The following is a 111,361-nucleotide window of genomic DNA, read 5'->3' as shown; positions in this document are numbered from 1 at the left end:
CGGCGACGGGCCCGGAGTGGCACGGTTGATCTCGCTCACTACGGTGGTTTCCGCGGTCACCCTCACGTTCTGGCTGGGTTTGTTGGCGACGCATTGATGGGGTGTCCGCTGTTCGTCTGGCGCGCGCTGCCCAAAAACGCTCGTGGAAGAAGTACGCGACGCTTTGCACCATCGGTTCGATGAGCGATAGGGCAAGCGCCGCCTGCCAGCTCCCGGTCACCGCGTAGGCAACCAACGCGGCAACGGTGATGTGCATCGTGAAGTAGGAAAGGGTTTTCGCCGCCAATTGACGGTGAGGCGCGATGATCTTGCGGAAGCGGGACATCTTTGTCTCCTCTTGGGTGAGGTCTGAAGAAGTATAGGGGTTACCGAATTGAAATGCAATTGAGAATCAATATCGACTATATTGGGAAAATTGATGTGGTCGCGTTTCCCGATTGAACGGGTGTTTTTAGCCATAGCATGTTATTCTTATAAGGTAATAAATTAATGTCGTATAGGAGATGCATGATGGCGCGTTCGTTCCTGAAAGCGTGGTTTCCAGGGTTGTTGGTGCTCTTATTGTCACTGCCGCTCGTCGTGGCGCGTGCGGCCACGCCCGGCTTTCTGGTCGACGCCGATTGGCTCGCGGAACGGATCGACGACCCGAATCTGGTGGTGCTCGAGGTGCGCTATTATCCGCACCGCTACTTCACGGTCGGGCACATCCCGGGCGCGGTGCAGGTGCAGCGGTTTGCCGATCTGGGCAAGAACGACGCGTTGCCGATCATGAAGTTTCCCGCGCGGGAAGTGTTTCAAGAAACGCTCCGGCGCTGGGGCGTCAATGATGATTCGACGATCGTGATCTACGACGATTCCCTCACGGCGCTCGCCTCCCGCGTCTATTTTTTGCTCGACCTCTACGGGTTCGATATGAGCCGAGTGAAAATCTTGAACGGCGGCACGCTGGAATGGACCGCGTTCAACGAACTGCACAAAAGGGCAGAGCAGCCGCGCCCACGCGGCAACGTTACGCTCAAACCTGCGCCCGCCGATCGCCTGGTCGATTGGGTCGATGTCTACCGCTGGGTGGTTGCGGAACGGCGCTCCGATGTCGTCTTGGTCGATGCCCGCCCGAACGCCATGTACCGCGGGGAGCGAATCCAGCACAGCATCCAGGGTGGCCACATTCCCGGCGCGATCAATGTCGTGAGCCTGGCTGGCGTCGATGGCCTCAGCCAGAAATGGCGTTCGATGACCGATTTGGCACAGCTTTACGCAGCGGTGCCCAAGGACAAAACGGTAATCACCTACTGTCACGACGGTTTTCGCTCGGCCCTGGCGTGGTTACAGCTCAAAGCGCTGGGGTATCAGGACGTTCGCGTCTATGACGGCGGCTGGTCCGACTGGGATCGCACTTTGACGTTGCCGGTAGTCAAAGGGAACGAACCGTTCGACGCCGACTTCGCCCTCTGAGACACGAAAAGGGCGCTTGAGACCAACACCCATGCGTCCCAGCCGTTTGCCGCCAACCGTTCGGCTACGGATAAGGATGGGGGTGCGTACGGCCATTCACGCCCCACCGTTGGTCGGACGCGTGCTACCGCCGCCGAATTGGCATCACGTGGATCCAGCTGGGGTCGAGGCAGAGAAAAGCCGATTCCCCAACCTGGAAACGGTGCCGTTCCCGGCCGGTGAGGGTGATCTGCCAGCAGAGTTGCGGCGAAGCGGAGAGCGCCACCTCGACGAGGGAAAAGTCGCCGGAGCTGCGCACCGAAGTGACCGTCACCGCGAGGCGCACCGGGTTACCCGGGCATGGCGGCGCGTCGCACGTGCGTAGCGTCAGCGCGTCGTTTTGCACGACCCAATGAACCGCTTGGCCAAGCGGGATCCGCCCTTTGTCGCGTGCAGGCAGGACAGCGATTACGGGCGCGTCGTCCCTTTCGGTGTGGGCACGCCATTCGAGCCGTCCCCAGCCCGGGCGCAGCGGATCGGGGCCGAGCCAGCGGCCGACGAAACGGTTCCGGATCCCGAGAATCGCTGCGACGCGGGCGTTGCGCGGGCTGCGGTAGAGGTGTTCGGTTGGGCCCTGTTGCAACAGGGCCCCACGGTCGATCACCGCGATTTCGTCGGCAAGGAGCCGCGCTTCCATGAGGTCGTGGGTGACCATCACGATCGGCATCGTCAATTCCTGCCGCAAGGTGGCGAGCAACGCGTAAAGCTCGCTGCGCCGCAACGCATCGACTGCGGAGAAGGGTTCGTCCAGGAGCAAGACCTTGGGGTATGCAGCCAGCGCGCGTGCCAATGCGACGCGCTGCTGTTCCCCTCCGGAGAGCGCGTTCGGCAGGCGATGCCAGTGGGATTCGGGAAGACCCACCCGTTCGAGCCATGCACGCGCAAGGCGCTGGCGATCCCGCCGCGGCAGTCGCCACAGCGCCATGGCGACGTTCACCTCCGCGCTACAGTGGGGCATCAGCGCATAGTGCTGAAAGAGCATCCCCACCTGCCGCGCTTCCGGAGGAAGCCAGACGCGGCGTTCGGTATCGAGCCAACAACTGGCGCCCAGTTTGACGACGCCGTGCTGCGGACGCAGAAGCCCCGCGACGATCCGCAGCAGCGAACTCTTGCCGGCGCCCGAAGGACCGACCAGCGCCACCAGTTTCCCTGCGGGCACGGTCAAGCGGCCCGTCAGCGGGATCGGTTCGCGTTGATCGACCGCAACCGTGAGCGTCTGCGTTTCGGTCCCGTCCATCGCGTCATTCCGAACGACGCGGAACCGCTGCGCGTGCAGAGAGGGCAAAGGTGGTGACCACCGCGGCAAGCGACAGAAGGAGCAGAACCAGCGCCATCTGGTTCGCCGCGGCGAGATCGAAGGCTTGGACGCGGTCGTAGATTGCGATCGCGATCGTCCGCGTTTCGCCGGGAATGTTACCCCCTACCATCAAGACGACCCCGAATTCGCCCAAGGTATGGACAAACGTGAGCACTGCCGCAGCAACGAGCGCGCGCCAGGTGAGCGGCAGCTCCACCTGCCAAAAGATGCGGTAGCGGGGTAACCCCATCACGCGCGCCGCTTCGCGCAACCGCGGATCGATCGCTTCGAACGCCCGCTGCGCCGGCGGGATCACGAACGGCAGGTTGAAGAGGAGCGATGCCAGGATGAGGCCAGTGAAGTTGAACACCAGCGTGACACCGAATGTCTCGTGCAGCCACTCGCCCAACGGTGACGCGCCGCCGAGCACGACGAGCAGATAGAAGCCGAGCACCGTGGGTGGCAGCACGAGCGGTAGAAGCACCAGACCTTCGATCAGCGCTTTACCGCGAAAGGTGTGGTAGGCCAAAGCGCGCCCTGCCCAGACGCCGAACGGCATGAGCAGCACCAACGTTGCGGCAGCCAATTGGCACGACAGCCAGAATGCGTCCCACTCCATGCGTGGTGCAACCTCGAAAGCGAAGGGGTTAGGGTAGCACGAAACCGTATTGCGCCAGGATCGCGCGGGCGTCGTTGCCTTGCAAGTAGGCGTAGAAGCGTTCTGCTTCGGGATGGGCTGCGCGCAGCAGCGCCATGCGTTGCACAAGCGGGGTGTGCCACGCTTCGGGAATGAGGGCAAAGCCCCCCAAGCGGGGAGCCACCGGCGGCGCTTTCGCCAGCGAAAGCGCGATGATCCCCCCTTGCGCGCCCCCTGAGAGGGCAAACTGCATTGCTTGCGCGATGTTTTCGCCAAGCACCAGATAGGGCTGAATCGCCTCCCAAAGGCCCGCGTACTGCAACGCCTCTTGCGCCCGCTTGCCGTAGGGAGCGTGTTCCGGGTTGGCGATCGCAAAGCGCTTGACCTTGCCCGCGGCCAACGCACGGCGAAGACCGGCCAGATCGCGGTCGGCTTGGACGGGGGATCCTGGCGGCACCGCAATCCCGATCCGCCCCACCGCATAGACGACGCCCGCGTCTCGGGTCAGTCCGGAAGCGACCAGTTGGGCGATGTAGGATTCGTCCGCAGAGAGAAAAAGGTCGAACGGCGCGCCCTGTTGAATTTGGCGCGTGAAATTGCCGGAGGAACCAAAGATCAGCTTCGGCTTCGGATTCCCTTGCGCGGCGTACCGTTCGGCAACCGCATCCAACGCATATTTGAGGTCGGACGCCGCGGCAACCACCGCCGCGCGGTTCGCCGCGCCTGCGGTTGCGGCGCGTAACAGCACTGCCGGTGCAACCGCCGCCGACGCAACAGCGGACACCATCGCGGGGAAACGGCGCAGGAAATCTCGGCGGTTCAACGGGTGATCGCTCCTCGGGTCTGGTCGAGCCGTCTCGCTCTTCAGGTCTGGCCGAGCCACCGACGGAGGTGCGTCGCGAACGTCGGCCCATCGACGAAGCCCGTAACCCGGTATTGGCGCAGCTCTTCAGGGTTTCCTGGCGCGAAAAAGAGCAACGCCGGTGGACCGAAGATCTGGAAGTGGCGTAGGAACGCCTTGTCGCGCTCGCTGTTTTCGGTGACGTCCATTTTGAGCAGTGTGACGTTGCGCAGAAGCGCGACCACCTGAGGATCGGTAAAGGTGTAGCGCTCGAGCTCGATGCAGGAGATGCACCAGTCGGCACGCACATCGACCAGCACCGGACGCGTGCTGTTGGCAACGCGCGCTTCCAGTTCCTTGACGGAGCGGATGGGCTGGAATGTGAGCGCTTCGCGGTTCGCGGTCGGTATTCCCCCATTGCCGCCAGCAAAGCCTGCGAGCGGTTGCAACGGGTCGCGATTGCCCGCGAGCGCCCCCCAAAACGCCGCGACGCCGTACGCAAGAAGCAGGAGCCCGAGCGCTTTCCCCATCCGTTTCGGCCAGCGCGCACCGATGGGAAGCGGTTCAAGAGCCCCCAGCGCTACTGCCGTGCCCACCGCGAGCACCGCCCAACCGACGAGCCACCAAAGATCGGCGACCACGGGGCGAACGAGCCACCACGCGAGCGCGAGCATCACCACGCCCATTGCCGCTTTGACGCCGTTCATCCACGGGCCGCTCTTCGGAAGCAGCGCGCGCGCACCGACACCTACCGCGATGAGCGGTGCCCCCATCCCCAGCCCGAGCGCAAAGAGCGCGACGCCCCCGAACACGGCGTCACCGGTCTGGGAAATGTAGAGCAGTGCCCCGACGAGTGGCGGTGCCACGCACGGACCGACGATCAGCGCCGAAAGGACGCCCATTACCGCAACGCCGATCAGCTGCCCCCCTTGTTGGCTGCCAGCCAGTTGGTTGAGTCGGGTTTGCCAGCTCGGGGGCAGTTGCAGCTCATAGAAGCCAAAGAGCGACAGCGCAAGCGCCACGAATAGGAGCGCAAACGTGACCAGTATCGCCGGATGTTGCAACGCCGCTTGCAACATCGTCCCCGAAAGGCCTGCCGCAACCCCGGCAAGGGCGTAGGTGATCGCCATCGCCAGGACATAGGTGAGCGTGAGCCCGAGCGCCCGTACGCGCGAAATCGCTTCCCCTTGACCGACGATGATTCCGGAGAGGATCGGGATCATCGGAAAGACGCACGGCGTGAACGCAAGGAGCAACCCGAACCCAAAGAACGCGGCAAGGACTGCCGCACGGTTTTGCTGGGCGATGAACGCCGCGAGCGACCCGGCTTCGTCCGTCAAGGGTGCGGCAGCGCGTGCGAGCGGCGGTTCGCTGGTCGAAGAGGGTGCCGGCGCGGTTGCTGCGGTCGCGGAACCAGTTGGCACGCTGGCACGAGCCATGGATGGTGCCGTACCGCTCGGCGCAGCGGTGCTACTCGGGGGATTCGAATCGCTGCTGCGTGGTGCATCGGCATCCGGCGCGGTCACACTGCCGACGAGTTTCCCCAGCCATGAGCGTTGCGGTGGCGCGTCGGCGACCGTCAGCGTCTGTTCGAGCGGCGGGTAACAGACCCCGCCATTCCAGCACCCTTGACTGATCACCCGTATGCGCCACGGTGCTTCTGTCGCCGGAGCCGATTCGACCGGTACCGTGACCTTGAGGGTATCGTAGAAGACCTCCGTTTCCCCGAAAAAGTCGTCTTTTTTCCGTTTACCGGGGGGAATGGTCGGCGTTCCCAGTTGCAGCCCCGGCGTGAGCGGTTCGACGCGAATTTTGTCGCGGTAGAGGTAGTAGTCGCGCCGAATCGTGAATTCGACCGCAATCGTCTGCGCGTCGAGGCGGTACGCCTCGGCGGGGTAAGCCTCTTCGGGCGGAACTGGGTCGGCGGCGGACGCGAACGACAGAGCGCCGAATAGCAGCGCTGCCAGTACGCCGCGCGCGAGCCTACGCGGCAAAGCGCGTGCTACGACGATCAACCGCAAAAAGAACGAACATGCAGCGTGTGGCAAGAGGGGCTCCCGCGGTACGCTCAAGAGGCGATGACGCTTTGAGCGACCCATTCCAGGTAAGGTTCCGCGCCGCCAACGATCGGCAACGCGACCACCTCGGGCACCTCGTACGGGTGCAGTTCGATCACCCGCTGCGTCAAGCGCGCAAGCGCCGGTGCGGTGGTTTTGATCACCAGGAGCCACTCCGGGTCCTCGCAGCGCTCTCCTTGCCAGCGGTAGACCGAACGGATGCCGGGGATGAGGCTGCAACACGCAGCCAGCGACTCATCGACGAGCGTGCGTGCCAGGGTAAGCGCCGTGGCTTCATCGGGTGCGGTGACCAAGACCACGCGCGCGTCGGTCGCAGTCGGTTGGGGTGCGTCAGCGGCTTCACGCATCGAACCGGTCTCCTCGTCTATTCTGGGATCGGTGGCAATTCTACCCCGGCCCACGCTGCCAGCGCGGGCCACGCGGTGGTGAGATCCATCTGCACGATCACTTCGACCGAACGGTCTTCGAGCAATTCGGGTTGGGCGGCAAGGTGCGCCGCGATGCGCGCGTCACGGGCCCGCAGCAGCGCGACGATCCAGGGTTGGACCGCTCGAATGAACGTCGTGAGCCAAATGTTCGCTGCCCAGTTGGGGTACGCGTGGGTCACGGCGAATCGGTTTACCAATGGGAGCAAGCGGTGCGCTGGAACCCACGTTTCGTCGGTCACCCAGCGGTTGGTGAGAAACAGTGAGATCGGCCGTCCCCACGCGTCCATCCCGATCGCAACGAGGTGTGCGATCGCCTCATCTCCCTGGGGGCCAAAGCGCTTACCCTCACGCGATTGCCAGGCGGCTTCGGGCGAAAGGAGCGGTGGGCGGGCAAAGCAATGGAAGTGACCGTGTTCGCCGCTGCGATGGGCGTGGTAGTAATACTGGGCCCCAGTGTGGGCATCGAGAACGTCCCCTTCGGGGTAGTGGTCCAAGGTGACAAAACGCGCTGCAGTACGGAGCATTTCGCGCACCACGTCACTGCCGGCGGCGCGTAACGCCCCTTCTGCCAGCGCCCAGTCTTTGACCGCGGTCCGCGCGCGTCTTTGCGCCCGCGCGGACCACGTTTCCGGAGCGCTTACCGCGATCCGTGCGGGATCAGCGAGACGAGCGGGCGCTTCTCGAGCGTCCATTGATGGAGCGACCCATCATAGAGTTCGACGTTCGGGTTCCCCATCACTTCGTGCAGGATGAACCACGGACCCGACGAGAGGTGGCCGCTGTTGCAGTAGGTGATCGACGGCGCTTTCGGGTCGATGCCCATCGCTTGGAAGACTTTCGTGTAGGTTTCGGCGCTCAAGAGATGGTGCGCGATCCCTTTTTGGATCGTGTGCAGTTCCGGCGGGAAGACCTTGGCGCCGGCGATATGGCCGTAATCGTATACGTAGTCGCGTTTGGTGTAGCCGAACGCCATGCTGATTGGGCGTGCATCGACCAATTGCGCTTTGCCCGCCGCAACGTCCTCGCTGGTGGCCAGAATCGACGGGTTCTCTCCTTGTGGTTGCCAATTACCCGGTTGTGCTTTCACCGGGGTCGATTCCACTTTCTGCCCCGCCTGGATCCATGCCGCGAGGCCACCGTCGAGGATCGCGATATCCTTTTCGCCGTAGTACTTGAACTGCCAATAGAGGCGGGCAGCGTCGTTGAATTCGGCAGGCGAAGTCCCCGTTGGCACGAGCACGATCGGTTTGCCGGCTTGGATCCCATTGGCCTGGACGAATTGCGTGAATTCTGCAGCCGGTGGCAGTAGATACTTCACCTTCAAGTCGCCGATTTGGCGCTCAGTGCGCATTTTTTTGGGATTGACGAACAGCGCGCCGGGAATGTGACCGCCGACATCGACCAATTTCGTCTGGCCACTTTTTTCGTCTTTCTTGTATTGCGGTTGCGCGGTGAAAAGGTCCGGAGCATGGACTTGTACGACCTGCACCCTATCGAGGTTTTGTGCAAGCCAGTCGACGGTGACGACAGGGCCAGGGAGTTCAGCAGCGGAAACCGTGCCGGTGATGAGCAAACCGGCCAAAACGAAACGAACACGCATGATGACTCCTCCTATTCGGTTATGCATGATCAATTGGCTGCGCACGGATTGGCAGCACGGCGTTTCGGCGCACAGGGGTTCCCGGCCGCGCAGGGGTTGCTGCTGCGTCGCACGGGAGCACACGGATTCCCCGCGGCGCAGGGGTTGCTGCCGCGCCGCACCGGCGCGCAGGGATTCCCCGCGGCGCACGGATTGCCGCCGCGGCGGACAGGGGCACACGGATTCCCCGCAGTACAGGGATTGGCTGCACGGCGTCTGGGGGCGCAGGGGTTTCCTGCCGCACACGGGTTCATACTCCGGCGTGCGGGCGTGCACGGATTCCCCTGCGCACTGGTCACGGGTGGCGTAACTGTGGTAGCAACCGCTACCACAACCGCGGGTGCCACACGGCGAACGATCTTGGGCAATTTCATGGGCATCTCCTTTGAGGTGTCTGGGAAAGCGGGGGTGACGATGGGGCCAGATAGGTGCGCACCCCGTCAGCGCGCATCGAGCGCTTCCGCGGTGAGCGCACCACCGAGCTTGTGTTCTACACGGGATCCAAGCCAGAAAATAACTGCGGCCAGCAACGCAAAGAGGGCGAGCAACACCGGCTCGGATATCCCAAGGAGTTCGGGTAACCGGCTGGTTTGGATCGCGCCAAGGGTGACCCACGACCCAAAAGTATCGTAGCCAGCGGCGAAGAGGCCGACACCCACCACCATGCCAATCATGAAGACGAGGCCATCCAGTCTACCCGATCCGAACGCGCTCGCGGCGGTGCCGGGGCAGTAGCCGCCTACCGCGAATCCGGCGCCGATCAGAAGCCCACCGATGGCGGCGCCGCCCAGGTAGGCGGGCGGAACGTAGATATCTGTGTACGCGATCACGCCCGTTGCGCTGAGCGCGTAGAGCCCGATTGCCGCAACGACGATCGCGGTGAACATCACTTTGAGCACCGCCCAATCCGAGAACCGAAACTGCGCGGTGAGTTTACAAGCGCTGCCAAAGCCCGCTGATTCTAGGATGTAACCGAACAGAATGCCGCAAAGCAATCCGGAGGCAAGCGAATAATCGTAAAAAGGCATCGTTCAGGCTCCTTTGGGCATTATCCGCGACACAACGATTCCGGTAACGAAGAAGAGCGCAAGAAACACGAACGCCGAAACGGCGAGCGTCGCACCGCCCGAAAGCCCTAGGCCGCTCGTGCAACCCGCGGCAACACGGGAGCCGAACCCCGCGAGCACGCCACCCACGAATGCGGTGGCGATCCGTTTGCCCGCACCGATTGCTGCGGCACCTTCCAGTTTCCAGCGAAACCGCCCGCTGTTGATCGCGGAAAGCAACGCGCCAAGGATAACGCCCACCACGACCCAGACGATCCAATTGTTCAACGGGTGACCGCTTTGCCAGAAAGCGCTCAGGTAGGCGTTGGTTTTCGCGCTTTCGCCGCCCAGCCAGGCCGCGGTACGGGCAAAGGCGCCGCTGGCGCCCAAGCCGTTGCCAGTGAGCAAAAAGGTGAAGACCAACGTCACGCCAAGCGCGACACCCGCAACCAACGGATGCCAAAGCGGACGGGGTGTGTGCGTGCGTTTCGTCATGGGCCTGCTCCTGTTGGATGACAATGTTGTTATAAACTTATATTAGTTATTTTCGATTTATTTTGCAAGTCACGCGCCATCGCTTTTTTCTTCTACGGGCTCGCGGTTTCCGCCAACCGCGTCAGGAGGTTGGCGCGCCCCGGCAATTTGCTGGCGCCGCTTGCTGGGTGCTCCACCACGAAATCGCCATCACGATCGCGATCACCGCTGCCATTGGCAACGGGGTTTCGCCCAGGAGATGCCCCACCAGGGTTCCGGCAACCGCGGCGATACCCATCTGCGAAAAGCCCAAAAGGGACGCCGCGGCGCCCGCGATCTTTGGATAGGGGGCGAGCGCCAACCCGGTTGCGTTGGGCATCAACAGTCCGGCCGCAGCGCCGCACAGCCACATCGGGAGCATCACGCCCAGCGGGGATGGCGCGAGCAACAGCCAAAGCCCCATCGCACTACCACCCCCCAAGCCGATCCAACCACCCAGCCGCAGCAACCGTTCCGCCCCCAGCCGGCGTGACAGGCGGGCGCTTGCGACCGAACCGGCGAAAAAGCCGGTGACCATCACCGCGAATGCCAGCCCCATCTGCACGGGCGTGAACCCGAACATGCCGATGAAGACGAAACTCGAACCGGAAATGAACGCAAAGAGCGCCGCGTAGCCGCAGGCGTTCGAGAGCAGCAGCCAACGAAAGCGCCGGTCGCTCAACAGCACCGAAAAGGAGCGAAGAAAGCCGAACGACGCTTTGCCGCGGTGGGCGTTGGTTTCCGGTAACGCCCAAAGGATCGCCACGAGCGTCACCGCGGCGTAGCCAACGAGCGCGACGAAATTGCCGCGCCAGGCGAAATGGCTGGTGATCACGCCGCCTATGAGCGGTGCGACCATCGGTGCGATCGCCATCGCCGAGCCGACGTGCGCGAGCATCCGCGTCGCGTCAACCGGCCCATAGACGTCGCGCACGATCGTTCGCCCAAGCACCGGGCCGACACAGGCGCCGACGGCTTGGACCACCCGTGCCGCGAGCAGCATGGTGATGTTTTCGGTCCAGACACAGGCGAGCGATGCTGCCGCATAGAGCGCCAGGCCCGAGAGGATCACCGGCTTGCGCCCGAAGCGGTCGGAAAGGGGGCCGTAGACGAGCTGGCCGAACGCAAAGCCGATCATGTACGCGGTGAGTGTCAGCTGCCCGTGGGCGACGTCGGTTTCGAGGTCGGCAACGAGCGCGGGCAGCGCCGGAAGGTAGAGGTCGGTCGAAAGCGGCCCAAGCGCAACGAGCGCGATGATGAGCACAAAGAGGGTAGGTGAAGGCTGTGCCATCAAGCGGCCCCTTCGGCTTCGGCACCCGGCGCGAACGCGAGCACATTGCCGTTGATGCAGTAGCGCAGCCCCGTCGGCGGTGGGCCATCTGGAAAGACGTGGCCCAGATGGATGCCGGTGGCGCGGCTGCGTACTTCGGTGCGCACCATCCCATAGGAGCGGTCTTCGTGCTCGGTGACCGCATCCGGTTCCGCGGCGAAAAAGCTGGGCCAGCCGCTACCGCTTTCGAATTTCGTCGCGGAGCGAAAGAGCAGCGCACCAGAGAGGGGATCGAAAAACCGTCCGGGGCGTTTTTCGTGGAGGTGGCAACCGGTGAACGGCCGTTCTGTACCGTGTTCGAACGCGATTGCGAACGCTTCGGGGGATAGTACCGCTTGCCCCAGCCAGGCCCAGAAGGCGCGTAACTCGGCACCCGGTAGCGTCCAGGGGTACGGGGGTAGGTGAACACCGGTTCCCCCCAAACCGCAGTAACCGTCCGGGTGTTTGATCAGGTAGTCCTGATGGTAGCTTTCCGCAGGGGTGTAGTGGCGCACCGGGGCGATCTCGGTGGTCGGCGCCGAAAAGCGGGGAGCGCCCCCCGCTGCCTGCCACAACGCCCACGCGTACGCGGCGCGGCTGGCCAGAAGCAGCGGCAGCAGCCAAACCGCGTCGTCGTTCGCTTCGTAATAGAGCGCGCTGCGGTAGTTGCTGCCGATGTCGTTGCCTTGCCGGTCGCGCTGCGTCGGGTCGTGTCCTGCCCAGAACGCGGCAAGGAGCTGCGCAAGCAGCGGAACGAGCTGGTCGGCCTCGCTGCGCGGTGGTTCCCATACCACCTTGACCACTTCGGCGTGGTTGCGGCCCGAGGCGACTCCCGCGCGCAGCGCGCGCTCGAACGCCAGAACCCGTTCGTAGGTGGGGTTCGGATCGTCCCCCCCCGGCGTAACCGACCTCGGTGGCAACCACACCGGGGAGAACACGCAACCGCTGTTGCGCGCCCCAGAAGCAGCCCATGCCGAAGTAGAGGGTGATTTCCTGTGCCATCGTGAGCTCCTGCGCGCGGTTTCGTTTCAGCGGTGCCAGGTGAGCGCGAAGACGTGTTCGCGCAGGTAGGAAATGCCGCGTGCCTGCCAGTGGGGGTGTTCCGGGAGCACGTCGTCGTCGGACCAATGTTCGATCGAAGACACGTCGGCGAAATGGCGAAACACTTCGTCTGGCGGGACGCTGAACGGCGGTCCGGCGCGTTCCGCCTGCGGGTATTCCAGCGTGACCAAAAGCATTTTCGTGCCCGGGCGGGCCAGACTCCGCAACTGTGCCGCGTAGCGGGGGCGCATCTCGGGCGGCAACGCCACCAGTGCGGCACGGTCGTAGATCGCGGTGTGCGCTGGCGCTTTCGGGCCCCAATGCCACACCTGTTCCGGCGTGAGGGCGAAATAGTCGCCCAGATAGAGACGAATCCCGTCGGTGGTGTAGGCGGTGTGTGGGGGGCACGCGGTGACTTCGGGCGTTGCGTCGTTCTCTTCGAAGAATTGACTGACGGCCACTGGGCTCAATTCGACCCCAACCACGCGGTGGCCTTGCTCCCGCAACCACAACATATCCAGGGTTTTGCCGCAGAGTGGAACGAAGACGGTCGCCTCAACCGGGACGGCAAGCCGGGGCCAGTAGGCGAGGAGCTTGGGGTTGAAACGGTCGAGGTGAAAACCAATCTCTCCTTTTTGCCAGCGTTCGTGCCAAAAACCGGGTTCCATCGTCTGCTCCTTTCTGGGTCAGGCCTGCTGGGTCAGGCGTCAGGACACCGCGCGCGTCTCCGCCCACGCCGCCAACGGGCGCGGCAGGCCCCACGCCAACGCTTCGCGCGCGGTTGCCCAGCGCCCCTGCGTGGAGGATTGGCAATCGTAACAGAGGTGGGCCGGCGTCGTCCATTCTTCGATGGTGATTCGTAACCGACGGTGCGTGAGGCGATGCGCAGGCAACGCTTCGCTACTGGCGCGCTGCCACGAACCGGGAGGAGGTGGCTCATCGGCGTGCGGTAGCGCCCAGAGTCCGCCCCAGATCCCCTGGTTGGGACGCTGTACCCACCAGTAACGGGTACCGCAGCGGTAGGCGCGCAATGTCCAATCGATCTCCGGAACCGGCGCACGCGCTTTGCGCTGGGGCAGCGCTGCGGCGTTACCCGCCGCATAGGCGGCGCACCACTGAGCGACCGGGCAGTACGCGCAGTTGGGAATGCCGCGGGTGCAGACGAGCGCGCCCAAGTCCATCTGTGCTTGGGTGTATTCCGGCATCGCCGTGGGTGACTCTGGCAGCAGCGCTTCGGCGATCTGCCACAATTGCCGCTTCACTGCGGTATCTGGCAGTGGCGTCGCGATCCCGAAGAGGCGGACGAGCACGCGCTCGACGTTGCCGTCGAGGATCGCGGCGCGCGTGCCGAACGCGAACGCACAGATCGCCGCAGCGGTCGAACGGCCGACGCCCGGCAGTTGCGCCCAAACGTCCGGGTCGTGTGGCCACGCACCGCCCCAAGCGCGAACGATCTGCTGCGCAGCGCGGTGAAGGTTTCGCGCGCGGGCGTAATACCCCAGTCCACTCCATGCCGCCAACACCGCTTCGAGCGGCGCTGCCGCAAGCGCTTCGACCGTGGGCCACGTCGCGACGAACCGTTCGTAATAAGGGATCACGGTGGGTACTTGCGTCTGCTGGAGCATCACTTCGGAGAGCCAAATACGATAGGGGTCGCGGGTGTGCCACGGAAGGGTACGGCGCCCTGCGACGCGGTGCCAGGCGATCAGGCGTTCGGCCCAAAGTGCTTGCCATTGTGGTGGGAATGATTTACCCTTCTCGCGTTTTTTTGCCAATGGGGTCTCCCGATGCTAGATCAAGCGTCGCGCGCGTTGCGCGACACGTTGGGACGTTTCGCTACGGGTATCGGTATTCTGACCGCGCGGGACCGCGATGGGGCGCCGGTGGGGCTCACCATCAATTCGTTCAATTCGGTCTCGCTCGATCCGCCACTCGTGGTCTTCAGCCTCGGGTTGGGGCTGCGGCGGCTCTCTGTTTTCCAACAGGCGCAATGGTACGGGATTTCGCTCTTGCGTGCCGACCAGGAGTCGGTATCGACGGCGTTCGCCACGCCGGGTGTCGATGCGTTTGCCGCGACGACGTGGCGCGACGGTGCCCATGGCGTCCCGCTCATCGAACCGGCGCTGGCGCATTTTGAACTCGCGCCCTACGCCGAACACGACGGCGGGGACCATCGCCTCTTCCTTGCGCGGGTGGTGCGCCACGCCTGGTTCGACGGGGAGCCGCTCGTCTATTTCGCCGGGCGCTACCGGCGGCTTCTGCCCGAAACTGCAGCATAACGTCCTGAATGAGGGCGGTGGGCGCCCCTTTCCGATGTCGCAAAAGAAGAAGCGGCTGTTGACAGAGTTTTTGCAAACTGGGTTATAATATGCGGCCGTCGAGCGGGTGTAGTTCAATGGTAGAACATCAGCTTCCCAAGCTGAGAACGTGGGTTCGATTCCCATCACCCGCTCCAATCCCTTTCCGTGATCGAATTTTCTGAATCTGCCGCCAAGCGTCACGCTTGGCTTTTTTGTTGGAAGAGCGCACGAACGGCTGCGGCGTGGCGGCGGCTCACCGGTAGCGTCGTACCATCCCGTAACGCGACGATGCCGCCCCCTTCGCTGGCGTCGGGTACCCATGCGGCCAACCAGGCGCGATTCACCAAATAGGCACGATGGGTGCGCACGAAGGTGCCTCCCAACTGCGCTGCCCACTGGGTGAGCGACCCCTCGGTAGATAGCCGCCCCAGCGTCGTTTCCACCCAGACCGTTTTGTCCTCTGCGGTCAGGTAGCGGATCGCCGACTGCGGTACCTGTACTCGCTGTCGGCCCAAGGAAAAAGTCCAGATCGGCTCGTCCGACGCGGCCGCAGCCTGAGGTCGGCGGGGGCGTGCCGCGGCTTGGAGCGCTCGGGCCAGTGACTCGGCGCGGATGGGCTTCACCAGATAATCGACCGCATGGGCCGCGAACGCCGCAAGCGCGTGTTCTGGGTACGCGGTGACCATGATTACCGCGGGCGGCTGCGGCAACGTATCGAACCAGTACGCGAGCGCGAGCCCCGATTCACCGGGCAGTTCGATATCCAACAGGACGACGTCCGGTAGCGTCTGGGTGGCTTCGTTTCGGGCGGTTTCGGCGTCGGGAAAGGTGCGGACCGTATGGCCCAGGGGGGTTAGCATCCGGGCCAGACGCGCTGCAGCCAACGGTTCGTCCTCTACGATCCAGATCTCCATCGCGTCTCCTCTACCCGCCGTTGCTGGCATCAAGCGGTAGCGTGATCGCCACCCAGTGCCAACCCGCGTCCTGAACCTGCTGCACCGTTCCGCCTGCCGCTGCGATCTGGCGCGTCACCGCAGCCAAGCCAACGCCAAAGCCTGAATCGGAACGTGCGGGATTTTGCGCGCGTTCCGCGACCGGGTTACCGACGCGCACGGTCAATTGATTTTCGATCACCCGCAGCGTAACCGAAACCGTCGTCGGCTCGCGGCGGCGCGCCACCCCGTGCGTCACCGCGTTTTCGATGAGCGACACGAGGCACCAGCGGGGTATCCGTTTGGTCAGAATCGCTTCCGGGCAGTCGCTCTGCCAGTCGAGCACCAGACGGTCACCGTAGCGCAACTGCGCCAACGCCAAGTACGCTCGCGCCGCGTCGAGTTCCGCCGCCAACGGCCAAGGATGGGGGTCGCTGAGCGCTGCTTGCAGCAAAACGGCCAGATTTTCGATCGCGCGTTCTGCGCGGTGCGGCGCGTCGGGGAGCAGCCCTGCGATCACGTTGAGGCTGTTGAGCAGGAAGTGCGGATGGGTGCGCGCCTGCAGCGCCGCGGCTTGCGCCGTCCGTGCCGCGTCGATGAGCGCCTGGCGCTCCTGCCACCCGGCGACGGCCCAACCGATCCCCAAACCGAGCGTCGCGGCGATGCCGATTGCGCGCCACACCGTCGATGGGGCTTCGATCCAACCCAACAGGACGCCAACACCGCCCGTCAGCCCGGTACAACAAACGAGCAGGAGCCAGAGAAGAACGCTCTGAGCACGGGGGGTACGTGGGGTGCGCCACCGTCCCAGCGCACAGAGCAGCGCAAGTGTGGGCACGACCGCCCACACGCCCCAGAAAACCACCGCAGCAAAGAAAAGGAGCGCGTCCGTGTAGTCAGGAAACGCCGGTTGCGCCAACGTAAGCGCGATCGCAAGCGACACCACCGCCAAAAGCGCGTACGCCAGCGTCGCGGCACGGCACAGGCTGGCCCACATCGGGTCGCGGTTGCCGTTCGTTGCTTTCGTATCCCGAGTCACGGGAGATGTCCCACCATGCGCTGTTCGTCAGAGACAAAAGTATAGGATGTCTCTTCGCCCCGGGCCATGTTGTGTGTGAGATGGCGTGGGGCTCGTACGAACGTGGCGTCTGGTCGGACACCTTAGGGATGCGGGGTAGGAGTCGTGTGCAATCCGACGAAATCGAAAAGCGTGCGATCCAGAAGGTGGGATGGCGTGACGTTTTGCAATGCGGTGAAGATCGACGCGACGCGGCGTGGGTCTTCGGCCTCCCATGCGCGCAGCATCGCCTTGATCTGTTTGCGCTGCGCGGTCTCCTGGCTGCCGCAGAGGTTGCACGGGATGATCGGGAAGGCCATCGCACGGGCGTAGCGCTCGATCTCCCGTTCGCGGCAGTAGGCAAGCGGCCGGATTACCATCAGGTCGCCGTCGTCGTTCACCAATTTCGGCGGCATCGCTTTCAAATGGCCACCGAAAAAGAGGTTGAGAAAGAAGGTTTCCAGGATGTCGTCGCGGTGGTGGCCCAGCGCAAGCTTGTTGCACCCCAACTCCCGTGCCGTACGGTAGAGGATGCCACGCCGCAGCCGCGAGCAGAGCGAACAGGTGGTTTTGCCCGCGGGGATCTTCTCTTGGACGATCGAATAGGTGTCTTCGCGCACGATCCGGTACGGGACCCCGAGCGCTTCGAAGTGGCGCGGTAGTGTCTCAGCGGGAAAACCCGGTTGTCCTTGGTCGAGATTGACCGCAACGAGTTCGAACGAAACGGGCGCGCGCGCCTGGAGGAGCAACAAAAGCGAAAGAAGCGTCAGCGAATCCTTGCCACCGGAGACGCAGACCATGATCCGGTCACCGTCGCCGATCATCGCGTAATCGGCAATCGCAGCACCCACCGCGCGCAACAGCGACTTTTCCAGCTTTTCGGCTTTGTGGGAGCGGGCGCGCGGCGCGTCCTCTGCGCCGTTCTTTCGCAGCGTTGCCGTGACCGCGGCAAGCGGCACGGTGGCGATGGCAACCGACATCGGGTGACCTCTAAATGAAAAAAGCCACAAAACGTGGCTTTCGCTCTGTGACTATCGAAATGAATCGAGCGTTTGCTTGGTTCTCTGGCTCCCCGAGCAGGGCTCGAACCTGCGACCCACGGATTAACAGTCCGTTGCTCTACCAGCTGAGCTATCGGGGAACGTTAGAGAGGGCTATTATCTTTAAATGCTGGGTATCAGTCAACCACTTTGCGACAATGGATTTTGCGCCGTGCCGTTTCGTTCCAAAATCGTACCGTCGTGCAGTGGGAAGAGCTGTGCGTGAATCACGATGCCGTACTCGATTGCACGAGCCGCCGTGAAACAGAGTTGTGATCGCCGTCACGGCAGAGTGATCGAGCGCAAAAAAACTGCATATATCCCTTGGCACCCTCTTTCGCATTGTGCGACAATCCCGTTTTGCCGCAGCGCACCAACCGCGGCAGCAAGAGAGGAAGTCACTACCAATGGCCAAAAAAGAGAGCCGGTTTCCCGAGCTGGCGCAGCTCTTTACCGAGATGCGCCGCTATTTCGTTGGGGTGGGCGCGTTTTCGTTCGTGATCAATTTACTGCAATTCACCGCGCCGCTCTACATGCTACAGGTCTATGACCGGGTGCTCAGCAGCCACAACACCACCACGCTTTTGGTGCTGACCATTCTGGTGGTGGGGCTCTTTCTCCTCATGGCGGTGATCGAGTTCATCCGTTCGCGCGTACTCGTGCGGGTTGGGGCGGCGATGGAAGCCAAAATCAATCAGCGCATCTTCGACGCCGCGTTCGAAGCCACGTTGCGCCGCGGCGGCGCGAACGCGCGACAGGTGCTCAGCGATCTCACCCAATTGCGCCAGTTCGTCACCGGTAACGGCCCCTTTGCCTTTTTCGACGCCCCTTGGTTTCCGATCTACCTGGCCGCCTGTTTCGTACTCCATCCCCTTATGGGCTGGTTCAGCGTGGGGGCGGCGCTGATCCTGATCGTGCTCACGGTGGTCACCGAGGTGGCGACGCAAAAACCCCTGGCCGAAGCGAACAAGTACGCCAACCAAGCGACCAACTTCGCCCACAATCAGCTGGCGAACGCCGAAGTGGTCGAAGCGATGGGGATGCTCCCGGCGCTGCGCCAGCGCTGGAAGGCGCGGCACGTGCAGCACCTGGTGTTGCAAGCGGTGGCGAGCGACCGCGCGGGGCTCATCTCAGCGATTACCCGTTTCGTGCGCATCACTTCACAGTCGCTCGTCTTGGGGCTGGGCGCGTGGTTGGTGTTGCAGAATGAATTGACCCCCGGCGCGATGATCGTCGGCTCCATTTTGATGGGGCGGGCGCTCGCGCCGATCGACCAACTGATCGCCAATTGGCGCGGATTCGTCCAGGCGCGGCTGGCGTACGAACGGTTGGGAGAGCTGCTCACCGCGTTCCCGGCACGGCCACCGCGTTTGTCGCTTCCACCACCGAAAGGGCATGTGTCGGTCGAGGGGGTGGTCGCGGTCCCGCCGGGCAGCCAAACGCCGGTGGTGCGCGGTGTGACGATGGAGATCCCGCCGGGAACGGTCGTCGGCGTGATCGGCCCCTCAGGTTCGGGGAAATCGACGCTCGCGCGGCTGTTGGTCGGCGTCTGGGCGCCCGCTGCGGGCAAAGTGCGGTTGGATGGCGCCGACGTCACCCAGTGGGACAAAGCGGAACTGGGCCCCTATATCGGGTATCTGCCGCAAGACATCGAACTCTTCGACGGCACGATCGCGGAAAACATCGCCCGTTTCGGGCCGCTCGATTCGGAGCGAATCGTCGAAGCGGCGCAACGCGCAGGAGTGCACGACCTCATCTTGCGCCTGCCGCAAGGGTACGACACGCCGATCGGTCCCGGTGGCATGGTCCTTTCTGGCGGGCAACGGCAGCGGGTTGCGCTGGCGCGCGCGCTCTATGGCGACGTACGCCTCATCGTATTGGACGAACCCAACTCCAACCTCGACGACATCGGCGAAACGCTTTTGGTGCGCGCGTTGGCGGAGATGAAACGTCAAGGGCGTACCGTGGTGGTGATCACCCATCGTACAAGCGTACTGCAAGTGGTCGATCGGCTCGCGGTGATGCGCGACGGCATGTTGCATGCCTATGGGCCGCGGGATCAGGTCCTTGCCGCGTTGCAGCAAGCAGCGCAACAGGCTCAGCAAGCGGCGCAACAACACGCAGCGCAACCGCCGGCTGCGCAGGCACCGTCGTCTGGGCAAGCGGCCCCACAAACCGCGTCTGCGGGTACGCCTGCAGCCGCATCGTCCGCCCGTGACGCGGCGCCCAATGCTTCCGTTACCCGAGCGCAGGAGAGTTGATGGTGTCTCAACCCGGTGAAACGAACGTGACGGCGCAATCGCTCCCCGAAAGCCGGCAAAGTCCACCCGAACGCAGCACCGCCGCCGTGCCGGCCTCGGAACGCGGCCAAACCGCACGCGGCTCGAGAGGCACAGTGGAACCGTTCACGCTGGAAGCCGATGCGCGACCAGTGGAAGAGGTGGCGCACGAAGTGTTGCCGGATGAAGCGAGCCGGTTCCTGCGTGTTGGCGTTTGGATCTTGTTGCTCTTCTTTGGCGGGTTCCTGGTGTGGGCTGCGACCGCGCCGCTCGATTCCGGTGTACCTGCGCCAGGCGTGACCATCGTCGAATCGAAGCGCAAAACCGTTTCGCACCTCACGGGCGGCATCGTCAAAGCGATTCTGGTCAAAGACATGGCGTTCGTCGAAGAAGGAGAACCGTTGATCATTCTCGACGACACCACGATTTCCGCCCAATACCAGAGCGCGCTCAAGGAGTACGCGGCGCTTCTCGCGACGAAAGCGCGGCTCGAAGCGGAGCGTGACGGCGCCGCAACCGTGACCTTCCCGGAAAGCCTCCGCGCAATCGGTGAAGCAGGCGATGTAGCGGCACAGATCGCGCAGCAGCAAGCGCTCTTTCATTCGCGGAAAGAGGCGCTCGCGGCGCAGCTGCGCGTGCTCGACGAAACTGCGCGCACTGCGGAACAGAACGCTGCGGCGCGGGCCGAACAGCTCAAATTCCTCAAGGAGCAGCTCGACGGGATGCGGGCGTTGGCACAGGAAGGGTACGCGCCGCGCAACACCCAGCTGGAGCTGGAACGGCAGGCGTTGGAACTGCAAAACCAGATCACGCTTGCGAAACAGCAAGCCTTGGAGGCGCGGCTGCGCGCGCAGTCCCTGCAAGAAGACTACCGCAAAGAGGTCGAAACGCAACTCGCGGAAGTCACCAAACAACTGGCGGTGGTGGAAGAGCGGGTGCGGGCGCTCAAAGAGGAGCTCGACCGCACCGTGATCCGCGCGCCGGTAACCGGCTACGTCAATGCGCTCGCGGTGCATACTGTCGGCGGTGTGATCCGCCCCGGCGAGCCGCTCCTTGAGATCATCCCGAAAGACGAAAAACTGGTCTTCGAAGTGCAGGTTCCGCCGCACCACATCGAGCGGGTCCATCCCGGATTGCTTGCCGAAGTGCAACTCGCCAATTTCCACGATTTGGCGGGTAAGGTGCTCGAAGGGCGGGTGATCTCGGTCTCGGCCGACCTCGTCACGGACCGGCGTCTGACGCCGAACGGGCAGCCGCTGCCGCCGCACTACGTCGCGCGCGTCGAATTGACCGAAAACGGTTGGCAGACGCTCGGCCCCAACCGCCACCTTCAACCTGGGATGCCGGTGACGGTACTCATCAAGACCGGAGAGCGCACCTTCCTGCAGTACCTGATCAAACCGATCTGGGAGCGTCTCCACAGCGCGGTGAAAGAGCCATGAACCCGCGAAAAGCTTATGAGTCCAAGATGGCTGAGCGCCTCCCCGAGCATGGCGGTGGTCGCGCCCTGTGTCATCACCAAAGAGGATCGACACTGCCAAGCGTTGTGGCGCGTCGTTCCCGAATCGGGTGGCGTCAAAAGACCGTCGCTGCGTTATTGGCGGTTTTTTCGGCCCACGCGGCGTACGCGTTGAACCTCACCGAAGCGTTCCGGTTGGCGGAACAGAACGACCCCAATTTCGCAGTGAGCCAGAAACGGGCGGAAAGCGACGCCGCGGGGGTCGACGTGGCGCGTGCGCGGCTCCTTCCTTCGCTCACCTTTTCCGCTGCAGCGGGGCGGGCGAAAACCGACACGGAATATCTGAGCGGTCTTTACAAAGGGCGCACCGTGAGGAACGACTACCAATCGCGCAATTGGAACCTGACTGCACGACAACCGCTCTACCGTCCCAGCGAATGGGCCGGATGGAAACGGGCAGAGGCGCAGGCCGAAGCGAGCCAAATTACCGTGGAAGCCGCACGGGTGCGTCTGTTACGCCAGGTGGCGCAGGCGTACGCGCAAGCGCTTTCGGCGCGGGCGCAAAAAGCCGTCGCGCAACAGGACGTAGCCCGGTACGAACTCGTCCTCAAACAGGCGCAGCGCGCTTTTGCGCTCGGTAACGCCACACGGACCGACGTCGAAGATGCCAAAGCGCGGCTCGATATCGCCCAAGCGGCCGTCTTGAAGCAAGAGGGGACGTTGCAGCAGGCGCTCGCGGCGCTCGCAGCGCTCATCGGGCGCTCGGTCAGTGAGGACGAACTCGATGCGATGCAGGCGGTGCCGCCACTTGCCGAACGGGCGCTTGCCAAGCCGCTCACGGCGTGGATCGATGCAGCCCATACCCACCACCCCGAGGTGCGCGCGCTCGTCGCGCAAGAAGCCGCGGCACGGCAGCAGGTCGAACAACAGCGTGGGCAGCACAAACCCATCGTGGATCTGGTGGTGACCCGGCGGATGAGCCGCAGCGACACCGAAACCACGATCGGTCAGCAGTACGACACCACCAGCGCCGCGGTCCAACTGCAGATTCCGCTCTACGCAGGGGGTGGGATCGACGCGTCGGTGCGTGCGGCGCTTGCGGCGCTCGAAGAAGCGCAACTCAAAACCGAAGCGAAACGGCGCGAACTCACCCAATCGGTGACTCAGGCCTACACCGCGCTGCGCTTTGGCTACGCGCAGTGGCAAGCGCTCGAACAGGCGGAACGCTCTGCGCAGCAAGCGGTGATCGGCACCGAAAAGGGGATTCAGGCGGGAACCCGCAACGCGGTCGATCTGCTGAACGCGCAGCAAGAATTGGCGAAGGTGCGCGCCAGTCGCATCGACGCCGCGTACCAGGTGCTCGTCGCTGCGATCGACCTTTGGAGCGCCGCCGAAGGGGGGGTGGATGCGGTACTCGTGCAACTCGCCGATGCCGTTGCCCCGCATCTTGAACCGCGTCATACTGCCACCGCAAGCGTACAGCCACGCGCGCACGCGCAGAACGCTGCAGATCGCACGCCCAATTGACCAGTCAGTACGCACCGGCATCCGAGCGAGCGACTGCGGCTACCGCGCCCCGTCGTTGAAGCGCGCAAACACCTCGCGGATCTTTTGTGGTTCGTCCAGTTTTACCAAACGTTGCGCTTTGGGCGCCAATTCGTCCAGGTTCGCATAGAGCAGCCGCTGCCGTACCTCCAGCAACCGCTCCGGATGCATCGAGAATTCGCGTAACCCCAGCGCAGCAAGGAGCCACGCGTAGTCCGGGTCGCCTGCCAATTCGCCGCACAGCGAAACAGGGAGATCGATCCGCGCCGCAAACGAAAGAATCCCAGCGAGCAGGCGCAGCACCGCGGGGTGGAGCGGATCGTAGAGTTCGGCAACGGCGTCGTCTTGGCGGTCGATCGCCAGCGTATATTGAATGAGGTCGTTCGTGCCGATCGAAAGAAAATCGACCCGGCGCGCGATCATCGGCAACGCGATCGCCGCCGCAGGGACTTCGATCATCGCGCCCACCGGTATCTGTTCCGGCACTTTGACTCCTTCGGCGACAAGTTCGCTGCGCGCCTGCGCGATCAGTTGCCGCGCCCGATCGATTTCGCTCGCGTGCATCACCATCGGCAGCAAAATTTTCACAGGCCCGCACGCCGCGGCACGCAACAGCGCCCGCAATTGGGTGAGGAAAAAGGCGGGTTCGGCCAAGCAGTAGCGGATCCCGCGCAACCCCAGCGCCGGGTTTGCGGGTGCGCGCCGCTCATCGCTCAGGTCGAAATCCTTGTCCGCGCCCAGATCGAAGGTACGAATCGTCACCGGTTTGCCCTTCATGCCGCGCACCACCTCGCGGTACGCTTCGAACTGCTCGGCTTCCGACGGCCGGTCGGCGCGTTCGGTGAACAGGAACTCGGTGCGGTAAAGGCCAATTCCGTCCGCTCCTACCGCACGCACGGCAGGCAAATCCTTCGGCGACTCGATGTTGGCGTGGAGCTGAATCTCGGTGCCGTCGAGGGTGCGCGTCGCCGATTCTTTGAGTCGCGCCAGACGGGTGCGCTCGAGATCGAGCTCCGCTTTGCGTAACCGATACTCTTCGACCACCTCTGGCGGTGGATTGGCGATCGCCACCCCGCGGCGCGCGTCGATGATGACCAGTTCGTCGTCTTTCAAGAGCTGGCGCGCGTGGCGCACCCCTACCACCGCAGGGAGCTTGAGGCTACGCGCGACGATCGCGGTGTGCGACGTGGGGCTACCGACGTCGGTAAGAAATCCGCCAATCCGTTGCCCGCGAAACCCGATGGTATCGGCAGGAGAGAGGTCGTGCGCGACGATGATCGTCGGCCAATCTTCGTGCCGCGCGCGCATCGGTCGCGCCAGGCCGCGCAACTCCTTCATCAGCCGCTCGACGGTTTGAATCACATCCTGCCTGCGTTCGCGCAGGTAGGCGTCGTCGATCGCCTCGAACGCCGCCAGGAGCTCCTCGAGCTGTTGCGCCAACGCCCATTCGGCGTTGATCCCGTTTGCCGCGATTCGCTCCAGCGCCGCGTCGATGAGCATCGGGTCGTCGAGCATCAAGATCTGCAGGTCGATGAACGCGTCGAGCTCTTGCTGCGCGGCGCTCTGGTCGGCCGCTGCGCGCAACAGCCGCAATTCGGTGCGTACCGCATCCACCGCCTCTTTGAGACGCGTGCGCTCCTCCGCAACCCGTTCCGGCGGGATTTCGTAGTGCGGTACCTCCAGCAGCGCGTGGGAGACCAGGTGGACGCGACCGATTGCGATCCCGGAAGAGACCCCAAGCCCGTGGAGCGTGAACGCAACGGCGGACACCGCGTTACTCCGGTTCGCCGAAGCGGTTCTGGATAAGATCGACGATCGCCGCGAGCGCTGCTTCAGCCTCTTCGCCTTGCGTCTCAACGGTTACCGTGGTCCCTTTCGCCGCGGCGAGCATCAAAATCCCCATGATGCTTTTGGCGTTCACCCGCCTACCATTACGCTCGAGCCAGATCTCGCACGGGAAGCGGTTCGCCAGCTCCGCAAGCTTGGCGCTTGCGCGCGCGTGCAACCCCAGTTTGTTGATGATTTCGATATCGGTGCGTGGCATAGCGCTATTGTACCGAGAGTTTGGCAAGCCCGTGGGCTTTGAGGATGCGAAACACGTCGAGATCGAAGCGGTAGGGTTTTGCGCACGCGGCGGCAATCTCGTCCGGTGTCGGCTCGCGTTCGAAACGCGCGAGCAGACACCACTGGTCGACCAGAAACCAGACCGTGCGGCTGCCTGTTTCGTTTGCTTCAGGGAGAAGAACTGGACCGTCGTGCGGCCACGGGTGTGGCGCCAATTGCTGCAATGCCGCAAGCAAGCGCGCGTCGTGTTCCGTGGCGGACTCTTTGCCTGCGCACCAACCGTGGCAATGACGCAACTGATGCGCACTGCACGCGCGGCGCGCAGCAGGCTCCCAACCGAGCCGCACCGGACAAAGCCCATGGTTTTTCGCCAATTGCCGCAACGTCTGTTCCGCCTGTTTGCGGTTGGAGAACGCGCCAAACGTCCCAGCAGGCCAAGCGCGGGGATCGGTGCCCTGGATCGGCAGATAGGTGACGGTGAGCGGTGCGCGGGTAGCCGCATTCAAACCCGCGACGTGGATCGCCACGGCCACCTGATTGTGGCGCAGCCGCTTGTTGTAGCGCGGCTTCATCGACTGAACCAATTCGGCCTCTACCAGCTGCGCGTGCAGGTCTCCCGCGGTCTCCAACCACTCGATGCGGCGGATCTGCCGCGCGATCTCCGCGTCCGTCGCGTTGCGGGTAGCTGCGCTGAAATGCGCAGTGACGCGGCTGCGCAACCCTTTGCTCTTGCCGATATAGAGCGGCAGATCGTTTTCGCCGAAAAAGAGATAGACACCCGCCGTTTCGGGAATCGCCTCGATCACCCCGTCGGCGAGCCCGGGCGGGCGCGCGGGATGCTTCATCGCCGCTTCGCGCGCGATCAACAGCCGTTCGGGCGGAAAATGGGCCTGCGCAAAGGCCAGATACTGTTCGAGCACCGCAACGTCGCCGCGTGCGCGGTGGCGGGCCGGACACGAAAAGCCGTGCCGTTCGATCAGCGCGTCGAGCCCGTGGCGGCGGTGCTCCGGTTCCAGTGCTTTCGCGAACTTCACCGTGCAAAAAAGGGGCGCAGAAAACGCAATGCCGCAGCGGGCAAACGCCTGCTTCAAAAACCCATAATCGAAACGAACATTGTGCGCGACGAGCACCGCATCGGCCAAGAACGCGCGCAACGTTTCCGCAATTTCGGCAAACGTTGGCGCTTCGGCGACCATCGCACTGCTGATCCCCACCAGCCGTTCGATCACCGGTGGAATGGGCACTTCAGGGTTGATCAGCGTCTCCCACCGCTCAGCGGGCGACGCAGAATCCGTGACCCGGGTGAGCGCTACCTCGATGATCCGGTCACGCTCCGGATGCGCGCCTGTGGTCTCGAGATCGAGCAGGACGTACGGCGTGGGCAGCACAGAGGCACGCAGAGCCTTCAGGCGTGCTCCGTTTGGGCAGAACGCTCCATGACGCGCGCAGCCAAGCGCGGCGGCAGCGCCGGTCGGTACCCTTCCGTGCGAAAGGGATCGAGCTGCGGATGGCTGGTGTCGTAATAGTACGGGTAGGTGGGAACCCGCGCTGCGGCAAACTGCGCCGTGGTTTCCGGGTCTTGCGGCTTATCCCACCACAACGCGCGCCCTTGCCGCGCCACTTCGCGCTGCTCCGGGTGGTTGCTGAGGTAGTCCTGCAGGAAACGGGTGGCTTCAGAGACGTAGCCGGTCATGAAGAGCTCCTGTGCCGGAGGAGAACCAATGTTAGCATAGATCTGCTATCGTCTATAATGCTGTCAGTGCGAAAAGTCTGGGTGACCGGAATGGGTAACACGCTTCGGCTTTGGGACCAGGCATTGCTGACGATGTCGAAGTGGCCTCAAAGCGTTAAAACCGCAATCATAATGAGCATCGATGCGCTTTTACTCATTTTTTTGTCGGCAGCTGCCGTCCATATTGCCCATCCGGAAATTGATGTCAGTAGCAAAATCGTTGCTGCGTTGGGCGCATTGAGTGCGCTGCCGGTGTTTTTCCTTTTCGGGCTTTACCGGCAAATCATCCGTTATATAACGGAACAGGCGTTGATCGCGATCATTAAGTCGTCGTTACTCGTTGGCGTATTGTGGTTCCTCTGGCTCGGGATCCTTTTTCGAGAATGGCCTGTGGAGCGGTTGGTTGCGACTGCGTGGATTTTTGGGTTTTCGGTTGTAGCCGTGATCGGCGGACTGCGTTTGGGACTCCGGGTTTTGCTGTGGCGTCCTTTGCACCGGCAGTACGGAGGTCGGCAAGCGCTGATTTATGGCGCCAATGATGCCGGTTGGCAGTTGGTGTCCGCATTGCGGCAAACGCGCGAGTTTTTTCCTGCGGCTTTCGTTGACGACGACCCTGCAACCATCGGGAAAGAGCTGGGGGGGGTCACGATCTATGCCCCATCCGATATCCCTCTGCTCCTGAAACGATATCGCATCCAGGAAGCCATCGTCGCATTGCCGCACGCCTCGGAATACAAGAGACGGCAAGTGGTTGAGCAGCTGACGCAGTACAACTTACGGGTGCGCATCATGCCGCCCGTTGCCGATTTTGCTGCGGGTCGCTATTTGCCCAGAATCATTCGAGAAGTGGATGTTGGCGACCTTTTGGGTAGGAACCGTGTCGAGCCGGATTGGGATTTGGTGCGAAAATCGGTAACGAATCGCAATGTCATTGTAACCGGTGCAGGCGGATCCATCGGGAGCGAATTGTGTCGTCAGATCGCGTTGTTGTCGCCCAAAAAATTGATTTTGGTCGAAGCCAATGAATTTGCGCTCTACAAGGTTCAACAGGAATTGTTGGAGATCGGTTTTAAGCAGATCGTTCCAGCATTAGGGAGTGTCGAAGACCAAATCTGGTTGGAAAGTCTGATCGAAAAGAACCGTGTGTGCACCGTTTTCCATGCCGCAGCATATAAACATGTACCACTGGTCGAACAAAACCCGATTGCCGGCGTGCAAAACAATGTGCTGGGTACTTATCGCGTTGTTGCAGCGTGTCAAGCAACAGGCGTTGAACGATTTATTTTGATTTCGAGCGACAAAGCTGTCAATCCCACGAATATCATGGGCGCAACCAAACGATGGGCAGAACTGATTACCCTGGCGGCTGCGCAAGAAATGCAGCACAAAGGGGCGGCTTTTTCTGTCGTTCGATTCGGAAACGTGTTGGGGTCTTCTGGTTCCGTCGTACCTCTTTTTCAACGTCAGATCAAAAAAGGAGGGCCCATAACCGTCACCCATCCAGAAGTGACGCGCTATTTCATGTCGATCCATGAAGCAGTGGAATTGGTGCTTCAAGCCAGTAGTATGAGTCGAGGCGGGGAGGTTTTTCTCCTCGATATGGGGGAACCCGTATCGATCTTGGAATTGGCGCGAAAATTGATTCGCTTGGCAGGGCTCACGGAAAGAAATGAGAGTAACCCGGACGGGGACATCGAAATCATTTTTGTCGGACTTCGTCCTGGTGAAAAGCTTCACGAAGAACTGGTGATTGGCCAGAATGTCAGTCCTACAGCGCACCCCAAGATTCGGCAAGCGATGGAACCGTTCTTACTGAAAGAGCAAATGACGGAATCACTCTCCAAACTGGAGCTGGCGTTGAAATGGCGCGATGAAGAAAAAGTGAAAAAACTGCTCTTTTCATTGGTTTTTGATCAACACTGTTTTGCGCAGTCTGACCGTTTTGTTGCTGAGAAGCGGTAACCTGTTTTTTGGAGGAGATCATGAGTATCAGTGATATCGTGTCGCAGAAAAAGAATGATGCGTTGGAAAAATTGGCTGGGCAAATAAACGCTGAAGAACAAGCTAAGCAAACGGCCAACGAGCAGTTGCTGACAACTCAGTATAAGACCTTGGTGATCAGTTCGTGGATCGGTTACACCGGGTTGCTGCCAAGTGACGATGAGTTGAATAGCTGGGTCAATCTTCTCCTTCAAGGGGCGCCTAGTGAGTCTCTCTATCGCTTTCTTTCACAAACACCCGAATATCTGGCTGCGACCTACGACCGAACCTATTTGATCAACTATGTTTTCGCCAATCTGTATGGCCGTGAACCTACACCCGAAGAAGTTCAATATTGGTGGGGGGCGGCAGGCGATTACCGTTTTGTGCCGACATTGTTCAACACGGCTTCTGGGAAGGATCTCAACATTCTGACGGAACGGGTTGTTTTTTCTGAGTTGGCGTTGACCTTGATGGGTGGTTCTGATCCCAGCGATGTAGCGTATCGCCAACTTTTCGATTATTTGCTCGATACCATCAATCCAGTCTCGGGGAGAACGGCCGATGATGCGGTGACGGCACTCAACAATGTACTGAACCCCGATGTGCCAACCTATTTTGATACGGTGGTGCAGCCTGTCAAAGAACAGGGCTACGAAACCACGTTGCAATTGGCATTCCTTGCTTATTTGCGCAGACCTCCATCGCAATTTGCAGATACCACCGAGGACGAGTTCGATACGTGGATGACCCATCTGAAACAGACGAATGGCGACCTATCTTTCCTTGTGCAATCGCTCGTAGCTTCCAATGAGTTTCTCCAACCCTATTTCGACAAAGATTTGGCTGGATCGATCGCAGATCTCATTCAATTCCTGTTTGGTCGCGAAGCCACTCAACAAGAAATCGATTTCTGGCTGGGGCAGGCCAACTCTGCGGGTGTCTGGCTCCCCTGGTATATCGCCCAATCGGCAACGGGTGCCGATCGCGCGTCACTCAATGAAAAATTGATCGTGAGTACGGAACTGGAGAAAATAGCCGAACAGTATAGTCTTGATCCTTCTGATCCCAGTGTCAAGCCAATCATCGTCGACCTGCTTGCGCAGACGCATGTCTACCCCGGCGGTCAATCGGCTTCACAGGTGATGGTAGGCGTCGATAGCGCGCTGGGTAAAGGAACGAAAGCCACTCCAGCGATGATCGAAAGTGTCAGTAAGGTCGGTGAATATTTGTCGATTGCTTTCGATCAGACGATCGATTGGAGCTTTTTCGACAAAAATGGGGATGGGACCATTTCCGTTGGTACAGAATTGATCATTGGTGTCAAGGCAAGCTGGAAAATTACCCCTGACCCCAATAATACCGATATTCCCGAGACTGTGGTCATGGACAACCCATTGGGCGCGGCTACGGTCTATGAAGCCAGCGGTGGGCGATTGGTTCTGAAGCTGGGCTCGGATGCGGACATGCTGGTTTCGGACGGCAATGGTGATGGGATCACGGATACGCTTCAGATCGATCAGGTGATCATCTTGGGTGTCCGCGATCTTGACGGGCAGATCAGCGACGTGATTTTTCCGTGACGATGACAAAACTCGGGGAACTTTTGGTTCGGCGGGGGAAACTCTCCCCCGCTGATTTGTCCCGTGCGCTCGAAGCCCAGAATCATATGCCCGGCGAGCGTTTGGGCCGTATTCTGGTTCGTTTGGGGTTGTGCGCGGAAGTGGACGTTGCCGAAGCGCTTGCTGAGCAATTGCAGGTTTCTTTGGTGCGCGCAGACCGATTCCCTTCTGCACCGCCTGAGCTCGGCTCGCTCAATCCCAATTTTTTACACAAACATGCGCTCTTGCCGCTGAGCGATGTGTCCTCGGATGTTCTGTTTGTCACCAGCGAACCCAATTCGCCGCTCGTACAGCAGGCGCTTCGCTTGGCGCTGCATCAAGAACCGCAGCTTGCACTGGGTTTGGAAACCGAGATTCTTGCCACGCTGGAAGCGTGGTTTCAAGAGGAAAATGCCGAAGAACCGGAAGCGGATTTTCAGGGTGCGGCGGAATCGAACCGGTCGAACGAACTGATCGAACACCTCAAAGACCTGGCTTCTGAAGCGCCAGTGATTCGGTGGGTGAACCAGATTTTTGCTCAGGCAGTCGAAGCGGGTGCGTCGGACATTCATTTGGAGCCGTTTGAAGACACTTTTTGTGTTCGTGCGCGTATCGACGGGGTGCTGCAAAAGATCGCCGAACCGCCGCTGGAACTGGCTGCAGCGATCGTTTCCCGTGTCAAGCTCCTGGCCCACCTGGATATCGCAGAACGTCGCCTTCCCCAAGACGGTCGCATGAGCCAAAAGATTCAAGGGCGTCGCATCGACGTACGGGTCTCTACCGTACCCACGCGTCATGGTGAAAGTGTCGTGCTGCGCCTTCTGGAACGCGATGAATCGCTCCTGCAACTGGAGGCGCAGGGGTTCGAACCCGACATCCTGGCAACGGTCAAAGCACTGCTGACGGAGCCACACGGTATTTTTCTCCTCACGGGACCGACGGGGTCAGGGAAGACCACGACGCTGTACGCTGCGTTGCGGTCGCTCGATACCGAAAGGCTCAAGATTTTGACCGTCGAAGATCCGGTCGAATATGAACTGCCGGGGGTCAATCAGGTGCAGGTTCAAGAAGCGATCGGGTTGACCTTTGCATCTGCGCTGCGCGCTTTTCTTCGGCAAGACCCGGATGTGATCATGGTGGGGGAGATGCGTGACGCCGAAACCGCGCAAATCGCTGTTCAGGCTGCCCTTACCGGCCATTTGGTGCTTTCGACGCTACACACCAATACCGCAGCAGGGGCAGCCGTTCGGCTCCACGACCTTGGCGTCGAGCGCTATCTCATCACCTCTTCCGTGATCGGTGTCTTGGCGCAACGTCTGGTGCGAACGCTGTGCGCGCGATGCAAGACCCCGTTGCCGCTTGCCCAGGCGCAGGAAGCAGAGCGGGTTTTGGGCGAGTCGATACCTCCAGGTGCCACGCTGTTTGCAGCCAACGGCTGCCCAGAGTGTCGGTTTACGGGGTACAAGGGGCGAATTGCGATTCACGAACTGCTGACGATGACGCCAGCCGTCAAACGGGTGATCCTTGCTGGTGGCGACAGCGACGAAATCGATGCGGCAGCAACCTCCAAGCGTTCTCTGTTGCAAGACGGCGCACGCAAAGTGTTCCGAGGGGTCACGACGGTAGAAGAGGTTTTGCGGGTTGCCCATGGGGAAGACTGAATATTGCTACCGTGCCAGAGATGTGCGTGGTCGAATCCGGTCTGGTCGCTTGGTGGCTGCCAGTGAAGCCGTCGCGAAGCAGATGTTGGTGACGCAAGGGTTGGAACCGTTAGAAATCACTGTGGCCGCGCCATCACCGGATTCCGTACGAAATCCGCACGGTGCAACGCAAGCCGCTCTGTCGCTCCGGTGGCGTCGTAAGAACAGTGCGCCATTGCCCGACTCGGTTGTTCTCGAATTCGCACGCGAGCTGGCTGGGCTGATACAAGCCGCCGTCCCGTTGGACCGCGCGTTTCGTCTGCTTCAAGGGCTTTTTGCCGGTTCGCCACTGGAACCGTTGATCGGAACGGTCGCGCAAGGATTGCGCCGCGGTCAGTCGCTGAGTCAGGCGCTGGCACCGTTTGAGCCGCAGCTCGGCTCCCTTTTCCTTGCGATGATTCGAGCCGGCGAGGCCACTGGTAATTTGGCGGCAGCGCTGACAGAGATCGTGCATTATTTGGAACGACGTCTCGCAACGCGCAAAGCACTGGTCGGTGCATTGACCTATCCCGCGATTCTGCTGGTGGTTTCACTGCTCTCGCTTGCATTGATCCTCGGCTTCGTCGTGCCGCAGTTCCGCGCCCTGTTCGACGATCTGGGTGATGCGTTGCCGTTGCTGACCCAGTGGGTCGTTCAGGCTGGGGACGTGGTTCGCGCGCAAGGCCATTGGCTCTTGGCTGGGCTGTTGCTGCTCTTTGTAGGTTTTTATGGCTGGCGCACCAGTGCCCGGGGGCAAAGCCAATGGGACCGTTGGCTCCTGCACGCGCCGCTCATCGGTGTCATTTTTCGGCAGCGCATTCTGGCCCGTTATCTGCGGACCCTGGGCACGCTGCTCAAACAGGGTGTGCCGCTGCTGCTCGCTGCTAAAATTGCGTACCAGACGTTGGGGAACCGCTTCCTGGAAGCAGCACTGGCGGGTGTAGGCGACGTGCTGAAGCGAGGAGGGCGTTTCAGCACTGCGCTGGAACAAGCGCTGCCTAATGAAGTCTATGTCCAACAGATCGTTCGGTTGGGTGAGGAAACGGGGCGGCAAGCAGAAACCCTCATCGAAGTGGCAAACCGTCTCGATGAATGGGCAGAGACGCGCACGCGACGCGTCTTGCAACTCGTCGAACCGCTGATCATCATGACGTTAGGCGCATTGGTCGCACTGATCATCATGGCGGTGTTGCTGGGTATTTTGTCGGTCAATCAACTGGTGTGAGGTCTTATGATGGATGAACTTGTGTTTGCGCCAAAACGGTGGCAACGGTCTCGTGCCCACTGGCAGGTCGGGTTTACGCTCATCGAGCTCTTGGTCGTGCTTGCGATCCTTGCGCTTTTGGCGGGGCTGGTTGGACCTCGCGTGCTCGATCAGTTGGGCGGCGCCAAAGCCAAAACGGCTCGGGTGCAAATCGCAGAGATCGAGCAGGCGCTGGACCTTTTCAAACTCGACGTGGGCCGTTATCCCACCACGCAAGAGGGTTTGGATGCCCTGGTTCGTCGGCCAGGTAACCTCTCTGCATGGAACGGGCCGTACCTCAAGAAGGGGTTGCCAACGGATCCATGGGGTCACCCTTATCAATACCGCAACCCTGGACAAATGGGTCCCGTCGATGTCTTCTCACTCGGGGCGGATGGTCAGCCTGGTGGCGAAGGCGAAAACGCCGATATCTATGCACAGTGAGGGGCGGGTAACGGGTTTTACCCTGCTCGAGCTCCTCGTCGTTTTGACCATTGCCGCCCTTGTCGCGGGGGCAGCGTTATTGTGGTTGCCCAAAGCGCTGGAAAGTGCGCGCTTTCGTGAAGCGGTGCTCAAAATCCAGGCTGCTTTCATGATGGCAAAACACGAAGCGCGGCAGAGCGGCACAACACACTGGGTGGTTTATGATCAGCGCGCGCGCACGCTCTATCTGGACGAGCGTCCCTGGTATCGGCTGCCGGAAGGGATCGCGCTGGAATGGACCGTTGCCGATTTGGGTTTGGGAGCGGACCGGGCAGCGATCGTTTTTCGTCCGGAAGGCGGTAATACAGGGGGCACCGTGATCGTGCGCCGCCAGGGACAAGCTACGGCGGTTCGCGTCGACTGGCTGCTTGGCCTTGTCGAAAATTATCCCATCACGCCATGAGACGCAGAGGCGGTTCGCGGCGCGACAAGCGCAGCGGGTTTTCGTTGCTCGAAGTACTGGTTGCCTTGACGATTGCGGCAATGGCGTTCGCCGTGGTTTACCGTTCGGTTGGACAGTCGGTGCTCATCGGGGCGAAGAGCCGTGAACGCACAGAGGCAGCGACGGTGGTCCGCTCGCTCATGGCGCTGGCTGCGGGGAGGTCAGAGCTGTTGGCGCAACGCGCGGGTGTTTTTTCGGGTTGGCACTGGCAAGTGGAAGTGCGGCCCGTTACGGTGGCGTGGCAGCCTGATCCTCCGCTGGTCGAAGGATTGGATCCCACGTTATTCGATCCGGCAGCTTTGCCGCCACTTTATGCACTCGATTGGACGTTGACACCCAGCACCAGCGCGAAAACGTCGCTTCACTTCGTCAGTTATGTGCTCGACCCCGCTTTCTAGTTCAGCGCGACAACCCATTCAAGGGTTCACGCTGCTGGAGCTCTTGGTGGCGCTGACGCTGGCCAGTCTTCTGATGGCTGCCGTGAGCGGCTTGATCTATCAGGTGGGCGAATCCCTACAGCGAAGCGATCGCGTCCGGGTAGCCAGCGAGCGTCTTGCACTCGTCGAAGCGTTGCTGCGCCGTAAGATCGAAGGGTTGAAACCCTTGGGTACCGTAGTAGATGGAAGTGCAACACTTTGGTTTCAGGGGGATCCGGACGCTGTGCAACTGTTGGCAACGCTGCCGGAACATCCCACCCAACCTAGGCTGTACCACTTTCGTTTTCAGTTCGTTCCCGAACGCAAGCAATTGCAAGCAGCGCTGGTGCCGTGGGAAGGGCGTAAACTTCCTCATTGGGATACCGCGGAAACCGTGCTGCTGCTCGAGGGGGTCGAGCGGGTGCAATGGCGTTACCAAGCCTTCGACACGGGTGAATGGCAAGATACGTGGCATGATCGGCGTTTCCATCCCGCACGCGTTTCCCTTTCATTCACTTTGACAAATGGGCAAACGGCTACATGGGTTTTTGTGTTGCCCCGCGCGCGGTGAAACCAACGGGTTTCGTTTTGCCCGCCGTGCTCTGGCTGTTGACAGCCGTTGCGGTGGCCGCGTTGGCGCTGACCAACGTGGCGCGCACCCAAAGCGATGTCGCACGATCGTTCTGGGACGAAACGGCCATCGCGGCGCGGCTCGAAGCAGGCTTACTGTTGACCAGCGCGTTGTTGCAGCAGACGCCGGAAGTGCGTTATCGTGAGCACCATTGGCAGTTCGATGGGAATGCGGTGACGGTCCGCGTCACCCCTGCTACGGGTTTGATCGACCCCAACGTGGTCAGCGACGCATTGCTTCAAGCGTTACTGGAACGTGGCGCGGATTTGCCGCCTTCTGTTGCCGCAGATTACGTCAAAAGGCGGGCGCAGCATCAAACGCGGTGGGAGGATCCGGACCAATTCCTAGCAGCGCTCCAATTGCCCCGAATGGCGCATGATACAATACGCGCCAGTTTGGGGTTCGATGGCCAGCAGCTGCTCGACGCGCGGGCAGTCCCGCCGGAGCTCCTCATCTTGCTCACGGGGAATCCCCAGATGCCGCTTCTCGTACACCAGATGCTTGCGCAAGGGCAAGATCCCGTAGCGAGCGGAATGCTCGACTCTGCGCTTTTTGCGCCCCTGTCGCAACACAGCGATGCTGCGCGTTATCGTCTCGAGGCACGGTTGGTGACACCGGATAACCGTGTGTGGCAAAAAGTTTGGTGGATCGATCGCGCAAGACGACCGGATACGGCTCGGCCCTGGACGGTGGAGCGCGTGGAGCCGCTGCGGGTGGTGGGGGTCGCCGCCGATGGCTGACACAATCGGATTCTGGTGGGACGCCTGGCGCTGGGCAATGGGCGCATGGTTGGCTCAGTTGGTTGCGGCGCCCGAAAAATCGCTGCTTTTGGACTCGGGGACGTTTTTACAAGGAACGTTTTCGTTACCTCGGCAACGGTGGGCGCAATTGGACGCACAGGTGGCAGAGCGACTGTTTGAGGAAAGTCCTCTGGTGCCGGAGCACGCGCTTTTTGGTTGGCGCGCTACGCCGGAGTGGCAAGGATGGCGTGTCGACTGGGTGGTGACTGACCATCAAACGGTCGACCGCGTGCGCCAGCAAGCAGATCAGCCCGATGCGGTCGTCGCGGCCCCGCATACAGAAAAGGCCATCCCAGTTCGGGATGCTTTCTGGCAGCAAGCGGAACGGAAAATATACCGTCGCATGCGGCGAACCGTTTTTGTTCTGCTCGTGGCGTTTGGGCTCACTGTTTTGCTGTTCTTGGTGGCACCTTGGCAGGAGCGGAAAGCCACGCAACAAGCGGTTGCTGCATTGGCCGCAGCAGAACGTCGCGCGCAGCCTGCACAACAGGCGCTGGCGGGTCTGCGAGCAGCAGAAGCGAAAATGGCCGCGGTGCAGCAGCTTGGTGCCATTCGGCGTGACTGGGTGGCGGTCTGGGAGGTGGTTGCGGAACGGCTGCCAGATGGTGCATGGATCGACCGTTGGGAGCAACAGGGCACGCAAGTACGCATTCTTGGCGTGACCCCGAATTTGACCCAGTTCTTGACCGCCTTGGAGCGCCATCCGCGTATTACCGATGTTCGAACGCCGTTGGCTACGACACGGGAGCCGCGCACAGGCTTTGACCGGTTTACCGTGGAATTTCAGTGGCGGGACGCGCCTGCGGAGGCGACACAATGAGACGTTGGCCGCTCGTGACGGTCCTGCGCGCAAAGACTCTCGTGTTCTTTGCTCTGGTGCTGCTCTCGCTTTGGTTCGCCCGCACAGCCTATTTGGAACGGCAGGTCCAGTTTCGTGCAGCGCTGCAACCACGTCTGGAGCGGCTGCTGGGCATTGCGCAAGCGCAAGAGGCCATATCGGCGCGTCGCGCCGCTTTTGAGGGAACGTTGGCAAAACTGCTTTTTGCTGCTGCCGGATCTCCGGAGACCGTGGCGCGACAAGCCGTCGAACAGTTGGCTAGGGAACAAGGCGTCGCGGTCAACGCGTTTCAGACGACGATTGCACCCGCATCCACAGCAACGCCCGATTTGACCATGGTGCGTGCTGTCGTCACGGTTACAGGAGAATATGCTCAGGTGCATGCATGGCATCGTGCGCTGTTGGCGCATCGCCCATGGATGATCCTGGAAAGCGCGCTGTGGTTGCGTGAAGGGGGCAGCGAACAATTCCGTGAACACCAACGGGTGCGCCTCACCGTTCAGCTTCTTCTGCCGTTCGCCGCTTCGGCTTCCAACGCGCAGCCAACCGTCTCCGGAGCGGGGCAATGAAGTCGCGTCTGCTTTTCTGGGCGCTGGTGGCTTTGATCGGGCTGGCGGCTGTCGTCGATGCGGCGCGTTACCGAGCCGTATGGCAGATGCCGCAGCCATTGCCACCCGCATTGCCGAACCTTCCTGCCTTGGCGGAAGAGACGCCACCGAGCCCGCTCAAGGAGGCGCTTGCCCGGCCGCTCTTTTGGGAATACCGGCGACCATTGCGCTCAGCGACCGCTGGCGCAGAGAAAATTCCCTTGGCGCGCGGCGAACTGCTTGCCCTCTTTGCTTCCGCAAACCAACGGGTGGCGCTGGTGGCGATTCCGGAGCAGGGTGTGTGGCGGATAACAGACCAATCTGGGCCACGCGGCTGCCGGTTGACCGCCGTTGCCGAAACCCGGGCCGAATTTCAGTGCGGTGCCGAGCGCATCACGCTGCCGCTCACGCCACGTCCGTTATCCAAACCAAAGAACGACCTTCCCCGCGCCAAGACGGCAGAACCTAACCCTCAATCCCGTGTGGCGGCCCCCCCATCTGAAGGCAGGGGGCGCTATCCATTGGAGAAACCAAGATGAAGCGATGGATTGTCTCGCTCACCGTCGTGATGCTTACCGGATGCGCCGGTTTGCAACCGGGTGGCATCGAACCCTTTGCGTTTCCGGAGCCGCCGGTTGCAGGGGAAAAGGCCGTGCCTCAGCAATCCCAGGCGCAAGTTGCGCCAACCGAAGCCCATTCGCGCCCACAACCCCAACTCTATCCAGGTACCGGGCAAATCGTGAAGCTGCCTGCGCCGCCTGCACCCAATCCGGTGTTGCAACAGGGAGAGGGTGTCGTGCTCAATTTCGAAGCGGCACCGCTCAACGACGTTTTGCGCGCGCTGCTTGGAGATGTGCTCAAACTCGATTACACGATCGATCAGCCCAACGACGTCGTGGTCACCCTCCGGACGCAACGGGCGTTGCCGCGGCCGCAAGTGTTGGATGTGGTGGAGACACTGCTGCAAAGCCACGGTATGACGTTGGTGCGTGACCGAGCGGGGGTCTACCATGTCACGACGCTCGATGCCAGCAAAGAGAGCCTACCCGCGGTGCGCGGAAGCGATCGGGCCCGTCTGGAGGGGGCGGGGCTACTCATCGTTCCGCTGCGCCATATCGGTGTCGGAGATATCAGTCGTATCCTCCAGCCGCTATTGCCGGAAGGCGGGCTGGTCAAGGCCGATCCGGTGCGTAATCTCTTGATTTTGCGCGGCAACAAAGCGCAACTCGACGCGTGGATGGACATCATCGAAAGCTTCGACGTCGACTACCTGGCTGGCATGTCCGTTGGGATTTTTCCGCTGCAATACGCAAGCGTCGAGGAAGTGAATAAAGCGGTGGCGATGTTGCTCGGCCAACAAGCGGATGGAACGTCCGCGGAAGGCGCTTCTGCGGCCGGGCCGCTCAACGGCCTGATCAATGTCTTGCCAATCGAGCGGTTGAACGCGCTGTTGGTCGTGACCCCACAAGCGCGTTACCTGGAACGGATTCGGACGTGGATCGAGCGGCTCGACCGGCCTGCAGACAACGAAATCGAACCCCAGCTTTTTGTTTATCCAGTGCAGAACAGTTCCGCCAGCCACCTGGCGGAGCTGCTCAATGGCCTCTTTGCCGGGGAAGGTGGCCGCGCCGTCACGAAAACCAGTGGTGTTGCGCCGGGCTTGGCCACCACCCAAGGGGGGAGTGGCACCAGTAAGACACCCCAACCGCTTTTGGCAAGTGGGGACACTGGAACCAAGGGTACTGCAGGCGTGAGCCAGGCTGGGTTGCGTACCGCGATAACATCAGGGCCAAGTGGCACTGCGTCGTCGAACGCAGGCGCGGCGGTTTCGGCCACACTGGAGAACAACGTACGCATCGTCGCTGACGACCGGCAGAATGCGCTCCTCATTCGCGCGCCACGGCGCGAATATCGCCGCATCGTCGACGCGCTGCGTCAATTGGATCAGGCACCCACACAGGTGTTGATCGAAGCCAACATCGTCGAAGTAACGCTTTCCGGCAACCTGAAGTATGGCCTGGAATGGTATCTGCAAAATGGGTTGGGAAGCGGCTTTACCGGAAGCGCCACGCTCAATTTTCAGCAAAGCGGGAGCATTGGCCCAACGCAACCCGGCTTTTCCTACGCGATCACCAACCGCGCCGGGATTATCCGCGCGGTGCTCAACGCGGCAGCGGAGCGTTCGCAACTGCGGGTGCTTTCCAACCCATCGGTCTTGGTGCTGGACAACCACACCGCCACCATTCAGGTGGGGCAACAGCAGCCGGTAAAGAGCGCCACCACTGTTTCGAGCAACTCGGTGACCACAGAATCGATCACCTATAAAGACACCGGCGTTTTGCTCACCGTGACCCCATCGGTCAACGCCGGGGAACTGATTACGCTCGACATTGTCCAGCAAGTCACCGATGTGGGCGAAATCGACGCCGCCACCGGGCAGCGCCAGTTCCTTACGCGCCAGATCCAAAGCCGCGTTGCGGTTCGTTCCGGTGAAACGGTGGTGTTGGGAGGGCTCATCCGCGACAACGACACCACAGGACGCAGCGGCATCCCCGGACTTGCCGATCTGCCTGTGGTAGGTAACCTTTTCGCCACGAATAGCCGTGCCCGCAGCCGCACCGAACTGCTCGTGCTGCTCACACCGCGGGCGCTACCCAACGAAAGTGCGCTGCGGGCTGTGAGTGACGAGCTTCGGCAGCGGATGCGGGCATTTCAGCGCCATGTGCCATCCGAAAAACTGTGACAACGAAGAAAGGAGTTGTACCCATGTTCGATGGAAAACGCCGTCGTCTGCTGGCAAGTCTGGGGGTGGGATTGCTGTTGGCCGGATGTGGCCACAGCGCTATCGCTCCGCATATAGCAAAGGCTTCAGGTACGGATGAAGCAGCATTGCTCGAACGGGCCCGTGCCTATTGGGCCGCGATGCTCGCCAACGACCTGGTCAAGGCGTGGCCGTACGAGGAGGTGTCGCTGGATCCGAATTGGACGCTCCAAGGGTATTTGAAGCGCAACCGCGTGATCCTCAAAGCGGCCGAAGTGATCGGTGTCGCGAAACGCGAAGGCGACGAAGCGGTACTTCGAGTCAAACTGCGGTACGACCTGCCGCAGGCCTTTCTCAAGAATTACGAACAGACGATTGCCGACCCGTGGGTGCTACGCGATGGCGTGTGGTACCACAAGCATGTGCGATCGGGACTCTTTTCGAACTCCAATCGGGAGCGGGAGTGAGTTTTGTGGCGTGAATGCAACATCTGACGCCTCCGCGATGAATGAAACATCTTGCATTTTTACCGGCTTTGCTTTACAGTTCTAAGCAACCCATTGCGCCACGGGTGCAAGGGTTGGGTTCCCGCTAGAGGGGTTGGTTTGTAACCTAAAAGGAGTGATTCGATGAAAAAGCTTGCGATTGCCGCTGCTGTAGCTGCCGCGTGCACGGGCGCAGCCCAGGCGTACCAAATGGGTACATTCAGCAATGGTGTGGTCATTCCCAACGTTTTCCATGACGGTAGCCAATATACCGCGGTTGGGATTATCTCGCTTAACAATGCTTCCATTTACTGGACGTTTTTTGATCAAGATTCGAACCACGTTACCGACGGGTGCTTCACGGTGACGGCAAACGATTTCCAACCGTTCATTTGGAATGCGAAGACCGCAGGTGTCGGTTTGGAAGGGCAGCGCGGCTACTTGGTGTTGGCTGCAGATACGGTAAACACCACCTGTTCAGCTCAATCGCCGACCATTAGCACGGGCAATATTTTCAGTGCTAATGCGTTCCAAGTGATGCCGCCCGCCGATGTGGCTTATGTGCCGGTTATTGATGGTCCGCTTAACATCACCGGCAATTTGACCACGATGGGGCCGAACTCTTTGGTGAGCGCTGGTGGCGCTGCTTCCGGTGGGAATACGCTCTATATGCGTTATTTCCTCAACAACGCGGATACCCGGATCGTGGTGTGGTCGACGGGTAACCAGTCGGGTACGCACACGGTCAATATTTACAATGATCAGCAAGAGCGCAAATCGGTGAACTTTAGCCTTCAGCACGCCGAGCTTGATTGGTTTGATCCGGAAACCATCCAGGGTCGTCCCGCTGGCTTCGTCGAAGGGTTCATTGCTTGGAATGTGCCGACGACGATTAGCTCGGTCTTCTCGTACAGCGTGATCGATGCGCCGGCGTTCGGTGCGGTGCAAACGATTCTGAACCCGCACAATTGATCTGACGGGTTTCGTTGGTCAAAAAGGCGCCTTCGGGCGCCTTTTTCGTTGCAAGGAGCCATCATGAAGGGAAAGATTGCATTGGCATTCGCGGTATCGATGGTATTGGGTGGGTGTGCCACGGTAGCGCGCAAGCCAACGCCAACGCCGACGCCGCAAAAAGTCCTGTCGGAATTCGGATCATTCTGGGGTGGGGATATCCGGTGCGGGCAAGCAGGTTGCCGACTGGTTGCGGTTGCGCACGAACGCGGGGCTGCTGTCGTTGTGCGCGCAGAGGGGCGGAGTTGGGTCAAGGAAGGGGAACTCCCGACAGCCTATCACCCCGATTCGGCGGTTTGGCTCGACGGCAAACGTTTTGCGGTAGCCGTGGAATCGGGCGGTAACCTTGTCATTGCCGAAGTCGATGACAGTGGGCCGAAAGCGGTGAAGTCACTCGTGGTGGGATTTCCGCCCCGCGACGTGCGGGCGGTCCCGAACACCGCTGCGGGTGAGGTCGATCTCATTGCTTCGCCCTATGCCGGCAATGCGCTGGCCTATTTCGCCGCAACCGGTCCGGAAACCTGGCAGCAGCCGGAAAAGCTTGCTGGGTGCCAAACCCCTTGGCATCCTGAGGTTCGCGTTACGGAAAATGAGATCACGATGGTCGCGGGGTGTCTGGACGACCGTAAAGTGGTCGCGTGGTCGCGCAAAGCCAATGGAACGTGGCAAGTGCAGACCATCGCGCAGATGCCACACGTGCCGCGCAATGTGGCGTTTTCGCGCGACGGCAAGCAGCTCTACGTGGCATTGGAACTGGGTGGAAAGGCGGCCGTGATCGAATGGGACCAACTCGGAAAACCGATCCATTGGCTGCCGCTTCCGGGCTGGGGGGCGGTAGCAGTGCGGGAACTTGCCGACGGAACCGTGGTCTGGGGGGAAGATCGCCGCCTGTTCTTGCAGCGTTGTGATTGGCGCACCTGGCAGTGCGAAACCCGGCAACTGCCGGTGGATGGGTTTGCGGGTTACTTGCGCGTTGCTGACGTGGATCAGGACGGTCATGAGGACGTAGTGGTCTTTCACAGCGCAGGAAATGGGGTTTCTGTCTGGTATGGGCCGCTCTGGGCGCAAGCAGAAGCCGTGGCTCACGAAACCAAAAAAGCATCCAACCGGAACTGAGTGTGTAACCTTACGAACAGGGGAGCAATGATGGCGACAATGAGGCAATTTTGGGCGGGCGTGTGTCTGCTCTTGGTGGGAACCAGTCTATTGGCCGCACGCAGTGCATGGGCAGATGCGCCGTTGATTTTGGCCTCGCAAAAGGGAGCGCCGCTGGTGACCTGGGAAGAGGTGAAAGCGGAGGTCGGCAAGCGCGTCGATTGGCGCGGGCTGGCGCGCTCCGAAACCGGGATGCGCAAGATCGTCGAGGAGCTGGCCTGGACACGCCTCCTGGAACAGGAAGGGGAGAAACGCGGCATTGCGAAACGAGACGAGAATGAGAAGATGCCCTTCAACTACCCCTATGCCCTAGCGGTGGAAAAGGATTTGACGAAGCAATGCGTCGAGCCAGCCGATGAGGCAGAAGCGAAGCGCTATTACGACGCGCATCCGGACGCCTTCATGACTCCCGTGCGCGCGCGCTTGCAGCGTATCGTTTTGCCGATAGCGGCCAAACAGGGCAATCTTCCAGCAGCGGTGTGGCTGCAGATGGAGGCGATGGCGATCGTCAAGGGGATCCGTACCTTCGATCAGACACTGGCCGACGCGCGCAAGCTCAATCCGGGTGAGCCGATGGGTGACCTGGGGTACGTGGTTCTGGAAGAGGATGCGCCCATCATCAACGCATTGAAGTCGGCAAAAGCGGGAGAGATGGTGGGACCCTACGTCGATGGCGATCGGGTCTATCTCTTCCTGGTGCAAGAGAAACAGGAGGCGCAACGCGTGCCGTGGGAGTTAGTGAAAGCGAATGCTGCCAAAACCGCATTGGTGCATTGTCGCAAACAGACACTGAAAAAAGAGCGGGCACGACTCTTTGCCGAGTACCAAGTCCAGCTGGACGATCGAGCCATTCACCAAGCCTACTCGCGGCGGGATGAGCTCGCAAAGCTTGGCAGTGGTCCAAAGCTGAAGTAAGAGTCAGGATTGATTTCGACGGTTCAGGTGGGTGATCGAGCGCCAGAGCCTTTGCCACCACGGGATCGCCATTTGCTGGGCAGCACCGTCCATCCGCCGCGGATAACATACATGAACGGGCGCGCCCAACGCAACATGATATGGCGGCACGTCTCGGGTGACGATCGCACCGGCGCCAACCACGGCGCCTTCACCGATGGTCACGCCCGGTAGGATGATTGCGCCGGCACCGATCCACGCCCCGGCGCCGATGGTGATCGGCGCACGGGTGAGCGGGTTGTTGCGGATCCACCGATCTCCCCCATGAATCTGATGGCCGGCGGACAAGATTTTCACATGGGGGCCGATCAGCACCGCTTCGCCGATCGTCAACCCGCCTTCTCCGGAAAGGTAACAGCCGACATTGACGATGGTGTGCGCGCCGATCTCGAGCCGCACACAAGGGTCTTCGTTTGGGTCATCCACGGCCAGTCGGCACTGAGCGTACAAAAAAACCTCATCGCCCAGGAAAATTGTCGGTTTGGCCGCGCCACGGCGGTAGACGGAAACCGTGGCGTCGATTCGGCACCCCACGCCGATGCGATCGATGCCCGGAAAGTGGTCGACAACGGGTGGTACCCCCAAAATTTCATCACTCATGACCACCACCGTTGCAAGCGGTTGCGCAAACGCACGTGCCATGACGCTTTCAGGTCACAGGTGTCTGGCAGCCGCGGATGGGCAACCACCAGCCACTGATAGACCTCCCCATGCGGCGTGGCGGCAGCCAACTGCTCGCGCAGTGGCGCGGGGATTTGCGCCCAATGCTTCGCGAATTCGCTGTATTGCGGCGCGAGGGGGATCGGCTCCCAGTGCTTGGGTAGCCAACCGGTTTGTTCGAGCAGCGCAGCGAGCGTGGGCCGGGTGAAGAAGCGCACATGGGTGGCATCGAGCAGCCCTTTTTCCTGGTACGGAAAATCGTCGGAGAGCAGCGCCGCGATGATACCCAAATGGGCGACGTTGGGAATGGTGACGATGAATGCGCCGCCTGGGGCCAGCAGCGCAGGCAAATGGCGCAAGAGCAGCGCTGGATCGCGCAGATGTTCCAGCACGTCGCACGCCAAAATGACATCGAAACGGCGCGCAGCAAGCTGTGGCAGCCACTCCTCCGGTTGTTCCAGGTCACCTGCAATCAATTCCGCGCAGAAGGGCGCAGCGAGCGTTTGGCATTCGGGGTCCCGTTCCACCGCGGTGACGCCGCATTGCCGTGCAGCCAACATTCGGGTCATCGACCCAGCTCCGGGTCCCAGCTCCAGTACTGTGCAGCCCGCTGGGACATGCGCCAAAGCACGCGCTGGGGCGGTAGGGCTCTCCAAATCGATTGCGTAGGCGTAGCGATGGTTGGGCAGATCGTTCATCGGGCGCGACGCCTTTGGGTAAAACGGAAGGCAAAGAGGTGCAAAAGCCAGTAACGTACCCGCGCGCGCGGCGGGAGTGACAGCCGAAAGGAGAGCCAACCGTAGCGCAGCAAGGCGCGAAGGCCAGGGTAAAAGCCCCAGTCCGGTTTGGGTAGCCCCCGATAGGGTAGTGCGATCAGCGCGATCTGCCACGGTGCGAGCAGAAGGCGGCGCGACGCCGGATGACGGGGGGGATCGGCACGAAACATCAATTGCTCCGACGATATGCAGCTCTGAGGTGTGCCCAGCGGGCAACGATTTTAGGAAATACTGGCAGCGAAGCCAACGGGGCGTAGGGCCAAGTGGTGTGCGCGAGGGCACGTGCTAACCGTCTGGGTCGCAGAAGTTGGCGCCAATGGAGCGGTGTGCCGACGAGTTCGAGCAGGTGGTCGTCCCCCAAATCTTCGGTGTGGGCCAGGCGAGCGATGAGAGCGACCTCTTCCGCGGCCGGGTAGGCCACTGCACGTTCGCACAGCGCAAGCGCGTAGGGCTTGAGATCGGCAAAGGTGTGGCCAGTCAGCTCCCACAAAGGAAGGAAATGGCGCCAACAGGCCGATACGCCCGCCTGAAGCTGGGCAATCAAAGGGTTGGCAGCACATTCCGCCTGACGGTCGGTTGCGGTCTCCGGTTTCAACACGGGGGCAATCTGCCCATCTGGCTTTTCTTCATAACCTACCGTCGTGGCATGTAATGCCCGTGCCGCCTGCTCAAACAGTTCTTCGAAATCGAACGGCGCGCGTTCCCAGGGGGAACAGCGCCCCAGATCGGAAAAGAGACCCGTGGCGCTGCCGTGGACGATCGGATCCGAGTGAATCGCGTTGGCCAACGCAAAATAGTATCCGAAAACTTTGGGGTAGTGCGGGACTTCCGCTGCGAATGCGCGTTCCAGAAAGCGCTGGATGGTAGCGTTCCAGCCGATATCTACGAGCGCCACTTTCGGGTGGGCAAAAAAACCGTTTTGGGCGAAATAGGCGTACAAACGTTTGCGAGCGCTTTTGCCGTGCTGCGTGATGCGGTATTGCACCTCGGAATCGGCCAGGAAAGCGGCAAGACGCGCATCTGTGGCTTGTAACGGGGCGTCGAATGGGGTGAGTTGGTGCCGCGTCGCCAACGGTTCGAGCGCATCGATGGGCAGGGCAAAAGTTTTACAGATCGTTTGCAAACCTTTTTGTTTGGGATGAAGCAGCGCGAACGCGGCTTGTTCGGACGTCAGGCCGTCGGCAACTGCGGCGGCGGCAACCGTACGGCGGCTGGCGTAGAGGTACGACGCAGGAGGGAGTTCCGGGAAGCGCGCGCGTGCGGTCTGGTAGAGCGTATAGAAGAGATGCCCATCTCGCGCCAGGAAATAGAGGTGTTCTGGTCGATCACGCCGAACGGCTTCGATGAGTCCCACCATGAAGGTGGCAAAGATTGGGCCCAGTACGGTAAGCCCGTATTGGAAATAGGGATCCGGGGTGCGTGTCGTAGCGTCGAAGCGGTAGGCGTCGAGAAGCAGCTGAGCCATTTCGCGACCTGGCCAAATGCCACGAAAACGGGCCGCCAGATGGGCGGCGCGGTGGTGCATGCGTCTGCGGCGTTGCTCTGCCGGTTCGTCCAGAAAACAGGCCGGGATGCCCAGGCGGCTGGGTGCGATGGCGTCGGAGTGCAGATTGTCACCGATGTGCAGAACCGTCTGCGGCGCAAGATCGAGCCGTTCGAGCACATGCGTAAAAAGCCGCCCCGAATATTTGGCGGTACGCGCTTCTGAGGAGACAAAGATGTGGTCGAAGAGATCGTCAAAACCGAGTGCGTCCAGCAGTGCCTTGAGTTGCCGTTCTCCTAGATACATATCGGAGATGGCAATCAAGCGGTAGCCGTTTCGTTTGGCCCAGCGCAAGAAAAGACGTGCATTTCGCTTGGGGCGCAGCGCCAGCCGTTCGAGGCGCAATTCCTCCTGGGTGGCAAACGCGATGAGTTCTGCGCGTTCCTCGGCCGTGTGAAAAGGGGTCAGACGTTCGATCCAACGGGGAATCAACGCTTCCCAATGGCATTCGTGGTCGTGGCCGTCGGCAACGGCTTCGGAGCGGAGGGTCTGTTCCACGGCTTCGCGCGCTTTCAAAACGCGCCGCGACGAGGTGGCAAGGCGCTGTGCCAGTGCTTCGGCCAAGCGGAGGTGGATGCGCTCCGGCGGTTCGATAAGCCGCAACACCAAGGTATCGAAAACGTCGAACGAAAGCGTGCGAATCTCTGGGTGGCGACGCAACCAACGGCGGAGCGGAGCGAACCCTTTGACACGCAACGGCGTTTGGGGAAGCGCACGCGCCAAGTCACGCGTGTTGTGCCAGCTGTGCACAACGCGGCGAACGATTTGACGGGTACGGGAAAGCAACGAGTGTTTGGCTGGCGGCGGTGCCGTTCGGGGATGGTCCAGTTCGGCCAATGCCTCTTCGCGCTGCGCCAGCAGATGGATGGCATGTTGGCGCAGCGCTTCGCCCGCGGCGCGTTGCTGGTCGAAGGCAGCTTGCAGGGCGCGGTAGGTCTGCTGCCAATGCGTCAGCACGTCGTGCTGTTCGGCACGAAGAATCGCGATTTCCAGCTCTTCGAAGCGGGCAAGCTGTTTCGTCAGGTGCGCAATTTGCGGAATCCGGTGCCCGAAACGGGCCAGCAACCCCGGCAGCGTATTGCGCAGGAGCGCCGCTGCTTCTTGGTTGGCCGCAAGCGGTTTTTCGAAGATGGTGTTGCAATCGTGGAGGCGATAATCCAACAGGGGAGTGTCGATCCACTTGAGACGGGCGCCATGAATGAGCGCGCGCAGAAGAAAATCGTAATCGAGCACGTAGCGATAGGCGCGAAAGCCACCAATCGCTTCCCAAAGGGCGCGGGTCATCACGAAATTGGAGGAGGTCATGAAGAGGTTGCCAGCCCATAAGGCAGCGAGCCAGTCACGCTCGGTACGCCAAACGTTTTTGAGAGCTTCGTACGCATCGAGCCACCAGTGCTCTGTGATCGGTTGACCCTCTGGACCGATCAAGCGGATATCGGTGCCGACGAGATCGGCTTCGCCCTGCGTAAGCACTTCGAGACAACGCCGTAAGCGTTCGGGATGAAACCGGTCGTCACTGTTGAGGATCGCGATATAACGCCCGCTGGCGCGCAAAATGAGCTCGTTCAGGGTGACATCGGCTCCCCGGTTTGCATCATGCCGCCACCGGCGGATGCGCGGGTCATCAACGGTATGGGCGGCAGCAAAGGTAGCATCGGGAGAGGCGTCGTCGCAAAAGAGGATTTCCAGAGGCATTTCTTGCGCCAACGCGCTCAACAGCGCCTCGCGCACGAAACGCGCATGGCGGTAGCCGGGAATGACGACCGAAATCAACGGGGCAGCAGTCGGCAATTGCGGTGTCATAGGCTCACTAAGTCATGAAGTCCTGGGGAGCGGATTGGTACAGTTGGGGCAGGAGGGGCCACTGCCACCACCGCCACGGCGTTTCGGCAACCGCGTTCGCAAGCCGCTCGGCAATCCAAGCGAATGCCTGCGCTGCTGGCTCTGGACAGGGGGTAAAAAGGATGCGCAAATGGTTTGGCGCAACCGTGACCGTTTCACCATACAGGATCCGGCACCCCGTTTTTTCTGCGATGCGAATGAGTCCCGCGGGAAACGCAATGGTACCACCCAGGAAAGGGAAAAAGCGAAAATCACGAAAAGCTGGTTCCCACGCGTCAGGAAGGGCAATCCACCATTCGCCTTGTCGCAGTCCTTTCATCATCGCGGTGAGTGGCTGCCGGGTGGTGCGCCAGGCGCCCCCGATGAGGCGATGAAAAGCGGCGATTTTCTTGTTGAGGAATGTGCGGTAGGCGTCGAAAGGCAGGGCGTCTGGTGCCATCGTCAACATGCTGAGGCGCACCCCGCGCGTGGTCAGTGCCAGCGGCGCGGTCAGGAAACGATCCAGGTGGGTTAATACGAGAAGTGTTCCACGCGACGAGTCGCCGACTTTGGGCCATTCCTGGACTTCCCACGTAATGCCGTGCTGAGCCACCAGCCGCGAAAACGCATGGGCGTCCACCAATTCATGGCTGCGCATTGTACAGTGGCGAACCAGCCACTGTTGTCGTGTATGGGCGTCGACGTGCGGAAACAGTTTGCGAAACCCCTCGGCTACGGAAGCGATATCGAGTAGCGGGTCGGTGCCGCAATAGGGAGCCAGGCGCCAAGGGAGCGCGCCCGGTAAGCGGGCCAACCAAGCGAAATGGTTGAGATTGGCGGGGCGGCAGGGAGCTTTACGTGTGGAACGGTCGCTCATGGGTTCAGGCGCCAGCGGTGCGGCAAAGCAACGACACCGAAATCACGGGTCGTAATGTTGAGCACAGTGAATGGACAAACGGCTTCTGCTTTGTCGAAGACGTGTAATCCCGTTTCGTCCAGGACATAGACGCTCCAGAGGTATTTCCCGGAAAGTAGCGGCAACGCAGGAAATTCGACGACGACTTCATGCGAGCCGGCCCCGCGCAGCGGGGTGCGATTGGGGTCGAAGTGGGTGCTGGAACCAAACACATTGTCTCGGTCGGGCCGAATAAGGGCAAAACCGACGTGAAACGGGGTATCATCCTCCGCGGTGCACACGATGCGCAGCCGAATCGTTTCGCCGGTTTCGATCACACTGGGATTGGTCCCTTCGGCCGTTTCCACGGTAATGGTCGTGCACCGCACAGGCGGCAGTGTTTCCTGCGTCGGCACGGTAGGGAGCACTTCTGACATACGGTTCGCCGCGGCGCGCTTGTGCCGTTCGTACGCTTCGAACTCGGTGACGACTGCTTCGGTGTCGCCTTCCGCTTGAATGCGCCCAGCGCGCAGCCAAAGCGTACGGGTGCATAGCGTGCGCACCTGGTAGAGGTTGTGGGAGCAAAAGAGGATCGCCGCCCCTGCGTCACGCAACGCCAAAATCCGGTCGAGGCTCTTCTTTTGGAAATGGAGATCCCCTACGGAAAGGGCCTCGTCGACGATCAATAATTGCGGCGCACGAACCGTTGCCGCGGCAAAAGCCAGGCGCACGAACATACCGGAGGAATAGGTTTTGACGGGCCGCGCCAGCGTATCATCGGAGAGTTCCGCGAACGCTTGGGCGTCGCGAACGAACGCGTGCCGTTCTTCGGGGGGAACGCCTTGCAACAGGGCGCTCAAAAGAAGATTGCGGTAACCGCTCTCTTCCGGATGGAATCCTGCGCCCAGCTCGAGTAACGCCGCGCAGTGGCCGGTACGAATGATGGTTCCCGTGCTCGGGCGAATGGTTCCGGCGGCAAGCTTCAACAAGGTGCTTTTACCCGCGCCGTTTTCCCCGATGATCCCGACGGTTTCGCCACCTTGGAGCACGAAATCGAGCGGATGCAACGCGGTGAACGCATGATGGCGGGGCCGTCCGCTCAGCCGCTCCCATAGCCGATCGACAGGCCGCGCATAGAGTTTGTACGTTTTACTGACGTGGTGAAATTGCAGTAGCGGCCTGCTCATAGGGACTCGAGCACAATGGGATGCAAGAAACGAAACAGCCAAACCCCACCCAAACCCGACGCCACGGTCCAGGCAAAGAGCGCAGCCCAAGTTCCGGCGGGGGCCGGAAGCCCGAGCAACGTTTCCTGATACGCCATTGCCAGGCACGCGATGGGGTTGGCCAAGAGCCAAGCACGATACGGTTCGTCCAGCGTCTCGGCGGGAAAAAGGATTGCACCCGTATAAAACAGGATTTGCAGCACGATCGGCACCGCTGCGGCAAGGTCGCGTATCAGATGGTTCAGTGCTGCAAGGGGCAACGCAACCCCAGCGGTGATCGTGAGTTGGCAGAAAAAGACCCACGGCAGCAGTTCCCACGCAGGTGGCGTTGGTGCGCGCCACGCCAGCAGCGGCAGCAACAGTGCAAACCCCACCAGTTGCGGGACGAGTGCGGTCAATACCGGTGCCAACGGAAAAAGCGAAAGCGGAAACGTTTGCTTTTGTAACAACAGTTCGTTGCCGCTGATGGCGGTCACACTGCGTGCCCACGCCTCTTGAATCGCCAACCAGGGTAAGAGGCCTGAGAGCAGGAAAAAGAAGTACGACGTCTTCCCAGCCGCCTCTGGAAGACGGATGGCCAGAATCAGACCGAAAACCCCGTAAAATAGCGCAATCGTCGCCAGGGGTTGCACCACTGCCCACAGCAGCCCGAAGACTGAGCCCGCGTACCGGTTGCGCAGATCGCGGGCTGACCAAAAAAGGAGTAGGGCAAAATAGCGGCGGTATGGCGTCAGCGACAACGGGAACGGCTCCGCTTCAAAATGGGTAATTTTACAATGAAAGATTCTCTGGCAGCGGTCATTGTGGCTTTCCAGCCCAAACCGCAGCAGCTCATGCAATTGCTCGACGCGTTGGCCGAATCCGTTGGGCACGTGATCGTGTGCGACAACGGCGGTGCCGCGTGGGTAGCTGGCGTGCGCCGCAACGTGGTCTATGTATCGATGGGCGGGAATGTGGGGGTGGGCGCTGCGCTCAATGCGGGTTTTCGGTGGGCGCACCGTCACGGATACGCATGGGTCGTGACGTTCGATCAGGACAGCGCACCGCAGCCCGGGTGTTTACCGCGATTGACTCACGTCTTACGAACAGAAGGGGAAACCGTCGCCGCAGTCGCGCCGATGATTCGTGATGCGCGCAGCCAACGCTTGGGGCCACTCGTCGGTGAAATTACCGCGTGGTGGCGGCGCCCCAAACTGTTTTTGTCCGATGGGGTCGTTGCGCCTCTGGATCATGCGATCACCAGCGGGATGGTGGTTCGGCTTGATGCCTGGCGTCAAGTAGGCCCGTTTCGGGAGGATTTTTTTATCGATTACATCGACATCGAATGGTGTGTACGCGCGCGCGCCCGGGGATACCGTATCTTGGGGGTCGGTGGTGCGGAATTGCTGCACGAACTGGGCGAACGGTGGCTCTTTTTGCCGGGTGGCGCACGGGTTGCGGTGCATCGTCCGGAACGGGTTTTTTACGAGTTGCGTAACGGCATCTGGACCCATCGCCTTGCGCGGGACGATTGGCGTTGGCGACTGTGGCACTGGTGGATCGGTGTCAAGAAAGGGCTCTTTTATCTCCTTTTTTTACCTGAGCGCCGCGCGCGCCTTCGCGCTATGATGGCTGCTGTTCGCGCCGTGTGGCGCTCTGCAGGAGATTTGCGATGAAACGATTTGCTAAACTTTCGGTCGTGTGGGTGGCACTCTGCTCTTTTGCGGTGTTCCCTGCTTGGGCGTACGACTATTCAATGAAGATCACCGTTTCCATCCCCAAAGGCGCTGCAGCAGAAAAGCTACCGAAATATATGCCTTCCAGCACCAAATTCACCCAATGTGATCCGTCGAAAGTGGATGCGGTGACCATCAAGCTCGATTACGATGCGGGCGACCCCACCGATTTTTTGACGATGCGGGACGTCTATCTCTTGCTCTATACACCCAATGTCGAGGTGGGTGACCGCTTTCAAGTCGGCTATCGTGCTGCTGCCAATGGCGGATGGCAGGCGTTTCGCTCGGTGGCAACGGTAGATGATCTCAATGATTACGCGCAGGATTTCATCTATTTGCCAAAAGAGATCAATCCTTCTGGTAAAGTGTCGGAAACTCTGGTGGGTTCATTCTTGCCGCTCGATGGTGTGCCGCAAGGATTGTGGCAGATCGTCGGGATCGTTGCCGATCGGAACAAGATCGATTTCACCGATACCTCGACGTGGGATGCTTGGGACGTGGGCACGATCGTGATCGGGCGCCCGTGGTTGACCGGAACGAGGAATCAAGATGTGTGCCAGTAAACATCGGCATTGGTCGAGCGGGCTTTGGCTCATATTGCTGCTGCCTGCTTTGTTCATTTTGTACTGGCCCAGTCTGGGCGCGCCCTATTTTTTCGACGACGTGCGGCTGCCCTTTCTCGATCCAGAGAAAATGCAGGGGTTTGTTGCGCCACCGTGGTGGACGAAGCGCTTTGTCTCCTATTGGACTTTCTACTGGATCGACCAATTGTTTCCCAACACGATCACGGCGCAGCGGTCGTTCAACCTGCTGTTGCATTGGGTCAATGGGGTGCTCCTCTACGGGTTGATTCGTCGTGTAGGTAAGAACGGGATTTCCCCCCGTTGGCTCAGTGTGGGTGCGGTGGCGTGGTTTTTGCTTTACCCTGCGGCGATGCATGCCGTGGCCTATCTCCAACAACGCTCCATCTTGTTGGTGGTGTGCTTTGCTTTGCTGTCCTGGTTGGCATGGAACACCGCATTGACGCGACCGGCCTGGCAACGTGTTGGGTACCTGGTGCTGAGTACCGCAGCCTTTGTGTGCGCCGTATTCAGTAAAGAGCAGGGCATTACTGCACTGGCAGGCCATTTCGCGTTGTTGCTGTGGCATCTGCCTGCGAACAAAAGGCGGTATGCGCTGTTCGGCGCAATCGCGCTGAGCGTTGTGGGCGCTGTGGTCGTATTCTTTTTCTTTCGGAATGTTGTCAAAGACTATTTCCTGGCGCCACTCGATCAGCTTCCTACTTGGTGGGTCGAAGCGTTTCGCAACGACCCGCTGGGCCCGGAATGGGCGCTCTGGCTCACGGCAATCCTCATGGAGGCCAAGGCATTCTTTTACCAGCTGGGGGTTTGGTTCGTGCCACTGCCCTCGGCGATGGCAATCGATCTGCGTCCCGCGTTGCCGGTCACACTGAACGAACCCGCAGGGTGGTTGGCTGTGGTTGGCTATCTTGTCTGGCTGGTGGTGTGTTGGCGCTACCTATTCGTGGGGAAGGTGCCGCAGTTGCGGTTTGCTGCAATGGGCGGGGCGCTTGCTGGAACCCATTTTCTGTTGGAATTTACGCCGTATCGCGTCCTCGATGCCATCGTGCTGTACCGCAGTTACTGGTGGTTTAGCGCGTTGCCTTTCGTTTTGGTGGGACTCCTTGGATGGCTCGTTCCCAGGCTGATGCACCGTCCGCAGCGCACGCTGGTAGCCGCTTTGTGTGGCGCATATCTGTTGGCGGTGGGCGTCGTCGGGATGCGCTATAGCGAAACGTTTCGTTCCGCGAAAACGCTCTGGGCACATGCGGCGGCGCGGATTCCCGACGAAGCCTTTGCGGAACCGCGTTATCTGGCAGCGTGGCGCCCCTTCTACAATTTGGGGTTGGCACTGATCCAAGCAGAATCGTTCGAAGAAGCCTTGGAAGCGTTACGCAAAGCACGCCTACTCAATGCGCCCCCGGAAGCGGTCGCGTTTAACGAAGCGTACCTCAACAGGCGGTTGGGTAACGTCGCGGCGGCATTGCAAGCGGCGCGGTTTTATACGTCGGTTCCGTGGCACCCGGAATTTCGCGTCCCGCTTGTCAATCGCGTATTGGTGGCGATGCAGGTGGGTTTAGATGCACATGACTATCCTTTTGTGATCGAGGTGGCGCGCAAAGCGTTTGGTGCGCAACTCGAGCGGTTGGATGCCAACGTCTCAGCGTCGGTACGGGGGGCATTGGTGTATCACTATGCACGTGCCGCGGTTCGTCTGGGGGATGCAGTTGGTGCGGTTGCGGTGATCGAGCGTCATTTTGGTGATGACCCTCCTGAGGAGCTTCGTCTCACCTACTGGGACGCGCTCCAACGCGCTGGCCAGGTGGAAAAGGCGCTTGCCCACATGGCTACCCTTCCCGAAAGCGTGTTCCGCCAAAGTCCCGCTTATTTGGTGAGCCGGGCACTCGCTTATGCCCGGTTGGGGGATCGCGCCCGGGCGCTCAAAGACGCCAAAGCTGCCGCGGCGTTTGCACCAGACAATCCCACCGTTCGGCAATTGCTTTCGATCTTGGAGCGGTGATCGAACCATGGCGGACGATTTGCAAACAGACGATGCAGGGAAAACGGCTGTCACCGTATCGATCGTCAGCCATGGGCACCATCGCAAATTGACCCCGCTGTTGCACGATTTGGCCCGGTGTCCGGAGGTGGCGCAACTCATCTTGACGCGCAACATTCCCGAGCCGCTGCCGTCCATTCCGGAGGGGCTGCGTGCGCGAACGCAGGTGATCGACAATTTGCGAACGCGGAGTTTTGCCGCCAACCACAATACCGCATTTTCATTGAGTCAATCACCGTATTTCGCGATCCTCAATCCCGACTTGCGCTTGCCAGAAAATCCGTTTCCCGCTTTGCTGCACTGCATTCGAATGCGCCCGGGGCTTCTCGTTTCCCCTGGCGTATTGAATCCCACGGGCGCCGTCGAGGATCATGCACGGCGTTTTCCCACGCCGTGGCAATTGCTCAACAAGTTACTGCGTCTGGTTCGCGGTAAAAAAACCGATATCGGAGGTTATCACTACGTCGTTGGCAACGAACCGTTTTTCGCCGACTGGGTGGCGGGTATCTTCATGTTGTGCCCACGCGAAACCTTCCGTGCTTTGGGTGGTTTCGATGAGCGGTACCCACTCTACTATGAAGATGTCGACCTGTGCGTGCGCGCTTGGCGTGCGGGTTTTGCGGTAGCGGTTAGCCCCCAGGTTGCGGTGGTTCATGAAGGACAACGAGCCAGCCGTCGTGACCTGCGGTACCTCAAATGGCACCTGAAGAGTGTCGTGCGCTATTTGCTGTGTACCGGGTGGCGGTTGCCCATCGTGGCTGAAGCCGAGCAGCCGGTCACGAGCTTTGACGCTACGCAAAAGCCATGATCCTGGTCACGGGCGCTACTGGGTTCATCGGCGGTCGATTGCGGCAACCGCACCATCGGGTGCTGGTGCGGCAGCCGATGGGATTGCCCAACGAAGTGGTGGGTGATCTGCTGCAACCGGAAACGTTGTCCCAGGCATGCGCGGGGGTGACGACCGTCATTCATTGCGCGGGGCTGAGTGATGCCGACGAAACGTCCCATGACCGTTTATGGGCAGTAAATGTCACCGGAACACGCAACCTGTTGCGTGCCGCCGCGGCGCAAGGCGTGCGACGCTTTGTTCTCCTTTCCAGCGTCAAAGCGGCGGGCGAGCCGGGTACGGTGTGTGCAGACGAGCGTTGGGACGCGCCGCCGACCACGCCCTATGGGCACAGTAAGCGCGAAGCGGAACGGCTGGCATGGCGCATTGGCGGCAAAAGGGGAATGGAGGTCGTGGTGCTGCGTCCTGCTCCCGTCTATGGCCGGGGCGGCAAAGGTTTGCTCGCAACCCTGGTGCGGCTTGCTGCGCGGGGCATCTTGCCACCGCTGCCGGTGGTCGAGACAAACCGGCGTTCGTTCGTGCATATTGCCGACCTGGTTGCGGCAATCCGCCTGGTGGCTGCCCACCCTGAGGCTGCCGGAAAGACGATGATCGTTGCCCACCCGGAACCGTGCTCGACGGCGTTGCTGTTGACCACGATCGATCAGGCGCTTGGCCGTTCGCGCGCGCGGTGGCGTTTGCCCGCTGGTACCGCCTGCTGGCTTACGAAAATCCCGGGGCGGTTGGGCCGTCTGGCGTCGCGTTTGGTTTCCTCGGCTTGTTATACTCCGGCCACGCTGATGGCGCTCGGGTGGCAACCCCAAGTCGATCTGCTGACTGGTTTGGAAGAGATGGTGGGAAAACGTGATGTCCCAATCCCTGCTGATTCGTATCTGTGATCGGCTTCTGGCTGCGTTCGGCCTTGTGGTTTCCGCGCCGCTTCTGGTCGTTCTGATCCTGGTGAGTTGGTGGGACACCGGTTCGCCCCTGTTTCTGCAAACCCGGGTCGGGCGCTTCGGGCGACCGTTTACCCTCATCAAACTGCGCACAATGCACCCAGGAACACCACAAGTAGCTACCCATTTGGCGCCCAAAGCGGCGGTGACTCGTTGGGGTAAGTGGTTGCGCGCCACCAAACTGGACGAATTGCCACAGCTGATCAATGTACTCAAAGGCGATATGAGTTTGGTTGGGCCGCGTCCTTCGCTAACCACCCAAACCGAATTGATCGAAGCGCGCAGGCGGTTGGAGGTGCTGAACGCCTGGCCGGGTGTGACTGGATTGGCGCAATTGAGTGGCGTCGATATGTCTCGACCCCAGCTGCTTGCTGCGGTAGATGCGCGGATGTTGGCGGATTTGGACCTGAAGGCTTATTTGCGCTATCTGCTGTTCACGCTGTTGCGGCGAAGAATGGATATAATGATCAATACTACGCACATTTCAGGCTGAACGATGCAAACGCTATTTTATCAAGCGAACAACTGGTGGTTTCCGGTTTTTCGCGCCGACTTGAGTGACGAGTTTATCGACCCGAACGTTAGCAACGGCAAATGGTTGACCCATAACGGGTACAGTGGTCGCCCTCCCGGCTATGTCGACCCGTCGATGGTTCGCATCGGGGATGGCGTCGCCCAACTGACGGTGACGGAAGATGCGTCAGCGGGAACCTACCGCACCCCGTTGCTCGAATCGATTGGGACATTGACCTACGGGTACGTGGAAGTTCGCGCCAAAATCGACCCAACCCACCTCAATCAAGCCTTTTGGCTCTATCGCTGGACGCCTGAGCAGGCCGAAGAGATCGACGTATTCGAAATTGCTCCTGGTGTGCCGGGACGGGAAGATGGTGGTGTGCTCAACTACCACGTCATCGACAACGTAACGGGCGAACACATTGCCGCTCCGGTGGAGGTCTTCGCACCAGGTTTCGATCCCACGCAATACCATACGTACGCACTCGATTGGACCCCAGAAACCCTTCGGTGGTATGTCAACGGTCTCTTGATCCGGGAAGAACCGAACCTGTACTTCCACGACCCCTTGCAACTCATGTTGAGTTCAGAGGTACATGCCAGTTGGTTGGGGTTGCCGACGGAAGACGAACTGCCCTCCACCATGGAGGTGGACTATGTACGGGTTTGGGAATACCAGTCGGGTTGGGGGCTTTGGGAAGGGGGAGCTTAGTTTGACTGTGTCACAAAAAATGCTACACTTTCCCTTATATTGACCCCTTCCAAAGGAGCGCCTTGATGACACCGGCTGACGAACTGGAATGGTGCCTCACAGAGCTTACTGAGGTGCTAAGTCACGCCGATCGTCATACGGGGCTTAAGGACTACTGCCGGGGGCTCCTTTTGCCGATTGCGCGAAAAAGCATCGAACCGATTGCCGCGCACCTCGACCCTGAGCGGGTTCAGGCCAAGCATCAGGCGCTACACCACTTCGTGGCGAAATCTCCGTGGTCGGACGAAGCGGTATTGCGCAAAGTGCGCGAAATCGTCGCTCCGCACCTGGCACTCGATGAGGCGTGCTACTGGATCGTCGATGAGACCGGCATTCCCAAACAGGGTCGCCACTCGGTGGGCGTTGCCCGGCAATACTGCGGGCAGGTGGGTAAAAACGAAAACTGCCAGGTTGCCGTGTCGCTTTCTGTGGCGAGCGACAAAGGAAGCCTACCGATTGCCTTTCGTCTCTACCTACCCGAAGCGTGGGCCAATGACCCCGAGCGGCGCAACAAAGCGGGGGGTGCCGGAAACGGTGACGTTTGCGACGAAACCCGAAATCGCACTCAGGCAGATCTCGGAGGCGCTTGCCGCAGGCGTTCCCCCTGGGGTCGTACTTGCCGATGCGGTTTATGGCGACACCACCCATTTTCGCGATCAACTCACCGCGTGGGGTCTTCGCTACGCGGTAGCGGTACGAGAAACGACCACCGTGTGGCCGCCTGGGGTCGAACCCTTACAACCGGAACCGTACTCAGGACGGGGGCGACCGGCCAAAAACCTGCGTCGTAGCCCTGGGCACGAACCGATATCGGTCAAGCGGCTTGCCGAGAGCCTACCGCAAAGCGCCTACCGGACGGTCACCTGGCGCAAAAGCAGCAACACCCCTTTACGCTCACGCTTTGCGGCGGTGCGGGTACGTGCCGCGCACCGTGACTATTGGCGATCCACCCTTCGCGAACCCGAGTGGCTGCTCATCGAATGGCCGGAAACGGAAAGCGAACCGAGCCACTACTTTCTCTGCACGCTTCCCGAGACCTATTCATTGACGCAGCTGGTTCATACCGTCAAGATGCGCTGGCGCATCGAGCGCGATTACCGCGAACTCAAACAGGAAGTGGGGCTTGGCCACTACGAAGGGCGCAACTGGCGCGGGTTTCACCACCATGCTACGCTCACGATTGCCGCCTACGGCTTTTTGCTCCTGCAACGACTCAAAGGCTGGGATAAAAAAAACGGTCTCCTCCCACAGGCGCCTACCTTACCCCACTGGTACGTCCCCCGGGGAAGCCCCAAGGGCACAACGCCACGTACCCGACTCGATCGCAACGATTCGCTATGGACACGCTGAACAAATCAGCATTTTACTGGAAATGAGCGAGAGTGACCGTATCCCTTCGACATTCACACCTCGGTGGGCAAGAAATGTCTTTTTTGCCGCCATTTTCGGCTGGCTTTCGCCCCGTTTCTCGGCGAATTTCCTCATTTCGCCCCTCTCAGGACGCACCTTGGGCGTTGAGTGCAAACAATTGCCGCTTGGCGATCAGCAGATTCGCCAACCCAAAGAGCGTGTAGAGCTGCGCAGTGTTCTTCGCCAATCCCTTGTAGCGTACCTTCTTCATGCCGAAGAGGTTCTTGACGATGTGAAACGGGTGCTCGACCTTGGCACGCACGCTTGCCTTGAGTTGCTCGATCTTGTCGATCAACCTGCCCATCGCCGTCTTCGGCAGCGCCTTGCGTTTGCCCGGACGCATCGCGACTTCCCATCGAACCTTGCCGTTGCGGTTCTCTTGCCGCTTCTCGACGCCCTGGTAGCCCGCATCGCCAAAGGCCACTTTCTCTTCTCCATGCAGCAGGGCATGGGCTTGGGTGACATCATTGGTGTTGGCCGGGGTGGTCACCAGCGTGTGGGTGATGCCGGTTTCGGCATCGACGCCAATGTGGGCTTTCATGCCAAAGTACCACTGATTGCCCTTCTTGGTTTGATGCATTTCCGGATCGCGCTTGCCGCTTCGGTTCTTGGTCGAGGACGGTGCGGCGATGATCGTGGCATCAACGACCGTGCCTTCCTTGAGGATCAAACCCTTCTGCGCCAGCACGGTATTGATGGCAGCAAAGATGCGCTCGGTCAGATGGTGCTTTTCCAGCAGGCGGCGAAACTTGAGCAGGGTGGTGGCATCGGGCGCAGACTCCCGCGACAGGTCGATGCCAACGAAGCGCCGGATGGCCTGGCTGTCGTAGATGGCGTCTTCGATCCCTTCATCGGACAATCCGAAGCACTGCTGGGCAATATACATGCGCAGCATGCGTTCCACGCCAATCGGCGGCCGGCCTCGTCCGGTTCCCTTCGGGTAGAACGGTTCGATCTCAGCCACCAGCGCCGACCAAGGCGTTACCGCATCGATTTCGGCAAGAAACCGGTCGCGCCGCGTCACTTTCTTCTTGCTCGCATATTCCAGTTCGGAAAAGCTCGCTTGCATCGTCAAGTGCCTATCAAATGTCAGTACTTCAATTGTCGCATGTCAGGGATGAGTTCGGCCCATCGATCTGCGATTAAATCAGTGTGTCCCTTATGGTGGCGACTCGGGTTGGGATGGGGCGCGGGCGGCCACTTGGCGCAGACGTCGGCGCCACGCGACGACGGGCCGCTGGGTCAGCCAGTGCAGGGCAGCGGCGGCGGTCAGGGTGACACCCAAGTATGCCACCAACCATCGCCACGATGTGGCGGCGGGGGGGTGACCCAGCGCCTCCAGAGTCCAGAGTACAGCGAAGTGCAGGAGGAAGACGGGATAGGCCAGGTCGGCGCAGCGGTCGTCCCAGGCGCGGCGGGGCAAGGCGCCCAACGCCGCAATGATTGGCACGCCCAGAACGTAGCCAACGGTGACTTCCAGCACGAAGGGTTGGCCCCAGCGGCCCAGCCACCCTGCCCCCAACCCCAGAGCTATAGTCAAATCTGGTGTATGACCTGATCAGGCGGCGTTCCTGCTTTCGTCGGTTTCGCGTTTGTCATTGACTTCCACTCCGTCCCTGAACTTTACTCCTTCGACAACCTTGGCAAGGTAGTTGAACCCTCGTATCCGCCGCCAGCGTTTCTGTGCGCTCATTCCCAGTTTGTACAACGTTGCCAGCAGGGTGTTTCGGCTCACGCAGCCTTTGGCCTGGTCACTCCGGTGGCGAATCGTGGCAAAGGCCGACTCAATGGGATTGGTCGTGCGAATATGCACCCAGTGTTCGGCCGGAAAGTCGTAGAAGGCCAGAAGGGCCTCCCGGTCCTTTTCCAGGCAGGTCACCGCCTTCGCGTATTTGGCTTGGTATGTCGCAACGAAATGGTCGAAGGCCTTGTGGGCTGATGCCCGGTCTTCGGCCATCCAGATCTCCTGCAAGGCTTTCTTGACCTTGGGCTGAACGGCTTTGGGCAGGTAGTTCAGTACGTTGGCCGTCTTGTGCACCCAGCAGCGCTGGTGACGGGTTTCGGGATACACTTCCTCGAGCGCCGCCCAGAAGCCCAAGGCGCCGTCGCCTACTGCCAGTTTCGGCGGCACATCAAGGCCGCGCTGCTTCAGCCCCAGCAGCACCTCCCGCCAGCTCTGGGTCGATTCCCGAATGCCATCCTCGATGGTCAGAAAATGTTTCTCGCCCCATTCGTTGACGCCGATGATCACCAGGGCGCACAGCTTCTGGCCCTCGGCCCTCAGGCCGCTGTAGATGGCGTCTGCCCACCAATAAACCCAGCGCACCCCTCTCATGTCCCGCTGGCACCATTCGGTATATTCCGCTTCCCACTCCCGTTTCAGGCGGCCAATCACCGAAGCAGACAGCCCTTTTGCCTCGGGGCCGACGAGCACCTCCAGGGCCTCTTTCATCTGGCCGGTCGAGATGCCCTTCAGGTAGAGCCACGGCAGAGCGGCCTCCACCCGACGGGCTTTGCGCACATACGGCGGCACCAGTGAGGAGCGAAATACCACCGATTCCTTCCCACGGCTGCGCACCTTCGGCACCTTCACCGTTACCGGTCCTACGCCGGTCAGAATTTCCCGCTCCGGCAGATAACCATTGCGAACCACCGCACGGCGCCCCTGTTCGTCTGTCTGCCCCTCATACTTTGCCAGCATCTCGGCCAGCTCCGCCTCGATCGCTTGCTGAATCAGTCGCCTGGCGCCATTGCGCAGCAACTCCGTCAACGAGTCCTCGATACCCCCTGGCATCAACAAAGAAACGATGTTATCTTTACTCATGGTGGCGTGCTCCTTTGCTGTTCATCAGTTCGGTAAAACCGATTTCAGCAGAGTACGCCGCCCTTTTCAATCACTCCGTACACCAGTTTCGAGCATAGCTCCCAACCCCACGCCCAGGACCACGAGCCACAAGGCGACGATGTGGGCCCGGGTCTCCCCGGGTGAATGGTGCATGCGCCAGAGCATGGCACCGCTAAGGAAGATGTAGAGGTTGCCCGCAAGCAGACGGTAGCCCCAGGCGTCGCTGGGGAGCAGCCCGAGTTGCGCCGCCCCCCCGACCGCCACGGTGATCAGGATGGCGGCGTGGATACGCCCCTGGCGCGCCAGCAGCCAGGGCGCCAACCCATAGAACTGCAGTTCCAGCCCCAAGGACCACGCAGGCGGTACCGGCGTGAAGGTGTCCAGCACGGGCCATAGGGTGGCGTAGTTGAGCGGTACGATCGATAGGGCCGCTGCCCACAGCAACGGCTGGTGGCCTGCTTGCAAAAAGTCGCTGCTCACCCCTGCCCACCAACAGACCACGCCCAGCGCCAGGGCCCCATAGTACGGGGGCAGCAGGCGCAGGGCACGCTCGGCGTAGAAGTGCCACAGCGGCGGCGGGTGTGCGAGCATGCCGGCGACGACGTAGCCACTGAGCAGAAAAAAGACGACGACGGCAGGCACGCCGAGGTGGTAGCCCTGCACAGACAGCCCGGCATGGCTGAGGGCGACCATGACCGCGAGGACGAGGCGCAGCGTACCGAACATGACCGGCAGGCGCCTCTCAGGTCAGCAAAGCGAGCATGCGCTTGGCAAAGGCGTGCTCGGCGTATTGCTGTAGGTAGTGCTGGCGCGCACGCTGGCCCATGCGCTGGCGCAAGGCAGCGTCAGTGATCAAGCGGCGCAGCGCTTCCATCAGGGGGGCCGGATCGTCGGTGGGGACGGCGAGGCCGATGTCGGGGGTGATGATTTCGCCACCGCCCCCGTCGGCTCCACCGATGCAGGGTTTGCCGGCCCGCATGGCCTCGACATAGATGAGGCCGAACGATTCGTAGCGGCTGGGGGCGACGAGCAGATCGCACGCGCGGTAGGCGGCCAGCAGGGCGGCGTCGTCCACTTCGCCCTGGAACTGCACGCGCTGCAGCCAGGGTTGGCCCCGGTGGCGGGCCAGAAAGTCATCGCGGTAGGTGGTGTCGGGCTGCTCCGGGTGCGGCAGGCGGTCGTTGCCCACCAGGCGCCAGTGGACGTGCGGATATTGCGGGGCCAGCGCTTCGATGGCGCCGCGCTGCTCGACGTCGAGCTGCTCATAGGGCTTGCCGTGGCGTTGCGCGGCCCAGAGGTCGCGCAACGCCACCGCCTCGCGGTGCAGCCAGTCGGCCGACCAGTCCGGCGCCACGTAGCTGCCGTGGCCCCAAACGGTGCCCAGCTGCTGGCCGCCGGTGGCGAGCCAGGCCTGCTGGCCGCGCGTGACCTCGCCCTCACCGAACAGCACCTGGCCGTCCTGACTGACCACCGCCTTGGGGATGGGCGGGGCCTGGAGGTGGATCTGCCAACCCAGAAAGCCCAGGGCGGCGAACGAAAGCAGGAAGATGACGCCCAGCCATCTCCACAGGGTGCGGGTGGATCTCATCGGGGAACCTCGTCGGTGGATGGGGAAGGAGGGCCGGCCGGGCAAGCCGGCCCCCGAGGACTCAGTATCGTCGTCGGCGGTGACCTTGAGGCTGGCGCGGTGTTTGTAGTTGTCCGGGCGGGCGTCGACTTCCACCACGGCGACGTGCTCGATGTCGAAGCCGTCCACCCTGGGTGGCGTCAGGCGCAAGGAGTCCAGAAAGCGCCCCATGTTGTATTGCTTGAGCGTGAGGGGCTTGCCGGAGAGATCCAGCTTGAGCCCCGTCTCGGCAAAGCAGCCAGCCACCTGCTGGCGCACCGAGGGGCTGGCCGAGAACACCTCGATCACACCCTCGTCAGGTGAAAACAGCAAGGTCGCCTCGTTGAGCGGCCGGTAGTAGCGCTCCTGGCGGCTGCCATCGGCTTCCTGGTATTCGGCGACGCTGGACAGCGGCCCACCATGGCGCACGATCAGCAGGTGTTGGGGAATTTCTTGGCCGGCGGCGTCTTTCTTGTCGACCTGCAGGTGCGTCACGGTGCATCGACCGGTGAGTTCGAGCCTCTCCTGGATCTGCTCCTCCAGCGCTGCCTTGACGGCATCGTCCCAGACGAAATCCACCTTGGCATTCGCATCCAGTTCGAAGGCCTCGTACATCCGCCCGAAGTTGCGGTAATGGTCGGCGTAGAAAAGGTTCTCGGCTTCGTCGAACAGCAGCGACTGGTGCTGATAGAGCCACAGGCTACGACCGAGATCATCGAGCTGGGCAGCAAAGGCGTCGATGTGGACTTGCTCGAATAGTTTGGCGGCAACCCGCGTGACGGTCTCAACACCACGCCCTTCGGCCAGCGTCAGGATGCGTTGGGCGTGGCGGTCGAGGGGAACGGCAGCGTCGGCAGCGAGCGCGTTGGCGATGGCGATGAGTTGAGCGCGAATGGCCTGGATGCTGGCTGCGTCAGTGGCCGACGCCCACTGCACATCGCTGAAAATCGCCGCGTACTGTCCTTTGTCGACAGTGGCAAGAAACCCTTCCAGCGCGGCCAGTGGAGACGCCTCCAGCAGACGATGCAGGGAAACGCCGTTCTTGAATGACTTCGCCATGCTCCACAGCCTCCCTGTCTCATTTGGGATAATTTATTATCTCAGACACTTGAGATAGCGTGAACCCATGGTCATGGGCAGGACAGCAGGGTAGAGTTTCAGCTCAAACCGCTGCCAAGCGTGGGTACGGACTTCGGGCTGACCTTGCTGGTGGTGCCAGAGGCGGAGAGGCGCTGGCAGCGGCGGGAGGAGGAGGGGCCGGTGGAGGATAACTACGACCGGTTCATTTCCCGAAAACAGAAGCCTTATTGATTCACCGCCGCCGAAACCGATCCGCCACCCACGCCACCACTCCGCACTTGGGCCGAGGCTCGGCCTGCGCCTCCTCGCGCTCGATCAACGCCAGCGCTTCCTTCACGCCCATCGGCACGATGCCGTCGGCGGTAACCAACCCTCGGCGTTTCATCTCCTCGTGCCGGTACGGATCACGGCGGTTGGGGATCAAGGCGTACTGGGCTTTGAGCAGTTGCGACTGCGCCTCGACCGACAGGTTGCCCTCGGCCTCGTACCGCCGCTTGAAGGCCTCGCGGTGCTTAGGCAGGACGTTGCCGAAGCTGTCCAGGCAGTCGGTGACGCCGGGGATGAAGTGCTTGACCAGTGCCCAATGGCCCATGCGGTAGACGCCGGCCTGGAAGACCACCTCGTCGTGGAGCTTCTCCTGGTCGGGTGACAGCTGCTGGTAGGCGGCGACGAACGCCTCCAGCGCATCGGCCAGTTTCGGAGCGCCGTCGTCAAAGGCCAGCAGCGAACGCCAGTTGGCGGCCAGTTGGATCAGGCGCTGGTATTCCTTGTCAGAGAACAACGCGTGCAGCACTTTCTCCAGCGTCTTGACCTGGCTCGACAGGCGGCTGTGCTCGCGGTTGATGAGCACGGCGATGAGGCAGGCATCAAACTTCTTGACAACCATATGCAGATCAGCGTTGCACGCAGCGCCCGTAATTACTTTTCGGCTGGCTGCGATGAGGGAGTTGCTGGTGTTGGTGATTGTGGTTGTGTAGCCGCTTGCGAGTTCGACGGCTGCAGTTTCGCTATGCCATTAAAACTCTTTGTCAAATCTGCTTGAGGCTGCAAACGGCTAACCCCATTAAAACTTTCATTGAGCGGCTGCTTACCATTTTGCGAATTTTCGGGACTGGACAATTTTTTCTCCTCTTTGCCATAAGAATGAATCGCTGCGGATATACCGATGACCACTGAGAAAGCCACACCAAACGCAAAGGACCACGTTCTAACTGCGTCAAGTCGACTCAAGGCTGGGTCATTCTGCTGCCCAGTACCACTGATCACTTCTTCAAGGTGGTCGGCATTCTTTTTGAAAATAACCAGGACAGCCGCAAGACAAACCAAGAATGCCACGAGCGCACAGATATACAGTACTAGCGACTCTGCCGACGAGACCCCAACCGTGGTCATCAGCGTCATAAGCAATCCGATCCCACCTGCGGACAAAGTCAACAGGCTTTTGTCATGCTCAAGGCGTGTGTTGTACCAAGCGGTTAATCCAGCCGAATAGAACTCCACCCGCTTTTGATCGTCGATCTCGTCACTCATTCCATCCTGACCTCACGCTGCAATGCAGCTATTCTCTTCCGTAAAGACCCTGCACGTGTCCGCAAGGCCCTTATGGAAAAAACCCTGCCCCTCTTTGGAAGGACAGGGTTTCAATCACCTCAAGCACCTACCCGGGGGTGGGTGCTTGTCTCCGGGGGAGATTAGGCGAAGTCACCTGCCGCCAAAGCAGCCGTGCCTTGGAACACACCCACCAACTGTACTTCCGCTGCCGTGAGGGTGTTGGCCACGGTGGTATCGGTATTGGTGATACGCAGCAAGGCAGAGTGCGTGCCATTATCCAACGCCAGCAGCACCGCATCGCTTGCGCCCAGCACGCTGTCCAGGTTGGCGATGGTGCCATTCAACGCGCCGCCGGTACCAACCAGTGCATTGATAAAAGCATCGATGTTAGTCGAACTGAACGTAGAAGTAAGGGTGGTCAATGCGGTGCCGTCCGTACCCGACAGGTTAGTCGTTGCGATAAATACCACCTTGTTATTCGCATTTGGATCGGCAAGGCCAGCAGCAAAAGTTGCAGCGGTCACCACTTCGGCTGCGGCAATCCCATCAGATGACGTACCGGAGCCATTCACCAACGCGTTTTTCGCGATGAACTTGTTCTCTCCAGTGACAAAACCAACAATCTTGTCGGCATCAGCACTTGCAGTGACTTCGGACTCGACGCGCGCGTAACCGCTGTTGCTAGTGTCTTTTGTTACATCAATCGTATCGAGACCACCCTTCCCGTTGATGATGTCAGCTGCACCGCCGGATGCTGTAATGGTATCGCCTTTGCTACCACCGATAATCTTGACTGCGTTCGTCGTGGTGGCGCCTACAACGGCGGACAGATCAATCGTCAGTGCACCCGTTGCTGCGGAGCCGTCAATCACCGTGTTGACTTGTGGCTGCCAGTTACCCCAAGTGATGGACTGGGTGCCTGCACCCTTGAGCGTCAGGTTGCTGAGCGCAGTGGCGGAGGTCAGGGCCGTGATGGTCAGGTTGTCGTTGGCGGTGAGCTCGAGGTTTTCGATGCCAGTCAGAACCGGAGTACCCAACGCGATGTTATTCACAGCAGCCAAACCATCGTCGACCGTGACCTTGACAGTATCGATCTGACCCACTTGATCCGCGTTTTTGACGCCCACGTTGAGGTTAGTGGGAGTTGCCTGAACGACGATGTTGGCCGCTTGCGTGGCGTTCAGATTGGTCACCGCCGAGCCAGCGGCATTGAAGATGATCTTGCCGATGGTGGAATTGGTGAAGAGGGAGACATCTTGGGTGATACCAGCATCAAGACGCAGCTCTTCGAAATTCTTGATGCGCGCAGCCTGAGCAGCAACCGTTTCGGCAGTTTTGAGCGCCAGCGTATCGGTGCCGTCACCGCCGTCCAGGAAAGCCGCGGCATCGTTCAGACCGGCGTTGGTAATCAGCGTGTCGTTGCCCTTGCCGCCGGTGAACTTGAACTTCGCTTCGTTGGTGGTGCCAGAGATGTCAGCCACCACACCACCCGCAGTCAGGTCAGATGCGTTGATGACGTCGACCGCGCCCGCGATATCGTTGAGTTCGACCTTGCTGGCTGCGCCCTTTACGATGATGGTGTTCGTCACCGAACCACCCATGTCAAAACCGGTGATATCAACTGTACCGTCCAGCGTGCCAACCTTGAGATTGGTCGCCGCCTCGATGGTCAAGGTCTTGAGGGTGTGGGTAGCAGCCGCCGCTTGCTTGCCGGCCAGGTTGAGCGCTTGCACCGTGTTGGCCGCGCCGGTGGAGTACACCGTCGCTTCCGTCCATGCGGCGTTGGCATCATCAACATAGATATTGGCCGAGGCAGCCTTGACACCGCCATCCAGAGTCAGGGAAAAAGCGGTGGTCACGGCGTTGGCATCCTTGGTGCCGTTGCCCACTAGGCCGGCCGCGGTGATGTTGACCGCGCCATTGGTGGTCACGTTGTTGCCCTGAATCTTGACCTTGGCCGAACCAATGCTCTCGAAATCGACTTGAGCGGTCGAAATGTTGGAGATGAACTCGGTCGCGCCGACGAAGTTGGTGCCCGTAATGGTCTGAGCATTACCGGACACGTTACGGATATCGATGATTTCGACACCGGTAGTGGAAACGGCCGGGAAGCTGTTCGCAGCCAACGCGTCGATGGTGACCTTCAAGGTGTCGGTACCCGCACCACCGTTGATTTGGTCGGCAGCGGACAGGGTTGCACCAGTGGTTGCTGCGACGGCCAGAATGGTGTCGTTGCCAGCAGTGCCGGTGATGTTGTCCACACCCGTAGTGAGCATGAAGGGCTTGCCTTGCTGGGCGGACTGCAAGGCTTGGGCGGCCGACACAGCTTGCGCGGTGGTCTGGCCAGCCTGGGCAGTTGCCTTGGTCACGCTATTGGCGATGATGGCGGTACCTTGGTCGATGGCCGCCTGACCGGTCAGGCCGGTGCTGTTGTTGGCAAACCACTCGCCGACGGCCTTGCGGTTGTCCAGATACGTACCCACCCACTTGTACGGGTCGCTGGCAGGGGCGGCGGCAATGTACTCTTTGGCCTCTTTGATGATTTGGCGCACAAACTGGCCGCGGCTGACTTCGCCGCTGGTCAGCTTTTGAGTCCAGTAGGCCATGCCGTTGGCGTCCACCTCGTCACGGCCCAGCACGTTTTGGTAGACGGTGGTGATGAACTGCTGCACCGTCATGGCGTTGCTGTACACGCCAAACTGAACGCCTGCGTCGTAGAACTGATCCGCGATGGTCTGGAACGCTTCGTCTTCGGTTTTGCCGCTGTTGATGAGATCAAGCAGCTGACCCGCCCAGTAGTTGAGGCCAGCGGCCTCGGGCGCACGGTTGAAGTAACCGATTTAGAGCTCGATGAGTTGCGCGCGTTGTTCCGCAGTGATGAAGGTAGCCATGGTCTTGCTTCTCCTCTTGACACAAAATGGATATGCTGAGAGCGTGAATGCTCACATCTATTGTAGAGCGCAAGTTGCGGCAGAGTCAAGAGCAATTCGCTGGTGGTGCGGGGTTTTTGTGGATTTTTTGCAACAGAGGGTTGGCTGGGGTCACAGTTGGGTGTGCAGAGGATGCTGCAGCATCCAGGCAAGGGTTTCTTCAAGCGGCGGGGTACGCCACGGGCCGATGAGCTCCTTGAGGAGCGCGTTGCTGCCGCATAGGTGGGTGACTTCGTTGGCGCGGATGAGCGCCGGGTTGGTGCGCACGGTGAGGGTGTGGCCGGTTAGCCGTTCCAGAAGGGCCAGGATTTCGCGCACGGAGTGGGTGGTGCCAGAGCAGATGTTCACGGTGGCACCTACCGCTGGATGTTCGATGAGGCGGCGGTAGGCGGCCACCACGGCGCGTACGTCGCTGTAGTCCCGCCAGACGTCGAGGTTGCCGAGTTCGATTTCGGGGGCGCGCATTTGGAAGTGGGCAACCAGTTTGGGGATGAGGTAGTGGGTGGGTTGGCCCACGCCGGTGGTGTTGAAGGGGCGGGCAATCAGGATGGGGAGTTGCGGTTGCCATAAGCGGGCCATCTGTTCCATGGCGAGTTTGCTTACGGCGTAGTCGTTGGTGGGGTTGGGGGAGGTGGTTTCGGTGATGGGGTTGGCGGTGGTGTTGCCGTAGACATTACCGCTACTCACGAGCAGCACCGCGGTCAGTGGGGCGTTGGCGGCGGCAAGCGCTGCAAGAAGGTTACGGGTGCCGATGAGGTTGGTGCGGTAGAAGTCGTTGGCGTTGCCGTGGGCGACGAACGCTACCGCGGCCAGGTGCACGACCGCTTCGGGGCGGCAGGCGGCGATTTCTGCGGCCAGCGCGGTTTCGTCCAGCAGGTTGCTGGTGAGCCCCACCGGTTCGTGGCCGTGGGCTTGGAGTTCGGCAAGGAGGTAGCGGCCGGTGAAGCCGCGGTGGCCGGTGACGAGCACACGCATCAGTAGGCGGCCCCTTGGGCGACGCGGGGGATGTCTGCGGCAACCATCATTTGGGCAAGCGCTTCGAGCGAGGTTTGGGGGCGCCAGCCCAGGAGCCGTTCGGCTTTGGCGGGGTTGCCGATCAGGAGGTCCACTTCCGCGGGGCGGTAGTAGCGGGGGTTTACTTGGAGCACGATTTGCCCAGGGGTGAGGCGGGGTTTGCCTTCGGGGAGGGTGCGCCAAAGCGGGGTTTCGGCAAGCGCGGCGATGCGCGCGGTTTCGTGTTCGCCGTGGCCGTGGAATTCCAGGGTGGCGCCAATCGCGGCAAAGGCCAGTTCGGCAAAGCGGCGCACGGTTTCGCTGCGGCCGGTGGCCAGGACGAAGGTTTCGGGGGTTTCGGCTTGGAGCATGCGCCACATGCCGTCGACGTATTCGGCGGCAAAGCCCCAATCGCGTTGGGCGTTGAGGTTGCCCAGTTGCAGGGGTTCTGCGTGGCCAAGCGCTAGGCGCGCCACGCCGTGGGTGATTTTGCGGGTGACGAATTCGCGGCCTCTGAGGGGGGATTCGTGGTTGAAGAGGATGCCGCTTACGGCAAAGAGTTGGTAGCTTTCGCGGTAATTGACGGTGATCCAGTGGGCGTAGAGTTTGGCTGCCGCGTAGGGGCTGCGGGGGTAGAAGGGGGTGGTTTCGTCTTGGGGGATGGCTTGGACTTTGCCGAACATTTCAGAGGTGCTGGCCTGGTAGAAGCGGATGCGGGGGTTGAGGTCGCGGATGGCTTCTAGTAGGTAGAGGGGCCCAAGCGCGTCGATATGGGCGGTGGCGGTGGGTTGGGCAAAGGAGACGCCGACGAAGCTTTGCGCGGCCAGGTTGTAGAGTTCGTCCGGTTGGGTGGTGGCGATGAGGCGGTAGGCGGCGCCGGGGTCGGTGAGGTCGTATTCCAGCAGGGTGAGGTTCGGGTGGTGGGTGAGGTTGAGGGCTTCGAGCCGCCAGAAGTTCACGGAGGCGGTGCGGCGGTAGGTGCCATAGACGCGGTAGCCTTTGCTGAGGAGAAGCTGCGCCAGGTAGGCGCCGTCTTGGCCAGTGATGCCGGTGATGAGCGCGGTGCGGGTCACAGAGGCTCCTTAGATTGTGCGTGCCATGGGGCGATGGAAGATAGCACAGGGGTGTTGGCGGGGGCAAGGGGATTGGGGTGGGTTCCGTTAGAATCTCGGGTTTTACCGGTTCGCGTTCTGGGTTTGGAGCGGTGGATGACAGAGAGCAGGGTTGGCAACGAGCGGCTGCGGCAGACTTGGCGTTTCGTTTGGTTGTTGGCGCGGCAGCAGGTGGTGGATGCGTACCGCGGGGCGCGCTTGGGGGCGCTGTGGTCGGTGCTGCCGCAGTTTGTCCAGATTGCGGTGTTGGCGGTGATCCTGGGGGCGGTAATGTCCAATAAGTTGGGGGGGGCTGCGGGTGGCGAGGGGGTGCCGTACGTGGTCTATATGTTACCCGGGGTGTTGGTGTGGCAGTTTTTTCACGATACGTTGGTGCAGGTGGCGGAGGTGTTGCCGGCGCAGCGGTTGATCGTGAAGAAGAACGCGGTGGCGCTTTCGGTGTTGCCGTTGTACGTGCCCATTGCGGCGGGGGTGCCGTTCGTGTCCGGGGTGGTGGTGTTGTGGGGGTTGGTGAGCGTTTTTTGGCAGCCGGTGCCGGTGGCGGCGGTTGGGGTGACGCTTTTGTGCGCGTTGGTTTTGGGCGCGTTGGCTTATGTGGTGGGGTTGACGTGGGGGATGGTGGGGGTGGTGGCGCCCGATGTGCGTTTGGCGCTTCCGGCGTTGCTGCAAACGGGCTTTTGGCTAACACCCATCGTCTATCCGTTTGCGCTGATTCCGGAGGCGTTGCGTTCTTGGGTGGTGTGGTTGCACCCGTGGTATGGTTTTTTTGCGCCGGTTCAGGCGGCTTGGACGGGGATGGAGGCGGCGGTGCCGTGGTGGTCAATGGTGACAATGCCGTTGGGGTTGTTTTTGGTGCATCTGGTGTTGCTAGCACGGATGTGCCGCACGGGACGTAAGGTGTTGCTCGATGCGCTCTGAGCCGATTTTGGTGGTGGAGGGGTTACGTAAGGGTTTTCGGCGCTTTGCTTCGCGCCGGCAGGCGGTGGCAGCGCTTCTGGGGTGGGGGGGCGCTGCGGCGCCCGAGCATGTGGTGTTGCGCGATGTGTCGTTTTCTCTGTTGCCGGGTCAGGCGTTGGGGGTGGTGGGGCGCAACGGCAGCGGCAAGTCCACGCTTTTGAAGTTGATCACGGGGAGTCTGTTGCCCGATGCCGGTTCGATTGTCTGCCGCGGGCGGGTGAGCGCCATTTTGGAGTTGGGCGCGGGGTTCGATCTGCAGGCAACCGGGCGGCAGAACATGGCGATGCAGGGGGCGCTGTGGGGGGTGGCGCCGGAGGTTCTTGCGGCGCGCGCCGAGCAGATCGTTGCGTTCAGCGAGTTGGGCTCGGCGATCGATGAGCCGGTGCGCACCTATTCGTCTGGGATGTTGTTGCGGCTGGCGTTTGCGATTGCGATCCATGCCGAGGCTGACGTGTTGATCGTGGATGAGGCGCTGGCGGTGGGGGATGCGCGTTTTCAGCAGAAGTGCATGGGGGCGATTCGGGCCCATTTGGCACGCGGCGGGGCGCTGCTCTTTGTTTCGCACGATCTCAATAGCGTGCGCACGCTCTGTGACGAGGCCATTTTGTTGGAGCGGGGGGAGATCGTGGCGCGTGGGGCGCCGGCGTTGGTGTGCGATGCCTATTTGGGGTTGTTGCTGGAGGGGGGGGCTGCGGCAACGGCGGGCGGGGATGGTGCCGTGGTGGCCAACGCCAAGGCTCAGGTGACCGGGTTGTGGGTGAATGGCCAGGCGTGCCGCGACGTGACGGTGCGAAGCGGCGATTGGCTGGAGGTGCGCCTGGCGCTGCGTGCCCATGAGCCGGTGGGGAATTTGGCCGCGGGGTTCATGGTGCACGATGTGCGCGGGCAGGATCTCTTTGGGGTCAATACGCAGTTGCGCGGACAGGTGATCGCGTTTTCGCGCGCGGGGCAGACGTGCGTGGTGGTGTTGCGTGTGCAGGTGCTGTTGGGAGCGGGGCGCTACACGATGACCGTGGCGGTGCATGATGCGGATGATTACACCCGTAATGTGATTTTTTGGGGGTTCAGCGTGATTGGTCTGGAGGTGGTCGATCCGCTGGGCGATAGCGTGGGGCATTGTAAGTTGCCTTGTGCGTTGGATGTTGTGTTGGATCAGGAAGATGCTGACGAAAGCTCTGTATAGTCTGTATGGTTGGTTGGTTCGGATTCCCAGGGTGGGGCCGGGCTTCGACCGTTGGGTCCGGGCGCGGCGGGGGTGGGCGTACCGGTTGCGTGACTGGGCCCTGGCGTGGGACCGGCGGTTACGGTTGGGGGCTGGCGGTGCCGAGGTGGCGTCGCTCAGGGAGGCGATCCACGATCTGGGGTGGATGGTGGCCGGTTTGCGCGATGCGGTAGGTCGGATCGAGGAGCGGCTACAGGGGGTTGAACAGCGAGATTTGGCCGAGCCGGTTTTGGCAGAGTTGGCGCGCCACAGCCATGCGATGAACCTGAAGGTGGATGGGGCGATCGAGGCGCTGACGCGCCGGGTGGAACGGGCCGAGCGGCAGTTGGGGCAGGTGACCGTTGCCGCTACGCGTCCGGTTTTAGAGCCCCGGATTCTGAACCCGGAAAAGTTGGCGCAGCAGCGTGAGCGGCCTGAGGGGGTGTGGCTGGAAGTGGGGTGTGGCGAGCGTCCTGATCCGGAGCGGATCAATGTGGATCTGCGGCCGCTGCCTGGGGTGGATATCGTGGCGCGGGCCGAGCAGATTCCGTTGCCGGATGGGTGGGTGCGCGATTTGCGGGCGTCCCATCTGGTGGAGCATTTCACGCTTCAGCAGTTGGTGGATCAGGTTTTGCCGGAATGGTGGCGCCTGTTGGCACCCGGAGGGCAGTTGCGCTTGGTGACGCCGGATTTGGAAGCGATGCTGCGCGCGCATTGGGCGGGTGCGTTGAGCGAATCCGATTTGGTGCATGTGCTCTTCGGCGGGCAGGATTACGACGGGGATTTCCATTACCACGCGTATAGCCCGGAGTCGTTGTCGTCGCTGCTTAGCGCGTTTGGGTTCGTTGCGGTGACGGTGGTGGCGCAGGGACGGCGCAACGGGTTGTGTTTCGAGTTCGAGTTGGTGGCAAGTAAGCCAAGCTGAGGGATAGCGTTCATGCGAGTCAGTGTGGTGATTTGTACGTACAACCGGGCGAATTTTTTGCCGCGTACGCTGCGGGCGTTGGAGTATGTGCGCTATCCGCAGCGGGAGACGATCGTGGTGGTGGGCCCGTGCACGGACGATACGATGGCGGTTTTGGCGCGGTGGTCCGACCGGGTGCGGATCGTGCGGTGCCCGGAAGCCAATTTGTCGATGGCGCGCAATTTGGGGATTGCCGCAGCGGCTGGCGATCTGGTGGCGTTTACCGATGACGATGGTTTGCCGGAGGCAAATTGGTTGGATACGGTGGTGGCTGCGTTTGCGGAGGATCCGGGGCTTGGTGCGGTTGGCGGTTTTGTGCGCGACCATACGGGAATCCGTTATCAGACTCGCTATATTCTTTGTAACCGGTGGGGAGAAGCTCGGTTTTTCGATGCGCCGCCTGCGGAGGAGCCGGGGTGGTTCGTGAGCCTGATCGGCGTCAATAGTGTGTTCCGGCGCAGTGCGTTGCAAGATATTGGGGGGTTCGACGAGGAGTTTGCCTATTTTCTGGATGAGACCGATGTGTGTCTGCGTTTGTTGGAGCGCGGCTGGCGCATTCGGGTGGTGGAGCATGCCGAGGTGCATCACGCGTATGCGCCCAGCCATTTGCGTTCAGAGGAGCGGGTTCCCACTTCGCTCTATTTGACGGCACGCAGCAAGGTCTATTTTGCGTTGCGTCACCTGCGTGCGGTTCACGGGCCGCATGAGATCGTGGCGCGCCAGCGGGCCGATCTGTTGGCTTCGGTGAAGCATTTGCGTTCTTCTGGGAAAATCGACGAGGCTGCCGAAAAGCGGTTGCGGGACGAGATCTGGCGCGCGAGTGCCGATGCGGCTCGGGATGCGTTTGCCTACCCCAACGGGCGGGTGGTGCGGTTACCGGATGCGCCCGCTGCGGCGTGGGTGGATGGTGGCACAGCGTGGCAGGCGCAGAAGCGGCAACGGGTTTTGTTGCTGAGCCGAAACTATCCGCCACAACCGATGGGCGGGATTGCCCGATATACGCAGACGCTCGCGCATGCGTTGGCCGCTCGAGGGCATGAGGTGCATGTGGTGGCGGAAACGGTGGATGTGCCACGGGTGGATTTCGAAGATGGGGTGTGGGTGCATCGCATTGGGTGCGTGGATGCGCCAGAGCGCTGGCCTGCTTTGTGCGACCGTCCGCCGTTGCCGAACGCATTGCGCCGCTGGACGTTTGCGGCTGCATCGTACGCGGAGGGGCTTCGCAAACACCTGGGGGTGACGAACGTAATTGCGCCACTATGGGACGTGGAGGCGTATGAGCTGGCGCGTAAGCCGGGTTGGCGGGTGATGACATATCTGGTGACCAGTTATGCGCTCAATTTGCCGCACAAACCCGATTGGCAGCAAAATAGCCACTATCTGACCCACCATGTGCAGCCGGTGATTGCCGCGGAAGGGTGGTTGTTGCGTACCAGCAATCTGCTGCTAGCGAGCACCCGTCAGGTGTGGGAGGATGTGCAGGCGCATTATGGGCCGCTCGATTCCGTTGCGATGCGCGTGGTTCCTTTTGGTATTGCGGACGATCCTGTGGTGGCGGATGTGGCTAATGCTGCGCAACGCGGCATCGATCAAGAGCGCGCGTGCGAATCCACTACGGTGCTTTTCGTTGGCCGGTTCGAGCGACGCAAGGGGATCGACCTGATGCTGGAGGCGGTTGCCGCGTTGGCACCGCACTATCCTGACGTTTTCTGGCGTTTCATCGGCAACGACGCTTTGCCTCATCCAGACCTGCCACAAACTACTTATCGCGCTTGGTTCGAGCAGCAGCATGCCGGGGCTTCTTGGCTGACGCGGGTGCGCTTCGAAGGGGAGGTGAACGAAGAGACGCTTTTGGCTGCTTATCGCAGCTGCGATCTTTTGGTGGCGCCCAGTCGCTATGAGTCTTTCGGGTTGATCTACCTGGAGGCGATGCGTGCCGGTAAGCCGTGCATCGGCGGGTGCAACGGGGGTGGGGGTGAGTTGATTACGCCAGAGGTTGGGGTTGCGGTAGCCACCGACAGCGCAGAACCGTTGATCGCGGCGCTTCGGGATTTGTTGGATCATCCTGAGAAGCGGGCAGCGATGGGGCGCGCTGCGCGGCAGGTTTTCGAGGAGCGGTACAAGGATTCCGTTTTTGCGCAACGGGTGGAGGCGGTGTTGGCAGAGGGGTGAACTGAGGGAGGTGGCTATTTCCTTCCGTAGTGGTCTTCAAAGCGGACGATGTCGTCTTCGCCCAGGTATTCGCCGGTTTGCACTTCGATGAGGATCAGCGGAATTTTGCCGGGGTTTTCCAGGCGGTGTTTGCAGCCGGCGGGGATGAAGGTGGATTGGTTGGTGTGGATGAGGCGTTCGCTTTCGCTGTTGATGATGCGGGCTACGCCAGAGACTACGATCCAGTGTTCCGAGCGGTGGTGGTGCATCTGTAGGGAGAGGCTGGCGCCGGGTTTGACTTCGATGCGTTTGATTTTGAAGCGCGGGCCTTCTTCGAGCACGGTGTAGCTGCCCCAGGGGCGGATGACGGTGCGGTGGTAGCGGTAGGCGTCGTGACCGCGGTTTTTGAGGTGGGTGACGAGGTGTTTGACCGCCTGGGTGTGGTCTTGGTGAGCGACCAGGGTGGCGTCTGGGGTGTCGACGATGATGAGGTTTTCTACGCCCACCGCAGCGACCAGGTGGTGTTCGCTCTGGATGAAGGTGTTGCGGGTGTCGTAGAGGAGCGCTTCGCCCAGGGTGCGGTTGCCGTTTTCGTCCGGCGGTGCGAGTTGCGCGAGTGCGTTCCAGGAGCCGATGTCGTTCCAGCCCAGGTCGCAGGGGATCACCGCTAGGTTCTGGGCGTGTTCCATCACGGCGTAGTCGAGCGAGATATCCGGGAGTTGCGCGAAGGGGGCGCGCGGCAGTTCCACAGGGGTGGCGGTGGGGTCGGTTTGGGCCCAGATCGCTTCTGCGGCGGTGAGGAGTTCTGGCGCGTGGGTGTGGAGCGCGTTGAGGAGCGCTTCCGCGGTGAAGACAAAGATGCCCGCGTTCCAGTAATAGTTGCCGGCAGCGAGGTAGTGCGCTGCGCGGGCGGCGTCCGGTTTTTCGACGAAACGGGCGACGGCGTGGGCGTGTGGATGCCCAGGGAGCGGTTGGGCGGCTTCGATGTACCCGAAGCCGGTTTCCGGTGCAGTGGGGGTGACGCCGAAGGTGACGAGGTGGTTTTGGCGGGCGAGTTGCGCGGCGAGGGTGACGGTGTGGGTGAAGGCTTCGGAATTGGCGATGAGGTGGTCCGCCGGCATGAGGAGCAGGACGGTTTCCGGACCGTGATGGTGGCGGGCATAGAGTGCAGCGAGCGCAGCCGCCGGTGCGGTGTTACGGCCGATGGGTTCAAGGAGGAACGGGGTGTGGGGCGGGCCAGATCGGTGGGTGGGGCGAGCGGCAAGGGCTTCTTCGTATTCGTCTTTGGTTTGGAAGTAGAGGTCGCGGTTGGTGACGGTGAGGATGGTGGTGACCTCTGGCAGGGCAGCAGCGCGCAGCAAGGTTTTTTGCAGGAGGCTTTGTCCGTCCGGCAGCCGGATGAAGGGTTTGGGGCGTGTTTCACGAGAAACCGGCCACAGGCGCGTGCCGGCGCCACCGGAGAGGATGACGGGAAGGAGCAGGGATTCAGACATCGTTTTCCGCAAATCCGTGTGACAAATAAGTGGAACTGGGCGTCAATTGTACTGGTTTTGGGTGTGTTGTTGGTAGCAGGAGTAGTAGGCGCGGGCGATGGTGGCCTGGGCGTAGTGGGTGGTGGCTTTGGCGTAGGCTGCTTGCCCCAGCGCGGTTCGCTGCTCGAGGGGGAGGTGCCAGAGGGTGGTCATCGCGTGGGCGAGCGCCTGCGGGTCCTTGGGAGGGACGACGTAGCCGGTTTTGCCGTGTTCGACGATTTCGCTGGTGCCGGTGCCGAGTTCCGTGGTGATGGCCGGGCGACCATAGGCGGCGGCTTCGAGGAGCACCAGGCCAAAGGCTTCGCTGCGTTCGGTGGAGGGGAGGATGAGCGCGGTGCAGTTGGCGAGGAGCTGTTTTTTGGTGGCTTCGTCGACGGCGCCGTGCCAGGTGATGGGGGCACGGTATCGTTGGGCGAGTCGTTTGAGGTAGGGTTCGTCCGGGCCGCTACCGGCGATGTGGACGGGAAGTTGCGCCTTGGCTGCTGCGGCGATGAGGGTAGGAAGCCCTTTGTAGTAGCGCAGCCCGCCCAGGTAGAGGAAAAAGGTTGGGGTAGGCGGAGGCGGTGTGTAAGCAGGCGGGATGGGAGAGGGGAGCGGGATCACGGTGGTTTTGGAAAGGTAGCGGGCTAGCGTTGGGCTGCTGGCTTTGAGGTTGTGGCTGGTGGCCACGATGCGCGCAGCACGGCGAAAGAGCCAGGTGCGCAGCGGACGGTAGAGGTGTTCGAGCCACTTTTGTTTGACGATGTCGCTGTGGTAGGTGATGAGGATAGGGGGAAGTGGCGTGCGGGTGCGGAGGGTGTGGGCAAAAAGGAGGGCGTCCGCGAAGGGGTAGGGGTAGTGGAGGTGCAGCAGGTGGGCACGGGCGAGGTGTTGCGCAAGGTGCGGCAACGCGGTGAGGGCGATTGGGGTGGAGCGCAGCGCCAATTGTTGTGGGTGGCAGTGGGTGGTGAGGTGCGGGGTGGTGTGGGTAGCGGCGCAGTTGGGCGCCAGGGCAAAAAGGGTGTGGTGTACCGGAAGGTGGAGTTGGTGCTGAGCGTGGGCCAAGGTGTCGATGAAGACTTCGATGCCGCCGTGGGTGTGGTGGGTGGCGGTTTTGAAGAGGTGCAGGACGCGGAGCATGTAGAATTGCGGGTATGGAGACGATGTCCGTTGCCGGTTTAGTCAGTTGGTTGGTGGCGTTGGCGATTGTGCGCTGGCAGCATGCGCATGCGCATTTTACCAGCGATGATGCGAACGGGGTGCAGAAATTCCACGCGTGGCAGGCGGCGCGTATCGGCGGTGTCGCAGTGGCGGGGGGGCTGGCGGCGCTCTGTGGATGGCTGGCGTGGCGGTCGAGTGACGCGGTGGCCGCGGGGGTTACGCAGTTGCTTGTGGCGGGGGTTCCGGTGTTTGCGGCAGGGCTCGCTGAGGATGTGACGCGGCGGGTGGCGCCGCGCTGGCGGTTGATCGCCGCGTTGGTTTCTGCGGCGTTGGCGTGGTGGTGGGTGGGGGCGCAGGTGGTGCGGGCCGACGTGCCGGGTTTGGATGGGTGGTTGGCAGCGCCGTGGGTGTCGTTGCTCTTTACCGTGGTGGCGGTGGGCGCGGTGACCCATGCGTTCAATGTGATCGATGGGTTCAACGGGTTGGCGAGCATGAGTGCGGCGTTGATCTTGGCCGCGGTGGGGTATGTGGCGCTGCAGGTAGGGGATTGGTTGGTTCTGACAGTGGCGCTGGGCGGCATTGGGGCGTTACTGGGGTTCTGGTTTTGGAATTGGCCACGCGGGGTGATCTTTTTGGGGGATGGCGGGGCCTATTTGACCGGTTTTTGGGTGGCGGAAGCGGTGGTGCTGTTGGTGGTGCGTAACAATGCGGTGTCTCCGTGGTTTGCGGTGATGGTGCTGGCGTATCCGGTGACGGAGCTCCTTTTTTCGATCTGGCGGAAGTGGCGCCGGGGGCGGTCGCCGATGCAGCCCGATGGGGTACATCTGCATATGTTGATCTTTCGTCGTCTGGTGCGCTGGAGTACGGAAGGGGGAGAAGGGCCGGTGGGGGTGTGGTGGCGCAATGCGATGACTTCGCCCTATTTGTGGGCGCTGACGGTCTTTTCGCTGTTACCGGCGATGTTGTGGTGGCGGTCGACGCCCGTGTTGGTGGGGTGCGTGGTGGCGTTCGTGGTGGGGTATGGGTGGATGTACCGGGCGATTGTGCGTTTTCGGGGGCAGCGCTGGTTGCGGTTGAGGGGTTAGATTTTCCGCCGCCACGAAGTGCCGTTGGGGGTGTCTTCGAGGATGATGCCTGCTTCCAGGAGTTGTGCGCGAATGGCGTCGGCGCGGGCGAAGTCGCGCGCTTTGCGGGCGGCGGCCCGTTCCGCGATGAGCGCTTCGATGGTTTCCGGGGTGAGTGGTTGGGTCAGGGTGCCAGAAGCAGGGGCAGCGCCCGCAGTACCCGCAGCGCAGGTGCGGTCAGCACCCGCGGTGCCCGTGTCCGCGGTTGGCGGGGTGGTCGGGTTGGGGTGCGCCGGGACGTCGGGACTGGGTTCGCTTTGGCCAGATGCCGCTGTGTGGGGCGTGGCGATAGTAGGTTGGGCTGGGAGGCCCTGGCGCCAGGCTGGTAGGCCGGTGTAAAGGAGCCCGAGGAGTTCGGCGCTGGCCAGGAACGCGGCTTTGCGCTCCGGCGTGGGTTGGGCGCGCAGTTCTGCGGCGAGTTCGTGGAGCGCCGCAAGGGCTGCTGGGGTGTTGCAGTCGTTCGCCAGCGCGGCAACGACCGCTGGGTGGGCGCCAAGGCCGAGGAGTTGCGGGGCGGGGTTTGCAGCGGGGGCGCTTGAGGCGGTTTCTGCGGTCAAGGCGCTTGGGTGGTGGGCGTCCTGAGGCGAAAGGCCCGGGTAGGCGGGGTTGGGGCCTTGAGTGGCGTCCCACGGGGTGTGGGTGGGGCCGAATCGTTGGGTGAGTTGGGTGATGCGTGCTTCGGTAAGGCCAATAGCGCGACCCCACGCGGTGAGGTCGATCGCGGCGGGCGGGATTTCCGCGGTGCGCGCAAGCGTGGTGTAGAGGCGGTCGAGCGCGCGCGCGGCTTGCGCGAGCGCTTCGGGGGTGAAGTCGAGCGGTTTGCGGTAGTGGCCCGTAAGGAGCACGGCGCGGATCACTTCGCCCGGGTATTGGGCGAGGAGTTCGCGCACGGTGCGGAAGTTGCCGAGCGATTTGGACATTTTTTCGCCGGCGATGGTGAGGTAGCCGTTGTGCATCCAGTAGCGGGCGTATTCGCTGGTGCCGTGGGCGCAGCAGCCTTGCGCGATTTCGTTTTCGTGGTGGGGGAAGATGAGGTCTTGCCCGCCGCCGTGGATGTCGATGGGAAGCCCCAGGTGTTTGGCGATCATCGCGGTGCATTCGATGTGCCAGCCGGGGCGGCCGCGGCCCCACGGGGAGTCCCAGCCGGGGAGTTCGGGCGGGGAGGGTTTCCAGAGGACGAAGTCGGCCGGGTCTTTTTTGTACGGGGCGACGTCGACACGCGCGCCGGCGATCATTTCGTCGCGCTGGCGGTGGGAGAGGCAGCCGTAGGAGGGGTCCGAGGGGACGTGGAAGAGGACGTGCCCTTCGGCTTCGTAGGCGTGGCCGCGGGCGATCAGCCGCTCGATGAGCGCGATCATCTCCGGGATGTGGTCGGTGGCGAAGGGTTCGACGTCGGGCAGGAGCGCGCCGAGTTGAGCGATGTCTTCGTGAAACGCTTGGGCGTAGCGTTCGGCGAGTTGCCGGATGGGGATGCCTTCGGCTGCGGCGGCGGCGTTGATTTTGTCGTCGACGTCGGTGATGTTGCGCGCGTAGCGGACGGTGGGGTAGGCCAGGCGCAGGAGGCGCACGAAGGTGTCGAAGACGACGACGGGGCGGGCGTTGCCGATGTGGATGTAGTTGTAGACGGTGGGGCCGCAGACGTAGAGCGTGACGCGGTTGGGGTCGGCCGGGGTGAAAAGGCGGTCGCTGCGGGTTCGGGTGTCGTGAAGGGTGATCTGCATCGGCGTAACGGGCATGGGTGCGGGCAAAACGGTTTGCGGCGAAGAAACCGGGAGGCGCCAGCTCGAAAAAAGTGTGCGTGGCGGTTACCCGGCGCGCAGTTTTTCCATCCGTTCGTGGCGTTCTTGCGCTTCGATCGAGAGGGTGGCGGTGGGGCGCGCGAGGAGGCGTCTGAGGCCGATGGGTTCGCCGGTCTCTTCGCAGTAGCCGTAGGTGCCTTCGTCGATGCGTTTGAGCGCTTCGTCGATCTTTTTCATGAGTTTGCGTTCGCGGTCACGCACGCGCAGTTCGAGCGCCTGTTCTTCTTCGATGGTGGCGCGGTCGGTCCAATCCGGGGTGGCGACGTTCTCTTCCGCGAGGTGCTGCGTGGTTTGTTGCGCGTTTTCCATGAGTTTGCGCTTTTCTTCGAGGAGCAGCCAGCGGAAGAACGCGAGTTGCCGTTCGTTCATGTACTCCTCTTCGGGCATCGCAAGGAGTTCTTCGACGGTGGGTAAATCCGCAGGTTTGTTGCTGAGGTCCATGGGGTTCTCCTCTTCCCGTTTGGTTGGCGGGTAAGGTGGCGATTGTACCTTAGGTCGTTGCCAATGTGCGTGGGGTTACGGTTTTTTGGTACAGCGTGGCAGGGGAGAGTTCGAGGCCATTGGGCCAGCAAAGTGCTCCGGCATCGAGGAAAAAGCGCTGAAAATAGGTTTCGTCACGCAGCGGCTCCAACAGAGGGCCTTGTCGCTGCAGGAGTGCTTTACCGTCCAAGATGCCGTGCTGGCCATCAGAGAAGGTGAGGTCGATTTGGTAATTACCGCGATAGGTTGCGTGAATGATTTTAATCATCGAGGTCGGCTCCGGGGATGCGTTCCAAAGGTTCGAACCGTTGCGCCCGCGCCCAGTTGTCAAGGAGTGCATTCTGGTGTTTCAAACACCATTCTTTGACGATGGCGGCGGCTTTCTTGGGAAGCGTCCCTTCCAGAATTTGACCGCTGCGGATCTCGACCAGTGCTTCAAACCCTTGGTAAGAGACGTGGATATGCGGCGGTGGATGGTCGTCATGCCACATGCGGACGAGGATACCAAAGAAGGTCGCGATGATGGGCATACGAAATCTCGGTGTGAAACGGGTTTGAAACGGGTTCGATTGTACTGTTATTCGTCATCTTCGTGGCGCCCCAACTTCCGCGCGAAGACGTTGCGGCTGACGCCCAGAAGTTGCGCGGCGCGCTGTTTGTGGCCGTGGGTGTAGTCGAGCGCGGTGTGCAGGAGGCAGGTGTCGAACTGTTCGCGCAGTTGGGCGTAGAGCGGGGTGGCAGGCGGGGCGGTTTCGGCTTGGGCAAGGAGGGTGCGAAGGGTTGCGGCGAGGGCGGTTTGCCAGTCGGGTAGCGTTGGATGTGTGGTTGCGTTGGCTGAAGGGGGTGGTACGGCAGGCTCGCGGGAAGGCGAAGGGGGTTGGGTGGCGTCTGGGGGTGCCGCGTGGTGGGGGGCTGTTTGAAGTGGCGTTTGGGGTTGCGTTTTGGGTTGCGTTTCGCGCAGCGTTTTGAGTGGTGTTGCGGTCGCGGGGGAGAGGTGTCGAGCTGGGGACTCTAGCGAAAGGGGGGGTTCGGCGGGTTGCGGGGGGGATGGCCGGAACGTTTCGGGGAGGTCTTCGGGGGTGATCGTGGCGGCGGGCGCCATCACGGTGAGCCAGTGGCAGAGGTTTTCGAGTTCGCGGACGTTGCCGGGGAAGGGGTGGTGGGTGAGGCAGGCGATTGCGTCGGGGCTCAGGCGTTTGGGTTCGACGCCGAGTTGTTGCGCGGCGCGTTTGAGGAAGTGGTCGGCAAGGAGTGGGATGTCTTCTTGGCGTTCGCGCAGCGGCGGGAGGGTGAGGCGAATGACGTTGAGGCGGTGGTAGAGGTCTTCGCGAAAGGTGCCGTCGGCGACTTTCGCGGCCAGATTCTGGTGGGTAGCGGCGATGATGCGCACGTCGACCCGTTTGAGTTCGCGTCCGCCCAGGCGGTGGAATTCGCCAAGCGCCAGGACGCGCAGCAGCCGGGTTTGGAGTTCGAGCGGCATGTCGCCGATTTCGTCGAGGAAGAGGGTGCCGCGGTGGGCCTCTTCGAAGCGGCCGGGGCGGGCGGTGGTGGCGCCGGTGTAGGCCCCTTTTTCGACGCCGAAGAGTTCGGCTTCGAGGAGGTCGCGCGGGATCGCAGCGGTGTTGATCGCGACGAAAGGGCCTGGCGCGCGGGGGCTGTGGCGGTGCAGCGCTCGCGCGACCAGTTCTTTGCCGGTGCCGGTTTCGCCGATGATGAGAACAGTGGCGTGCGAGGTGGAGAGGCGGCCGATGGCGCGGTAGACGGCTTGCATGGCTGGGGATGCGCCGATCAGTTCAGGGGCATGCGGGGGTGGCGCTGTTGCCGCTTCCGCGGGTTGTCTGTCCATGGGCCGTTGCGCGGTTTGCCAGGCTCGGGTGATCAGGGCGACGGCGTCATTGACGTCGAAGGGTTTGGGGAGGTATTCGAACGCGCCGACCTGGAACGCTTGGACGGCGGCGTCGAGGTCGGAGTAGGCGGTCATGAGGATCGCGGTGAGGTTGGAGTGCTGCTCTTTGAGCGCGGCGACGAGGGAGAAGCCGTCGATGCCGGGCATGCGCACGTCGGTGACGAGGACCGCGGGGGGGTGGGTTTTCGCAGCGGCGAGCGCGGTTTGTGGGTCGGCGAAGAGGCGGTGCGGGAGGTGGGCCCGTTCGAGCGCTTTGCCGAGCACCCAGCGGATGGCGTCGTCGTCGTCGACGATCCAGATTTCCGGGGTGGTCATCGGTCACGCTCCCATTGGGGGTCGGGAATGGGGAGGAGGACGGTGAAGGTGGTGCCGCGCGCGTTGCTGGTGAAATGGATCGCGCCGCCGTGTTCGGTGGCGATTTCGTGGGCGATCGCAAGTCCAAGGCCGCTGCCGCCAGGACGGTTGCTCACGAGGGGGTAGAAGAGGTGGTCGCGCAGCGTTTCGGGGATGCCGGGGCCGTTGTCGGCGATGTCGATGCGGGCAGCGAGCCGCCACCGTTTTTTGCCCAGGGTGACTTGGCGGGCGACGCGGGTTTTGAGGGTGATCGTGCCGCGACCGTCGGTGGCTTGTGCGGCGTTTTTGAGGAGGTTGAGAAAGAGTTGGACGAACCGTTCGCTGTCGAGGAGTAGCGGTGGGATGCTGACGTCGTAGTCGCGGGTGATCGTAAGTTCGGGGTATTCGGCGGCGATGAGCCGACGGGCCTGTTCGAGGGGCTGGTGGAGGTCGGTCGGGTGGAGGTGGGGGTGCTGGTGGGTGGTGGTGAGGCGCGTGAGCAGGGTGTGGAGCCGGTCGGCTTCGCGGACGATCACTTCGGCGTATTCGGCGTGGGGGGTGTTGGCGAGCTCCAGGGCAAGGAGCTGCGCGGCTCCTTTGATGCCGCCCAGGGGGTTTTTGATTTCGTGCGCGATCGCGCGCGCCATCTCTTGCACGGCGTGTTGCAGCCGTTGCCGTTGTTCGGCTTCGGTGGTGAGGCGTTGGCGGTCGACGGCTTTGAGTTCGACGAGGAAACCGCCCGGTGGGTTGGGGCGGGGGCTGACGGTGAGGTCGGCGTGCCAGGGGTCGCCGTCGGGATGGGAGAGGAGGGTGTCGGTGGTGGTGTAGAACCAGCCCGAGCGGGCCGCGGCGTCGAGCGCTTGGGTGAGTCCGGGTGCGGTGCCCAGCATCGCGGTGACGGGTTGGCCGGCGAGTTGGTTGCGGCTGCGGTTGAGGAGGTGTTCGGCGGCGGCGTTGACGAAGGTGATGCGGGCGTGCGCGTCGAGAACGAGCACCGCAGTGGCCAGTTCGTCCAGGGTGGGGAGCATCCGGTCAGCGGAGGCGGTCGAGTTCACGGGTGATCGCTTCGAGGTTGCGGCGGTGGCGTTCGAGGCGTTGCCGCAGGGTGGCCTGCGCGTCGGCGGGGGCGGTGGCGAGTTCGGTTTCGAGGGTTGCGATCTGTTTCTGTTCGTTTTCGAGTTCGGTGCGGAGGATGCGGCGGCGCAGGTCGTCACGGGGGACGAGTTGCGCGGGTTCGCCGACGGGGCGGGATGTCGTTGGCGTGGTGTTTCCGGCGCGACGCGAGGGTCCCGGTTGGGCCTCGGGGAGGGTAAGGAGTTCGCACCGTTTACCGCGTGTGACGCGCATGTCGTTGGTGTAGAGGACTTCGCCATGGCCGGCGTCGCATTTCCAGAGCCGCGCCCATGCAGGCTGCGGCGCGAGGAGCGCCGCGGCGAGCGCGGCGCATCCCCAAAGTAGTGACGATGTGCTCAGAGTGTGTCGGGGTGCGATCACACGCTGTAGTAGAGCTCGAATTCGACCGGATGGGTGGTCATGCGCAGCCGCTGCACCTCTTCCATCTTGAGGTCGATGTAGGCGTCGATGAAGTCGTTGGAGAAGACGCCACCGCGGGTGAGGAATTCACGGTCTGCGTCGAGCGCTTCGAGCGCCTGGTCGAGGCTGTGGCAGACGGTGGGGATCTTCGCGTCTTCTTCCGGCGGCAGGTCGTAGAGGTTCTTGTCCGCCGGGTCGCCCGGGTGGATCTTGTTCTGCACGCCGTCGAGCCCGGCCATCAGGAGCGCCGCGAACGCCAGGTAGGGGTTCGCCGCCGGGTCGGGGAAGCGGGTTTCAATACGACGCGCTTTCGGGTTGGCGACGTAGGGGATGCGGATCGACGCCGAGCGGTTGCGCGCCGAGTAGGCGAGTTTGACCGGCGCTTCGAAGTGGGGCACCAACCGCTTGTAGGAGTTGGTGGCGGGGTTGGTGATCGCGTTCAGCGCCCGGGCGTGCTTGATGATGCCGCCGATGTAGTAGAGGGCGAATTCGGAAAGCCCGGCGTAGCCGTTGCCGGCGAAGAGGTTCTGCCCGTCTTTCCAGACCGACTGGTGGACGTGCATGCCGCTGCCGTTGTCGCCGACGATCGGTTTGGGCATGAAGGTGGCGGTTTTGCCGTATTGGTGTGCGGTGTTGTGGACGACGTATTTGAGGGTTTGCGTCCAGTCGGCACGGCGGGTGAGGGTGTTGAACTTGGTGCCGATTTCGCACTGCCCCGCGGTGGCCACTTCGTGGTGGAAGACTTCGACCGGAATGCCGATCGCTTCGAGGGTGAGCACCATCGCAGCGCGCAGGTCGTGGAGGCTGTCGACTGGCGGGACCGGGAAGTAGCCACCTTTGACGCGCGGGCGGTGTCCTTTGTTGCCGCCTTCGAATTTTTCCGCGGTTGCCCACGCCGCCTCTTCGGAGAAGATTTTGACGTAGCTGCCGGACATGTCTACGGACCATTCGACCGAGTCGAAGATGAAGAATTCGGGTTCGGGGCCGAAGTAGGCGGTGTCCCCGAGACCGGTCGATTTGAGGTAGGCTTCGGCGCGTTTCGCGATCGAGCGCGGGTCGCGGTCGTATCCTTTGCCGTCGGCGGGTTCGATCACGTCGCAGGTGAGGACCAGCGTGGTCTCTTCATAGAACGGGTCGATGTAGGCCGTGGCGGGATCCGGCAAGAGGAGCATGTCGGAGGCTTGGATCCCTTTCCAACCGGCGATCGACGAGCCGTCGAACGGTTGGCCGCGCTCGAAGATCTCTTCTTCGAATGCTGAAATGGGGAGCGTGGTGTGTTGTTCTTTGCCGCGAATGTCGGTGAAACGAAGGTCGACGAATTGAACGTCGTTTTCCGATACGAGGCGCATCACGTCTTCGGTGTTCATCGGGAATGCTCCTGAGTGGTGAAAAAGCGAGTAGCGATCTTATCAGCAAACTGCGTGCCATTTTAGGAAACGGTCGAATCACGGCGGTTGTGCACTCAAACGATGCGGTAATGCACATTTTTGGTGCATTGTTGCACGATTATGGTTCAAGGGCAAGGTACCAATGCACCGATTTGATGCATGGCATTTGCTGACGCAGGATAGCCGTGGCCTCGGCGCGCCGTTCCGGGTGTTCGACGAATGGGCGAAGGGCTTGGGGTACGGGTGCGGGAAGGAGGAGATCGAGTTCGCACCGCCCGCCGAGGTAGTGGATTTGCAGCCATTCGCTGGCGAACGCGGGAAAGCCCAGCGCGTGGCGCACCGCGGCGAGGAGTTCGGCTCGCTCCGGTACGGGGGCGTGCGCTGGGGCGTCCGGGGCTTGGTCCGGTTCGTGGTCGATGTGGATGGTGACGTCGCCGACCGTGAGCTCGTGTTCTTCGTGGAAACGGGTTTTGAGGCGCGAGATGACCTTTTCGGCAACGCGGTGTCCTTCGGAGACGGTGAGGCGCGGCGCGACTTGGACGTGCGCGTCGACGAGCGCCTGGTGCCCCATCCGCCGGGTGCGCAGTTCGTGGACGTCGACGACGCCCGGCGTGGCGCGAATCGTTTCGGCAATCGCGGAGACCTGCTCGGGTTCGAGCGCGGTGTCGACCAGTTCGGCGAGCGCACGATAGGCGAAACGCACGCCCATCGACGCGATGAGGAAACCGACGATCGCGGCGGCGATCGGTTCGAGCGCCGGGGCGCCGAGCAGGCTCGCGCCGATGCCGACGGCGACGACGAACGACGACGCGGCGTCCGAGCGGGCGTGCCATGCGGCCGCGACGAGCACGGGTGCGTTGAGTTTTTGGCCCCGGTGTTTGAGCCAATGGTAGAGTCCCTCTTTGCTGGCAAGGACAAGCAACGCGACGATGAGCGCGGGGTAGGTGACGGGTGGGAGCGGTTCGGTGGCTTGCAGGCGGTTGGCAGCGGCCCAGACGAAACCGCCGCCGACAGCGACGAGAACGATGCCTAGCGAGAGGCTGGCGAGCGTCTCCAGCCGGCCGTGACCGTAAGGGTGATCGGCGTCGGGCGGTGCGCCCGCGCGGCGACTTGCCCAGGCGATCAGCGCGTCGGTGGTGAGGTCGGCGAGGGTATGGAACGCGTCGGCAACCAAGCTGAAGGCGTTGGCCAGAAGCCCGACGACGATCTGTATGAGTGCCAGCGCGGCGTTCGTCGCCATCGCGGTGATGCTGGCGCGCGCGACCTGCTGGTTGCGAAGGTGCGTCTGGGTGGCGGAGGGTGTCGTACGCTTTTCTGGGGGCGAACGTTTTTCCCTTGGCGCGGTCTCTTTTTCGGGAGCAGGATTCGGGGGTATGATCGGGTGCGGCACGTCTGGAGGCATCGATGAGCGAACTGCATGACATTTTAGCAGCGGCGGGGCGGCGGCGTACGGAATTGGGGTTGCCCTACGCCGGGGCATTGACGCCGCCCGAGGCGTACGCCGTTTGGCGTGGGATTCCCGGCGCGGTACTCGTCGATTGCCGGACGCGCGCCGAATGGGATTGGGTGGGACGCGTGCCCGGCGCAGTGGAGATCGAGTGGGTGACCTACCCGGAGATGACGCTGAACCCCCATTTTTTGACCCAATTGCGCCGACAGGTCGACCCGGAGGCGGTGGTGCTCTTTTTGTGCCGCTCTGGGGCGCGGTCGCACCATGCGGCGAGCGCTGCGGCGGCGGCCGGGTATGCAAGCGCTTATAATATTTTGGAAGGTTTCGAAGGCGACAAAGATGCCGAAGGCCACCGCGGCACCGTGGGTGGGTGGAAATTCCACGGGCTGCCCTGGCTTTCGCCGTAAGCAGTGAGGATTTTGCGATGAGTGCATTCGATCAGGCGCTGGCCGAGGTTGCTGAGCCGCAAAAGAGCGCGGGTGAAGCGATTCCGTTTGCGGAATTCGCCGGATTGAGCGACGAGGCGTGTCAGGAGCGGATCGTCGCGGCCCGCACGAAGCTGGGAAGTGAGGCTGTGATCCTTTGTCACCACTACCAGCGGGCCGATGTTTATCGGCACGCCGACCTCACCGGCGATTCGTTGAAATTGGCGCGTCTGGCAGCGCAGACCGATGCGCGGTATATCGTCTTTTGTGGCGTCCATTTCATGGCCGAAGTGGCCGATATTTTGAGTAAGCCCCAGCAGGTGGCGATTCTGCCCGACCTTTCTGCCGGTTGCTCGATGGCCGATATGGCCGACCTGCCCAAGGTGACCCGCGCGTGGCGCGAATTGGGCGAGGTGTTGGGCGACGACCCGGAACAGACCTACACACCGGTGACCTATATCAATTCCGCGGCCGACCTGAAGGCGTTTTGTGGGCAACATGGCGGGATCGTGTGCACCTCGACCAACGCGCCGCAGATCGTCGATTGGGCGCTCAAGGAGCGGCCGAAGCTCCTCTTCTTCCCGGATCAGCATCTGGGGCGATGGACGGGTTATAAGCGCGGGATTGCGCTCGAGAAGATGAAGGTGTGGGATCCCGATCTGCCCTATGGGGGGCTGACCCCAGAGGCGATTCGCGATGCCGAGATTCTGCTGTGGAAAGGACACTGTTCGGTGCATCAGATGTTTACGCCGCAGCAGATCGACCGCTGGAAAGCGAAGTACCCCGATGGCTTCGTGATTGCGCACCCGGAGTGTTCGCTCGAGGTCTGCTTGAAGTCCGACTATGTCGGGAGCACCGAATTCATTCAGAAGACGATCCGCGAAGCACCGCGGGGCACGAAGTGGCTGGTGGGGACCGAGCTCAACCTGGTGAGCCGCCTGGCCGAGGAGATGGCGGCTGAAGAGAAGGTGGTCCATTTCATGGGCGGGGTGGTGTGCATGTGTTCGACGATGCAGCGCATCGACCCGCAGCATCTGGCGTGGACGTTGGCGAATCTGGCCAACGGGGTCGTGGTGAACCGCATCCAGGTACCGGAGTCCGTGGCGCACTGGGCACGGGTGGCGCTGGATCGGATGCTGGCGGTCGGTTGAGGTTGCCGAACGCGGTGACGCCACCAACCGTTTCGGTTCTGACCTACAACATCCACAAGGGGTGGGCGCCGTGGCGCACGCGGGTGACGATTGCGGCGATGCGCGAGGCGTTGCGCGCCGTGGCACCCGACTTCGTGTTGTTGCAGGAGGTGCGCGGGGCGCTCTTCGATCCCGAGCGGGCTGCGCGCGAGCACGTGCCGCAACACCGCTATTTGGCGGAAGGGGCGTGGCCGTATGTGGCGTACGGGGCAAACCGCTTCACCGTGGCGGGGCACCATGGCAATGCGGTGCTTTCGCGTTTTCCGATCGTGGCGCAGCGTAACCACGATCTCTCGGCTGCGCCGCGGTGGGAGTCGCGTGGGGCGCTCGAAGTGGTGGTGGCAATGGGCGCGCAGCGCGTGCATCTCTTTTCCCTTCACTTGGGGTTGCGACACCGTTGGCGCAAATGGCAGTTGGCGCGGCTGCGCGAGCTGGTGGCCGCTGTGCCGGAGGGGCGGCCGGTGATCGTCGGTGGCGATTTCAACGATTGGGAGCGTGCCGCGTGCTTGCGTTTCGCGGCGCCGTTGGGGTTGCAGCGGGTGGATGCGGGGTTGAAGCGGCCGTTACGCACCTATCCGGCGCGTGGGTGGCGGTTTGGCCGCCTCGACCGGCTTTATGTGCGTGGGTTCGCCGTACTCGATGCGCAGGTGTTGCGACGCGCGCCGTGGTCGCGGCTCTCCGACCATCTGCCGCTGTTGGCGCGGCTGGCGTGGGTGACGTAGGCGGTTGGTTGTGACGATCGCGCCGTTTCGTTCCGGGCACCAGGTAACGCTGCTGGAAAATGGGGCGGCGTTCTTCCCGGCGCTCATCGCGGCGATCGACCGCGCGCAGGTCGAGTTCTGGCTGGAAACCTATATTTTCGAGGTCGACGAGGTCGGTTCCGCAGTGATCGCGGCGCTGGTGCGCGCGGCGCAGCGCGGGGTGATGGTGCGCCTTCTGGTCGACGGTTTTGGCAGTCTCGAATTCGTTCGTGACCATGCCGAGCGCTTGCGTGCTGCGGGCGTGGCGGTGCAGGTCTATCGGCCACTGGCGTCTGGCGGGCGGTGGTGGCGTCCGAACCGGATGCGGCGTTTGCACCGCAAATTGGCGTGTCGCGACGGGGTGGAGGCGTTCGTTGGCGGGATCAATATCGTTTCAGATTTTCGACGGCAACCTGAGCCAAACCCCCGCTATCCGCGTTGGGATTTCGCCGTGCGGTTGGTAGGGCCAGTGGCTGCGGAGGTGCGCGCTGCGATGGCGCGGTTGTGGCGGCTGGTGGCGTGGGCGTCGCGGCGGGGGCGGGTGGTGGTGCCGCGCGATCCGCCGTTTGCGTTAGCTCAAGCGGGGCCGCATCGCGCGGCGTTGGTGTTGCGCGATTCGTTTCGCCACCGGCATGCGATCGAGCAGAGCTATCTCAACGCGTTGGCGACCGCGCAGCAGGAGGTGTGGATCGTCTGTGCCTACTTTTTCCCAGGGCGGCGCTTTCGCCGTGCGCTGGAGGCGTGCGCGCAACGGGGGGTGCGGGTGCGTTTGGTGTTGCAAGGTCTTTCGGATCATCCCATCCTGCACTACGCCACCCGGTCGCTCTATCCGTGGTTGCTGGAAAATGGGATCGCGCTTTACGAATACACCCGCGCGATGATGCACGCGAAGGTGGCGGTGGTCGATGACCGGTACGCGACGGTGGGGTCGAGCAATATCGATCCGTTCAGCCTGTTTCTGGCGCGCGAGGCGAACGCGTGGGTGGACGATCCGGCGTTGGCTGAGGAGCTGCGGCAGCGCATCACGCAGGCGGTGGCGGAAGGGGCCGAGGCGCTGACGCTGGAGCGGGTGCGGCGGCTGCCGTGGTATCAGCGGATGGCGAGCTGGGTGGTGCTCTGGGGGGTGCGGCTGGCGATCGGCTGGGCGGGCATTCGTCGCGAGATGGAGGGGTGATTGGGTTACAATCGTTGCGTCTCGTCGCAGAAGGGAAGGGTTATGTTTTCGCTCACTGGTTCGATCGTGGCAATCGTCACGCCGATGTTGCCTGATGGGGCGATCGATTGGACCCGCTTCGATGCGCTGATCGATTGGCACATCGCGGAAGGGACCGATGGGATCGTGGTGGTGGGGACGACTGGGGAGTCGCCCACCGTGTCGTTCGATGAGCACGTGCAGTTGATCGAACGGGCGGTGAAGCATGCGGCAGGCCGGATTCCGATCATCGCGGGCACGGGCGCGAACAGCACCGAGGAGGCGATCTTTCTGGCGCGTGCGGCGAAACGTGCCGGGGCGGATGCCCACCTTTCGGTGGTGCCTTATTACAACAAGCCGACCCAAGAGGGGCTATACCGCCATTTTCGCGCGATTGCCGAAGCGGTGGATCTGCCGCTCATTCTCTACAACGTGCCGGGGCGGACGGTGGCGGATCTCAGCAACGACACCGTGGTGCGTCTGGCCGAGATTCCCAATATCGTCGGGATCAAGGATGCGACGGGGAGTATCGACCGCGCGTACGATCTCTTCGAGCGGGTGCCGGACGGGTTCCTCTGTTACACCGGCGATGACCTGACTGCGTTGCCGTTCCTGCTTTTGGGCGGCAAAGGGGTGATTTCGGTCACGGCGAACGTGGCGCCGCGCGCGATGCACGAGATGTGCGTGGCGGCAATGAGCGGCAACGTGGCCGAGGCGGTGGCGATCAACCAGAAGCTCTTGGGGCTGCATCGGGCGCTTTTCTGTGAGGCGAACCCGATTCCGGTGAAGTGGGCGTTGGCGCAGATGGGGCGAATCGCCGACGGGATTCGGCTGCCTTTGACGCCTTTGAGCAGCAGCAATCAGGAGCGGGTGCGCGCGGCGTTGGCGCGTGCGGGTATCGCGGTAGGCGCGTGAGTTTGGTTGGAAAGGAAGCGCAAATGGCGCAACAGGTGGTGGCGAGTGGGACGTGCGGCGTGAGCGCGGCGAAAACGGTAGCGCAGCGTGGTGCCGGTGTGGCGACAACTGCGGCGCGGTCCGGTCAGGGGCGCGGTACCGTGCAGCGCTGGGGAGTGGGGCTCCTTGCGGGGCTGTTAGGCGCTGCGGTGAGCGGCTGTTCGTCGTTTTCGCCGAACGAGTGGCTGGAGAAAAAGAGCGAGATCGACTACAAGAGCGAAAAGCGCTTGGAGCGGCCGCTCGAGGTGCCGCCCGATCTGATCAATCCGGCGCAAGGGGAGCGCTTCCAGTTGCCGACGCGGCGTGGTGCGACGTCGCTCTTGGCGTATCAGAGCGAGCGGGTGCAGCCAGGGAGCGCGGCGGCAGCGGCGGCATCTGGGGTGTTGCCGGAGCAGCCGGGGATGCGCATCGAGCGGGCTGGCGATACCCGCTGGTTGGTGGTGCAGGCTGCACCCGATCAGTTGTGGCTGAAATTGAAGGACTTTTGGCAGCAGCTTGGGTTCACGTTGGCGGTGGAACGCCCCGATTTGGGGGTGATCGAGACCGATTGGGCCGAGAATCGGGCGAAGATTCAAGACGACATCATCCGCCGCACCCTTGGCAAGGTGTTCGATTCGCTCTATTCCACCGGTGAGCGGGACAAATTCCGTACCCGGATCGAGCCGGGGAAAAATCCGGGCGAGGTCGAGGTCTATATCTCGCACCGCGGGATGGTCGAGGTCTACGATTCGGCGCAGAAGGATCACACGGTGTGGCAGCCGCGTCCGGCGGATCCGGAGCTCGAGGCGGAGATGTTGCGTCGATTGATGGTTTTCCTTGGGGCGCAGGAAGAGGCGGCGAAACAGATGGTAGCTGGTGCGGTTTCGCAAGAGCGCGCGCTGCTCCATCTCGATGGTCAGCGGGCGGAACTCGAGCTGCGTGATGGCTTCGACCGGGCGTGGCGGCGCGTGGGGTTGGCGCTCGACCGGCTGGGCTTTTCGGTGCTGGAGCGCGATCGCCGCGCGGGTACCTACCTTGTGCGCTACGACGATCCGGCGGTGGTGGCCGAGGAGGAGCGCAAGAGCTTCTGGTCGCGGCTGGCGTTTTGGCGTGACGACAAGAGGCCGAAACTCAACAGCGAATACCGGGTGCGCGTAGTGGGCGCGGGCGAGCAGAGCCGCGTGGTGGTGCTCGACGAGTCAGGCAATGCGGTGAACGACGCCACCGCGAAGCAGATCTTGGAAATGCTCTACGAAGAGCTGCGTTGATGGGTAAAGCGCGTTCGTCTGCGACCGCGCCGGTCGAGCGCGCGGCGGTGGCGTCGCTTGACCTCGAGGGGCGGGGGGTCGCGCACGTCGATGGCAAGGCGGTTTTCATCAGCGGGGCGTTGCCCGGGGAGGTGGTGCGTTTCGTCCGTACCCGTGAACGGGCCAGTTACGCGCAAGGCGAATTGGTTGCGGTGGAGCGGGCTTCGTGTTGGCGGGTGACGCCGCGCTGCCCCCATTTCGGGGTGTGTGGCGGGTGCGCGATGCAGCATTTCGATGCCTCCGCGCAGGTGGCTGCGAAACAGCGGGTGCTCGAAGACACGCTTTGGCATATTGCGCGGGTGCGGCCAGCGCAGGTGTTGCCGCCGCTTTACGGGCCGTACTGGGGGTATCGCCATCGGGCGCGCATCGGCGCACGACTGGTGCCGAAGAAGGGGGGGGTGCTTGTCGGTTTCCGTGAACGGAATTCGAGTCATATCGCCGATATGCGCTCCTGCCACGTGTTGCCGCAACGCGTCTCGGTGCTGTTGCCCGAGCTGCGGCGGTTGATCGGTGGGTTGTCGTGTCCTGATCGGATTCCGCAGATCGAGTTCGCAGCAGGCGACGATGGGACGATCGTACTGGTCTTTCGCCATCTGGTGCCCTTGACGGCGCAAGATGAAGCGATGTTGGCCGCGTTTGGCCGCACCCATGAGGTGGCGGTCTGGGTGCAACCGGGTGGGCCGCAGACGATGGCGCCGCTCACCGCCGCGGATGACCGGACGTTGGCATATCGCCACCCGGAATTCGACGTCACGCTGACCTTTTTGCCGAGCGACTTCACCCAGGTGAATCCGCAGATCAACCGGGCGTTGGTACGGCGGGCTGTGCAGTGGTTGGCGCCGCAGGCTGGAGAGCGCGTGGCCGATTGGTTCAGCGGTTTGGGCAATTTCACGCTGCCGATCGCGCGTTCGGGCGCGACCGTGGTCGGGGTGGAAGGTTCCGAAACGATGACGCAACGCGCTGCGGCGCTAGCGGACGCGCATGGGTTGGGCGGCAATACGGCATTTTATAGTGCGAACCTCTTCGAGATGACCGAAGCGGCGCTCGCGGGGTTCGGTCGCTTCGATAAATGGCTGCTCGATCCACCACGCGATGGCGCGGCGGCGTTGGTGAAGGCGATCACCCCTGAGGTGGCGCCCACCCGCATCGTCTATGTCTCCTGCCATCCGGGGACGTTGGCGCGCGACACGGCGATCTTGGTGCACGAAAAAGGCTATCGTCTTGTGGCAGCGGGGATTGCGAACATGTTCCCGCACACGGGGCATGTGGAGTCGATGGCGGTTTTCGAGCGTGCGTAAGGGGTGTGCATCTCGGGCGCCGGTCGTTGGAAGTGGCGGGCGGCGGTAGATTCTGCTCTGGTTAAACCGCTCTATGAGTCGGCGCTGGGTGCGGCACCTTGATCCCAAACGCGGTGAAAGCGTTGCAGGCGCGGACGGTAGGTGCCGACTTCGAGCCGCACGCTGATGCCGGGCGCGGCAAGGGTTTCGGAGAGCATCGAGACCGAATCACTGGTGATCGCGCGTTGGACGGTGAGCGCGAGGATCGCGAGGTAGGGGTTTTCCCCTTCGCCGGTAAAGGGGGGTGGACTCCCAGGGCAAATTGCGGCCAGGGACTGAGCAAGCCACGCTCGGGTAGCAGCGGGGGTGCGCCGGGCGGTGGTGGCAAAGAGCGTGGCGCCTGCTGCTCGTGCCTGTTCCAGCCAGGCTCGAATCGCTGTTCGCGCCAGCGCTTCGTCCCATTGGACCGAGCGGCTGGGGCCGCCAACGATCAGTCCCCACCACGGTTTGGGGTAGGGCGCCCATTTCGGTTGCCAAATGGCCGCAGCGTGTGCGAGCCGTTCCGGGGTGATGCGGTGTAGCGCAAAGGGGGTGGGGACGACGTTCGCGCCGCGGATCGGGTCGTGGGCGGGGGCGACGATGAGGTCGAACTGAGCGCAGAGCGTGCGCGGGTCTTGGACGTAGATGACTTTGGGCCGGGTGGGCGCGGCGCGTTTGAGCCACAGGACAGGTGCGATCACGCGACGGCCGCACGCGACGATGAGCCGGGGTGGCGCAGGGGTGTCTGTTTGCGGCCACGCGTGGAGCGCGGGTAAGTCGAGCGCGTGCGGCGAGGCGCACTCTGCTTGTTGCGGTGGGCCTTCCAGGTAGCGGCACAAGGTTTGCCAAGCGGTGGCATATGGCGTGGTGTCGCGGCGGCGCGGGAGCGCGTGGCGGAGCAGCCAGGTGAGCAGCAGCGCGCAGGCAGGCCAGCGGCGCCAGGGCGGCGCCAAAGGCCACACCCATTCGGTATAGGGGGTATCGAGCGCTTCAGCAAGGCCAAGCGCCTGCGCCCGCATGCCCGCTTCGCCGCTGGTTACGACCCAGAGCGGTGTGTGCCCGCGAAACGGGGTGAGCGCCGCGAGGAGTTTTGGATCCGCGGTAGCGCGGTAGCCCTGCCATTGGGGGGCTGCAGGGATGAGCGTCATGGGTTGGACAACGTCAGCCGCCGCGGTTGGGGAAGAGCCGCCAAAGCAGGAGGAGGATCGCCCCCATTTGGCTGAGCCAGAAGAGAAAGCTCCATTTGATGAGCGATGCCTTGCTTTCGGCAATCGCGGTCAGGGTTTCGCTGCGGGTGCGTTCGGAAGCTTGAACGATTTCGAGGCGAACTTGCTCGATCTCTTTGGTGAGTTTGAGCTCGGTGGCTTTGAGTTCGGAGCGGACTTGCTCGACTTCGAGCCGAACCTGCTCGATTTCTTTGGTGAGTTTGAGTCGAACCTGCTCGATTTCTTTGGTTAGGTTGAGTCGAACCTGCTCGATTTCTTTGGTGAGCTTGAGTTCGGTAGCTTTGAGTTCGGAGCGGATTTGCTCGACTTCGAGGCGAACGTCTTCGATTTCCTTGGTGAGTTTGAGCTTGGTGGCTTTGAGTTCGGAGCGGACTTGCTCGACTTCGAGCCGAACCTGCTCGATCTCTTTGGTGAGTTTGAGTTCGGTTTCTGAGAGGTGGCGGGTGGTCACCAGGTAGTCGAGGTGGGGGTAGCGGTTTTCGAGCGCTTCGAACGCTTCCGCAATGATGCGGGCGCGGGCGGTTTCGTCGGGTGCCAGACGCAGTTTTTCGTAGAGGTCGATTACGGAGATCATCGCGGTAACGGTGTGCGGGAGGCTGTGACGCCAATTATAGCCACTCTGGGGAAAAGTAGTGACGTCACACTGGGGAAAAGTGGTGCAGTGCCGCGAAAGGGTGCGGTGCGTGAGCGGAAGAACGCGGCGGGTTGCTAGGTGGAAGCGGTGCGCGTGGCGTTCGGGGCAGTTGCGGCCAGGAGCTGCGCGTAGCGGGAGCGGTTTTGCGAGAGCGTTGCGTGGGTTCCGGTTTCGACGACGCGGCCCGCTTCCAGAACGACGATGGTGTCGGCGCGTTCGATGGTCGAGAGGCGGTGGGCGATGACCAGGAGGGTGGTGTGGTGGCGCAGTTGCTCTAGCGCTTCGTGCACCGCGGCTTCCGTTTCGCTGTCGAGCGCCGAGGTAGCTTCGTCCAAAATGAGGAGTGGGGCGCGTTTGAGGAAGGCGCGCGCCAGCGCGATCCGTTGGCGCTGGCCGCCCGAGAGCTGTGCGCCATTTTCTCCGATCGGGGTATCGATGCCGTGCGGCAGTGGTGCGACGAATTCCCAGGCGTGCGCGGCTTTGAGCGCAGCGATGATCGCGTCGCGGGGCACCGGTTCGTTACCGACGCCGAGCGCGACGTTTTCCGCGATGGTCCCAGCGAGCAGGACCGGGGCTTGCGGGACGTAGGCGATCTGGCGGCGCAGCGCCGCACGTTGCCATTCGGGAAGCGGTACGCCGTTGAAGGTGATCGTTCCGGAAGTGGGGTCGGCAAAGCGTAGCAGCAGTTGGACGAGGGTCGATTTTCCGCTTCCAGAGCGTCCGATGAGCGCGGTGAACTGGTTGGGACGGAGTTCGAACGTGATCGTTTCCAGGGCGAGCGTGGCGGCGTTGGGATAGCGATAGGAGACGTGGTCGAACGCGACGTGGGCGCCGCGACGAGGTGTGGCGTCGAGAAGTGTTGCGGCAGCTACGGGGGGTGTGGACGCGTTGGGTGTGTGCCGGTCGAGAACCGGGGCTGGGGCGAGCGCGTCGGCAGCAGCGCTGGGGGCGCGCGGGTCGGCGGCGAAGGTGGGGGGAGGGGAAACCGTTGATGCGGCTGCGGGTGGTGGCGCTGAATGGGGCGGCGCGTAGTGGCCCGTTTCGGGTTCGGGCGGGGTGTCGAGGAGCTGGAACGCGCTTTCGGCGCCCGCCAGGCCGCGTGCGAAGCGGCTGCCGACTTCCGAAAGTTGCCGCAACGGTTTGGGCAGGAGTCCCGCTGCCGAGACGTACGCGACCAGTTCGCCGACGGTGGCGTCGCCGCGCAGTTGCAGGACGAGCCAGAGCACGACGCCCATCGCGGTGAAGGTGAGGAGCTGGGTGAACGCGGTTTGCCGAGCGGCGATGCGCGCGAGACGCTGTTGTCGCGCCTCTTCGGCGTCGTTCGCGGCAGCGAACCGTTCTTGGATGCGGGTTTCTGCGCCGAACGCGAGCAGGTCGGAGATTGCGCGCACCGTTTCGGTGGCAAGCCCGGTGAGTTCGCCAACGGCTTCTTGCAGTGCCCGTGCCGCTTGGCGCAGCCGTTTTTGGGTGTGGCGTACCACGAGCGCGATGAGCGGCAGGACGATGAGGAGCGCAAGCGTCAACCGCCAGTTCGACCACAGGAGGTAAAGGAGGAGCGCGAGCACGGTGAGTCCTTCGCGGACCAATACGCGCACCGCGTCGGTGACCGCGGTGGTGGTCATCGTGACGTCGTGGGTGAGGCGCGAGATGGTTCGGCCGCTGTCGTGGTCGCGAAAGTAGGCGATGGGAAGCGTCAGGAGATGGGCGAAGAGGTCGCGGCGCAGGTCATGGACGACGCCCGCAGCGACCTTCGCCATGCCGTATTGGCCCAAGAAGGTGCCGATTCCTTGCCACAGCGCGACGGCAACGAGAATGAGGGGAATCCACGGCAGCAGGTTGACGCTTTCACCCCAAGGCAGGGTGACGCGCGCGAGTTGCGGGTCGGTAAGCCCGTCGACGAAGTATTTGAGGGCAACCGCAAGCATCGGCTGACCGCTGGCAAAGAGCAGGAAGCCGACGAGGGCGATCGCCCACGCACCGTAGTAGGGGCGGACGTAGCGCCACAAGCGGCGGTAGAGGGCGAGGTCGCGATCGGGGACGGCGTTCAATGGGCTTCGTCCCAGTTGGCGCCGATGCTGACGTCGACGACGAGCGGTACGGCGAGCGGTTCGATCGCAAACGCTGCCGCGTGGCGGTCGGCAACGCCTTCCATCTGTGTTTTGACGAGGTGCGCGACCGCCGCGCATTCGGCTTCCGGCGCTTCGACGAGGAGTTCGTCGTGCACTTGCAGGACGATGCGCGCGTGGGGGTGGCGTTCAGCGAGCGCTGCGGCGAGGTCGATCATCGCGAGTTTGATGAGGTCCGCCGCGGTGCCTTGCATCGGGGCGTTGATCGCGGCGCGTTCGTCGGCGGCGCGCACACCGGCGTTGCGGGAATGGATGTTGCGCAGCCACAGTCGGCGGCCGAAGAGGGTTTCGACGTAGCCTTGCTGTCGCGCCTGTTCGCGGGCGCGTTCCATGTAGCGGTGCACGCCGGGGTAGCGGGCGAAGTATTGCGCGATGTAGGCTTCGGCCGCTTTTTTCGAGAGACCGAGCGAGCGCGCAAGTCCTGGGGCGCCCATGCCGTAGATGAGTCCGAAGTTGATGGTTTTCGCCAGGCGCCGTTCGTCGGCGGTGACCGCTTCCGGCGGTTTGCCGCGGAGTTCGGCGGCGGTGTGGCGGTGGATGTCTTCGCCGTGGCGAAACGCAGCGATCAGCGTTTCGTCGCCGGAGAGGTGGGCCATGATACGCAGTTCGATTTGCGAGTAGTCGGCGGAAAGGAGCCGGTAGCCCGGTTCGGCGACGAAGGCGCGGCGAATGGCGCGCCCTTCGTCGGTGCGTACGGGGATGTTCTGCAGGTTGGGTTCCGAAGAGGAGAGTCGCCCGGTGACGACCGCCGCTTGTGAGAAGGTGGTATGGACGCGGCCGGTCTTGGGGTCGACCATGCGCGGGAGTTTGTCGAGGTAGGTGTTCTTGAGTTTTGCCAGCCGCCGGTGTTCAAGGAGTGTGGCGATGAGCTGATATTCCCGCGTGCTGGGGTCGAGCCGTTCGGCTAAGAGCGCAAGCGCCTCTTCGCTGGTGCTCGCCTGGCCGGTCGCGGTCTTTTTCGGGGGTTTGAGGCCAAGTTCCGAGAAGAGGAGTTCGCCAACCTGTTTGGGGGAGGCAAGGTTGAAGGGGCGGCCCGCGAGTTTCGCGGCGCGGGTTTCGCATTCCGCGATTTCGGCGGCGAACCGTTCCGATTGGGCGGCCAACTGCGCGGTGTCGATTTTGACGCCCGCCGCTTCGATGGCGGTGAGCACTGGGACGAGCGGTCGTTCGATCCGGGTATAGACTCGGTTGCGCTTGGCGTCGGCTTCGAGTTGCGGGCGCAGGTGGTGGTAGAGCCGCCAGGTGAGGTCGGCGTCTTCGGCTGCGTAACGGGTGGCGACGGGGAGTTCGACGTCGGCAAACGAGATCGCTTGTTTGCCTTTGCCGCAGACCGCTTGGTAGGTGAGGGGACGAAGGTGGAGTTCGCGTTCGGCAAGACGGTCGAGGTCGTGTTCGCGGTCGCTGGCGAGCACGTAATCGATGAGCATCGTGTCGTCCGGTGTTCCGGCAACCGGCATGCCGTGGGCGGCCAGAACGTGGAGGTCGAATTTGGCGTTTTGCGCGACTTTGGGCGCCAATGCGTTGGCAAACCACGGGGCGAGCGCGGCGCGAACCGCATCGCGCGGCAGTTGTTCGGTCGCTTCCAGGCTGCGGTGCGCAAGCGGGAGGTAGCAGGCGTCTCCTTCGGCAAAGGCGAACGAGATGCCGACCAACGCGGCGTTGCGGGCGTCGAGGCTGGTGGTTTCGGTGTCGAACGCAACGACCGCTTGGGACGCGGCGGCGGCCTGTAGCCGGTGAGCGAGGGCGTCGAGCGCTTCTGGGGTGGTGATGGTGCGGTAGCGGGCGCGGCGCGCTTCGGCGGCATCAGATGGTTCGAGTGCCGGTTCCGGCAGGTGGTGGGCGGTCTCCTGGTGAAGGGTGCCGTGCGCCGCGCTGGTTTCACGGGGAACCGCGTCAGCAGCGGTGGCGTCGGGGTTGGTTGAGGGGTGGGCGGAGGTTTCGCTGCCGGAAGGGGCAGGGTTGGTATCGGAAGGGTTGGGCGCGGCGCCAAGGTGCGCTTCGAACTGTTTGGCGAGGGTGCGGAATTCGAGACGTTCGAACCAACGGCTGAGGGCGGGCCAGTCGACGGGGCGGGTGGCGAGGTCGTCGAGGGTGAAGGGCAGCGTGAGATCGCGTTTGACGGTGGTGAGTTCGCGTGCTTTGGGGAGCCATTCGCGCGCGGCACGGAGGTTTTCACCCACCTTGCCGCCGATTTCGTCCGCATGGGCGATGAGTTCGTCGAGCGTGGCGTATTGGTTGAGCCATTTCGCAGCGGTTTTGGGGCCACAGCCTGCGACGCCGGGGATGTTGTCGACGCTGTCACCGACAAGCGCGAGGTAGTCGGGGATTTGTGCTGGCGTGACACCGAATTTGGCGACGACGCCTGCTTGGTCGAGCGTTTCGTTGCGCATGGTGTCGACCCAGAGGACACCGGGAACAACGAGCTGGGTAAGGTCTTTGTCGCCGGTGGCGATCACGACTTCCCACCCGCGGGCACGCGCTTGCGTGGTGAGGGTGGCGATGACGTCGTCGGCCTCGACACCTGGCTCGACGATCAGTGGCCAACCCATGAGGGGGACGAGTTGGTGGAGCGTTTCGATCTGGGCTGCGAGCGCTTCCGGCATCGGCGGGCGGTGGGCTTTGTATTCGGCAAAGAGTTCGTCGCGGAACGTGGGCCCGGGTGCGTCGAAAACGCACGCGCGGTATTCGGCAGGGAAGCGGGCTTCGAGCTTGGTGAGCATGGTGACGACGCCGCGGATCGCGCCCGTGGGTTCGCCTTGGGCGGTGCGCAGGTCGGGCAGCGCGTGGAAGGCACGGTAGAGGAAGCTGCTGCCGTCGACGAGTACGAGCCGGGTCATGAGTCTTCTCGCGTCACTCTCTTTTTGCTGGCCGTTAGGGTAGCATAGCGGTTGTCGAAGAGGAGTGATGCGGACGATGTCGCTGCGAGACAAGGTGCCTGTCGGGGTCGATGATCCCAAAGATATCATGGAGAATGGCCGCGAGGCGTGGCGGTTGTTGGGGATTTTGTCCGAATTCGTCGAAGGGGCCGAGCGCCTCTCGCCGATTCGCCCGGCAGTTTCGATGTTCGGCAGCGCACGGTTGGCGCCGGAGCATCCTTATTATCAGTTGGCCGAACGTATCGCACGCAAACTCTCCGATGCGGGATTTGCGGTGATTTCCGGCGGTGGGCCGGGGATCATGGAAGCGGCGAACAAGGGGGCCTTTTTCGGTCGCAGCCCGTCGGTTGGGCTCAATATCCAGTTGCCGCACGAACAGCACGCCAATCCTTATCAGGATGTTTCGCAAACGTTCCGCCATTTCTTTGCGCGCAAGTACATGTTCGTGCGTTTTGCGTCGGCGTACGTGGTGATGCCCGGGGGGTTTGGGACGCTCGACGAGCTCCTGGAGGTGATGACGTTGATCCAGACCGGGAAGAGCCGCCGGATTCCGGTGATTTTGGTGCATCGCCCGTTCTGGCAAGGTTTTTTGGATTGGCTCGAAGCGAAGCTCGCGGGAGAGGGGATGATCGACCCGGACGATCTGCTGATTGCGCAAGTGATCGATGATCCCGATGCGATCGTCGCGGCGATTTTCAAACATTACGAGACCCGTGGCTTCGAACCGTTGCCGCACGAGCGGCAGTTGATGTTGCAGTTGTGAGGGAGTATTGCGATGCGGACTGGGAAGGTGTTGTTGGTGGGCGCGTTGCTGGCGATCGTGGGCGCATGGCAGGGGGCTGTGGCCCAAATGGCGCAGGGTGGACAGCAAAGCGAGCGCGGAGCCGAGCGCGACGTGGGGGGGCGTGACCGTGGTGAGCCGCCCGTTTTTGCCGACGCACCGCCACCGCCTGCGATCCCTGGGCCGATCACCGAAGCGGATCTGGTCGAGCCCGAGGTGGTGATTCGGCAGGAAGGGGAGAATACGGTGACCGAATACCGTGTGGGTGGTAAGGTGTATCTGATGAAGGTGGTGCCTGCACGCGGTGAGCCCTACTATTTGGTGGATAAGAGCGGGGATGGCACCTTCGAACGGCTGCCGGGCGGCGCGCATATTGCGCCACCGATGTGGGTGATCAAGCAGTGGCGGTGAGGTGGTGCGCGGTGACGGTTTCGGGTTGGGATTGCACCGTGTTGGCGCGGTGAGGTTTGCGGATTTTTTCGCCAAGTGGCAACGCGTTGTCGCTTGGTGGCGGAATGCTGGGCGTTCAGAACGACTGGCGGCGGGGCTCTTTTTTTGGGCGACGGCACTGGTGTGGGCACAGCCGCTGCCCGGTGGTCCGCGGTTGCCTTTTTTCCTTTTGCTTGGCTTTGCGATGGGCGCGTGGTGGCATGCGCGGGGTGACCTTTGGCGGCCACCCGCTGCCAAAGGGACTGCGGGGAGTCTCTTGGTCTTCGCGCTTGTGCTGGTGCTTTCCGTCATCGGTGCGCCGCAGCCGGCGATTGGGTGGAGCTATGCGCTGGGCATGAGCGGGTTTGGGGTGGCTTCCGCGGCGCTGGTTTGGGCTGCGCGCCGGTTGCCCAGACCCTCGTTCTGGTTGGGATGGGGGGTGCGTGCGGGATTTCTGTTTTTGTTGGGCGATGCGTGGCTCCAGTGGTTGGTCGGTCGAGACCTGTTCGGGGTTCCGTATCGCGCATCCTATTTCGAGGGACGGTTGCTAGGCCCATTTGCCGATACGTTGAAGTTACCGGTGCTGCTCGCGCTGCTCTTTCCGGTAGCCGTCTGGCCATGGCGCGACCGGATGCGTGTGGCGTTGCCATTGTTGCTCGCGACGGGGTGGGTGGTGTTGCTTTCGGGCGCGCGCAGTGCGTTGGTTTTGCTGATGTTGGCCGCGCTTCCGGTTGTCTGGCGGTGGCCGCGACGCGTGCGGGTGGGGCTGTTGGGTGTCGTGGTGTTGGGGGTTTTTGCGGCGGTTGTGGTTTCACCTGCTTGGCAGAAACGGATCGAAAACAGTGTAGACGGTTTCGTGGCACTACGGCAAGCAAAAGAATCCGCTGCTACCGAAGAAGGGCTCAATCGGATTCTTTCCCAGCGATGGGAGTTGTGGCGCAACGCGACGCGCATGGGGGCTGCAAACCCGTTTTTCGGTGTTGGGACAAAACAGTTCCGCTATGTGTACGCCGACTATGCCGATGAAGGGGATCTCTATCTGCATGCAGATCCCTACCATGCGCACCACCTCTACCTGGCGCTTTGGGCGGAGCTCGGCGGTGCCGGGCTTCTCTGGTTCTTTGTCATTGCGGGAAGCATGTTCGTCGCTTTTCGCAGGGCTTCTCCGGAGGCGCGGGCGCGTGCTGCGCCGTGGGCAGCGGCACTGGCGGCGTACGCGTTTCCGGTGCAATCGCAACCGGTGTTGCTCAATGTCTGGTGGTTTCCCGTGATCTGGTTGTGCTGGATCGCTTTTTGGGTGGCACTTACCGAGTCGGATCGAGCGGAGCAATCTCAACAAAACGGGCAAGGAGAGCCGCCAATTGTCTCCGAATCGTTGTTTCGTTGAAATGGCGTAGGAAGGTGGTGCGCGCTGCTTCACCCAGGCGCTGCCAGTGCGCGGGAGCCGAAGCGGCCAGTTCTGTCAAGCATCGCGCCAGAGCGTTCGGATCCGCTGCGGGAACCCAGAGAAGGCCGCTCGCGGTTTCTTGGATGACGGGTTCAGGATAGCTGGGCGCTTGTCGCGTCACCACCGGCCTGCCGCTCGCAAGCCCCTGAAAAACCTTGTTGGGAATCACCCGTTCCGCTTTGGGCGTTGCACCGAATATGCCCAGGACGAAGTGGGCTTGCGCGATTCGCTCCGGTAGCGCGTCATAAGAGATCGGGGGCACGAAGGTGAGGGTGAGTTTCGGCGGCAGCGGCGCGTCGTGGGCGAGCGCTTGGCAGCGTGCAAGCAGCGGGCCGTCACCGATCAGGGTGAGCCGAAGTGGCGGCCCCTGGTAGCACTGCGCAGCGGCGACGATCGTTTCCGGGCCGTGCAGCGGCAGGAAGCTGCCCCAAAAGAGCGCTTCGGGACCCGCTTCGGGATTTGGAGGAAGTGGGGTGGCGCGAAAGCGCGCTTCGTCGGCACCTACCCAGATGAGGTGCAATTTTTCTCGAGGAACGGCAAGGGCTTCGTGGAAAAAGTCGGCGTGCGCCGGGGTGTCGACGACAACCGCATCGGCAAGGGAAAAGCATTGTGCCTCCCAGCGGTGGAGGCGCTCAGCGCGGGCACTGCCAGGATCAAATTTTCGCCGTTCGAAAACCTGTTTGTCGTATGCTGAGATCAGCGGGTCGATGATGAGCGGAACGCACCGCGCCCGCGCCCAAGCCGCCGCTGCAGCGATGTCGCGTTGTCGAAACGCCGGTACCCAGACCAGAGACGGTTTGGGGAGGGGGCGAAGTGCAGCTTCCCACTGTCCGAGCGGACTCCAACGGGGGCGAAAGGAGACTACCTGCCAGCCCAGCTCGCCAAAGAGGCGCATGAGGAACGCGTTGCGCGCGTAGTGGGGGTCGAAGCGCCCCCACCAGAGGACCGTGGGGTTCATGGCGCTGTGGTCTGGTTTTGGTCTTGTGGATCGGTGTTCGGGAGGTCGAGGGTAGGGGGAAGGCCCAAACGGCGGCGTTCGGCGTCTTCCCACGCTTTGGCAACGCGAAGGAAGCGCTGAATCGCGTACATGTGGCTGATGAGAACGCCGGTTGCGCCGTTTGCGAATTCACGCCGCAGGAGGTACGACTTCCAAAACGCGAAAAAGGGAAGCAGAAAGAGGGTGAGAGCCGAGGGTTTCCCTTTGCGTTGGCGATATTCCGCCGCGCGCCACGTGGTGGTTTCGTTGATTTTGGCAAGGTGATGGGTGAGCGAACGAAAGGAACGGTGCCAGACGAAACCCTTGAGGTGCCCAACGGTGCCGCTGCGCACGACCACCGAATCGTGCACGGGGTGGGGTTTGAAGCCGGCGCGGCGACGGTCGTAGAGGCGGATGGGGTGGTGAAACGCGGTCCAGGGGTGGCCCATTTTTTGGGTGGGGTAGATCGGGAGGATGGGGACGGTGTAGGCGGCGTGCTCGGGTTCGCCCGCGTGAAAGTGCGTTTGGATCTCAGCGGCGAGTTCGGGACTCACGGCTTCGTCGGCGTCCAAATTGAGGATCCAATCGTTACGGCACGCGCGTTCGCCGAAGACCTTCTGCGGCCCATAACCTTCCCATTGACGAACCAGGACCTTCGCGCCGAGGGATTCGGCGACCGCAACGGTAGCGTCTTCGCTGCCGCTATCGACGACGATGACCTCATCGACCCAGTCGCGCACGCTCGCGATTGCTGCAGGCAGGCGGTCGGCTTCGTTTTTGGTGATGATGAAGACTGAGAGGGGATGTGACATACGCGCAGTGTTGATTTGCTACAATTACATTCATCCTGAATCCGTGGTCACCAAAGTCGAAACCTTTCCTGTGAGCTGTCCGGCATGAAATTTTTGCCGGACAGACCGATTCATTGTCATGCCGACCATCTTTTCGGGGGTGATGGACCCGTATTTGCCCGCAAAAGTCGGCCTTGTCGGGACGGCGTTACGTCATATTGCAGCTTTCAGGCGAAGGGCTACCTTCCACCGCAGCGGAATCCGTCCTTGGGGTGGGTTTCAGCCCGACCATCGTCATGGCGATGCCGCTCGCAACAATCGCTGCTGAAGCGCGACGAACACCTGCACATGGCCGGCAAATCCGCGGCCAAAGTCGAGAATGAGTTTTCTGGCATGTGCCACAAACTTCGCCGCCCGGTACATGATCTCCTGCAACACCGTCTTGAGCCTTCTGCGCTTGGCCGGGTGGCGAATGGGCGCAATCTCGCCGGTCAGGCCCAATTGGCCAAGGAGGCGCAGGCAGTTGTAGGCGAATGCCCCCAGATGCAGGATCACGTCGTTGGTGTCGAACTTGCCCGACGGCAACCGTTCCAGATCAAGGTCAGATTTGATCTCGGCATGGAACTGTTCGTGTGTGCCGTGATACCGGTAGTGCTCGATCACCTCCACAGCCGGCAGGGTGAGGCTCGTCCACCAGCCTTCGATCTCAATGTCCGGCACCAGCAGGTGTTGTCCCTTCTTGTCGATGGTGCGCTCGGTCACCCGCACGATCAGCCGGAAGGTGCGCTTTTGTTTCTGCCAGGCGCGCTCGACCTGGAGGTCGAGAAGTCCCACCCGCTTGCCTGGTCGGGTCACTTCAAAGGCGTTCGCTTCCTCGGCCCGCTTGACCCAGGCCGTTCTGTCCTGCTTTCTTGGGTTCCACTTCGTGACGAATTCCAATACGCGCCCATCACGCGCCCAGGCGTCGCGTTCTTCCGCTTTGGCGAACAGCAGTCGCGCGCTGTCAAAGCCGCTGTCTTCGACCATCAGGACGGGTTGATCCGCCCTGACCAAACGCTTGACCCGAGGAAACGCCCGTTCGTAGAAGTACTCGGTCTCGAGCGCCGAATGCCAGTTCCCGGCACGCAGTTCCAGTCCCATGTTCCAGCCTTCGTTGCCCAGGTAGCCCGCAATCGGGCAATAGCCATCAACGCCTTGGTAGGTGTGGCCGACGTCCTCCTTCTTGGTATCGCTGTTGTCCATGACGAAGGTGTCGATCTCGAAGCGCACGAATCCTTTGTGCGGCGTGATCGGCGCTTTTGTCCTCTCCAGCAGGCGCACCGACAGCTCGTCCGTCCGCTCCCGCAACTCGCCGGCCTTGGCGTCGAGTCGCTGGCGCATCCAGGCACTGCTCGGCACCTTCGACAGCCCCAGCGCTTCCTTGAAGAAGCGATCCTGCCGAAACGGCTCGATGGCTTCGAAGTCGCTCTTGCCCAGACTGAGCAAGCCAGTCATCGCCTTGACCAAGTCGGAGGTCTTCATGCCTTGCGATACCGGCAAGCGCGGATCGATCACGGCTTCCACCTGCGCCGCCTCGCAGCATTGCCCAATCAGCGCCAGGCCGGAGTAAGAGGTCAGATTCAGCTTCGCGGATTGACGGACTTCAAAGCGGGGCATGATCAGTTGGGTGAAGAAGGAAGATGCCGTATTCTATCAATAAATCATATGGTTGCAATTGATCGGGGACAGGTTTCCCACGGATTCAGGAGATGTACAAAGACTTGGTCAGGCCAGGTGGCTTGATCGCCTTTCATGATATTGTAGATAATCAACCGTACGAAACGAATCAGGTCCAATTTTTTTGGAAGAAATTGAAGAAAATAGCAGACGTTGTGGAGATCATCGAAAATCCAAACCAAACTGGATTTGGGATCGGTGTATTACGCGTTCCTGCAGAGGGGGCGCCAGATCTTCATTGATTGCATTTGTCCGGAAGTCCCCACGTTTTTGGGCAGCCGAGCAGCAGCCAGACGAGCTGGCTCCCGTATCCGATGAGTCGTTTGCGAATGCGGGGGACACAACCCAAAGTCACAGCGAATAGGGTCAGTTGTCCCAAGGTGTTGAGCACGACGCGCACCACTCGATTGATCGTGACGGTGGCGGCCAAGAGCGGGGGCATGGTTTTGCGATAGTAGAGGAGGCGCGAACGAAGCGCCTCGATTTGGGCCTCAGTGCGCACCGCTTGCGTCGAATGGCCTTTGCGGTGCGTGACGGATACAGCGGGATCGAGCGCGATTTTCCAGCCGTGACGGCGCATGCGGACGCACCATTCCGTTTCTTCGAAATAGAAGAAAAAATCGGGGTCCATGGGCCCAACCGCGTCGATTGCCGTGCGCCGTGCTGCGATGCAGGCACCGACGATCGTTTCGACGGGTAGGAGTCCATTGGTGTCGGGTGTCGGCGTGACCCGTTTGCGGCGTCGCAACCCGAGTTCGCTGTGCCACGTTGGCGCCGGGGCGAAGCTGCGTTGCAAGCTGCCGTCCGGCGCGACGAGTTGGGCGCCGATGAGTGCGAGCGCAGGATCTCGGACGAAATCTTCGGCAAAGCGATCGAGCGCGTTGGGTGGCAGTTGGGCGTCGTTGTTGAGAAAGAGCACGTAATCGCTGGGCATGGTGTTGAGCCCTTGATTGCAGGCACGCGCGTATCCGGCGTTGCAGCCGTTTGCGATCACAGTGACTGTAGGGAATTCGCGCGCCAAAACGATCAAAGAGTCGTCAGTGCTCCCGTTGTCGACGACCACGAGATGGTCGTCGTCGCGCATCGCGGCCAGCGCGGCGGTGACGGTTTCGCGCAACAACGCTGCTCCGTTCCGGTGAACGACGACGATGAGAAAGCGTTTCACAGACACGGTACCGACCAATCGCCCTGGGACGTTATGGCGATTCTACCCGCTCTGCCAACCGCCGATACAGGGCGAGCGTTTCGTGCTGCATCGCGGCGAGCGTGAAGCGTTCCGGGAGCGGTTGGGTCACCGGTGGCAGCGTACCGTCGAGCGCGGCGCGGATCTGGCGGGCAAGCGCGGTTTGGTCGCCCACGGCAACCGACCCTTCGGGGTAGATCGCCGCGAGTTGCTCGGCAACGCCGCCGTGATGGTAGCCGATGACGCGCGTACCCAGGGCCAGCGCTTCCAGAGTGGTGCGCCCAAACGCTTCGGGGTCGGTGGAAAGCGAGAGGACGACGGTGGAGGCGGCCAGGATGTTTTTGAGATCGGGGCGGTCGCCGGTGAGGGTGACGTGGTTTTCCAAACCGTGCGCGCGGATGGTTTGTTGCAGCTCGGCGACATAGTCGCGCCGCCGTGCGTCGTAGCCGCCCACGAGCAGCGCGTGCGCGTCCGGGTGGCGGGCGAT

General features: G+C 62.0%; 104 protein-coding genes, 2 tRNA genes and 3 pseudogenes (1 of these 109 cut by a window edge). 49 read left to right on the top strand and 60 right to left on the bottom strand.

All coding sequences use genetic code 11. The features are described 5' to 3' along the window. Window positions 1-97, top strand: the 3' end of a protein-coding gene (locus tag ACYQ4Z_RS09490) for an AEC family transporter (protein WP_219972673.1). It extends 794 nt beyond the left edge of the window; the window shows 97 of its 891 coding nt (coding positions 795-891); the start codon falls outside the window, past its left edge; the stop codon is at window positions 95-97. Between the two features lie 15 nt (window positions 98-112). On the opposite strand, the pseudogene ACYQ4Z_RS09485 reads toward ACYQ4Z_RS09490, so the two are convergent. Beyond that, window positions 113-325: pseudogene (locus ACYQ4Z_RS09485) on the bottom strand (DUF2061 domain-containing protein); the annotation flags it as partial. A 182-nt stretch (window positions 326-507) separates the two neighbouring features. On the opposite strand from ACYQ4Z_RS09485, the gene ACYQ4Z_RS09480 reads away from it, so the two are divergent. Further along, a complete protein-coding gene (locus ACYQ4Z_RS09480; RefSeq protein ID WP_459860865.1) occupies window positions 508-1,455 on the top strand; it encodes a sulfurtransferase in 948 nt (315 codons plus the stop codon). 124 nt (window positions 1,456-1,579) lie between these two features. Here the strand turns inward: ACYQ4Z_RS09480 and ACYQ4Z_RS09475 are convergent, their stop codons facing one another. The 13 genes from ACYQ4Z_RS09475 to mutY all read right to left on the bottom strand — a co-directional run bounded on the left by ACYQ4Z_RS09475 (window position 1,580) and on the right by mutY (window position 14,098). Further along, window positions 1,580-2,731, bottom strand: a complete 1,152-nt coding sequence (locus tag ACYQ4Z_RS09475) for an ABC transporter ATP-binding protein (protein ID WP_438438418.1) — start codon at window positions 2,729-2,731, stop codon at window positions 1,580-1,582. Between the two features lie 4 nt (window positions 2,732-2,735). After that, on the bottom strand, window positions 2,736-3,410 hold the full coding sequence (gene modB, locus ACYQ4Z_RS09470; RefSeq protein WP_119335921.1) for a molybdate ABC transporter permease subunit: 675 nt from the start codon (window positions 3,408-3,410) through the stop codon (window positions 2,736-2,738). Window positions 3,411-3,438: 28 nt separating this feature from the next. Beyond that, window positions 3,439-4,251, bottom strand: coding sequence for a molybdate ABC transporter substrate-binding protein (modA, locus tag ACYQ4Z_RS09465; protein ID WP_197713692.1), 813 nt, complete (start codon window positions 4,249-4,251; stop codon window positions 3,439-3,441). Window positions 4,252-4,292: 41 nt separating this feature from the next. Beyond that, entirely contained in the window at window positions 4,293-6,317 is a 2,025-nt protein-coding gene (dsbD, locus tag ACYQ4Z_RS09460) for a protein-disulfide reductase DsbD (RefSeq protein ID WP_219972678.1), read from the bottom strand. A 20-nt stretch (window positions 6,318-6,337) separates the two neighbouring features. Then, window positions 6,338-6,694 carry a divalent-cation tolerance protein CutA gene (cutA, locus tag ACYQ4Z_RS09455; RefSeq protein ID WP_219972679.1) on the bottom strand — a complete coding sequence of 119 codons (357 nt, stop codon included), beginning with the start codon at window positions 6,692-6,694 and terminating at the stop codon, window positions 6,338-6,340. A gap of 17 nt (window positions 6,695-6,711) precedes the next feature. Next, window positions 6,712-7,467, bottom strand: coding sequence for a DUF6969 family protein (locus ACYQ4Z_RS09450; RefSeq protein WP_219972680.1), 756 nt, complete (start codon window positions 7,465-7,467; stop codon window positions 6,712-6,714). Continuing rightward, a complete protein-coding gene (locus tag ACYQ4Z_RS09445) occupies window positions 7,413-8,375 on the bottom strand; it encodes a sulfurtransferase (protein WP_119335917.1) in 963 nt (320 codons plus the stop codon). The genes ACYQ4Z_RS09450 and ACYQ4Z_RS09445 overlap by 55 nt, the downstream gene beginning before the upstream one ends. Window positions 8,376-8,854: 479 nt before the next feature. After that, a complete protein-coding gene (locus ACYQ4Z_RS09440; protein ID WP_459860864.1) occupies window positions 8,855-9,442 on the bottom strand; it encodes a YeeE/YedE thiosulfate transporter family protein in 588 nt (195 codons plus the stop codon). A 3-nt stretch (window positions 9,443-9,445) separates the two neighbouring features. Further along, the gene (locus tag ACYQ4Z_RS09435) at window positions 9,446-9,955 is read right to left on the bottom strand and encodes a YeeE/YedE thiosulfate transporter family protein (protein ID WP_459860863.1); all 510 of its coding nucleotides are present in this window, start codon (window positions 9,953-9,955) and stop codon (window positions 9,446-9,448) included. 121 nt (window positions 9,956-10,076) lie between these two features. Beyond that, window positions 10,077-11,264 carry a multidrug effflux MFS transporter gene (locus ACYQ4Z_RS09430; RefSeq protein ID WP_219972683.1) on the bottom strand — a complete coding sequence of 396 codons (1,188 nt, stop codon included), beginning with the start codon at window positions 11,262-11,264 and terminating at the stop codon, window positions 10,077-10,079. Continuing rightward, window positions 11,264-12,202 (bottom strand): peptide-methionine (R)-S-oxide reductase MsrB, encoded by a 939-nt coding sequence (gene msrB / locus ACYQ4Z_RS09425; RefSeq protein WP_233468054.1) that lies wholly within the window; start codon window positions 12,200-12,202, stop codon window positions 11,264-11,266. Before msrB ends, ACYQ4Z_RS09430 begins: the two co-directional genes overlap by 1 nt. A gap of 108 nt (window positions 12,203-12,310) precedes the next feature. Continuing rightward, window positions 12,311-12,991 carry a thiopurine S-methyltransferase gene (locus ACYQ4Z_RS09420; protein ID WP_219972686.1) on the bottom strand — a complete coding sequence of 227 codons (681 nt, stop codon included), beginning with the start codon at window positions 12,989-12,991 and terminating at the stop codon, window positions 12,311-12,313. Window positions 12,992-13,030: 39 nt separating this feature from the next. Further along, a complete protein-coding gene (gene mutY, locus ACYQ4Z_RS09415; RefSeq protein ID WP_459860860.1) occupies window positions 13,031-14,098 on the bottom strand; it encodes an A/G-specific adenine glycosylase in 1,068 nt (355 codons plus the stop codon). A 12-nt stretch (window positions 14,099-14,110) separates the two neighbouring features. Here mutY and ACYQ4Z_RS09410 point away from each other — a divergent pair, with 12 nt between their 5' ends. Then, on the top strand, window positions 14,111-14,602 hold the full coding sequence (locus ACYQ4Z_RS09410) for a flavin reductase family protein (protein WP_119335909.1): 492 nt from the start codon (window positions 14,111-14,113) through the stop codon (window positions 14,600-14,602). A gap of 102 nt (window positions 14,603-14,704) precedes the next feature. Next, window positions 14,705-14,778: transfer RNA gene (locus ACYQ4Z_RS09405), tRNA-Gly, on the top strand. A 42-nt stretch (window positions 14,779-14,820) separates the two neighbouring features. Here the strand turns inward: ACYQ4Z_RS09405 and ACYQ4Z_RS09400 are convergent. The 4 genes from ACYQ4Z_RS09400 to ACYQ4Z_RS09385 form a co-directional block, all read right to left on the bottom strand. Further along, window positions 14,821-15,537, bottom strand: coding sequence for a LytR/AlgR family response regulator transcription factor (locus ACYQ4Z_RS09400; protein ID WP_219972688.1), 717 nt, complete (start codon window positions 15,535-15,537; stop codon window positions 14,821-14,823). Between the two features lie 10 nt (window positions 15,538-15,547). Then, entirely contained in the window at window positions 15,548-16,594 is a 1,047-nt protein-coding gene (locus ACYQ4Z_RS09395) for a sensor histidine kinase (protein ID WP_459860859.1), read from the bottom strand. 122 nt (window positions 16,595-16,716) lie between these two features. Then, window positions 16,717-17,592, bottom strand: coding sequence for a tRNA 2-thiocytidine(32) synthetase TtcA (gene ttcA / locus ACYQ4Z_RS09390; RefSeq protein WP_219972690.1), 876 nt, complete (start codon window positions 17,590-17,592; stop codon window positions 16,717-16,719). Between the two features lie 85 nt (window positions 17,593-17,677). Beyond that, window positions 17,678-17,753: transfer RNA gene (locus ACYQ4Z_RS09385), tRNA-Asn, on the bottom strand. Window positions 17,754-18,059: 306 nt separating this feature from the next. Between ACYQ4Z_RS09385 and ACYQ4Z_RS09380 the strand changes: the two genes are divergently transcribed. From ACYQ4Z_RS09380 to ACYQ4Z_RS09370, 3 genes are read left to right on the top strand one after another with little or no spacing between them, the layout of a single operon-like run. Continuing rightward, complete coding sequence (locus ACYQ4Z_RS09380) at window positions 18,060-19,913, top strand: type I secretion system permease/ATPase (RefSeq protein ID WP_459860858.1); 1,854 nt, start codon at window positions 18,060-18,062, stop codon at window positions 19,911-19,913. Beyond that, window positions 19,913-21,373: an HlyD family type I secretion periplasmic adaptor subunit gene (locus ACYQ4Z_RS09375; RefSeq protein WP_459860857.1), complete on the top strand. Its 1,461-nt coding sequence runs from the start codon at window positions 19,913-19,915 to the stop codon at window positions 21,371-21,373. The genes ACYQ4Z_RS09380 and ACYQ4Z_RS09375 overlap by 1 nt, the downstream gene beginning before the upstream one ends. Window positions 21,374-21,399: 26 nt before the next feature. Beyond that, window positions 21,400-22,917 carry a TolC family outer membrane protein gene (locus ACYQ4Z_RS09370; RefSeq protein WP_219972693.1) on the top strand — a complete coding sequence of 506 codons (1,518 nt, stop codon included), beginning with the start codon at window positions 21,400-21,402 and terminating at the stop codon, window positions 22,915-22,917. A gap of 39 nt (window positions 22,918-22,956) precedes the next feature. On the opposite strand, the gene ptsP is transcribed toward ACYQ4Z_RS09370, so the two are convergent. Genes ptsP through ACYQ4Z_RS09350 form a run of 4 tightly spaced genes read right to left on the bottom strand, consistent with a single transcriptional unit; the run spans window position 22,957 to window position 26,692 of the window. Further along, the gene (gene ptsP, locus ACYQ4Z_RS09365) at window positions 22,957-24,705 is read right to left on the bottom strand and encodes a phosphoenolpyruvate--protein phosphotransferase (protein WP_459860855.1); all 1,749 of its coding nucleotides are present in this window, start codon (window positions 24,703-24,705) and stop codon (window positions 22,957-22,959) included. 4 nt (window positions 24,706-24,709) lie between these two features. Further along, on the bottom strand, window positions 24,710-24,979 hold the full coding sequence (locus ACYQ4Z_RS09360; protein WP_459860853.1) for an HPr family phosphocarrier protein: 270 nt from the start codon (window positions 24,977-24,979) through the stop codon (window positions 24,710-24,712). Window positions 24,980-24,983: 4 nt separating this feature from the next. Next, complete coding sequence (locus ACYQ4Z_RS09355; protein ID WP_459860851.1) at window positions 24,984-26,387, bottom strand: exonuclease domain-containing protein; 1,404 nt, start codon at window positions 26,385-26,387, stop codon at window positions 24,984-24,986. 17 nt (window positions 26,388-26,404) lie between these two features. Next, window positions 26,405-26,692 (bottom strand): DUF3460 family protein, encoded by a 288-nt coding sequence (locus tag ACYQ4Z_RS09350; RefSeq protein WP_459860849.1) that lies wholly within the window; start codon window positions 26,690-26,692, stop codon window positions 26,405-26,407. Window positions 26,693-26,782: 90 nt separating this feature from the next. Here ACYQ4Z_RS09350 and ACYQ4Z_RS09345 point away from each other — a divergent pair, with 90 nt between their 5' ends. From ACYQ4Z_RS09345 to ACYQ4Z_RS09265, 17 genes are all read left to right on the top strand, one after another. Beyond that, on the top strand, window positions 26,783-28,693 hold the full coding sequence (locus tag ACYQ4Z_RS09345; protein WP_459860847.1) for a polysaccharide biosynthesis protein: 1,911 nt from the start codon (window positions 26,783-26,785) through the stop codon (window positions 28,691-28,693). Between the two features lie 20 nt (window positions 28,694-28,713). Further along, window positions 28,714-30,294 (top strand): hypothetical protein, encoded by a 1,581-nt coding sequence (locus tag ACYQ4Z_RS09340; protein WP_459860845.1) that lies wholly within the window; start codon window positions 28,714-28,716, stop codon window positions 30,292-30,294. Between the two features lie 2 nt (window positions 30,295-30,296). Next, window positions 30,297-31,973 (top strand): GspE/PulE family protein, encoded by a 1,677-nt coding sequence (locus tag ACYQ4Z_RS09335; protein ID WP_459861016.1) that lies wholly within the window; start codon window positions 30,297-30,299, stop codon window positions 31,971-31,973. Window positions 31,974-31,995: 22 nt separating this feature from the next. Beyond that, window positions 31,996-33,216 carry a type II secretion system F family protein gene (locus tag ACYQ4Z_RS09330; protein ID WP_459860844.1) on the top strand — a complete coding sequence of 407 codons (1,221 nt, stop codon included), beginning with the start codon at window positions 31,996-31,998 and terminating at the stop codon, window positions 33,214-33,216. Between the two features lie 9 nt (window positions 33,217-33,225). Continuing rightward, window positions 33,226-33,678 (top strand): type II secretion system major pseudopilin GspG, encoded by a 453-nt coding sequence (gene gspG / locus ACYQ4Z_RS09325; RefSeq protein WP_459861015.1) that lies wholly within the window; start codon window positions 33,226-33,228, stop codon window positions 33,676-33,678. Continuing rightward, the gene (locus ACYQ4Z_RS09320; RefSeq protein WP_459860843.1) at window positions 33,608-34,120 is read left to right on the top strand and encodes a GspH/FimT family protein; all 513 of its coding nucleotides are present in this window, start codon (window positions 33,608-33,610) and stop codon (window positions 34,118-34,120) included. The genes gspG and ACYQ4Z_RS09320 overlap by 71 nt, the downstream gene beginning before the upstream one ends. Further along, on the top strand, window positions 34,117-34,557 hold the full coding sequence (locus ACYQ4Z_RS09315) for a type IV pilus modification PilV family protein (RefSeq protein WP_459860841.1): 441 nt from the start codon (window positions 34,117-34,119) through the stop codon (window positions 34,555-34,557). Before ACYQ4Z_RS09320 ends, ACYQ4Z_RS09315 begins: the two co-directional genes overlap by 4 nt. Continuing rightward, complete coding sequence (locus ACYQ4Z_RS09310) at window positions 34,535-35,146, top strand: prepilin-type N-terminal cleavage/methylation domain-containing protein (RefSeq protein WP_459860840.1); 612 nt, start codon at window positions 34,535-34,537, stop codon at window positions 35,144-35,146. Before ACYQ4Z_RS09315 ends, ACYQ4Z_RS09310 begins: the two co-directional genes overlap by 23 nt. Further along, on the top strand, window positions 35,116-35,946 hold the full coding sequence (locus ACYQ4Z_RS09305) for a hypothetical protein (RefSeq protein WP_459860838.1): 831 nt from the start codon (window positions 35,116-35,118) through the stop codon (window positions 35,944-35,946). The genes ACYQ4Z_RS09310 and ACYQ4Z_RS09305 overlap by 31 nt, the downstream gene beginning before the upstream one ends. Further along, window positions 35,939-36,826 (top strand): PilN domain-containing protein, encoded by an 888-nt coding sequence (locus tag ACYQ4Z_RS09300; RefSeq protein ID WP_459860837.1) that lies wholly within the window; start codon window positions 35,939-35,941, stop codon window positions 36,824-36,826. The genes ACYQ4Z_RS09305 and ACYQ4Z_RS09300 overlap by 8 nt, the downstream gene beginning before the upstream one ends. Next, the gene (locus tag ACYQ4Z_RS09295; protein WP_459860835.1) at window positions 36,823-37,413 is read left to right on the top strand and encodes a hypothetical protein; all 591 of its coding nucleotides are present in this window, start codon (window positions 36,823-36,825) and stop codon (window positions 37,411-37,413) included. Before ACYQ4Z_RS09300 ends, ACYQ4Z_RS09295 begins: the two co-directional genes overlap by 4 nt. Next, window positions 37,410-37,970 carry a hypothetical protein gene (locus ACYQ4Z_RS09290; RefSeq protein ID WP_459860833.1) on the top strand — a complete coding sequence of 187 codons (561 nt, stop codon included), beginning with the start codon at window positions 37,410-37,412 and terminating at the stop codon, window positions 37,968-37,970. Before ACYQ4Z_RS09295 ends, ACYQ4Z_RS09290 begins: the two co-directional genes overlap by 4 nt. Beyond that, the gene (gspD, locus tag ACYQ4Z_RS09285; RefSeq protein WP_459860831.1) at window positions 37,967-40,174 is read left to right on the top strand and encodes a type II secretion system secretin GspD; all 2,208 of its coding nucleotides are present in this window, start codon (window positions 37,967-37,969) and stop codon (window positions 40,172-40,174) included. The genes ACYQ4Z_RS09290 and gspD overlap by 4 nt, the downstream gene beginning before the upstream one ends. 23 nt (window positions 40,175-40,197) lie before the next feature. Continuing rightward, entirely contained in the window at window positions 40,198-40,659 is a 462-nt protein-coding gene (locus tag ACYQ4Z_RS09280) for a hypothetical protein (protein WP_459860829.1), read from the top strand. Window positions 40,660-40,821: 162 nt separating this feature from the next. Next, a complete protein-coding gene (locus ACYQ4Z_RS09275; protein WP_459860828.1) occupies window positions 40,822-41,649 on the top strand; it encodes a hypothetical protein in 828 nt (275 codons plus the stop codon). Between the two features lie 63 nt (window positions 41,650-41,712). Beyond that, complete coding sequence (locus ACYQ4Z_RS09270) at window positions 41,713-42,804, top strand: hypothetical protein (protein WP_459860827.1); 1,092 nt, start codon at window positions 41,713-41,715, stop codon at window positions 42,802-42,804. Window positions 42,805-42,843: 39 nt separating this feature from the next. Continuing rightward, window positions 42,844-43,758, top strand: coding sequence for a peptidyl-prolyl cis-trans isomerase (locus ACYQ4Z_RS09265; protein WP_459860826.1), 915 nt, complete (start codon window positions 42,844-42,846; stop codon window positions 43,756-43,758). A 3-nt stretch (window positions 43,759-43,761) separates the two neighbouring features. Here ACYQ4Z_RS09265 and ACYQ4Z_RS09260 read toward each other — a convergent pair whose 3' ends face one another. The 7 genes from ACYQ4Z_RS09260 to ACYQ4Z_RS09230 are packed head-to-tail and all read right to left on the bottom strand — an operon-like array spanning window position 43,762 to window position 51,458. Then, a complete protein-coding gene (locus ACYQ4Z_RS09260) occupies window positions 43,762-44,397 on the bottom strand; it encodes an acyltransferase (RefSeq protein ID WP_459860825.1) in 636 nt (211 codons plus the stop codon). Next, window positions 44,394-45,155 (bottom strand): class I SAM-dependent methyltransferase, encoded by a 762-nt coding sequence (locus ACYQ4Z_RS09255; RefSeq protein WP_459860823.1) that lies wholly within the window; start codon window positions 45,153-45,155, stop codon window positions 44,394-44,396. The genes ACYQ4Z_RS09260 and ACYQ4Z_RS09255 overlap by 4 nt, the downstream gene beginning before the upstream one ends. Beyond that, complete coding sequence (locus tag ACYQ4Z_RS09250; RefSeq protein ID WP_459860821.1) at window positions 45,152-45,403, bottom strand: hypothetical protein; 252 nt, start codon at window positions 45,401-45,403, stop codon at window positions 45,152-45,154. Before ACYQ4Z_RS09250 ends, ACYQ4Z_RS09255 begins: the two co-directional genes overlap by 4 nt. Next, complete coding sequence (locus tag ACYQ4Z_RS09245) at window positions 45,403-48,579, bottom strand: HAD-IA family hydrolase (protein ID WP_459860819.1); 3,177 nt, start codon at window positions 48,577-48,579, stop codon at window positions 45,403-45,405. The genes ACYQ4Z_RS09250 and ACYQ4Z_RS09245 overlap by 1 nt, the downstream gene beginning before the upstream one ends. 7 nt (window positions 48,580-48,586) lie before the next feature. Next, on the bottom strand, window positions 48,587-49,474 hold the full coding sequence (locus ACYQ4Z_RS09240) for a hypothetical protein (RefSeq protein WP_459860818.1): 888 nt from the start codon (window positions 49,472-49,474) through the stop codon (window positions 48,587-48,589). After that, window positions 49,471-50,679, bottom strand: a complete 1,209-nt coding sequence (locus ACYQ4Z_RS09235; RefSeq protein WP_459860816.1) for an ABC transporter ATP-binding protein — start codon at window positions 50,677-50,679, stop codon at window positions 49,471-49,473. Before ACYQ4Z_RS09235 ends, ACYQ4Z_RS09240 begins: the two co-directional genes overlap by 4 nt. Continuing rightward, complete coding sequence (locus ACYQ4Z_RS09230) at window positions 50,676-51,458, bottom strand: ABC transporter permease (protein WP_219973513.1); 783 nt, start codon at window positions 51,456-51,458, stop codon at window positions 50,676-50,678. Before ACYQ4Z_RS09230 ends, ACYQ4Z_RS09235 begins: the two co-directional genes overlap by 4 nt. Window positions 51,459-51,494: 36 nt before the next feature. Here ACYQ4Z_RS09230 and ACYQ4Z_RS09225 point away from each other — a divergent pair, with 36 nt between their 5' ends. The 8 genes and pseudogenes from ACYQ4Z_RS09225 (at window position 51,495) to ACYQ4Z_RS09190 (ending at window position 59,451) form a co-directional block, all read left to right on the top strand. After that, the gene (locus tag ACYQ4Z_RS09225) at window positions 51,495-52,373 is read left to right on the top strand and encodes a glycosyltransferase family 2 protein (RefSeq protein WP_459860815.1); all 879 of its coding nucleotides are present in this window, start codon (window positions 51,495-51,497) and stop codon (window positions 52,371-52,373) included. Then, window positions 52,370-52,996 (top strand): hypothetical protein, encoded by a 627-nt coding sequence (locus tag ACYQ4Z_RS09220; RefSeq protein ID WP_459860814.1) that lies wholly within the window; start codon window positions 52,370-52,372, stop codon window positions 52,994-52,996. The genes ACYQ4Z_RS09225 and ACYQ4Z_RS09220 overlap by 4 nt, the downstream gene beginning before the upstream one ends. Continuing rightward, complete coding sequence (locus ACYQ4Z_RS09215) at window positions 52,983-55,013, top strand: tetratricopeptide repeat protein (protein ID WP_459860813.1); 2,031 nt, start codon at window positions 52,983-52,985, stop codon at window positions 55,011-55,013. Before ACYQ4Z_RS09220 ends, ACYQ4Z_RS09215 begins: the two co-directional genes overlap by 14 nt. 7 nt (window positions 55,014-55,020) lie before the next feature. Next, on the top strand, window positions 55,021-55,860 hold the full coding sequence (locus tag ACYQ4Z_RS09210) for a glycosyltransferase family protein (RefSeq protein WP_219973492.1): 840 nt from the start codon (window positions 55,021-55,023) through the stop codon (window positions 55,858-55,860). After that, window positions 55,857-56,777: an NAD-dependent epimerase/dehydratase family protein gene (locus ACYQ4Z_RS09205; protein WP_219973493.1), complete on the top strand. Its 921-nt coding sequence runs from the start codon at window positions 55,857-55,859 to the stop codon at window positions 56,775-56,777. The genes ACYQ4Z_RS09210 and ACYQ4Z_RS09205 overlap by 4 nt, the downstream gene beginning before the upstream one ends. Beyond that, window positions 56,761-57,327 carry a sugar transferase gene (locus ACYQ4Z_RS09200; RefSeq protein ID WP_459861013.1) on the top strand — a complete coding sequence of 189 codons (567 nt, stop codon included), beginning with the start codon at window positions 56,761-56,763 and terminating at the stop codon, window positions 57,325-57,327. The genes ACYQ4Z_RS09205 and ACYQ4Z_RS09200 overlap by 17 nt, the downstream gene beginning before the upstream one ends. A gap of 3 nt (window positions 57,328-57,330) precedes the next feature. Continuing rightward, window positions 57,331-58,062 carry a family 16 glycosylhydrolase gene (locus ACYQ4Z_RS09195; RefSeq protein ID WP_219973495.1) on the top strand — a complete coding sequence of 244 codons (732 nt, stop codon included), beginning with the start codon at window positions 57,331-57,333 and terminating at the stop codon, window positions 58,060-58,062. 65 nt (window positions 58,063-58,127) lie between these two features. Then, window positions 58,128-59,451: pseudogene (locus ACYQ4Z_RS09190) on the top strand (IS701 family transposase). 145 nt (window positions 59,452-59,596) lie between these two features. Here the strand turns inward: ACYQ4Z_RS09190 and ACYQ4Z_RS09185 are convergent. The 8 genes from ACYQ4Z_RS09185 to ACYQ4Z_RS09150 form a co-directional block, all read right to left on the bottom strand. Then, the gene (locus ACYQ4Z_RS09185) at window positions 59,597-60,580 is read right to left on the bottom strand and encodes an IS5 family transposase (RefSeq protein ID WP_108079952.1); all 984 of its coding nucleotides are present in this window, start codon (window positions 60,578-60,580) and stop codon (window positions 59,597-59,599) included. 90 nt (window positions 60,581-60,670) lie between these two features. Continuing rightward, window positions 60,671-61,051 carry a hypothetical protein gene (locus ACYQ4Z_RS09180; RefSeq protein ID WP_459860811.1) on the bottom strand — a complete coding sequence of 127 codons (381 nt, stop codon included), beginning with the start codon at window positions 61,049-61,051 and terminating at the stop codon, window positions 60,671-60,673. Window positions 61,052-61,069: 18 nt separating this feature from the next. Next, window positions 61,070-62,335, bottom strand: a complete 1,266-nt coding sequence (locus ACYQ4Z_RS09175) for an IS256 family transposase (RefSeq protein ID WP_287683922.1) — start codon at window positions 62,333-62,335, stop codon at window positions 61,070-61,072. Window positions 62,336-62,401: 66 nt separating this feature from the next. Further along, the gene (locus ACYQ4Z_RS09170; protein ID WP_459860809.1) at window positions 62,402-63,082 is read right to left on the bottom strand and encodes an acyltransferase family protein; all 681 of its coding nucleotides are present in this window, start codon (window positions 63,080-63,082) and stop codon (window positions 62,402-62,404) included. Window positions 63,083-63,098: 16 nt separating this feature from the next. Then, window positions 63,099-63,944, bottom strand: coding sequence for a glycosyltransferase family 4 protein (locus ACYQ4Z_RS09165; protein ID WP_459861012.1), 846 nt, complete (start codon window positions 63,942-63,944; stop codon window positions 63,099-63,101). A 1,330-nt stretch (window positions 63,945-65,274) separates the two neighbouring features. Then, window positions 65,275-65,928, bottom strand: coding sequence for a hypothetical protein (locus ACYQ4Z_RS09160; protein WP_459860808.1), 654 nt, complete (start codon window positions 65,926-65,928; stop codon window positions 65,275-65,277). 32 nt (window positions 65,929-65,960) lie between these two features. Next, window positions 65,961-66,572 carry a hypothetical protein gene (locus ACYQ4Z_RS09155; RefSeq protein WP_459860806.1) on the bottom strand — a complete coding sequence of 204 codons (612 nt, stop codon included), beginning with the start codon at window positions 66,570-66,572 and terminating at the stop codon, window positions 65,961-65,963. 161 nt (window positions 66,573-66,733) lie between these two features. Further along, complete coding sequence (locus ACYQ4Z_RS09150; protein WP_459860804.1) at window positions 66,734-69,271, bottom strand: DUF4214 domain-containing protein; 2,538 nt, start codon at window positions 69,269-69,271, stop codon at window positions 66,734-66,736. Here ACYQ4Z_RS09150 and ACYQ4Z_RS09145 point away from each other — a divergent pair. Further along, on the top strand, window positions 69,236-69,523 hold the full coding sequence (locus ACYQ4Z_RS09145; RefSeq protein ID WP_459860802.1) for a hypothetical protein: 288 nt from the start codon (window positions 69,236-69,238) through the stop codon (window positions 69,521-69,523). The two genes, ACYQ4Z_RS09150 and ACYQ4Z_RS09145, sit on opposite strands and share 36 nt — an antisense overlap. A gap of 111 nt (window positions 69,524-69,634) precedes the next feature. On the opposite strand, the gene ACYQ4Z_RS09140 is transcribed toward ACYQ4Z_RS09145, so the two are convergent. Continuing rightward, window positions 69,635-70,498 (bottom strand): NAD-dependent epimerase/dehydratase family protein, encoded by an 864-nt coding sequence (locus ACYQ4Z_RS09140; RefSeq protein WP_459860800.1) that lies wholly within the window; start codon window positions 70,496-70,498, stop codon window positions 69,635-69,637. Then, entirely contained in the window at window positions 70,498-71,589 is a 1,092-nt protein-coding gene (gmd, locus tag ACYQ4Z_RS09135; protein ID WP_459860798.1) for a GDP-mannose 4,6-dehydratase, read from the bottom strand. Before gmd ends, ACYQ4Z_RS09140 begins: the two co-directional genes overlap by 1 nt. Before the next feature lie 135 nt (window positions 71,590-71,724). Here gmd and ACYQ4Z_RS09130 point away from each other — a divergent pair, with 135 nt between their 5' ends. From ACYQ4Z_RS09130 to ACYQ4Z_RS09115, 4 genes are read left to right on the top strand one after another with little or no spacing between them, the layout of a single operon-like run. Further along, on the top strand, window positions 71,725-72,546 hold the full coding sequence (locus tag ACYQ4Z_RS09130; protein WP_459860796.1) for an ABC transporter permease: 822 nt from the start codon (window positions 71,725-71,727) through the stop codon (window positions 72,544-72,546). Further along, window positions 72,536-73,768 carry an ABC transporter ATP-binding protein gene (locus ACYQ4Z_RS09125; protein WP_459860795.1) on the top strand — a complete coding sequence of 411 codons (1,233 nt, stop codon included), beginning with the start codon at window positions 72,536-72,538 and terminating at the stop codon, window positions 73,766-73,768. The genes ACYQ4Z_RS09130 and ACYQ4Z_RS09125 overlap by 11 nt, the downstream gene beginning before the upstream one ends. After that, on the top strand, window positions 73,746-74,711 hold the full coding sequence (locus ACYQ4Z_RS09120) for a class I SAM-dependent methyltransferase (protein WP_459860794.1): 966 nt from the start codon (window positions 73,746-73,748) through the stop codon (window positions 74,709-74,711). The genes ACYQ4Z_RS09125 and ACYQ4Z_RS09120 overlap by 23 nt, the downstream gene beginning before the upstream one ends. 12 nt (window positions 74,712-74,723) lie before the next feature. Then, a complete protein-coding gene (locus ACYQ4Z_RS09115; RefSeq protein WP_459860793.1) occupies window positions 74,724-76,922 on the top strand; it encodes a glycosyltransferase in 2,199 nt (732 codons plus the stop codon). 14 nt (window positions 76,923-76,936) lie between these two features. Here ACYQ4Z_RS09115 and ACYQ4Z_RS09110 read toward each other — a convergent pair whose 3' ends face one another. Then, complete coding sequence (locus ACYQ4Z_RS09110) at window positions 76,937-78,394, bottom strand: mannose-1-phosphate guanylyltransferase/mannose-6-phosphate isomerase (RefSeq protein WP_459860792.1); 1,458 nt, start codon at window positions 78,392-78,394, stop codon at window positions 76,937-76,939. A 42-nt stretch (window positions 78,395-78,436) separates the two neighbouring features. Then, window positions 78,437-79,552, bottom strand: coding sequence for a glycosyltransferase (locus ACYQ4Z_RS09105; protein WP_459860791.1), 1,116 nt, complete (start codon window positions 79,550-79,552; stop codon window positions 78,437-78,439). A 23-nt stretch (window positions 79,553-79,575) separates the two neighbouring features. Between ACYQ4Z_RS09105 and ACYQ4Z_RS09100 the strand changes: the two genes are divergently transcribed. After that, complete coding sequence (locus tag ACYQ4Z_RS09100; protein ID WP_459860789.1) at window positions 79,576-80,658, top strand: MraY family glycosyltransferase; 1,083 nt, start codon at window positions 79,576-79,578, stop codon at window positions 80,656-80,658. Here the strand turns inward: ACYQ4Z_RS09100 and ACYQ4Z_RS09095 are convergent. From ACYQ4Z_RS09095 to ACYQ4Z_RS09050, 10 genes and pseudogenes are all read right to left on the bottom strand, one after another. Next, window positions 80,655-81,254: a CysS/YqeB C-terminal domain-containing protein gene (locus ACYQ4Z_RS09095; protein ID WP_459861010.1), complete on the bottom strand. Its 600-nt coding sequence runs from the start codon at window positions 81,252-81,254 to the stop codon at window positions 80,655-80,657. The two genes, ACYQ4Z_RS09100 and ACYQ4Z_RS09095, sit on opposite strands and share 4 nt — an antisense overlap. Window positions 81,255-81,428: 174 nt before the next feature. After that, window positions 81,429-82,418 (bottom strand): annotated as a pseudogene (gene cysS / locus ACYQ4Z_RS09090) (cysteine--tRNA ligase); the annotation flags it as partial. Between the two features lie 84 nt (window positions 82,419-82,502). Then, window positions 82,503-82,937, bottom strand: coding sequence for an RNA polymerase-binding protein DksA (dksA, locus tag ACYQ4Z_RS09085; RefSeq protein ID WP_119335888.1), 435 nt, complete (start codon window positions 82,935-82,937; stop codon window positions 82,503-82,505). A 49-nt stretch (window positions 82,938-82,986) separates the two neighbouring features. Further along, window positions 82,987-83,244, bottom strand: a complete 258-nt coding sequence (locus ACYQ4Z_RS09080; RefSeq protein WP_119335887.1) for a DUF2442 domain-containing protein — start codon at window positions 83,242-83,244, stop codon at window positions 82,987-82,989. Beyond that, the gene (locus ACYQ4Z_RS09075; protein WP_119335886.1) at window positions 83,237-83,506 is read right to left on the bottom strand and encodes a DUF4160 domain-containing protein; all 270 of its coding nucleotides are present in this window, start codon (window positions 83,504-83,506) and stop codon (window positions 83,237-83,239) included. Before ACYQ4Z_RS09075 ends, ACYQ4Z_RS09080 begins: the two co-directional genes overlap by 8 nt. Before the next feature lie 47 nt (window positions 83,507-83,553). Then, entirely contained in the window at window positions 83,554-85,197 is a 1,644-nt protein-coding gene (gene ntrC / locus ACYQ4Z_RS09070) for a nitrogen regulation protein NR(I) (RefSeq protein WP_459860787.1), read from the bottom strand. Continuing rightward, window positions 85,194-86,270 (bottom strand): nitrogen regulation protein NR(II), encoded by a 1,077-nt coding sequence (gene glnL, locus ACYQ4Z_RS09065; protein ID WP_170141345.1) that lies wholly within the window; start codon window positions 86,268-86,270, stop codon window positions 85,194-85,196. The genes ntrC and glnL overlap by 4 nt, the downstream gene beginning before the upstream one ends. After that, the gene (locus ACYQ4Z_RS09060) at window positions 86,248-86,709 is read right to left on the bottom strand and encodes a hypothetical protein (protein WP_219971935.1); all 462 of its coding nucleotides are present in this window, start codon (window positions 86,707-86,709) and stop codon (window positions 86,248-86,250) included. Before ACYQ4Z_RS09060 ends, glnL begins: the two co-directional genes overlap by 23 nt. After that, window positions 86,706-88,115: a type I glutamate--ammonia ligase gene (gene glnA / locus ACYQ4Z_RS09055; RefSeq protein WP_285615586.1), complete on the bottom strand. Its 1,410-nt coding sequence runs from the start codon at window positions 88,113-88,115 to the stop codon at window positions 86,706-86,708. Before glnA ends, ACYQ4Z_RS09060 begins: the two co-directional genes overlap by 4 nt. 139 nt (window positions 88,116-88,254) lie before the next feature. Then, window positions 88,255-89,376 carry a cation diffusion facilitator family transporter gene (locus ACYQ4Z_RS09050; RefSeq protein ID WP_459860784.1) on the bottom strand — a complete coding sequence of 374 codons (1,122 nt, stop codon included), beginning with the start codon at window positions 89,374-89,376 and terminating at the stop codon, window positions 88,255-88,257. 164 nt (window positions 89,377-89,540) lie between these two features. On the opposite strand from ACYQ4Z_RS09050, the gene ACYQ4Z_RS09045 reads away from it, so the two are divergent. Genes ACYQ4Z_RS09045 through rlmD form a run of 7 tightly spaced genes read left to right on the top strand, consistent with a single transcriptional unit; the run spans window position 89,541 to window position 96,671 of the window. Continuing rightward, complete coding sequence (locus ACYQ4Z_RS09045; protein WP_119336185.1) at window positions 89,541-89,993, top strand: rhodanese-like domain-containing protein; 453 nt, start codon at window positions 89,541-89,543, stop codon at window positions 89,991-89,993. Between the two features lie 17 nt (window positions 89,994-90,010). After that, on the top strand, window positions 90,011-91,162 hold the full coding sequence (gene nadA / locus ACYQ4Z_RS09040; protein WP_119335881.1) for a quinolinate synthase NadA: 1,152 nt from the start codon (window positions 90,011-90,013) through the stop codon (window positions 91,160-91,162). Between the two features lie 14 nt (window positions 91,163-91,176). After that, window positions 91,177-91,923: an endonuclease/exonuclease/phosphatase family protein gene (locus ACYQ4Z_RS09035; protein WP_459860782.1), complete on the top strand. Its 747-nt coding sequence runs from the start codon at window positions 91,177-91,179 to the stop codon at window positions 91,921-91,923. 10 nt (window positions 91,924-91,933) lie between these two features. Then, window positions 91,934-93,115 carry a cardiolipin synthase ClsB gene (gene clsB, locus ACYQ4Z_RS09030; protein WP_459860780.1) on the top strand — a complete coding sequence of 394 codons (1,182 nt, stop codon included), beginning with the start codon at window positions 91,934-91,936 and terminating at the stop codon, window positions 93,113-93,115. A gap of 42 nt (window positions 93,116-93,157) precedes the next feature. Next, window positions 93,158-94,048: a 4-hydroxy-tetrahydrodipicolinate synthase gene (gene dapA, locus ACYQ4Z_RS09025; RefSeq protein ID WP_119335878.1), complete on the top strand. Its 891-nt coding sequence runs from the start codon at window positions 93,158-93,160 to the stop codon at window positions 94,046-94,048. Window positions 94,049-94,071: 23 nt separating this feature from the next. After that, the gene (gene bamC, locus ACYQ4Z_RS09020) at window positions 94,072-95,334 is read left to right on the top strand and encodes an NlpB/DapX family lipoprotein (RefSeq protein WP_459860778.1); all 1,263 of its coding nucleotides are present in this window, start codon (window positions 94,072-94,074) and stop codon (window positions 95,332-95,334) included. Then, window positions 95,334-96,671 carry a 23S rRNA (uracil(1939)-C(5))-methyltransferase RlmD gene (gene rlmD / locus ACYQ4Z_RS09015; RefSeq protein ID WP_438438397.1) on the top strand — a complete coding sequence of 446 codons (1,338 nt, stop codon included), beginning with the start codon at window positions 95,334-95,336 and terminating at the stop codon, window positions 96,669-96,671. The genes bamC and rlmD overlap by 1 nt, the downstream gene beginning before the upstream one ends. Window positions 96,672-96,742: 71 nt before the next feature. On the opposite strand, the gene ACYQ4Z_RS09010 is transcribed toward rlmD, so the two are convergent. The 4 genes from ACYQ4Z_RS09010 to polA all read right to left on the bottom strand — a co-directional run bounded on the left by ACYQ4Z_RS09010 (window position 96,743) and on the right by polA (window position 103,512). Continuing rightward, window positions 96,743-97,837, bottom strand: coding sequence for a mitochondrial fission ELM1 family protein (locus ACYQ4Z_RS09010; protein WP_459860777.1), 1,095 nt, complete (start codon window positions 97,835-97,837; stop codon window positions 96,743-96,745). Window positions 97,838-97,850: 13 nt separating this feature from the next. Further along, window positions 97,851-98,489, bottom strand: a complete 639-nt coding sequence (locus ACYQ4Z_RS09005; RefSeq protein WP_459860775.1) for a DUF1640 domain-containing protein — start codon at window positions 98,487-98,489, stop codon at window positions 97,851-97,853. 134 nt (window positions 98,490-98,623) lie between these two features. Then, complete coding sequence (locus tag ACYQ4Z_RS09000; protein WP_459860773.1) at window positions 98,624-100,597, bottom strand: ABC transporter ATP-binding protein; 1,974 nt, start codon at window positions 100,595-100,597, stop codon at window positions 98,624-98,626. After that, window positions 100,594-103,512, bottom strand: coding sequence for a DNA polymerase I (gene polA / locus ACYQ4Z_RS08995; RefSeq protein WP_459860771.1), 2,919 nt, complete (start codon window positions 103,510-103,512; stop codon window positions 100,594-100,596). The genes ACYQ4Z_RS09000 and polA overlap by 4 nt, the downstream gene beginning before the upstream one ends. Before the next feature lie 76 nt (window positions 103,513-103,588). Between polA and ACYQ4Z_RS08990 the strand changes: the two genes are divergently transcribed. The 3 genes from ACYQ4Z_RS08990 to ACYQ4Z_RS08980 are packed head-to-tail and all read left to right on the top strand — an operon-like array spanning window position 103,589 to window position 106,148. Next, window positions 103,589-104,314 (top strand): LOG family protein, encoded by a 726-nt coding sequence (locus tag ACYQ4Z_RS08990; RefSeq protein WP_119335871.1) that lies wholly within the window; start codon window positions 103,589-103,591, stop codon window positions 104,312-104,314. Window positions 104,315-104,326: 12 nt separating this feature from the next. After that, window positions 104,327-104,743, top strand: coding sequence for a DUF2782 domain-containing protein (locus ACYQ4Z_RS08985; protein ID WP_459860769.1), 417 nt, complete (start codon window positions 104,327-104,329; stop codon window positions 104,741-104,743). Window positions 104,744-104,792: 49 nt separating this feature from the next. Next, window positions 104,793-106,148, top strand: coding sequence for an O-antigen ligase family protein (locus ACYQ4Z_RS08980; RefSeq protein ID WP_459860767.1), 1,356 nt, complete (start codon window positions 104,793-104,795; stop codon window positions 106,146-106,148). On the opposite strand, the gene ACYQ4Z_RS08975 is transcribed toward ACYQ4Z_RS08980, so the two are convergent. From ACYQ4Z_RS08975 to ACYQ4Z_RS08965, 3 genes are all read right to left on the bottom strand, one after another. Then, window positions 106,066-107,166, bottom strand: coding sequence for a glycosyltransferase (locus ACYQ4Z_RS08975; protein ID WP_459860765.1), 1,101 nt, complete (start codon window positions 107,164-107,166; stop codon window positions 106,066-106,068). The genes ACYQ4Z_RS08980 and ACYQ4Z_RS08975 overlap by 83 nt on opposite strands. After that, entirely contained in the window at window positions 107,163-107,996 is an 834-nt protein-coding gene (locus ACYQ4Z_RS08970; protein ID WP_459860763.1) for a glycosyltransferase family 2 protein, read from the bottom strand. Before ACYQ4Z_RS08970 ends, ACYQ4Z_RS08975 begins: the two co-directional genes overlap by 4 nt. Before the next feature lie 273 nt (window positions 107,997-108,269). Then, the gene (locus tag ACYQ4Z_RS08965; protein WP_169116535.1) at window positions 108,270-109,631 is read right to left on the bottom strand and encodes an IS1380 family transposase; all 1,362 of its coding nucleotides are present in this window, start codon (window positions 109,629-109,631) and stop codon (window positions 108,270-108,272) included. A 92-nt stretch (window positions 109,632-109,723) separates the two neighbouring features. Between ACYQ4Z_RS08965 and ACYQ4Z_RS08960 the strand changes: the two genes are divergently transcribed. Beyond that, the gene (locus ACYQ4Z_RS08960) at window positions 109,724-109,933 is read left to right on the top strand and encodes a hypothetical protein (RefSeq protein ID WP_459860761.1); all 210 of its coding nucleotides are present in this window, start codon (window positions 109,724-109,726) and stop codon (window positions 109,931-109,933) included. On the opposite strand, the gene ACYQ4Z_RS08955 is transcribed toward ACYQ4Z_RS08960, so the two are convergent. Beyond that, window positions 109,927-110,856 (bottom strand): glycosyltransferase family 2 protein, encoded by a 930-nt coding sequence (locus tag ACYQ4Z_RS08955; protein ID WP_459860759.1) that lies wholly within the window; start codon window positions 110,854-110,856, stop codon window positions 109,927-109,929. The two genes, ACYQ4Z_RS08960 and ACYQ4Z_RS08955, sit on opposite strands and share 7 nt — an antisense overlap. Window positions 110,857-110,887: 31 nt before the next feature. Beyond that, window positions 110,888-111,361 (bottom strand): glycosyltransferase (locus tag ACYQ4Z_RS08950; protein WP_459860757.1); only part of this gene is annotated, 474 nt, incomplete at its 5' end.

This window comes from Hydrogenophilus hirschii (assembly GCF_054656675.1).
The sequence above is the reverse complement of the archived record's forward strand: the minus strand, read 5'-3'. Positions and strand labels throughout refer to the sequence as shown.

What these genes read in the sequence shown, in the direction of transcription:
- ACYQ4Z_RS09480 (WP_459860865.1), top strand. Translation starts at nt 508, where the DNA reads ATGATGGCGCGTTCGTTCCTGAAAGCGTGGTTTCCAGGGTTGTTGGTG.
- ACYQ4Z_RS09475 (WP_438438418.1), bottom strand. Translation starts at nt 2,731, where the DNA reads ATGGACGGGACCGAAACGCAGACGCTCACGGTTGCGGTCGATCAACGC.
- modB (WP_119335921.1), bottom strand. Translation starts at nt 3,410, where the DNA reads ATGGAGTGGGACGCATTCTGGCTGTCGTGCCAATTGGCTGCCGCAACG.
- cutA (WP_219972679.1), bottom strand. Translation starts at nt 6,694, where the DNA reads ATGCGTGAAGCCGCTGACGCACCCCAACCGACTGCGACCGACGCGCGC.
- ACYQ4Z_RS09450 (WP_219972680.1), bottom strand. Translation starts at nt 7,467, where the DNA reads ATGGACGCTCGAGAAGCGCCCGCTCGTCTCGCTGATCCCGCACGGATC.
- ACYQ4Z_RS09445 (WP_119335917.1), bottom strand. Translation starts at nt 8,375, where the DNA reads ATGCGTGTTCGTTTCGTTTTGGCCGGTTTGCTCATCACCGGCACGGTT.
- ACYQ4Z_RS09440 (WP_459860864.1), bottom strand. Translation starts at nt 9,442, where the DNA reads ATGCCTTTTTACGATTATTCGCTTGCCTCCGGATTGCTTTGCGGCATT.
- ACYQ4Z_RS09435 (WP_459860863.1), bottom strand. Translation starts at nt 9,955, where the DNA reads ATGACGAAACGCACGCACACACCCCGTCCGCTTTGGCATCCGTTGGTT.
- ACYQ4Z_RS09430 (WP_219972683.1), bottom strand. Translation starts at nt 11,264, where the DNA reads ATGGCACAGCCTTCACCTACCCTCTTTGTGCTCATCATCGCGCTCGTT.
- ACYQ4Z_RS09420 (WP_219972686.1), bottom strand. Translation starts at nt 12,991, where the DNA reads ATGGAACCCGGTTTTTGGCACGAACGCTGGCAAAAAGGAGAGATTGGT.
- ACYQ4Z_RS09410 (WP_119335909.1), top strand. Translation starts at nt 14,111, where the DNA reads ATGCTAGATCAAGCGTCGCGCGCGTTGCGCGACACGTTGGGACGTTTC.
- ACYQ4Z_RS09400 (WP_219972688.1), bottom strand. Translation starts at nt 15,537, where the DNA reads ATGGAGATCTGGATCGTAGAGGACGAACCGTTGGCTGCAGCGCGTCTG.
- ttcA (WP_219972690.1), bottom strand. Translation starts at nt 17,592, where the DNA reads ATGTCGGTTGCCATCGCCACCGTGCCGCTTGCCGCGGTCACGGCAACG.
- ACYQ4Z_RS09380 (WP_459860858.1), top strand. Translation starts at nt 18,060, where the DNA reads ATGGCCAAAAAAGAGAGCCGGTTTCCCGAGCTGGCGCAGCTCTTTACC.
- ACYQ4Z_RS09375 (WP_459860857.1), top strand. Translation starts at nt 19,913, where the DNA reads ATGGTGTCTCAACCCGGTGAAACGAACGTGACGGCGCAATCGCTCCCC.
- ACYQ4Z_RS09370 (WP_219972693.1), top strand. Translation starts at nt 21,400, where the DNA reads ATGGCTGAGCGCCTCCCCGAGCATGGCGGTGGTCGCGCCCTGTGTCAT.
- ACYQ4Z_RS09360 (WP_459860853.1), bottom strand. Translation starts at nt 24,979, where the DNA reads ATGCCACGCACCGATATCGAAATCATCAACAAACTGGGGTTGCACGCG.
- ACYQ4Z_RS09350 (WP_459860849.1), bottom strand. Translation starts at nt 26,692, where the DNA reads ATGACCGGCTACGTCTCTGAAGCCACCCGTTTCCTGCAGGACTACCTC.
- ACYQ4Z_RS09345 (WP_459860847.1), top strand. Translation starts at nt 26,783, where the DNA reads ATGGGTAACACGCTTCGGCTTTGGGACCAGGCATTGCTGACGATGTCG.
- ACYQ4Z_RS09340 (WP_459860845.1), top strand. Translation starts at nt 28,714, where the DNA reads ATGAGTATCAGTGATATCGTGTCGCAGAAAAAGAATGATGCGTTGGAA.
- ACYQ4Z_RS09335 (WP_459861016.1), top strand. Translation starts at nt 30,297, where the DNA reads ATGACAAAACTCGGGGAACTTTTGGTTCGGCGGGGGAAACTCTCCCCC.
- gspG (WP_459861015.1), top strand. Translation starts at nt 33,226, where the DNA reads ATGGATGAACTTGTGTTTGCGCCAAAACGGTGGCAACGGTCTCGTGCC.
- ACYQ4Z_RS09320 (WP_459860843.1), top strand. Translation starts at nt 33,608, where the DNA reads ATGTCTTCTCACTCGGGGCGGATGGTCAGCCTGGTGGCGAAGGCGAAA.
- ACYQ4Z_RS09315 (WP_459860841.1), top strand. Translation starts at nt 34,117, where the DNA reads ATGAGACGCAGAGGCGGTTCGCGGCGCGACAAGCGCAGCGGGTTTTCG.
- ACYQ4Z_RS09310 (WP_459860840.1), top strand. Translation starts at nt 34,535, where the DNA reads ATGTGCTCGACCCCGCTTTCTAGTTCAGCGCGACAACCCATTCAAGGG.
- ACYQ4Z_RS09305 (WP_459860838.1), top strand. Translation starts at nt 35,116, where the DNA reads ATGGGTTTTTGTGTTGCCCCGCGCGCGGTGAAACCAACGGGTTTCGTT.
- ACYQ4Z_RS09300 (WP_459860837.1), top strand. Translation starts at nt 35,939, where the DNA reads ATGGCTGACACAATCGGATTCTGGTGGGACGCCTGGCGCTGGGCAATG.
- ACYQ4Z_RS09295 (WP_459860835.1), top strand. Translation starts at nt 36,823, where the DNA reads ATGAGACGTTGGCCGCTCGTGACGGTCCTGCGCGCAAAGACTCTCGTG.
- ACYQ4Z_RS09290 (WP_459860833.1), top strand. Translation starts at nt 37,410, where the DNA reads ATGAAGTCGCGTCTGCTTTTCTGGGCGCTGGTGGCTTTGATCGGGCTG.
- gspD (WP_459860831.1), top strand. Translation starts at nt 37,967, where the DNA reads ATGAAGCGATGGATTGTCTCGCTCACCGTCGTGATGCTTACCGGATGC.
- ACYQ4Z_RS09280 (WP_459860829.1), top strand. Translation starts at nt 40,198, where the DNA reads ATGTTCGATGGAAAACGCCGTCGTCTGCTGGCAAGTCTGGGGGTGGGA.
- ACYQ4Z_RS09275 (WP_459860828.1), top strand. Translation starts at nt 40,822, where the DNA reads ATGAAAAAGCTTGCGATTGCCGCTGCTGTAGCTGCCGCGTGCACGGGC.
- ACYQ4Z_RS09270 (WP_459860827.1), top strand. Translation starts at nt 41,713, where the DNA reads ATGAAGGGAAAGATTGCATTGGCATTCGCGGTATCGATGGTATTGGGT.
- ACYQ4Z_RS09265 (WP_459860826.1), top strand. Translation starts at nt 42,844, where the DNA reads ATGAGGCAATTTTGGGCGGGCGTGTGTCTGCTCTTGGTGGGAACCAGT.
- ACYQ4Z_RS09260 (WP_459860825.1), bottom strand. Translation starts at nt 44,397, where the DNA reads ATGAGTGATGAAATTTTGGGGGTACCACCCGTTGTCGACCACTTTCCG.
- ACYQ4Z_RS09255 (WP_459860823.1), bottom strand. Translation starts at nt 45,155, where the DNA reads ATGAACGATCTGCCCAACCATCGCTACGCCTACGCAATCGATTTGGAG.
- ACYQ4Z_RS09250 (WP_459860821.1), bottom strand. Translation starts at nt 45,403, where the DNA reads ATGTTTCGTGCCGATCCCCCCCGTCATCCGGCGTCGCGCCGCCTTCTG.
- ACYQ4Z_RS09245 (WP_459860819.1), bottom strand. Translation starts at nt 48,579, where the DNA reads ATGACACCGCAATTGCCGACTGCTGCCCCGTTGATTTCGGTCGTCATT.
- ACYQ4Z_RS09240 (WP_459860818.1), bottom strand. Translation starts at nt 49,474, where the DNA reads ATGAGCGACCGTTCCACACGTAAAGCTCCCTGCCGCCCCGCCAATCTC.
- ACYQ4Z_RS09235 (WP_459860816.1), bottom strand. Translation starts at nt 50,679, where the DNA reads ATGAGCAGGCCGCTACTGCAATTTCACCACGTCAGTAAAACGTACAAA.
- ACYQ4Z_RS09225 (WP_459860815.1), top strand. Translation starts at nt 51,495, where the DNA reads ATGAAAGATTCTCTGGCAGCGGTCATTGTGGCTTTCCAGCCCAAACCG.
- ACYQ4Z_RS09220 (WP_459860814.1), top strand. Translation starts at nt 52,370, where the DNA reads ATGAAACGATTTGCTAAACTTTCGGTCGTGTGGGTGGCACTCTGCTCT.
- ACYQ4Z_RS09215 (WP_459860813.1), top strand. Translation starts at nt 52,983, where the DNA reads ATGTGTGCCAGTAAACATCGGCATTGGTCGAGCGGGCTTTGGCTCATA.
- ACYQ4Z_RS09210 (WP_219973492.1), top strand. Translation starts at nt 55,021, where the DNA reads ATGGCGGACGATTTGCAAACAGACGATGCAGGGAAAACGGCTGTCACC.
- ACYQ4Z_RS09205 (WP_219973493.1), top strand. Translation starts at nt 55,857, where the DNA reads ATGATCCTGGTCACGGGCGCTACTGGGTTCATCGGCGGTCGATTGCGG.
- ACYQ4Z_RS09195 (WP_219973495.1), top strand. Translation starts at nt 57,331, where the DNA reads ATGCAAACGCTATTTTATCAAGCGAACAACTGGTGGTTTCCGGTTTTT.
- ACYQ4Z_RS09185 (WP_108079952.1), bottom strand. Translation starts at nt 60,580, where the DNA reads ATGCAAGCGAGCTTTTCCGAACTGGAATATGCGAGCAAGAAGAAAGTG.
- ACYQ4Z_RS09175 (WP_287683922.1), bottom strand. Translation starts at nt 62,335, where the DNA reads ATGAGTAAAGATAACATCGTTTCTTTGTTGATGCCAGGGGGTATCGAG.
- ACYQ4Z_RS09170 (WP_459860809.1), bottom strand. Translation starts at nt 63,082, where the DNA reads ATGTTCGGTACGCTGCGCCTCGTCCTCGCGGTCATGGTCGCCCTCAGC.
- ACYQ4Z_RS09165 (WP_459861012.1), bottom strand. Translation starts at nt 63,944, where the DNA reads ATGAGATCCACCCGCACCCTGTGGAGATGGCTGGGCGTCATCTTCCTG.
- ACYQ4Z_RS09160 (WP_459860808.1), bottom strand. Translation starts at nt 65,928, where the DNA reads ATGGTTGTCAAGAAGTTTGATGCCTGCCTCATCGCCGTGCTCATCAAC.
- ACYQ4Z_RS09155 (WP_459860806.1), bottom strand. Translation starts at nt 66,572, where the DNA reads ATGAGTGACGAGATCGACGATCAAAAGCGGGTGGAGTTCTATTCGGCT.
- ACYQ4Z_RS09150 (WP_459860804.1), bottom strand. Translation starts at nt 69,271, where the DNA reads ATGACGGTGCAGCAGTTCATCACCACCGTCTACCAAAACGTGCTGGGC.
- ACYQ4Z_RS09140 (WP_459860800.1), bottom strand. Translation starts at nt 70,498, where the DNA reads ATGCGTGTGCTCGTCACCGGCCACCGCGGCTTCACCGGCCGCTACCTC.
- ACYQ4Z_RS09130 (WP_459860796.1), top strand. Translation starts at nt 71,725, where the DNA reads ATGACAGAGAGCAGGGTTGGCAACGAGCGGCTGCGGCAGACTTGGCGT.
- ACYQ4Z_RS09125 (WP_459860795.1), top strand. Translation starts at nt 72,536, where the DNA reads ATGCGCTCTGAGCCGATTTTGGTGGTGGAGGGGTTACGTAAGGGTTTT.
- ACYQ4Z_RS09120 (WP_459860794.1), top strand. Translation starts at nt 73,746, where the DNA reads ATGCTGACGAAAGCTCTGTATAGTCTGTATGGTTGGTTGGTTCGGATT.
- ACYQ4Z_RS09115 (WP_459860793.1), top strand. Translation starts at nt 74,724, where the DNA reads ATGCGAGTCAGTGTGGTGATTTGTACGTACAACCGGGCGAATTTTTTG.
- ACYQ4Z_RS09110 (WP_459860792.1), bottom strand. Translation starts at nt 78,394, where the DNA reads ATGTCTGAATCCCTGCTCCTTCCCGTCATCCTCTCCGGTGGCGCCGGC.
- ACYQ4Z_RS09105 (WP_459860791.1), bottom strand. Translation starts at nt 79,552, where the DNA reads ATGCTCCGCGTCCTGCACCTCTTCAAAACCGCCACCCACCACACCCAC.
- ACYQ4Z_RS09100 (WP_459860789.1), top strand. Translation starts at nt 79,576, where the DNA reads ATGTCCGTTGCCGGTTTAGTCAGTTGGTTGGTGGCGTTGGCGATTGTG.
- dksA (WP_119335888.1), bottom strand. Translation starts at nt 82,937, where the DNA reads ATGGACCTCAGCAACAAACCTGCGGATTTACCCACCGTCGAAGAACTC.
- ACYQ4Z_RS09080 (WP_119335887.1), bottom strand. Translation starts at nt 83,244, where the DNA reads ATGATTAAAATCATTCACGCAACCTATCGCGGTAATTACCAAATCGAC.
- ACYQ4Z_RS09075 (WP_119335886.1), bottom strand. Translation starts at nt 83,506, where the DNA reads ATGCCCATCATCGCGACCTTCTTTGGTATCCTCGTCCGCATGTGGCAT.
- ntrC (WP_459860787.1), bottom strand. Translation starts at nt 85,197, where the DNA reads ATGACCACCCCGGAAATCTGGATCGTCGACGACGACGACGCCATCCGC.
- glnA (WP_285615586.1), bottom strand. Translation starts at nt 88,115, where the DNA reads ATGAACACCGAAGACGTGATGCGCCTCGTATCGGAAAACGACGTTCAA.
- ACYQ4Z_RS09050 (WP_459860784.1), bottom strand. Translation starts at nt 89,376, where the DNA reads ATGGCGACGAACGCCGCGCTGGCACTCATACAGATCGTCGTCGGGCTT.
- ACYQ4Z_RS09045 (WP_119336185.1), top strand. Translation starts at nt 89,541, where the DNA reads ATGAGCGAACTGCATGACATTTTAGCAGCGGCGGGGCGGCGGCGTACG.
- nadA (WP_119335881.1), top strand. Translation starts at nt 90,011, where the DNA reads ATGAGTGCATTCGATCAGGCGCTGGCCGAGGTTGCTGAGCCGCAAAAG.
- dapA (WP_119335878.1), top strand. Translation starts at nt 93,158, where the DNA reads ATGTTTTCGCTCACTGGTTCGATCGTGGCAATCGTCACGCCGATGTTG.
- bamC (WP_459860778.1), top strand. Translation starts at nt 94,072, where the DNA reads ATGGCGCAACAGGTGGTGGCGAGTGGGACGTGCGGCGTGAGCGCGGCG.
- rlmD (WP_438438397.1), top strand. Translation starts at nt 95,334, where the DNA reads ATGGGTAAAGCGCGTTCGTCTGCGACCGCGCCGGTCGAGCGCGCGGCG.
- ACYQ4Z_RS09010 (WP_459860777.1), bottom strand. Translation starts at nt 97,837, where the DNA reads ATGACGCTCATCCCTGCAGCCCCCCAATGGCAGGGCTACCGCGCTACC.
- ACYQ4Z_RS09005 (WP_459860775.1), bottom strand. Translation starts at nt 98,489, where the DNA reads ATGATCTCCGTAATCGACCTCTACGAAAAACTGCGTCTGGCACCCGAC.
- polA (WP_459860771.1), bottom strand. Translation starts at nt 103,512, where the DNA reads ATGACCCGGCTCGTACTCGTCGACGGCAGCAGCTTCCTCTACCGTGCC.
- ACYQ4Z_RS08990 (WP_119335871.1), top strand. Translation starts at nt 103,589, where the DNA reads ATGTCGCTGCGAGACAAGGTGCCTGTCGGGGTCGATGATCCCAAAGAT.
- ACYQ4Z_RS08985 (WP_459860769.1), top strand. Translation starts at nt 104,327, where the DNA reads ATGCGGACTGGGAAGGTGTTGTTGGTGGGCGCGTTGCTGGCGATCGTG.
- ACYQ4Z_RS08975 (WP_459860765.1), bottom strand. Translation starts at nt 107,166, where the DNA reads ATGAACCCCACGGTCCTCTGGTGGGGGCGCTTCGACCCCCACTACGCG.
- ACYQ4Z_RS08970 (WP_459860763.1), bottom strand. Translation starts at nt 107,996, where the DNA reads ATGTCACATCCCCTCTCAGTCTTCATCATCACCAAAAACGAAGCCGAC.
- ACYQ4Z_RS08965 (WP_169116535.1), bottom strand. Translation starts at nt 109,631, where the DNA reads ATGCCCCGCTTTGAAGTCCGTCAATCCGCGAAGCTGAATCTGACCTCT.
- ACYQ4Z_RS08960 (WP_459860761.1), top strand. Translation starts at nt 109,724, where the DNA reads ATGTACAAAGACTTGGTCAGGCCAGGTGGCTTGATCGCCTTTCATGAT.